Origin of the sequence: Pseudomonas sp. TH34 (assembly GCF_016650865.1) — a bacterium.
Classification (GTDB): Bacteria; Pseudomonadota; Gammaproteobacteria; order Pseudomonadales; family Pseudomonadaceae; genus Aquipseudomonas; species Aquipseudomonas yamanorum.
In genome coordinates this window covers 395,849-509,261 of the sequence record NZ_JAEKFB010000033.1, presented here as the reverse complement: position 1 = coordinate 509,261, position 113,413 = coordinate 395,849, and the positions used below count along the sequence as shown (strand labels likewise).

The following is a 113,413-nucleotide window of genomic DNA, read 5'->3' as shown; positions in this document are numbered from 1 at the left end:
TTGTTGCCGCCGGCGTGGCGTTCCTTCTGTTCTTCTAGACGCTTCTTGAACTCCTCGATGAGCTTGTCGAGACCGCCGAGGGACTGGATCTGCGCGCGCTCTTCGTCGGTCAGCGAGCGTTCGAATTCCTTGCGCAGCCAGTCTTCGGGAATCAGTGCTTGCAGGTGATCGTCGAGTTTTTCCAGGCCATTGAAGTAGGCGCCGAAGGCCCGGTCGAACTTGTCGAAATGCCGTTCGTCCTTCACCAAAATCGCCCGGGCCAAGTAGTAAAACTCGTCCATGTCGGCGAAGGTCACGCGCTGTTTCAGCGCGTTGATCAGGTCCAGCAGCTCACGCACCGAGACCGGCACCTTGGCTGCACGCATTTCATTGAACAGGTTGAGCAGCATGGCAATCGCCCTTATCGGTTACCGCGACGGCTCATGAACGCCAGGCGCTCCAGCAACTGCACGTCCTGCTCGTTTTTCACCAGGGCACCGGCCAGGGGCGGGATGGCCTTGGTGGGGTCGCGCTCGCGCAGTACCGCTTCGCCGATGTTGTCGGCCATCAGCAGTTTCAGCCAGTCCACCAGTTCGGAAGTGGACGGTTTTTTCTTCAGGCCCGGTACCTTGCGCACGTCGAAGAACACATCGAGTGCCTCGCTGACCAGGTCCTTCTTGATGTCCGGGTAGTGCACGTCGACGATCTTTTGCAGGGTGGTGCGGTCCGGGAAGGCGATGTAGTGGAAGAAGCAGCGGCGCAGGAACGCGTCCGGCAGCTCTTTTTCGTTGTTGGAGGTAATGATGATGATCGGGCGTTTCTTGGCCTTGATGGTCTCGTCGATTTCGTAGACGTAGAACTCCATCTTGTCGAGTTCTTGCAGCAGGTCGTTGGGGAATTCGATGTCGGCCTTGTCGATTTCATCGATCAGCAAGATGACCCGTTCCTCGGACTCGAAGGCTTCCCAGAGCTTGCCCTTTTTCAGGTAGTTGCGTACGTCATGCACCTTGTCCACGCCCAGCTGCGAGTCACGCAGGCGGCTCACCGCGTCGTACTCGTACAGGCCCTGATGGGCCTTGGTGGTGGACTTGATGTGCCAGGTGATCAGCTTGGCGCCAAAGGATTCGGCCAGTTGCTCGGCGAGCATGGTCTTGCCGGTGCCCGGTTCGCCCTTGACCAGCAGTGGCCGCTCCAGTGTGATGGCGGCGTTGACGGCCAGTTTCAGGTCATCGGTGGCAACGTAGGCCTGGGTGCCTTCGAACTTCATCTATCAATCCTCGAACGTGACGCCGAACGGTCGGGGACCGAAGCGGGCGAGTAATCAGCTTTGCCCGACTATACCGCGCAGCCCCGGCGACTGTGAACGCAGACGGGCTATTCAGTCTCTGAATGGGCAGTCACGTTGAAGATCAATCTGTCGAGGGCTTGGGCTGTTCATAGCGGGCGTTGAAAGCCTGGACGAAACCGTTGCGCAAAATCTGCAAAAACGCCTGGAACGCGCTGATATCTTGCTGGTGCACGTTGCCGCTCAGCTCCACGCGGGTGGCAAACTGGTTTTTGTTCTGGTTTTTCAACACGGTCTCGCTGGCGCCCACCACGGCCTCCCAGATTGAGCGGAAGATGCTCTTGTCCTTGTTCTCGACATCCTGTTGCCAGTTGAACACCTCGACGTTGCGCAGCAAAGGCTTGATGTAGCCGGTCAATTGGCCTTTTTCGGCCTGGGCTTCGACCACCAGATCGCCGGTGCCCGCATTGAAGTCGAATTTGCCGTAGGCCGAGGCGAAGTCATTCATGCGCTTGAGTTGGATATCCCGGGCCCGGAAGCGGAATTCGAAGTTTTCGAAATTGCTCAAGGGGTCAAACGTCGCGGTGGCTTCCAGCGGCGCCTGGCCCAAAAACAGTGCCTTGCCATCGAAACGCGCGTCGCGCTGGCCTTTGACGTCCACCACGTTGGTCAGGTTGTAGAAGGTCGCGTTGACCTGAGTGGCATACATGTTCACCGGCGGTTTCGAGCTGAAGTTATGGAAGGCGATTTTCCCATCGTTGATGTGCACCTCATTGAGGGTGATCGGCAACAGTTTGCTCAGTTGTTCCCGCCAGTCGGTGCCCTGACCGGTCTGGGATGCCTGCTTGTTGGTGCCGCCGTCGACGAAATTCAGTTCCGGCTTGATGAACTGCGCCTCAGCCACCACCGCGTGGTCGTACCACAGCGAATGCCAGCTGACCGACAGATCGATCACCGGCGCCTTGACGAACGGTACCGGCACCTTGCCGTCGACCTTGACGATCTGCAACCCGTTGATTCGATAGGCGCCGCGCCACAGTGCCAGGTCGACATCGGTGACTTGGCCGCGGTAATCGCCCATGTCGGCGAGTTTGTCATTCAGGTAGTTGCGCACCAGATAGGGCAGGGCGATATCCAGGACGACCAGCAGTACCACGACCCCGGCGAGGGTCCAGAGGGGCCAACTGTAGCGACGTTTCATGGGAATTTTCTCCATCCGTGTAGGCGATTGACTGCTGCCGTCGCCGGACGTTCGCTTGACTGGACGCCTCGCAACACGAGGCATACCCTTGGGGCCTTCCTGAAATTGCCTTAAGGACCCGTCATGAGCCGCATTTTTGCAGACAACGCGCACTCCATCGGTAACACGCCCCTGGTTCAGATCAACCGCATCGCCCCGCGTGGCGTGACTATCCTGGCCAAGATCGAAGGGCGTAACCCGGGGTATTCGGTGAAATGCCGGATTGGCGCAAACATGATCTGGGACGCCGAAGGCAGCGGCAAACTCAAGCCGGGCATGACCATTGTCGAGCCGACGTCCGGCAATACCGGCATCGGCCTGGCGTTTGTTGCCGCCGCTCGTGGTTACAAGTTGTTGCTGACCATGCCCGCTTCCATGAGCATCGAGCGCCGCAAAGTGCTCAAGGCCCTCGGCGCCGAACTGGTGTTGACCGAGCCGGCCAAGGGCATGAAGGGCGCGATCGAAAAGGCCGGCGAAATCCTCGCCAGCGACCCGGCCAAGTATTTTATGCCGGCCCAGTTCGAAAACCCGGCCAACCCGGCGATCCACGAGAAAACCACCGGTCCGGAAATCTGGAATGACACCGATGGTGCCGTGGACGTGCTGGTGGCAGGCGTAGGCACCGGCGGCACCATCACTGGGGTGTCGCGCTATATAAAGAACACCCAGGGCAAGCCTATCTTGTCGGTGGCGGTGGAGCCCATCAGCTCGCCGGTGATTACCCAGGCGCTGGCCGGTGAAGAGATCAAGCCCAGCCCTCACAAGATCCAAGGCATTGGCGCCGGCTTTGTGCCGAAGAACCTCGACCTGTCGATGGTCGACCGAGTCGAACTGGTCAGCGATGAAGAGTCCAAGGCCATGGCTTTGCGCCTGATGCAAGAGGAGGGGATTCTCTGCGGTATCTCCTGTGGCGCGGCAATGGCCGTGGCGGTGCGCCTGGCGGAGAAGCCGGAAATGCAGGGCAAGACCATCGTCGTTGTGCTGCCTGACTCCGGTGAACGCTACCTGTCGAGCATGCTGTTCGCCGATTTGTTTACCGATCAGGAAAACCAGGCTTGATTCAAATCAGCGCGGTGGCGCGGCCCTTATGCATAATTGGCCCGTTATCGCGCACCGCTAGATGCTGATTGTTGGAGTGCGCGGGTTTTTCCCGAGGCCCGGAGTGTTTATCATGGCCGGCTGCTACGTCTGGTTTCCCGATAATGGGAGGCTAATGGCCAGACGCCTATTTCCAGGAGTTGCTGCATGACCTTTTCTTTGGCCGCCAAACTGTCGGTGTTGCTGCTGTTTATCGGCAGTACGCTGTACGTGCATTTGCGTGGCAAGGCCCGCTTGCCGATGTTGCGTCAGTTCGTCAACCATTCGGCGCTGTTCGCCCCGTATAACGCCTTGATGTACATCTTCTCCGCCGTGCCGTCCAAGCCGTACCTGGACCGCAGCAAGTTTCCGGAGCTGGACGTGCTCAAGGACAACTGGGAAGTGATTCGCGAAGAGGCCATGCACCTGTTCGACGAGGGTTACATCCGCGCCGCCGAGAAGAACAACGATGCCGGTTTCGGCTCGTTCTTCAAGAAGGGCTGGAAGCGGTTCTACCTCAAGTGGTACGACAAACCGTTGCCGTCGGCTGAACTGCTGTGCCCGAAAACCGTGGCCCTGGTCAGCAGCATTCCCAACGTCAAGGGCGCGATGTTTGCCCTGTTGCCCGGTGGCAGCCACCTCAACCCGCACCGTGACCCGTTTGCCGGTTCCCTGCGTTACCACCTGGGCCTGTCCACGCCGAACTCCGACGACTGCCGCATCTTCGTCGACGGCCAGGTGTATGCCTGGCGTGACGGTGAAGACGTGATGTTCGACGAGACCTACGTGCACTGGGTGAAGAACGAAACCGAGCACACCCGGGTAATCCTGTTCTGCGACATCGAACGCCCGCTGAGCAGCCGCCTGATGACGCGCATCAACCGTTGGGTCAGCGCCCAACTGGGCCGCGCTACCGCGCCGCAGAACCTGGATGACGAACGCGTTGGCGGGATCAACCAGGCGTATGCCTGGAGCAAGCGCTTCAGCGACAGCTTCAGCGGTGTGGTCAAGCAGTGGAAGCGCAAGCATCCGAAGGCTTATCGCATCCTGCGACCGGTGCTGGCGGTGGTGGTGCTGACGGCGTTGGGGTATTGGTTGTTTGGTTAAGGCTTTTGCAGGCATAAAAAAACCGCTCGATTGAGCGGTTTTTTTATGCTTTTGATTTGTTGGGGTTGCCCGCTAAAAGGCTGGGCTCATCAACGCTGGTCGTCATGGCTGCACTGAGAAAACGGCGCTGATTGGCGGTGAGTGCTAGTGCTGGGACTACAGACTCTTTTATTGGCTTCGATGATGATTTCTGGCTGACGGAGTTTTTAGGAACTGCTCCCATATTAGCCTCCACTGTTGATCATTAATTGAGCATGGTTGCGATGCTAAGCCTTCTCTACTGCTATCACAAGCCTCCCTTGGGAGTCGAAGTCAGAGCCTAGATTCCTGTAGACGGGAATTGCACCAGGCGTGGGTTCTTGAATCTCTATCCACTGACTGCCAATGATCTGTGCGTAATGATCAACGGCGATCATCGTCAGCGCAGCGATACGGCTTTTCAATGGATGGGTTTTTCCGGGTTTTCCTTCTAGTCGGATGATTTTGATCCGCAACCGACTTTGATTTGGGTTGGCAAAGCACAATCCACATAATTCGACGTCGAACCAAATGGACAGGTCAAACGCCAGTGGCTCATGCGCTTTCCACGTTGCAATCTCCTCCCAGTAAAAGTGTGGGGCCTCATCCCATTCTTGATAGGCAATCAATGCCTCGGTGTTGATGGGCTCAAATCGTACCTTGGTCAAGTCGACGTCATTGCTTTCATCCTGTTTAAGGGCTTCGTACCACTGCCTTGTAGAGGCTTTCGCAAGGTGTAGCGCCTTTGAGCGGTATAACTGATAGCGCAGAGAATCGCGTTTTTTTGGCATTGGTCATCATGAGTTAAAAGCCCCCCGGATTCGGAGCGGATTGGTTTTTCCCAAGGCTAGTGGCGTTGACCCAAGCTGTCCTTACTGGCCTTTTGGCGAAGTCATTGCAAAGCATGTCCCCAGCTGGTTATAGTCGGCCCCAGGTGTTTTCAGACACCTTGTCCATCCCCTCAAAAAAGATCAGCACATGCCAGCTTCCTTGCGCATAGCGGTAGTCGATTCAGCGGTCAACGCTGTGGTCCTGCCGTGCGGGAGCCAGCAGCCAGTGCAGATCAGTCACTACCCCCCACCTGTCAGTAGCACGCCGGTGTACGCAGTCGTATCACCGCCGGGTGTTGGCATTTCGGGCTGATCAGCTGATGGCTGTTCCCCTGTGCCCGCCTGAAAAAAACCTACTGAATTTCAGCCTTTGCTGAGTTGGCTTTTTGCCTGATTACAGGTGGTATCCATGTCTGTTCTTTCGAAACAATCCGTGGCCGCGGCGGCCTCGACGAGCCTGTTTGTCTTGCTGTGGAGCAGCGGGGCGATTTTCTCCAAATGGGGCCTGGCCCATGCTTCGCCCTTTGCGTTTTTGCTGATCCGTTTTGCCATCGCCCTGGCGGGGCTGGTGATACTGGTCCCGATCCTCAAGTTGAAGTTGCCGCGCCCCGGCAAGCCGATGCTCTACGCGGCGGCCACCGGGCTGGTGTTGTTGGGGGCTTACCAGATTTTCTATCTGCTGGCCCTGGACCTCAAAGTCACGCCCGGCATGATGGCAACCATCATGGGCGTGCAACCGATCCTGACCGTGGTGTTGATGGAGCGTCAGCGTTCCTGGAGCCGGATGTTCGGCCTGGCGCTGGGGTTGGCGGGGTTGATCATGGTGGTGTACCAGGGCATCGGCATGTCCGGGATGTCCCTGGCGGGTATGCTCTTTGGCCTGTTGGCCCTGGCCAGCATGACCTTTGGCTCGATCATGCAGAAGCGCATCACCGAAAACCCGCTGGGCACGCTGCCGGTGCAGTACTTCGCTGGCTTGTTGTTGTGCTCGGTGTTTGTGCCGTTCCAGCCGTTCCACTTTGAACACAGCAGCGGCTTTTTCGTGCCGGTGCTGTGGATGGGGTTGGTGGTGTCGCTGCTGGCGACGCTGTTGCTGTACCGGCTGATCGCTCGGGGCAACCTGGTGAATGTCACCAGCTTGTTCTATCTGGTGCCCGCGGTGACGGCGGTGATGGATTACCTGATCTTCGGCAACAAGCTGGCAATCCTGAGCTTGCTGGGGATGGGGCTGATCATTGTCGGATTGGCTGTTGTGTTCCGTAGGAGCTGATCAACCTCAGCTGTAGGAGCCGAAACGCTCCTACAGCTTCCCGGCCAATTTCCCTGGCCGAAGCACTAGCCACAACGCCCCCGCAATCAACAACCCGCCATACAGATGCGCCATGGACAGCGGCTCATCCAGCAGCAACGCACCCCACAACACCCCGAACGGCGGAATCATGAAGGTCACGGTCATCGACTTCACCGGGCCGATGGAGGTCAGCAAGCGGAAGTACAGGATGTAGGCAAACGCCGTACATACCAGCCCCAATCCGAGCAACGACAACCACACAGGCCAGCCACCCCAACTGGCCGGTGGATGGCTGATGGCACTCCAGGCAAACAGCGGCAGCAGGAACAGCGTGGCCCCGAGCATGCTGCCCAAGGCTGCGAGACGACTGTCCAGCCCGCCCCGTTGATCGAGCCAGCGCCTTGCCAGGAAGCCCGCAAAGCCATAACAGGTAGTCACCAACAAGCACGCCAGCGCGCCCATCAGCAGTTCCATGTCGAAGGCCACCGGCCCGGCGCGGGTCAGGATGCCAACGCCGAACAGCCCCAGGCACACGCCGGCAATTTTCGACGGCGTCAGACGCTCACTGAAAAACAGCCCGCCAATCAGCACGCCCATCAGCGGCGTCGTGGCATTGAAGATCGCCGAGTAACCGGCCGGCAGCACTTGGGCCGCCACCGAATACATGGTCGCGGGAATGCCCGAGTTGATGACGCCCAGCAACAGGACCGTCTTGAACTTGCCCTGGAAATCCCAGCTCACCCGCATCATGGCGAGGATCACCAGCAGGCCGGTGGCGGCAATCGACACCCGGAAAAATGCCGTAGGAATGGTGCCGATTTCCGGCGCGATAATTCGCATGAACAAAAAACTCGCGCCCCAGATAGCGGCCAGCACCAACAGGTGGAGGGTGTCGACAGGTCTCACGGAAAAACTCCTGTTTGATAAGGGCGGAAGTGTTGCCCACGGACCTGTCTGACACAATCGCTAATACATGTTTTACAGCACGAAGCGCGTTACCAAGCCATTGAGGTCCACCGCCAGCCGCGACAGTTCCTGGCTGGCCGCCGAAGTCTGGGTGGCACCGGCGGCGGTTTGTGTCGACAGGTCCCGAATGTTCACCAGGCTGCGGTCCACCTCTCGGGCCACCAGTGCCTGCTGCTCGGCGGCGCTGGCGATCACCAGGTTGCGCTGGCTGATCTGCGAGATCGCCGCAGTGATTTTCTCCAGCGCACTGCCGGCGCTGTTGGCCCGCTGCAAGGTCTGGCCGGCGTGTTCGGCGCTGCTGTTCAGCGCGCCAACGGTGTCCTGGGTACCTTGCTGGATACCGTTGATCATCTGCTCGATTTCTTCGGTGGAGTCCTGGGTGCGTTGCGCCAGGGAGCGCACTTCGTCCGCCACCACGGCAAAACCGCGACCGGCCTCGCCTGCGCGGGCCGCCTCAATTGCCGCATTAAGTGCCAGCAGGTTGGTCTGCCCGGCAATCCCGCGAATCACTTCCAGCACCTTGCTGATGTCCTGGGCCTGCACGGCCAGGCCTTCGGCCTTGGTAGAGGCCCCGAGCACCTCGTCCACCAGGTTCTGGATCGAGCTGATGGTTTCGCTGATCTGGTAGTGGCCGTGTTTGCTGTCTTCGTCGGAGGCCTTGGACGCTTCGGCGCTGGACACCGCATTGCCCGCCACTTCATCCACTGCCGCGCTCATTTGCGTCACGGCAGTGGCGGCCTGTTCGATTTCATCGTTCTGCGCTTGCAGGCCGCGGGTGCTTTGTTCCATCACCGAACTCATCTCTTCCGCCGCCGAGGCCAACTGCTGCGACGACTCACTGATGCCACGGATGGTGTCTTGCAGGTTGGTCTGCATGGTGGCCAGGGCCGTCAACAGTTGCGCCGGCTCATCCTTGCCTTCCACAACGATCGGCCGGCTCAGGTCGCCGGAGGCGATGGTCCGGGCCACCGTCAGTGCCTGGCCAATCGGTGCGGTGATGCTGCGGGTCAGCAGCCAGGCCAGCAACAAGGTGGCGAGCAGGGCGGTGACGATGATGCTGCCGACCACCCATTGGGCGCTGGTGTACATCTGCGCCGCCGACTCTGCGGCGTCTTCCACACCTTTTTGATTGAAGGTGATCATGTCTTCCAGGCTTTTATTGAGGACCATGCCTTGGGGCGCCAGCCGGCTGTTGAGCAGGTCCATGGCGTTTTGCTGTTGGTCCTGGTCGACCAGTTGAATCATCTGGGCGACGATCGTCATGTAGGTCACAACGTTGGCTTTCAACTGCTTGAGCAGGTCGCGTTCCTGCTCGTTGCTCAGCAGGGTTTCGTGACGGTTCAGCAGTTCCTCAAGGTCGCCACGCTGGCGGGTGATCAGGTTTTTGCTGTTGTCACGCACCCGGGACTCATCGGTGGTGAGCAAGCGCAACGCTTCCAGGCGGATGCTGGCGACATAGGCGGTGCTGTCGTGAATGTTTTCAATACTCGGCATCCACGACTCTTCGATGATCAGCGCGCTTTCCCTCAGCTTGGCCATTTGTCCCAGGCCAAACAGGCCGACCACTATCAACAGGCTGGCCAACACCCCAAAACTCAGACTGGCGCGCAGACCGATCCCCATATTCCTCAATGACATCTCAATGCTCCTTGGGCGATTAGAACCTGTTCCCGGGTCGGTCTTCTGACCTTGTTAGGTGGGAGAGGGCGCGCTATATAGCAAAGAGCCATCATGTAAGGTAATCAGGGTTTCCCTTACGTTGGATCCAATGCTCTTAAGGAAAGTGAGGTCCAGCGAGCTAGAGCAAATACTCGGGTTTTCCAAGGGGCACCCGAGGGAGGCCTGTGGCTAAAGGCTTTCAGATGAAACGTTTAACTTGGCAAGGCTGACTTTGAGGTTTTTTATTGACCGAATGGTCGAATTAATAAAATTGAAAATAAATGTACAAAATGAACAAACCTGTACAAGTCTGAACGGAAAATGTCCCTTCTCCTGTCCCTGCACACTGGCTAAGCTCAGCTCATTCCAAATGCCCGCAGAGGTTTCCCAAATGCCGCAGCAAACGCCCGCCCTCGACATTGCGCAGATGATCCTCGACGGCTTCGACGACTACCGCGAGCACTTCCGCCAGATCACCGATGGCGCCCGGGAGCGTTTCGAAAAGGCGCAGTGGCAGCAAGGGCAGGCGGCTTCGGCAGCGCGCATCAACCTGTATGAAGACAAGGTCAGCGAAGTCACGGCGCGGCTGCGGGCGGCCTTCGATGAAGCCGTGTTACTCGACATTGCCGCCTGGCCGCTGGTGAAAAGCGCCTACATCAGCCTGATCGACCTGCGGTTTGACGATGAGCTGTCCGAGACCTGGTACAACTCGACGTTTTGCGGGCTGTTCAGTCACGACCTGATCAGCGACGGCTGCATGTTCATTCACACCACCCGGCCCAGCCTGCGCCGTGCCCGTGCCGCGCAAACCCGCACCTACAAGCCGGGGGGCAAGCTGGCGGGCATGCTGGAACAGATTTTCGCCGACTACCGTTTCAGCGAATCCTACGCCGACTTGCCCGCCGACCTGCGCCGCCTGGAAGCGCAATTGCGCGAAAACCTGCCGGACTGGGTGTGCAAAGACCCGGACCTCAACGTCGAACTGTTTTCCTCGGTGCTGTACCGCAACAAAGGCGCTTACCTCGTCGGACGCATCTGCACCCGCGACGAACAGTGGCCGCTGGTAATCCCGCTGCTGCATCGGGAAGGGCGCGGCATCCAGATCGACGCGCTGATCACCGACGAAGCGGACGTGTCGATCATCTTCTCGTTCACCCGCTCCTATTTCATGGTGGATGTGCCGGTGCCGGCGGAGTTTATCGGCTTCCTCAAGCGCATCCTGCCGGGCAAGCACATCGCCGAGCTGTACACCTCCATTGGCTTCTACAAACACGGCAAATCCGAATTCTACCGGGCGCTGATCAACCACCTCGCCACCACCGACGACCAGTTCATCATGGCCCCGGGCGTACGCGGCATGGTCATGAGCGTGTTTACCCTGCCGGGCTTCAATACCGTGTTCAAGATCATCAAGGACCGGTTTTCGCCGTCGAAGAACGTCAATCGCGCCACGGTGATCGAGAAGTACCGGCTGGTGAAAAGCGTCGACCGGGTAGGGCGCATGGCCGACACCCAGGAGTTCGCCGACTTCCGTTTTCCGTTGAGCAAGTTCGAGCCCGAATGCCTGGCCGAGCTGCTTGAAGTGGCCGCCGGCACCGTCGAAGTGGAAGGCGATACGGTACTGATCCGCCACTGTTGGACCGAGCGGCGCATGACCCCGCTCAACCTCTATCTCGAAAACGCCAACGAAGCCCAGGTCCGCGAGGCGCTGGAAGACTACGGCCTGGCGATCAAGCAACTGGCGGCGGCGAATATTTTCCCTGGCGATATGTTGCTGAAGAATTTTGGCGTCACCCGCCATGGTCGCGTGGTGTTCTACGACTATGACGAAATCTGTTTCCTGACCGAGGCCAACTTTCGCCACATCCCGGCGCCGCGTACTCCGGAAGATGAAATGGCCTCCGAGCCCTGGTATTCCATCGGCCCACTGGATGTGTTCCCGGAGGAATTCCCGCCGTTCCTGTTTGCCGATGCTGGCCAGCGCCGGCTGTTCGACGAACTGCACGGCGAGTTGTACAACGCCGACTACTGGAAAGGTCTGCAAGAGGCGATTCGCGCCGGCAAGGTGATCGATGTGTTTCCTTACCGGCGCAAGGGCCTGGACAATGAATGAGGGGAGCGCGTGGCGGCGCTTTTCTGCGACAATCCGCCCCCTGCCTACATAGACGACCTTTGCGTACCTGATGACTGACCAAGCGCCCGCTATCGACCAACTGCTGAAAAACCTCGATCACGCCATGCTCGCCGACCGCCACCGCTTGCGGCGGCAACTGCTTGAGCTGCGCAAGAAACCCGATGAGGAAAAACTTGCGCAGTGGGTGACGCGGATGCAGGCCTCCTGCGCCCAGGTGACGGCGCGGCGTGCCAGCCTGCCGGTGATTCGCTATGACGACAGCCTGCCGATCGCCGCCAAGCGTGACGAGATCAAGGAAGCGTTGCTCAAGCATCAGGTGCTGATCATTGCCGGTGAGACCGGCTCGGGTAAAACCACCCAGTTGCCGAAAATCTGCCTGGAAATCGGTCGCGGCCAATATGGCCTGATCGGCCACACCCAGCCGCGGCGGATTGCAGCGCGCAGCGTGGCCAGCCGGGTTGCGGAAGAGTTGGCGACGCCGCTGGGCTCGCTGGTGGGTTACCAGGTGCGGTTTGAAGATCAGAGTGATTCCAACACCCTGATCAAGCTGATGACCGACGGCATCCTGCTGGCCGAAACCCAGAACGACCGCTACCTCGAACGCTACGACACGATCATCGTCGACGAAGCCCACGAGCGCAGCCTGAACATCGACTTCCTGCTGGGCTACCTGAAAACCCTGCTGCCGCGTCGTCCGGACCTCAAAGTCATCATTACTTCGGCGACCATCGACCTGGAGCGCTTTTCCAAGCACTTCGACGATGCGCCGATTGTCGAAGTGTCGGGCCGCACCTTCCCGGTGGAAACCTGGTACCGCCCGCTGACCCTGGAGCAGGACGAAGAGGGCAACCGCGTCGAGGACGACCTGACCGTCGACCAGGCGATTCTCGCCACCCTTGATGAGATCGCCGCCTTTGAACGCAGCGAACGCAAGAGCCCCGGCGATGTGCTGGTGTTCCTGCCCGGCGAGCGCGAGATTCGCGACGCCGCCGACATGCTGCGCAAGGCCCAGCTCAAGCACACTGAAATCCTGCCGCTGTATGCGCGCCTGTCACCGGCGGAGCAGCAGCGGATTTTCCAGTCCCATCCGGGCCGACGCGTGGTGCTGGCGACCAACGTCGCGGAGACCTCGCTGACCGTGCCGGGCATTCGTTATGTAATCGACAGCGGCACCGCGCGCATCAGCCGCTACAGCTACCGGGCCAAGGTCCAGCGCTTGCCGATCGAGGCGATTTCCCAGGCCAGCGCCAACCAGCGTAAAGGCCGGTGCGGGCGGGTTGAGCCTGGGATTTGCGTACGCCTGTACAGCGAAGAAGACTTTATCGGGCGTCCGGAATTTACCGACCCGGAAATCCTGCGCACCAACCTCGCGGCCGTGATCCTGCAGATGCTGCATCTGCGCCTGGGCGAGATCACCGATTTCCCGTTTATCGAGCCGCCGGATGGCAAGGCCATCAGCGACGGTTTCAACCTGCTGCAAGAGTTGTCCGCCGTCGACCGTAACAGCCAGCTCACCGCGATGGGCCGCCAGTTGGCGCGTTTGCCGGTGGACCCGCGCATGGGCCGCATGTTGCTGGAAGCTGCCAAGCTCGGCAGCTTGCAGGAAGTGCTGATCGTCGCCAGCGCCATGTCGATCCAGGACCCGCGCGAGCGTCCGCCGGAACGCCAGCAAGCCGCCGACCAGGCTCACGCACAGTGGAAGGACCCGGATTCGGACTTCGCCGGGTTGGTGAATCTGTGGCGTGGTTTTGAAGAGCAGCGCCAGGAATTGACCGCCAGCCCGTTGCGTAACTGGTGCCGCAAGAACTTCCTGAATTACCTGCGCCTGCGGGAGTGGCGTGATTCCCACCGCCAGTTGAGCCTGATCTGCCGCGACATGCAGCTGACCGTCAACAAGGAGCCGGCGGATTTCCCGAAACTGCACAAGGCGGTGCTGTCCGGCCTGCTGAGTCAGATCGGCCAGAAGACCGAAGACGGCGATTACCTCGGCGCGCGTCAGCGGCGTTTCTGGATTCACCCTTCCTCGGGCATCGGCAAGAAGCGCCCGCAGTGGCTGATGACTGCGGAACTGGTGGAAACCACCAAGCTGTATGCACGGATGGTGGCCAAGATCGACGCCGACTGGATCGAGCCGTTGGCCGGGCATTTGATCAAGAAAAACCACTTCGAACCCCATTGGGAGAAGAAGCGTGGCCAAGTGGTGGCGTTTGAGCAGATCACCCTGTTCGGGTTGATCATCGTCGGGCGTCGGCCGGTGCATTACGGGCCGATTGATCCGGTGACGTCCCGCGAGCTGTTTATCCGTGAAGGCCTGGTGCGCGGCGAGATTCAGTCCCGGGCCCGCTGCCTGACGGCCAACCAGCAACTGCTGGAACAGCTCGACGAGCTGGAAGCCAAGGCCCGCCGGCGCGACATCCTGGCGGACGAGGAAACCCTGTACGCCTTCTACGACGCGCGCCTCCCGGCCGAGATCCACCAGACCGCGACCTTCGACAGTTGGTACAAGGTCAACAGCCAGAAAGACCCGCAGCTGTTAATCATGCGCGAAGAAGACGTGCTGGCCCGCGAGGCCAGTGAAGTCACTGCCGCCCATTACCCGGACACCTTGCACCTGGGCGACCTGGCCCTGGCCTTGAGTTATCACTTCGAGCCCAACCATCGCCGGGACGGCGTAACTTTGCGCGTGCCGGCGCCGCTGTTGCCGGCCTTGCCGCCCGAGCGCCTGGAGTGGCTGGTGCCGGGTGTGATCGAGGCCAAGTGCATTGCCCTGGTGCGCAACTTGCCCAAGGCCCTGCGCAAGAACTTCGTGCCGGTGCCGGACTTCGTCAAGGCCGCCCTGCAACGCATCGAATTTGGCCAAGGCTCGTTGCCCCAGGCATTGGGGCGCGAGTTGCTGCGCATGACCGGGGCACGGGTCAGCGATGAAGCCTGGGCCGAGGCCGCACAACAGGTGGAAAACCACCTGAAAATGAACCTGGAAGTGGTCGACGGCCAGGGCAAGTTCCTCGGTGAAGGCCGCGACCTGGCCGAGCTGACTGCACGTTTCGCTGAAGCCAGCCAGGCCGCATTGGCCGTACCGCAGACCGCGAAAAGCCAGCAGCCGGTGGAAGCCAAGGTCTTCGCGGCGGTGGCTGAGAAAACCCAGCAAAACATCGCCGGCCTGTCGATGACGGTGTATCCGGCATTGGTGGAAGAAAACGGCACGGTCAAGGAAGGACGTTTCTCCACCGCCGCCGAGGCGGAGTTCCAGCACCGTCGGGCCTTGCAGCGTTTGCTGCTGCAGCAACTGGCCGAGCCGGCAAAATTCCTGCGGGGCAAGTTGCCCGGCCTGACCGAGTTGGGGCTGATGTACCGCGAGCTGGGGCGTATCGAAGCCTTGGTGGAAGACATTCTGTTGGCCAGCCTCGACAGCTGCGTGCTGGAAGGCGAAGCCAGCCTGCCGCGTGACGGTGCCGGCCTGGCCGCCTTGGCCGAGCGCAAGCGTGGCAGTTGGACCGAACATGCCGAGCGCCAGGCGCGCTTGACCCTCGACATCCTGAAACTGTGGCATGGCCTGCAAAAACGCTTCAAAGGCAAGATTGACCTGGCCCAGGCCGTGGCTCTCAATGACATCAAGCAGCAATTGAGCAACCTGGTGTATCCCGGTTTCGTGCGGGAAACCCCGGCGCAATGGTTCAAGGAGCTGCCGCGTTTCCTCAAGGCCATCGAGTTGCGCCTGGAGAAACTGCCGAGCCAGGTGCAGAAGGATCGGGTCTGGAGCACCGAGCTGGGTGGCCTGTGGAGTCAGTATCAGAACCGCTTGAACAAGCACGCCCAGGAAGGCAAGCGCGACCCTCAGCTCGAGCTGTATCGCTGGTGGCTGGAGGAATACCGGGTATCGCTGTTTGCCCAGCAGTTGGGCACCAAGGTGCCGATTTCCGACAAGCGCCTGAGCAAGCAATGGAGCCTGGTCGAAGCGTGACCACAATCCCGGGGACAGGCGCCCGTCGAGCAAATGGCGCCAAACCCCAGGCTTTATGGCAAACTTCGCGGTTATAAATGCCGGGATCGTCGAATTGGGCTGGCGCAGCCATGGCGCGATGGAATAAAGCGTTACCAGTTTGAAGGCCGCTGGGCGGCATAAAACTACTTACGGTTTGGTACGACGGTACCAATACCCTTCTGCCTGAACAGATTTAGAGGAACGACCGTGCATAACGTCGTCATCAGCGGCACAGGCCTGTACACCCCGGCCAACAGCATCTCCAACGAAGAGCTGGTGCAGTCTTTCAATGCTTACGTGCAACAGTTCAACCTGGATAACGCCGCAGCCATCGAACGCGGTGACGTCGAGCCGCTGACCGAATCCAGCGCCGCCTTCATCGAAAAGGCCTCGGGCATCAAGAGCCGCTTTGTCATGGACAAGGCCGGCATTCTCGACCCACAGCGCATGGCGCCACGCCTGCCGGAGCGCTCCAACGACGAGTGGTCGATCCTCTGCCAGATGGCCGTCAGTGCTGCCGAGCAAGCCTTGCAGCGCGCCGGCAGGACCGCCGCCGACATCGATGGTGTGATCGTCGCCTGTTCCAACCTGCAGCGGGCGTATCCAGCGATTGCCATTGAAGTCCAGGAAGCGCTGGGTATCCAGGGTTTCGGCTTTGACATGAACGTGGCCTGTTCCTCGGCGACCTTCGGCATCCAGAATGCCGCCAACAGCATCCAGCTGGGCCAGGCCCGGGCGATCCTGATGGTCAACCCGGAGATCTGCACCGGCCACCTGAACTTCCGTGACCGCGACAGCCATTTCATCTTTGGCGATGCCGCCACCGCCGTGATTCTCGAGCGGGCCGACCTGGCCACTTCCGAGCACCAGTTCGACGTGGTGAGCACCAAGCTGCTGACCAAGTTCTCCAACAACATCCGCAACAACTTCGGTTTCCTCAACCGCGCGGCGGAAGAGGGCATCGGTGCCCCCGACAAGCTGTTCGTGCAAGAAGGCCGCAAAGTCTTCCGTGATGTCTGCCCGATGGTCGCCGAGTTGATCGGCAAGCACCTGTCGGAAAACCAGCTGAATGTCGGCGACGTGAAGCGCTTCTGGCTGCATCAGGCCAACCTCAGCATGAACCACCTGATCGTCAAGAAACTGCTGGGCCGTGAGGCTTCGGTGGAAGAAGCGCCGGTGATCCTCGATACTTACGCCAACACCAGCTCCGCGGGTTCGGTGATTGCGTTTCACACCTACCAGGACGACTTGCCCAAGGGCGCTGTGGCCGTGCTCAGCTCGTTTGGCGCCGGGTATTCGATTGGTAGCGTGATTCTGCGCAAACGCTGATCATGTTTTGAAATCGAGGTCTTGAATGGCAGCAGCGGACGACGCGCACCTGCTTGAACGATTGCTCAAGGGTGAGCAGCGGGCCTACAAGGAGTTGGTCACCACCTACCAAAGCGCGATGCGTGCCGTGGCCTATGCCATCGTTGGCCAGCGCCATGCCGATGAGGTGGTCCAGGACGCCTGGCTGTCGGTGGTGCGCAACCTGGCGAAGTTCGAGGGGCGCTCCAGCCTCAAGACCTGGCTGCTGACCATCACGGCCAACTCGGCCAAAGGCCGCTACAAGCAGAATCGCCGGGAAGTGCTGCTCGATGACCTGCCATCGCCCCACGGCACCATCGGCGATGACCGCTTTGTGCCTGACGATGGCCACTGGGCCGTCGCGCCGTTTGCCTGGCATCAGGACACTCCCGAAGCGCTGCTTACCGAAGACGAACTGCGTAATTGCCTGGAGCACACGCTGGCCAGTCTTTCCGAACTGCAAAGCAGCGTACTGCTGCTGCGCGAACGTCAGGGGCTGGAGTTGGAGGAGATTTGTAATCTTCTGACACTATCGCTCTCCAATGTTCGTGTGCTGCTGCATCGAGCACGGCTTAAAGTCTTCGCCACGGTGGAGCATTTTGAGGAAACCGGCGAATGTTGACCTGTAAAGAACAAGTGGCGCGTTCCAGTGACTATCTCGATGGGCAACTGACCTTTCGCGAACGTCTGCTGGTGCGTCATCACCTGATGTTCTGCCCCAACTGCCGGCGCTTTATCCGGCAGATGCGCTTGATGCAGGCGACGCTGAAGATCCTGCCCGAGCCGCCCATCGACGATGTTGATGCGTTGGCCGAACGCCTGGCCGCCGAGCGTTCCCGCGACCAGTAATACCCGTCACTTTTCACACAAAAAACGAAGCCCGCATCGATAAATGATGTGGGCTTTTTTTTGCTCAAAAAATAAACAACATGAAAAAATATTCATTTTTGTCGGTTGTTTTTACATTTCGCAACATCTGGCATTTTTACCATTTTTATGGGCTGAAGCCTTGATTTACGTAGGCTTCGTCTTATTTCGAATGGCTATTAAAAAGTTCCCGAGTAACAAAATCTTTATGTTCCAGCAACCCGGCTGAAATATCCCCTCGCCAAGATCGCCCCCCAACACCAGCGGCTCTAAACCGCGTGTTTTACCAATGCACAAGACCATCAATTAGGGGAATTCTTCGATGATCCGTAAGCACTTCGCCGGTTTCGCGGCCAGCGCCTTGGCCCTGGCTGTCACCGCCCAGGCTTTCGCCGGTACTGTCACTACTGACGGCGCCGATATCGTTGTCAAAACCAAGGGCGGCCTTGAGGTTGCAACCACCGACCAGAATTTCAGCTTCAAGCTGGGTGGTCGTTTGCAGGCCGATTACGGTACGTTTGATGGCTTTTACACCAAGAATGGTGACTCGGCTGACGCGGCCTATTTCCGCCGTGCCTACATCGAGTTCGGCGGCACCGTCTACAAGGACTGGAAGTACCAGGTCAACTACGACCTGTCCCACAACTCCGGCAACGCCGATGATGGTTACTTCGACGAAGCGTCCCTGTCCTACGCCGGCTTCAAGCCTGTCGTGATCCGTGCCGGCCGCTTCGACGAAGACTTCGGCCTGGAAAAAGCCACCAGCTCCAAGTGGGTGACCGGCATCGACCGCAACGCGGCGTATGAAGTCGCTGACTGGATTCACTCCCACGCCAACGGCATGGGTATCCAGGCCAGTTCGGTCGTCGGTGACATGGCTTACCTGTCGGCCAGCGTTTCTTCCAAGGACATCAACGACAAGAACGGCAAAGGCGTGAAGCAATTCAACGCCCGTGCGGTGTTCGCACCGATGCATGACACCGGCAACGTGCTGCACTTGGGCCTGGATTACGCGGTACGTGACCTGAAAGACACGGCCTTCGACTCGCGTATTCGTCCACGTCTTGGGGTTCGTGGCGTTTCCACCAACGGCGGCAACGATGCCGGTGCCAACGGCAACCGAGCGACCTTTGGTGGCGGTGTGGGCCTGGATTCCGGCAGCCTGACGGCGAACGACGCCTACGACACCGACACCGTGTTCGGCGGCGAATTTGCATTCGCCCGTGGTCCGTTGTCCCTGCAGGGCGAATACCTGAACCGCAAGCTGAAGGCCGACAGCAGTGCCTATCAGGACGTGAAAGCCAGCGGCTTCTACGGCCAGGTGGCGTACACCCTGACCGGCGAATCCCGTGTCTACAAACTCGACGGGGCCAAGTTCGACACCATCAAGCCCGAGAACAAGCAGTACGGCGCGTGGGAAGTGTTCTACCGCTACGACAACATCACCGTGGATGACAAAAACGTGGTGCGCAACACCGCCACTCGGGAAGTGGGCGATGCCAAGGCCAACCTGAACATCATTGGGGTGAACTGGTACGCCAACGAAGCGGTGAAAATCTCTGCCAACTACATCAAGGCCAAGACCGACAAAATCGTCAACGCCGCCGGTGACGACAGCGGTGACGCCATCGTGGCCCGCGTGCAGTACGTGTTCTAAGCAACCCGCAATACCGCTCCAAAGCGCTTTTTCTTCATCCGTCAAAGCGCTCCTCATTTGGTTTGCCCCGCCGTTTGGCGGGGCTTTTTTTTGCGTCGAGTCTTGTAGGCGCGAGCTTGCTCGCAAAGAACCAGAGATCACCGCGTTCTGTCAGAATGCTCGCGTTATCGTTAACGACCATCGCGAGCAAGCTCGCTCCTACACAAAGCCGTGACCGTCGGGGAATGGGATGCCGTTACAACGTTTGAATAACCTGTCCGAGATTGCGCCCGATGAATGGAATGGGTTGGTCCCCGCTGATCAGCCGTTTCTGCGCCATGCATTCCTCAGTGCCCTGGAAGACAGCGCCAGCATCGGCCCGCACTCCGGGTGGCAGCCGGAGCATTTGCTGCACTATGAAGGTGGCCGGCTGATTGCCGCGTTGCCCAGCTATCGCAAATGGCATTCCTACGGCGAATACGTGTTCGACCACGGCTGGGCCGATGCCTGCGAGCGGGCGGGCATCGACTATTACCCGAAATTGCTGACGGCCGTGCCCTTCAGCCCGGTCAGCGGCCCGCGTCTGTTGGCCGCCCGCGCCGAGGACGGCTTCGAACTGCTTAAAAGCCTGCCCGGTTACCTGGAAATCGAAGGCCTTTCCAGTGCCCATATCAACTTTACCGACGCCCTGGCGGATACCGCGCTGGCTCAACAGCCAGGCTGGCTGCAACGCCTGGGCTGCCAGTTTCACTGGCAGAACCGGGGTTACCGTGACTTTCAGGATTTCCTCGATGCCCTGAGTTCGCGCAAGCGTAAACAGATGCGCAAAGAGCGCGAACAGGTAGCGGGGCAGGGCATTGAGTTCGAATGGTTGCGAGGCCATGAGTTGAGCGAGGCGCAGTGGGATTTTGTCTACGCCTGTTACGCCAACACCTACGCCATACGCCGACAATCGCCGTACCTGACCCGGGCGTTTTTCAGCCTGCTGGCCGAGCGCATGCCCGAGGCGATTCGCGTGGTGCTGGCCAAGCAAGGTTCACGGCCGGTGGCCATGGCCTTCAGCCTGATCGGCGGCGACAGCTTTTATGGGCGTTACTGGGGCTGCCTGGCCGAGTTCGACCGGCTGCATTTCGAGACGTGTTTCTATCAGGGCATGGACTACGCGATTGCCCATGGCCTGCAGCGTTTCGACGCCGGTGCCCAGGGCGAGCACAAGTTGATTCGCGGGTTTGAGCCGGTGATCACGCATTCCTGGCATTACCTGCGACATCCGGGTTTGAAGACCGCGGTGGCGGATTTCCTGGAGCGCGAAAGCGTGGGGATCCTGGCGTATGCCGAGGAGGCGAGGGCAGCCCTGCCTTACCGGCAGGGCTGAACCCGTTTGGCTCAGGCGGGTTTTTCCGTGCCCAGCCATCGATAGGTAATGCCGCCGACCACTGCACCGAGGATCGGCGCCAGCCAGAACATCCACAACTGCTGGAGCGCCCAACCGCCGACAATCAGCGCCGGACCGGTACTGCGCGCCGGGTTGACCGAGGTGTTGGTGACCGGGATCGAGATCAGGTGGATCAGCGTCAACGCGAGGCCGATGGCGATCGGCGCGAAACCCGCCGGCACGCGGCGGTCGGTGGCGCCGAGGATGATCAGCACGAACATCGCCGTCATCACCAGCTCACACACAAAGCCTGCCGTCATTGAATAACCACCGGGTGAATGCTCGCCGTAGCCGTTGCTCGCCAGGCCCGAGGCCAGTTCGAACCCTGGCTTGCCGCTGGCTATGAAGTACAACAACGCAGCGGCGACGATGCCACCAATTACCTGAGAGATGATGTACGCCGGTAACTCCTTGGCCGGAAATCTTCCGCCCACTACCAGCCCCACTGACACTGCCGGGTTTAGGTGGCAACCGCTGATGTGCCCGATGGCAAATGCCATGGTCAGTACCGTGAGCCCGAACGCCAGGGCCACACCGAGCACCCCGATCCCGACGGGCGACGATGCGGCCAGTACCGCACTGCCGCAGCCACCCAACACCAGCCAAAACGTACCCAGTCCTTCCGTAACGGAACGCTTGAACAGTGACATGAACACATCCTTAGTAGATTGCTCTATCTGATTAACGGGTCTGTGACGCTTCCCTGCTGCCTTAAATCAGGGCCCTCCTGGGGCCTGATTGGAGTACAGCAGGATTGTGTCGCAAGACCAGTGAGATAGAGAAAACTGTCAGAATTGTTCGGAATTGAGGGTGCAGTTAACCAACGGAATCAGTCTATTCCGACGAACCCCCCGGTCTGGTGTTGCCACAATCGCGCATACAAACCGCCGTGTGCGAGCAATTCGACATGGCTGCCGCTTTCGGCAATCTGGCCTTTTTCCAGCACTACCAGCCTGTCCATTCTGGCAATGGTGGAAAGCCGGTGGGCGATGGCGATTACCGTCTTGCCCTGCATCAGGGTTTCCAGGCTTTCCTGGATTGCCGCTTCCACTTCCGAATCCAGCGCGGAGGTGGCTTCGTCCATGATCAGGATCGGCGCGTCCTTGAGCAGCACCCGCGCGATAGCGATCCGCTGGCGTTGCCCGCCGGAGAGTTTGACCCCGCGTTCACCGACGTGGGCGTCCAGGCCGGTACGGCCCTCGGCGTCCGACAGTAACGGGATGAACTCGTCGGCGCGAGCCTTGTGCACCGCGGCCCAAAGCTCTTCATCGGTGGCGTCCGGCTTGCCATACAGCAGGTTGTCGCGGATCGAGCGGTGCAGCAGCGAGGTGTCCTGGGTGATCATGCCGATCTGTTCGCGCAGGGTTTCCTGGGCGACTTCGGCGATGTTCTGGCCGTCGATCAGGATGCGTCCGCCTTGCAGGTCGTACAGGCGCAACAGCAGGTTGACCAGGGTGGATTTACCCGCGCCGGACGGACCGATCAGGCCGATTTTTTCACCCGGTTTAATGTCCAGGTTCAGACCGCTGATGATTCCGCTCTTCTTGCCGTAGTGGAAGTCCACCTGATCGAACCGCACCTCGCCATGGGGCACTTCCAGGCGCGGGGCATTCTCGCGGTCGGTCACTGCCAGCGGTTGGGCGATGGTTTTCAGGCCGTCCTGCACCATGCCGATGTTTTCGAAAATGCCGTTGACCACCCACATGATCCAGCCGGACATGTTCACGATACGAATCACCAGTCCGGTGGCCAGGGCGATGGCGCCCACCGAAATCAGGGATTGGGTCCACAGCCAAAGGGCAAGGCCGGTGGTGAAGACAATCAGCAGGCCGTTCATGGTGGTGATCACGATGTCCATGCTGGTCACGACGCGGCTGGCCAGCTGGGTTTTCTCGGTTTGCTCGACGATGGCTTCCTTGGCGTAGTTCTGCTCGTAATTCGTATGAGCGAACAGCTTCAAGGTGGTGATGTTGGTGTAGCCGTCGACAATCCGTCCCATCAATTTGGAACGTGCCTCGGAGGAAATCACCGAGCGTTCCTTGACCCGTGGCACGAAGTACCGCAGGGCCAGGCTGTAGGCGATGATCCAGGTGATCAGCGGGATCATCAGGCGCCAGTCGGCTTCGGCGAACAGCACCAGGGCGCTGATGGCGTAGATCGCCACGTGCCAGATCGCGTCCACGGCGGCCACTGCGGAGTCGCGCAGGGAGTTGCCGGTTTGCATGATGCGCTGGGCAATGCGCCCGGCGAAGTCGTTCTGGAAGAAGTTCAGGCTCTGCTTGAGCACGTAGCTGTGGTTCTGCCAGCGGATCAGGCTGGTCATGCCCGGGCTGATGGTCTGGTGCACCAACAGGTCATGCAGGGCGCCGAAGATCGGGCGCAGCAGCAGGGCGACCACGGCCATCCAGATCAGCTCATTGGCGTGGATCTGGAAGAAGTTGGCGGGCGGCGTGCCCTGGGCCAGGTCGATGATGCGGCTCAGGTAGCTGAACAGCGCCACTTCGATCAGCGCGCCGATCAGGCCCACCACCAGCAAGGCGGCAAAGCACGGCCATACCTGGCGCAGGTAATAGATGTAGAACGGCAGGACTTTATCGGGAGGGGCCGCGCTGGGAGCGTCGCGGAAGATGTCGATCAGTTGTTCAAAACGACGATAGAGCATTAGGTATGACGCCCGCGCGGCGGGCTCTCCTGTTCAAATGCGCGCGGTGCCTTGCGGGCACCGCGCGAAACTCCCTGTAGCCTTCAGTCGATGCGCTTGGCCGACTTGATCAGGACAGGATCGATTGGCACGTTCTGCATGCCCTGCTTGGTAGTGGTTTGCGAGTTGACGATGATGTCGACTACGTCCATGCCCTTGACCACTTTGGCGAACACCGCGTAACCGGCATCACGGCCAGGGTCGAGGAAGGCATTGTCCGCAACGTTGATGAAGAATTGGCTGGTGGCGGAGTTCGGGTCGTTGGTACGTGCCATCGACAGGGTGCCACGCACGTTATGCAGGCCGTTGCTGGCTTCGTTCTTGATCGGTGCTTCGGTCGGCTTTTGCGACATTTGCGACGTGAACCCACCGCCCTGCACCATGAACCCCGGGATTACCCGGTGAAAAATGGTGTTGGTGTAGAAGCCTTTGTCGACATAGGCCAGGAAGTTCTTGGTACTGATCGGGGCCTTGACCGGGTCCAGTTCGATTTCAATGTCGCCATTGGTGGTGGTGATCAAGACGTGAGGTGCCTTGGCGGGTTCGGCCGCCATCAGGTTGGCAGCGAACAGTACGGAACCGGCAAAGAAGGCGATTTTTTTCAGCATGGGTCAGTGATCCTGGGTTGTGGTTTCGACTGTCTTGAGAAAATCGAGCAGGGTGTTATTGAAGTGTTCGGGTTGATCCAGCGGCGTGGCATGGCGGGAATCTTCGATCACCACCAGCCGCGCATCGGGCAGCAGTTTTACATAGATTTCTTTCTGCGCCACGGGGGTGTAGTCGTGGTCGGCGCTGATGACCAGAGTTGGACAGGAGATTTTCGAAAGTTGTTCCTGTACGCCCCAGCCAACAATTGCATCGAAGCTGGCGAGGTAAGCACGTTTGTCGTTTTTTGCCCAGCGCTCAGCCATCTTGCGCCGCAGTTCGGCTTGTTCGGGCTTGGGAAACAGCATGTTGCCCAGGGCTTTGCCGATGGTGCTCAGGCTTAGGGCGCGTGCCAGGCTCCAGCGCTTGGCCCACTGCCAGTAATCGCCGGCCGTGCGAACCTTGACCTGGGGCGCACTGTTGACGATGCACAGGCTCTTGAGCATTTGCGGCTCATCCACCGCCAGTTGAAAGGCAATCATGCCGCCCATGGACAGGCCCACCACGTGGGCCGGGGGCAGCTGCAGGTGTTCGATCAAGGCCACCAGGTCGTCGGTGAAGCCCGCGATGCTGTAGCGCTCCCGGGGTTTATCGGAGCGTCCATGACCGCGCACATCCACCACGATCAACCAGTAGTGTTGTGACAGTACCGGCACTTGCAGCTCCCAATCCAGGCAACTGGAGCCCAGGCCATGGATCAGGATCAGCGGAGCGCCATGGCCATATTCCTCGTAATGCAGGGTGCAACCTTCATGTTCGAAATAGGCCATGGGAACTCCTTGTTCAGGCTTGCTGCGGTGCGGCGAACGGCGCGTCCAGTGGGGCAGTGTCGAAGGTGCGCAGTAACTCGACAAGAATCTGCGTGGCCGGGCCCAGGGGTTTGTCCTTGTTCGAGTAAAGATAGAAGGTCGGGTTGCGGCTGCCACCTCGTTCCAGGGGGAGTAGCTTGAGCAGGCCTTCCTTGAGTTCGCGTTCGATCAGGTGCCGGGGTAACCAGGCGAAACCCAGGCCGCTGCTGACAAAGGTCGCGGCGGTGGGCAGGCTGCCGACGGTCCAGCGCTGTTCGGCACCGAGCCAGCCGACGTCCCGTGGCTGCTGGCGGCCGGAGTCGCGGATCACCACCTGCATATGGCTTTCCAGGTCCTGGAAGCTCAGTTCGCGGTGCAGTTGGTGCAGCGGGTGTTCGGGGTGGGCCACGGCGACAAATTCGACGTCGCTCATTTCCGTCCCCAGGTAACCCGGAATGATGAACCCGCTGATGGCGAGGTCGGCCATGCCGTCCATTAACAGCTCTTCGACACCGGACAACACCTCTTCACGCAGGCGTACCCGACAGCCACGGCTTTGCGGCATAAAGGCGGTGAGGGCGCGCACCAGGCGGGCGTTGGGGTAGGCCGCGTCGACCACCAGCCGCACCTCGGCCTCCCAGCCTTGTTCCATATGGTGGGCCAGGTCTTCAAGCTGGCTGGCGTTTTTCACCAGTTGCCGGGAGCGGCGCAGCAGCACTTCACCCGCTTCGGTGAGCACCGCCTTGCGCCCGTCGATGCGCAGCAGCGGCACGCCGAGTTGGTCCTGCATGCGGGCCACGGTGTAGCTCACCGAGGATTGCGAGCGGTGCAGCGCTTCGGCCGCCTGCGCGAAGCCACCATGGTCCACCACGGCTTGCAGGGTGCGCCATTGATCAAGGGTAACGCGGGGCGCTTTCAAGATGAGCTCCTCTTGTCCTAAGCTGGCGGTCCTTATTGGAGACTGCCGAATGAGAAAATTCTGTTGTGTGCTGCTGACGCTGCTGCCGTTGAGTGCGTTTGCATTCAGTACCGATGTGACGAAAGACATTCAGGGCGTGAAGATCGATTACAGCGCGTCGGACGTCGACAGCAACATCAGTTCGATCCAACTCACCAACTACGGCCCCAATGACGCGGAGTGCAAGGTACGCTTTACCAATGGTCCGGAAGCGCCGCGTACCCGCAAGGTCACGGTCGCAGCAGGGAAAACTACCAACACCACGGTCAATTTCAGCCGTGCCATTATCAAGATGCGTATCCAACTGACCTGCGCACCGAAATAAGGCAAAAGCGGAGGACGCCTACAGCAATACTCCGCTTATAAACAAATTTCTAGATGGGTTATAGCAATTTTTTACGCTTTTTAATCGAACGGGCTCTGATTAACCTTCACTCCATCGCCTTACAGCACTCACCGATGGAGCTTACATAATCATGGCCCGTGTTCTGATCATCGAAAGCAGCGCCCGTCAGCAGGACTCAATCTCCCGCCAACTGACCCAACAATTCATCAGTCAATGGAAAGTCGCTCACCCGGCTGATCAGATCACCGTACGTGACCTCGCCATCAACCCCGTGCCGCACCTGGACGCCAACCTGCTGGGTGGCTGGATGAAACCTGCCGAACAGCGCAGCACGATCGAACAGGCTTCCCTGGATCGCTCCAACGAACTGACCGATGAGCTGCTGGCCGCCGATGTGTTGGTGATGGCCGCACCGATGTACAACTTCGCGATTCCCAGCACCCTAAAGGCCTGGCTGGACCATGTGCTGCGTGCCGGTGTGACCTTCAAGTACACCGCCACCGGCCCCCAGGGCCTGCTGACCGACAAGCGCGCCTTTGTACTGACCGCCCGCGGCGGCATTCATGCCGGCGGCAGCACCGACCACCAGGAACCGTACCTGCGTCAGGTCATGGGCTTTATCGGCATCCACGACGTCACGTTCATTCACGCCGAAGGGGTGAACCTGGGCGGTGACTTCCAGGAAAAGGGCGTGAACCAGGCCAAGGCACTGCTCGCCCAAGTGGCGTGAGATGTTAATCGTCAGATAATCGCCCGCTGTTTAGATAGCTCCACGCAACCCTTCAAGTACGCGTATCGAACCTCCCTTTGCACTTTTTGCTCCTGAGTGCTCCCGCCCGACTGACGCTTTTAGCGAGGTCGGGTTTTTTTTGCCTTGAGTTTCGTAAAGCCCCGAAAACCGCTAATGTCGCGCCCATTCAAAATGAGGCGAGCATGGGCTATCTACTTGTTGTGACGCTGATCCAGGCGTTTTCCTTCAGCTTGATCGGCGAATACCTGGCCGGTCACGTCGACAGTTACTTTGCGGTGCTGGTGCGCGTGCTGTTGGCCGGGCTGGTGTTTATCCCACTGACCCGCTGGCGCTCGGTAGAACCGGCGTTCATGCGCGGCATGCTGTTGATCGGCGCGCTGCAGTTTGGCGTGACTTACGTATGTCTGTATTTGAGCTTCAGAGTACTGACGGTGCCGGAGGTGTTGCTGTTCACCATCCTCACGCCGTTGCACGTGACCCTGATCGAAGACGCCCTGAACCGCCGCTTCAATCCGTGGGCGCTGGTGGCCGCATTGGTAGCGGTGACGGGAGCGGCGGTGATCCGCTTTGACCAGATCACCCCGAACTTCTTCGTGGGCTTCCTGCTGCTGCAACTGGCGAACTTCACCTACGCTGCCGGGCAGGTGCTTTATAAGCACTTGGTGGCCCGCCATCCGAGCGATCTACCGCACTATCGGCGCTTTGGTTACTTCTACCTCGGCGCGTTGGCGGTGGCATTGCCGGCGTTCCTGATGTTCGGCAAGGCCAATTTCCTGCCGGAAGCACCGTTGCAATGGGGCGTTTTGGTGTTCCTCGGGCTGGTCAGTACGGCACTGGGCATGTACTGGTGGAACAAGGGCGCGTGCATGGTCAATGGCGGCACATTGGCGGTGATGAATAACCTGCATGTGCCGGTGGGGTTGTTGCTGAACTTGCTGATCTGGAATCAGCATGAGCCGCTCGGCAGGCTGTTCCTGGGTGGCTCGGTGATCCTGGCGGCGGTGTGGATCAGCCGGTTGGGCCTGCGGTCGTCGGCGCCAACTGCGTCACCAAAAAATCAATGAACGTGCGGGTCTTTTGCGGCACGCGTCGCGCTGACGAGTAAACCGCGTTGATGGTGATTGCCGGCGCCTGCCATTCGCAGAGCACCGGCACCAGGCGTCCGGCGTTCAGGGCGTCTTCGACGATAAAGTCCGGCAACAGGGCGATGCCCATCCCGGCTTCTGCCGCCTGGGCCAGCAGGTCGCCATTGTTGGCGTGTAGAGGGCCGGTAACGTTGACCCGCTGGGTTTCCTGGCCCTTGCTCAGTTGCAGGCTGACGCCGCTTTGCAGATAGCCATAATTGAGGCATTGGTGCTGGCGCAGGTCTTGCGGGGTTTGCGGTGTGCCCGCGCGTGCCAGGTAGGCTGGCGCGGCCACCATGACCCGTGGCGCCGGCGCGAGTTGGCGAGCGATCATCGTTGAGTCTGGCATGCTGGCGATACGGATGGTCACATCGAACCCGCCGCGTACCGGGTCCACCTGCTGGTCGCTGAGCACCAGTTGCAGCTCGATATGCGGATGCTGTTCATGGAACAGCGGAATCAATCTTCCCAGGCGGTGCAGCCCGAACGACATCGGCGCATTGACCCGCAACACTCCCCGTAGCTCCCCTATGCCGTCTCTGGCTCTCTGTTCGGCCTCATCCAGGGCGGCCAGTACTTCACGCGCCGCTTCAAAATACTCGGCCCCGGCCTCTGTCAAATGCAGGCTGCGGGTGGTGCGCTGAAGCAGTTGCACGCCTATGGCTTCTTCCAGAGCCTGAATCTGTTTGCTGACTTTTGAGCGCGGTACGTCCATGGCGCGCGCGGCGGCCGCAAAGCCGTTCTCTCCGACGGTGACGACAAACGCGCGCATGCATTCAATGCGATCCATGATTGTCCCTTTTTTAGAATCAATGATTCTCGATTTTAGGTAATTGTCTCGATTTTATCCAGATCGTAAAGTTACTTCCAAGCCGCCAGCAAAGCTTCAAAGCGGCGCTGAACGCACCCCTTACCGAATCGAAAACATTAAAAGGAAGTCACCATGTCTATTCGCGAATTGCTCAACCCAACCAACTCCACCCTGATCTTGATCGACCACCAGCCACAGATGGCCTTTGGCGTGCAGTCGATCGATCGCCAGACCCTGAAGAACAACACGGTGGCGCTGGCCAAGGCCGCCAAGATCTTCAACGTGCCGACCATCCTGACCTCGGTTGAGACCAAGAGCTTCAGCGGCTACATCTGGCCGGAGCTGTTGAACGTGTTCCCGGACCAGCAGCCGATCGAGCGCACTTCGATGAACTCCTGGGAAGACAAGGCACTGGTGGCCGCGGTGAAGGCCACCGGCCGCAAGAAGCTGATCATGGCGGCCCTGTGGACCGAGGTTTGCCTGAACTTCCCGGCCCTGGAAGCCCTGGCCGAAGGCTACGAGGTGTACATCGTCACCGATGCCTCCGGCGGCACCAGCAAAGAAGCGCACGACATGTCGGTGCAGCGGATGATTCAGGCCGGCGCGGTACCGGTCACCTGGCAGCAAGTGCTGCTGGAGTACCAGCGTGACTGGGCTCACAAAGAGACTTACGACGCGGTGATGGGCCTGGTCCTGGAGCACAGCGGTGCTTACGGCATGGGCGTGGATTACGCCTACACCATGGTGCATGGCGCGCCGCAGCGTCAGGTCAAGTAAGGCTGAACGCAAAAAAACGGCACAACGCAGGTTGTGCCGTTTTTTGTTGTTACATCACTGCCTTTTCCGCCGGGGGCAGGTGACTGGCCCCCAGCACCGCCGGCAACATCCCCGCCCGCAAGTCACCGCCACTCGGCTGCTGGTATAGGCTCAAGCCAAACTCCGGCAGTACTGCCAGCAGGTAATCGAAGATATCGCCTTGGATCCGCTCGTAGTCAGCCCATGCGGTGGTGCGGGTGAAGCAGTAGATCTCCAGCGGAATGCCCTGGGCCGTGGTCTGCATCTGCCGCACCATGCAGGTCATGTTCGGCTGGATTTCCGGATGGCTTTTCAAATAGGCCAAGGCATACGCGCGGAAGGTGCCGATATTGGTCATGCGCCGACGGTTGGCCGACATCGCGGCGACATTTCCCTGGGCTTCGTTCCAGGCCTTGAGCTCGGCCTTCTTGCGGCTCATGTAGTCGGTCAGCAGATGTACCTGGGAAAGCCTCAGCTCTTCGTCGTCGCGGATGAAACGCACGCCGCTGGCATCGATGTACAGGCTGCGCTTGATTCGCCGGCCACCGGAAGCCTGCATGCCGCGCCAGTTCTTGAACGACTCGGACATCAAGCGCCAGGTGGGAATCGAGACGATGGTCTTGTCGAAGTTCTGCACTTTGACGGTATGCAGGGTGATGTCGACCACGTCACCGTCCGCGCCGACCTGGGGCATTTCGATCCAGTCGCCGACCCGCAGCATGTCGTTGCTGGTCAACTGCACGCTGGCGACGAACGACAGCAGGGTGTCCTTGTAGACCAACAGGATCACTGCCGACATCGCACCCAAACCGGAAAGCAGCAAGAGCGGCGAGCGGTCGATCAAGGTGGCGACGATGATGATGGCGCCAAACACGAACAGCACCATTTTCGCCAACTGCACGTAGCCCTTGATCGAGCGGGTGCGGGCGTGTTCGGTGCGGGCGTAGATATCCAGCAGGGCGTTGAGCAGTGCACTGATCGCCAGCACCATGAACAGAATGGTGAACGCCAGGGCGACATTGCCGATGAACAGGGTGGCGGTCTTGCTCAAGTCCGGCACCAGGTACAGGCCGAACTGGATCACCAGCGACGGCGTCATCTGCGCCAGGCGGTGGAAGACTTTGTTGTGCCGCAGGTCGTTGAGCCAGTGCAGCGCGGGTTGCCGGCCCAGCAACTTGACGGCGTGCAGGATGAGGTACCGAGCCACTCGTCCGAGCAGCAATGCCACCACCAGCAACACCACCAGCGCCAGGCTGGAGTGCAGCAGCGGATGTTCGTCGAGGGTGCCCCAAAGGTCTTTGACGTTGAGCCAGAGCTGTTTGATATCCATGGGTAAACGCGATTCTTCTGTAGGACGTGACGGGGCGATTAGAGCATTTAAGCAAGTCAAAGTTGTCGTTGTGGACAAATTCCCTGACAAAAAAGCGGCTGATTAACGCAGTTCGCGTAAAGAAACTCGGCCTGAGCGCCCGAAACCGTTACCCTATGCAGCTGTTTTTTTGTATTTCTTCGAGGTAGCACCCGTGTTTTCCCAATTCGCCCTGCACGAACGCCTGCTCAAAGCCGTGGCCGAGCTTAAATTTGTCGAGCCAACGCCTGTGCAAGCAGCGGCCATCCCGCTCGCGCTCGAAGGGCGTGACCTGCGGGTGACGGCTCAAACCGGGAGTGGCAAGACCGCCGCTTTCGTCCTGCCGATTCTTAACCGTCTGATCGGCCCGGCGAAAGTCCGTGTCAGCATCAAGACCCTGATCCTGCTGCCGACCCGCGAACTGGCCCAGCAGACCTTGAAGGAAGTGGAGCGCTTCTCGCAGTTCACCTTCATCAAGTCCGGCCTGATCACCGGCGGTGAAGACTTCAAGGTCCAGGCTGCCATGCTGCGCAAGGTGCCGGACATCCTGATCGGCACCCCGGGCCGGATGATCGAACAACTGAACGCCGGCAACCTGGACCTCAAGGAAGTTGAAGTCCTGGTGCTCGACGAAGCCGACCGCATGCTCGACATGGGCTTTGCCGACGACGTGCAGCGCCTGGTACAAGAGTGCGTGAACCGCCAGCAGACCATGCTGTTCTCGGCCACCACCGGTGGTTCGACCCTGCGTGACATGGTTGCCAAGGTCCTGAACAACCCCGAGCACTTGCAGGTCAACAATGTCAGCGACCTGAACTCGACCACCCGTCAGCAGATCATCACCGCTGACCACAACGTGCACAAAGAGCAGATCCTCAACTGGTTGCTGGCCAACGAGACCTATCAGAAGGCCATCGTGTTCACCAACACCCGGGCCATGGCCGACCGTATCTACGGTCGCCTGGTGGCTCAGGAGTACAAGGCGTTCGTCCTGCACGGTGAAAAAGACCAGAAGGACCGCAAGCTGGCCATCGACCGCCTCAAGCAAGGCGGCGTGAAGATCCTGGTGGCCACCGACGTTGCCGCCCGCGGCCTGGACGTGGATGGCCTGGACATGGTGATCAACTTCGACATGCCCCGCAGCGGCGACGAATACGTGCACCGTATCGGTCGTACCGGGCGTGCCGGCAACGATGGCCTGGCGATCTCGCTGATCTGCCATGGCGACTGGAACCTGATGTCGAGCATCGAGCGCTACTTGAAGCAGTCGTTCGAGCGCCGCACCATCAAGGAAGTCAAAGGCACCTACGGCGGGCCGAAGAAGGTCAAGGCGTCGGGCAAAGCTGTTGGCGTGAAGAAGAAAAAGGTCGACGCCAAGGGCGACAAGAAGAAGGCCGGTGCCAAGTCGCCGACCAAACGCAAGATTGCCAACCGTCCAAAGACCGACAACCTGTCGTTGGTCAGCAAGGATGGCATGGCGCCTCTGAAGCGCCGCAAGCCGGAAGCACCGGCTGCCGAGTAAGGCTTGAGCCATAAAAAAACCGGACAATGTCCGGTTTTTTTTCGCCTCAGTTTTTGGCTTTTGCAGCGGCCTCGTCCATTTCCTTGAGGCGCTGGTCGATCAGTTGGCACTTGTCGGGCAGGTCTGCGCTGGCGGTTTCCAGCTTCATGTTCTGCAGCTCTTCGTTGATCTCCTTGGCCTTCTCCGGGTTCTGTTGGGTGAGCTTGGTCACCTCCTTGGCCAGTTGTTCACGCTTGGCGGTGGCTTCTTCCAGCGTGCAGGCCCAGGCGGGCAGGGCGGCGAGCAGCGTGGCCGCGACGGCCATATTCAGCAGGGTTTTCATGATTCGGACCTCCATGGCGATGATGTTCGGTTGAGGGTTGCGAACGCTTAAAAGTTCAGCGAAATCGCGCCTGTCCGCTAGGCTGAACGGACGATGGGTCCGGCATGTCACACCTTTGAAGGGCCTATTTCGTGTGCCTTCAGGAGGAATCAGGATGACGACTTACGATTGGGATTTGATCGAACGATTGCTGCATGAGGTACAGAACGGTGGCGCCAACTTCGCTCCGCGCAAATATGCCGAAGAGGAAGCGACTAGAAGGGCTGCTGCCGGAGAGCACATCGGTAATCTCGATGAGTTTAAAAAGCTCGCAGCGGATTACGAGGCGTTATTGTTCAAGCACGGCTTTATTGAGTCGAGGTCAGAGGAAGAGTGCGGCAATGGTGAGAATTTCAAATTGACCCTGCGCGGCTCTCAGCTGCTGAGCCTGATCGACAGCAGCATCCCCGGCGATAATCACCCGCGGCAGGTGCTGGACGAGCAGGCGGATGCGCTGGATCCGGCGACGTTTGACGAAGTGTCGTCGAAAGCACAGATTGCCTGATGTCTACGGGGTGCCAGCCTTCAGGCATTTAAGGGCCTTGAAGTCACTGCGCACCTTGTCGATTTTCTGCGTGAGCTTCTGGCGTTGCTGCACCGTGCTTTCCGCCATCAGGTCGATGATCAAACTACGGGCTGCGGTTTCGGTCTGGGCGTAGGCCTGGCGGTACTCCGGGGTCCACAGGCTTTCGCGGTCCACCAGCAGTTGCTCGATCTTCTGTGGGAAATCGCTGCTATGGCGGTCTTTGACCGCTGCGATAAATAGCGTTTGCCAGTGGGCGCGGTTGCCAATCCATTGTTGGTTCTGCTCACCCAAGGCGATCGACCAGGCGGTGACGCGATTCTGCTGGCTGACGCTTAACGGCCCGAGCCACGCATCGAGGCGCTTGTTCATACGCTCGGCGCGCTCCTTGATCTGCTGCTCGAGGGGCGGTTTCAGGTATTCGTCCTGACGCTTGCGCAGGTCCTTGGCGAATGCCTGCTCCATATCCTGTACTTGCTGGTCGTCCAGCCCCTGCAATAGCTCGACGGCGGACGGCGTGATCGCCCGGGCGCTTTCGGCAATGGCTTGCTTGGCCTCGGTAGTCCGGGTTTGCAGGGCTGCGTCGGTCACCTGGTTGTTGTCGACCATCTGTTGCAGGCGGTCGAGCCAGTCCAGGTAGCCCGGCAATTGAGTGGTGCAATGCCAAGCCAGGTGTTCCTTGAGTTTGTCGTTGAACCTGCTCTTCTGCCCGGCATTCATCTCCAGGTAGTCGCTGAGGGTCCAGGGGATGATCACATCCAGATTGCGATAGGCCAGGCCTACCCGATTGCAGCCGGCGAGTACCAGGCTGAGGGTCAGCAACATCACCAGAAGTTTTAACCGGCGCAGCATGAGCGAGTCCTTGCGCAGACGAGAGTATTGCATCTGAACCCGTCAGTGCAGCGACAGTTCAGCCCATCAATAAAACGCCCGCTCTGCTTTCAGGGTCAATAGTCCGTCGCATTGCGAGTTGTGTCCGGAGTAGGCCGAGCAATCGCCGCCGCTGAGGCTGGAGTCGCTGTAGATCAGGTTCAGGTCGACGCCCATCCACGGCCGGGAGAATTGCACTGACCAATCGCTGAAACTGCGGATGGAGCTGCCATCGGCGACTGAGACCGGAGTGCCCAGTTGGTGGGTGGTGTACTTCATGCTGACGCCGATGCCGAAAGGCTTGGTGCCGCCGAGGTCGGCAAACAAGGTGCTGTCCTGGCGGTCCGGGTCGTTGCTGAAGGAGGCGCCGAAGCGGTTGCCCAGCACGGTCAGGCCGCCGTAGAACTCCTGGCTGTCGAGGGGGCTCAGCTTGGGATAGCTGTAGTGAATCATCCCCAGTTCGTAGCCCAGGGTCTGGTCAAAAGGGCGCTTGAAGCCCAGGTAGGAATCGACTTCCAGATTGCTGGTAGGGGAAATCCCCATACTCGGTGAGAATTGGCCGAGGTACAGGCCGCTGCCGTGGCTCAGGTCCAGGCCGCCGTGGAACGAGTCGCTCCCGGGTGCGGTGGGTTTTACCAGGCCTTGGGCCATGCTTCGGCTGGGTGTCGTGCCCAATTTCAGGTCGAAATCACCCAATTCACGCTGGAAAACCTGCGCTTCGGCAAGGGGGCAGGCCAACAGGGCACCGGCCAGGAAAATGCAGGATTTGAGCATGCTTCACTCCATGAAAAGCGAGGAGCAGTAACGGGAAATATCAGGCAAATGCCCGATCTAGACGTGTGCAAGCATACCGGCGATGGTTCGCAGATGAAGCCCGTTCGTCGATTGGTGTAAAAGGGGGTGGATCAGAGGGTGTTGCGGGCTCTAGTCCTAGCGCCTTGAAAGGCAAAGCGCTTAGGGACCAGGTGTGATGCGCCAGTATTACTTTTTACCCAGGGTGATCTGCTTGGACGGGCCGAAAGTCTGGCCGCTTACGCCTTTGGCAATTTGCTGGATTTCGCCGCCCTGCTTGAGGAATGCAGCGATTTGGCTGTTGATCGATTCGCTGGTTTCAACGGCGGGAGCTGGCTTTGCTTTGCTGTTGGATGCTTTTACGCGCATGGCGGCCACTAACCTGTAGAAAATTAACTTGGCCATGCATCGTACATGAAATGCTTGACAATTGCTTGGCAAATATCCCCCTGAAATATACCGCGGGCTTATGAATTGTCTGCAATGAATGATTGAAATAGTCACCTAACTTGCTGTTTTAAATCGAAACCGAGCAAGAAAACATGCCCGGGGCGCCTGCAGAATTCAGGCTGATGATCTGACGAGCGGAGCGCCGTCCGGCAAACCCATGATTTTTCAGGGCTGTACGCCGCTACACGGGACCGCCGCCGTCAACTCGGGTAGAATGCCGCCCACGCAATGAGGGTATTTGAGATGGCTTTAGTCGGGCGCTACAACAGCTTGCAAGTGGTTAAACACACTAACTTTGGTTTGTACCTGGATGGTGATCAAGAGGGCGAAATCCTCTTGCCCAACCGTTATATCCCCAAAGATATTCCCAGTGAAGATGAAGACTGGCTCAACGTTTTCATTTATCTGGACAGCGATGACAAACTTATCGCGACCACCGAAAAACCAAAAGTACAGGTGGGTGAATTTGCCAGTCTGAAAGTGGTTGAAGTCAACAGCATCGGTGTATTCCTCGATTGGGGCCTGCCGAAGGATTTGCTGCTGCCTTACTCCGAAGAAAAGCGCCAGCTGACCGCGGGTGAATATTGCGTGGTGCATGTCTACCTCGACAAACACACCAAGCGCATCACCGCCACTGCGCGCCTTGACCGCTACCTGGACAAGACCCCGGCCACCTACAAGGTCGGCCAGGAAGTTGATTTGTTGGTGGCCGAGGCCACCGACATGGGCTTCAAGGCCATTATCAACAACAAGCACTGGGGCCTGATCCACAAGAACGAAGTGTTCAAGTTCCTGCGCCCGGGCAAGGAAGAGAAAGGCTTCATCAAGGAAATCCGCGCCGATGGCAATATCAGCCTGAGCCTGCAGCCGGTCGGTGAAGAAGCGGCCTCCAGCCTGAACTCGAAGATCCTCGCCAAGCTGCGTGACAACAACGGCACCTTGCCGGTCAGCGATAAAAGCGATCCGGCAGTGATCAGCAGTTTGTTCGGTGTCAGCAAAGGCAACTTCAAGAAGGCCATCGGTGCCCTCTACAAACAGGGTCACATCGTGATCCATGCGGATCGCATTGAACTAAGCTGATCCGGGTTTGCTCTTTTGTAGGAGCACGTTCGCTCCTACAAAAGGCCCGCCAGGATGTCCAGGAAAACACTCTTCGCCTACCTCGGCACCTTGCTTGCTTTTCTGATCCTCGACGGTCTTTGGCTCGGCGTCCTGATGGGGCCGACCTACAAAGCGCTGCTCGGCCCACTGATGCTCGACCAGCCGCGCCTGTTCCCGGCCGTGGCGTTCTATCTCCTTTACGTATTCGGTTGTGTGGTGTTTGTCGTCCTTCCGGCTTTGGCGAGCGGCGGCTGGCAGCGTGCCGCGCGGCTGGGCGCATTCCTGGGGTTGGTGGCTTATGGCACTTATGACCTGAGCAATTGGGCGACTTTGCAGGGCTGGTCCGCCGGGCTAGCCGTCATGGATATTGCGTGGGGTACCTTCCTCAGCGCCGTTTGCTGCACCGTCGGCTATCAATGTGCACGCAGGGTGCACAATTGATTGTGTACAGGATTGGTCTGCACCATCCCTGAGCGAGCCTGCACCGTCTAATTATCCCTGCTCCATTGTGTAACCTTCTGAAGACCGTTGTTCCAGAGGGATTGTGCCGAGTTTTAATTCATTGGCACGCATTCTGCTCATCAACTCGTATACAAACGATGCCGCCTCCCGTACGCACTCCCGTCGCGGGTGCCAGGCCGGTATTTACGAGGAGCCCTGCGATGACCGAACAATTGCCCAAAGGCTACAGCCCGCGCCTGTACAATCAGGACTTGGGGCCGCTGCCGCAAAAATGGAACTGGTACAACATCTTCGCCTTCTGGATGAGCGACGTGCACAGCGTCGGCGGCTACGTATTCGCCGCCAGCCTCTTCGCCCTGGGGCTGGCCAGTTGGCAAGTGTTGATTGCCTTGCTCGCCGGGATTTGCATTGTGCAATTGATCGCCAACCTGGTGGCCAAGCCGAGCCAACAGGCGGCGGTGCCTTACCCGGTGATCTGCCGGCTGGCCTTTGGGGTTTTTGGGGCGAACATCCCGGCAGTGATTCGCGGCTTGATCGCGGTGGCCTGGTACGGGATCCAGACGTACCTGGCGTCCAGCGCACTGATCATTGTGGTGCTGCGCTTTTTCCCACAGATGGCGGTATACGCAGAGCCGCATTTTGCCGGTCTGTCGTACCTGGGCTGGTTTGGTTTCCTCAGCCTGTGGACGCTCCAGGCGCTGGTGTTCTGGGCCGGTATGGAATCCATCCGTCGTTTCATCGACTGGGCGGGTCCCATCGTCTATGCGGTGATGTTTGCCCTGGCCGGCTGGATAGTCTGGAAGGCGGGCTGGGCGAATATCAATTTCACCCTGGCGGAAAAGTCCCTGTCAGGCTGGCAGGCGTTTGGCCAAATCATCGTGGCGACCGCCTTGGTGGTGTCGTACTTCTCCGGGCCAACCCTGAATTTCGGTGATTTCAGCCGCTACTGCCGGACGATGAAGGACGTGCGTCGCGGCAACTTCTGGGGCCTTCCGGTAAATTTCCTGGCGTTCTCCCTGGTCACCGTGGTGATCGTCTCGGGCACCTTGCCGGTGTTCGGTGAAATGCTCCACGACCCAATCGCTACCGTTTCGCGCATTGACAATGACATGGCCGTGCTGCTGGGGGCGTTCGCCTTCGTTACCGCGACCATCGGCATCAACATCGTCGCCAACTTCGTCTCGCCGGCCTTTGATTTTGCCAACATGGCACCGAGCAAAATCAGCTGGCGTGCCGGTGGGATGATTGCGGCGGTGGCGTCGATCTTCATCACTCCATGGAACCTGTTCAACAACCCGTTGATGATCCATTACACCCTCGACATCCTCGCCGCGTTTATCGGGCCGTTGTTCGGGATTCTGCTGGTGGATTTCTATCTGATCAAAAAGCAGAAGATCGATGTGGACGCGCTGTTCGATGACAGCCCGAGCGGGCGCTACTACTTTGACGGTGGCGTGAACTGGACGGCGGTCAAGGCACTGGTGCCCGCGACGCTGGTGGGCGTCGCAATAACCTTTACCCCGGCGCTGCAGGGCATGGCCAACTTTGCGTGGTTTACCGGCTGCTTCCTGGGTGGGCTGTTTTTCCTGGTGCTGGCGCGGCGTGAACAGGTTCGCGCACCTGTGCCGGTGATTGCCGGCTGACCAGTACCGATCCGGCCACTAACAAACCGGCGCCGGCGACCACCAGCGCCGGTTGCAGGCCACCGCTGAGGTGGCTGCTCACCGACGCCAGCAACGGCCCGCTCAATTGGCCGATTGCAAAGCTGGCGGTCAGCAACCCGGTGCTGCGCTGGTAGCCGTGGGGGGCGACCTCACGCAAGCGCGCCATCACCAGTTGCATGCACGCCAGGAATGGCCCGCCGCACAGCAACACTCCCAGCGCCAGGCCCCAACCGTTGCCCAGCAGGCAGGCAAACACCCCGGCCGCTTGCAGCCAAAGGGTGGTCATCAGCCAGCGACGGGTGGTGTGCGGGTCCTTGCGGCGCAAGCTCGCGACCACCACGCCAATCGCAGCAGCCAGGCCAAAGCAGGGCCAGAACAGGTCCGCCTGCCAGGCGCCTTTGAATTGCGCGCTGGCCATCTGTGACAGGAACGTCGCCGGGATGATGTAGCCAAGGCCATACAACACGTAGATCCAGCACAGGTGAGTGATGCTGCCGTTGCTGGCCACGTCGGTGTGGCTGGCAACGGGGGAGCTGGTGGCGGAAGGCTTGGGCAGGAACGGCAGGATTGCCAGCAGCATGACCAGCGCGACCACGCCATACACCAGCCACAAGGTCGCAGAATCTTGCCCCAGCAGGTTGGAGCCCAGCGCCAGCAGCCCGGTCAACAGAATCCCCAGCCCCGGCCCGGCAAATACCAGTGCACCCAAGCGTGGGCGCCCGGCGGCAATGGCCAGTGGCTGGCTGAGGCTAGTGATCATCACCAACGCCCAGGCGCTCGCCACGCCGGTACCGAAGCGCAACAGCAGATGCGGCCAGAACCCATGGGCCCAGTACGACGCTAGGGTCAGCAGCACACATAACCACAGCCCACCGTACAAACGTCCGCGTACATGGTGATGGCTGCGGGCGAATATCGAATCCACCGCGCCGACGAAATAGCCCAGGTAGTTGGCCGCCGCAATCAGGCCAGCGCCGGTCAGGTCGATCTGGCCTTCGCTGAGCAAATGCGGCATTTGCGGGGTGAGTGCGAAGCGGCCAATGCCCATGGCCATCATCAAGGCGATAAAGCTGGCTAGTAAGCGGATCAGCGGTGACATGATGTTTTTTCCTGGGAGCAGCGAGTGATCATCAGGCTAAAGCGGATTGACTTTCTGTAAAAATGAATAATAGTGAGTAACTTGTTCAGTTTTGGAGAAAGGTGATGGAGTTTAGTCAATTGCGGATTTTCCAGGCCGTGGCCGAGGAGGGCTCCATCACCCGTGCCGCCGAGCGTTTGCACCGGGTGCCGTCCAACTTGTCGACCCGGCTTAAACAAATGGAAGAACAGCTCGGCGTCGAACTGTTCGTGCGCGAGCGTCAGCGTTTGCAGCTTTCTCCCGCAGGCAAAGTATTGCTGGACTACAGCGCGCGCCTGCTGGCCCTGCATGACGAAGCCCATGGCGCGGTGCAGGGCGGGCAACCGGCCGGCGACTTTGTGCTCGGCAGTATGTACAGCACGGCGGCGATTCATTTGCCCAAGCTGCTGGCGCGTTACCACAAGGCTTATCCGATGGTGAACCTGCAGGTGCAGTCGGCCCCCAGTGGTGAACTGCTGGAAGGATTGATCACCGGGCGCCTGGACGCCGCGCTGGTGGACGGGCCGTTGACCCTCGCCACCCTCGATGGCGTGCCGCTGTGCGAAGAGCGCCTGCTGCTGATCTGCGAGGCGGATCACCCGCCCGTGCGTGGGCCGCAGGATGTTGCCGGCCGCTCGGTGTTCACTTTCCGACGCAGTTGTTCCTACCGGGCGCGCCTGGAAGCCTGGTTTTCCCACGACCGCGTGGCTATGGGCCGGGCTATCGAGATCGAGTCCTACCAGGGCATGCTGGCCTGTGTGATCGCCGGATCCGGGGTGGCGCTGATGTCGGAATCAATGCTCGACAGCTTGCCGGGCAAGGACAGCGTGTCCATTCATCCGTTGGCGGAGCCATTTGCCAGCGCCACCACTTGGTTAATGTGGCGCAAGGGCATGCTCGGCGCTAACCTCAATGCGTGGATTGATCTGCAACAAGAGGGCAAGGTGCTACCGGAAACCGAAACCAGAGCGATCGCTTGAACGATCCGTCAGGATTTTGATCAATTCAGTAATAGTTCGTTGTGGTTTCGTTCAAGCAATGCGTAGGACTTAAGACTACTATCTGTAGGAAGCGGCCACAGAATTCCAGCCGCTCGGCATTACCCCAAGGGGGCACCATGAAAGAGAAACTGCAAAACTGGCTGCACGACCTCGGCGTCGCACTCGGCTTGATCGAGCCACCGCTGCAACCGGTGCCAATCCGCACCGATGACGAGCAGCGTCGCCCACGTCGCAGGTAAGTCCTGGAAAGCGCTCAAGCACGTTTGTTTGGGCGCGGTCAGGTGGTCTTCCCACGTATTGAAGTCATGATTGATCATGACCTGTCCCTGTGTACTTCTATTCTTCGTCTGGCCTTGGCCGGACGTTTTCGTTTCTGCGGGTTGGTGAGTTTCTCAAAAGCGCCTGCTTTCAGAAACCCTTCAAGGATTTTGTTTAATCACGCCGCGGTGATACGGATAAGTCGTCCGAACTTGTAAGCGTCAATCAGACTTCGGCGTTAAGCGTCGGAAGTGGACTACCTGTTTATCAGAGTTGACTGGCTTATTGGATTCTAAAGATAAGCGTAGGTTGAGTTTCATCACGAAAAGATTTGTATCGTTTGTAGTTCTACAAACCCCCAACTTTATTGAATTCCGCTCTCCGGGGCATGAGTCAGTCAGAATTGTTGGAGACAAAACTATGATGGTCTCTTCCGTTCCGCCAGTCGCCGCTTCACTTATCGCCACCACCGAAAATATTTTGCATATCGCACCTGCGTCGAGAGGCTGGAAGGCTGACGCACCCAGCAACGTAGTGTTTTTCCCTCCGACATTAACCAAGCAAGCTCTGCTTATACAGATTGGACTTCTGCGGCCATCAACGATCATTGTCGCGGACCAAGTTATCGATGCCGACGTCATCGGCCAATGGCGTATATCTCATCCATTTGGAAACCTCCACTTGGTCCGTCGTGGTGCGAGTCTGGATAAGGTGCGTCTTGATCTTTGCGAGTCCAACGATATTCAAGTAATCAATACACCAGGCATTAACGCGCCGCATGTCGCCGCCTATATAGCGCACTGGTTGACACTGGCGGATGGCTCCATGCCCCGTGATATCTGTGTGCTGGGATACGGCAATGTAGGGAAAGAGCTTGTTGAGTTACTACTTGATCAAGATCCGGGTGTTCGGATCAACGTGTTGGATCGACGTGATGGAGTAGCGGGCAATATCGGGAAAGCCTCTTCCGATTATAGAGTTTCATTTGCCGCAGACTGGCTCGAGGCGCTGGAGGGTGCCTATGCGGTCGCCATATGCGTGTCCTTGAATGATGAATCCGCGCATCGCATTGATCGGACCCTCATTCAACGTCTGCACAGACAAGCTCGCCTGGTCTGTGTCTCCAAGCCGGATGTCTTTAGTGATGATGCTTTGCAGACCCTGGCAATGGCTGAAGACATCCAGCTGGTATTGGACTACGGCCCCCGGACATTGGATGCGTTTCGGATGCGCGCACAAGCGCTCGGCTGCTGTGTCTCCACGTGGCGCAAGCCGGCGACGCTGACGACACAGGCGGCCACCACCGAAGCCTGCCATTGCGACCTCGACTATGCGGTCTCTGTGCAACTGAGCTTGATGGCCTTACGCGGCCTTGTCAGGCGCAAGCTTGCACACTCATTGACGATCCCCTCTCAGCAGGCCGATGCCGGTGCGCCGCGCGTTTCGATCATCGGCAGAGGTATCAACGGCCTGCTCCAGGCTGTGATGTTCCGCCTGGCGAATTATCAGGTCATGGTTTACGGAGGAAATCAGGAGCGCGATGGCGCCAGTCACAAGCAGGTGAACATGCATCATCTGTCAGCAACGGAGACGACTGCAAAGCCGCTGCATAACGATTATCTGACTCCCGGAAATCAGTACTTGGCCGTTGAGTGCAATCGAGCAGGCATCGAGCTGCTTGAAAAGCTCCTGGCCGACAACCCGTCGTTGGCGCGATTCGCGCGGTCGCGGATCGTACGCGCCTATGTGGACGGCGCCAGTGGCGTAGAGGCCGCGATCAGCGAGCAACGTGATATCGAAAACAGGCCTTGGCCGAGTGGCAAGCCGGGACGTGAACTTGCAGAGATCGGTCAACTGCAATTCCAGGCAACGTATGGCGTCCCTGGGGTCTGTCGGGCGATTGAGGTGTCGGGCTACGATCTGGAGTTCAGCCATCTTATGGAGGAGATGGCGTCGCTTTTGCAGCGCTCCGGGGTTCAGTTCCTGCCCCAGCGCCTAAGCCCGGTCCAAATTGCTGATCTGAGTAGAGAGCACTTCGTCGTCACCGCCATGGGGGTAGAGGAGCCAGAGGTAGTTGCGATCATTGGCTGGTTTTTCAAGCTTCGCGCTGTTGGTAATGAAGGTGTCGAAATGCGCGGACTCAAGCTGCAGTACGATCTGCCAATCGGCGTCATGAATTGCCGGTTGGACGGGGACTGCATTCTTGTCTCAGGCGGGCAGGTTCCGCCCGACTCGACGCCGCAGTACAAGGAGCAGATACGGGCGGCGTGCCTGGCTGCTGTTTCTCGGCACTTTCCACAGTCCTACGCCAGGGCGATCGAACGTGGCGACTTGCAGCTTATCGAATGTGCCAGGCCCGGCACCGCAGATGGACTTTCAATCGTTCATTGGTCTGCCTACAACCGCATTGTCGCGGGGGCAACTTATGCCGGGGGCACCACACAGGGATTGGTATGGGCCTCTTTGGTCCAGGAAGTCATCCAGGCCAGAGCGCCGGCGGTTTCGGCAATGTGGGAATAAAAAAAAACGGGTGCGACATCCGACGTCGCACCCGCTGAAGAAAGCTTCTTTCAAATGTTTTTTCAGATCGCCCGAGCGGCTACGGCCTCCGGACGACGGGACAGCAAACTCACCACCACAAAACTCACAAGACCCACACCCAGGCTGTAGTAGATCGGCGTGTTGGCATCCAACCCATCCTTAATCATGAACACCAGTGCGGTCACAAAGCCCAGGGTCATGGAGGTGATCGCTCCGGACGTCGTCGCACGTTTCCAGAAAATCGCGCCGATCAGCGGGATCAACATACCGCCCACCAACAGGTTGTAAGCCAGGGTCAGCGCGCTGATCACATCGCTCACCACCAATGCGATGCCCAGCACGGCAATGCCCGTCAGCAAGGTAAACAGGCGGTTGATCTTCAGGCTCGACTGTTTACCGCCCCGCAGGCGCGGCAGCAGGTCTTCGGTCAATACGGTGGACGCGGCGAGCAAGCCGGCACTGGCGGTGGACATCATCGCGGCCAGTGCGGCGGCGATCACCAGGCCGCGGATACCGTCCGGCAACGAGACTTTGACGATGGCGGCAAATGCGTTGTTGACGTTGTCCAGGTCCGGGATCAGTACATGGGCGGCCATGCCGATCAGCGCACAGGCCAGGCCGTAAAGGATGCAGTAGAAACCGGCGAATGTACCTGCGTACTTGGCGACCTTTTCGTCACGGGCGGTGAACACACGTTGCCAGATGTCCTGGCCGATCAGGATGCCGAAGAAGTAGATCATGAAGTAGGTGATGATGGTGTCCCAGCCGATTTCAGTGAAGCTGAAATTCGACGCGGGCAGCTTGGCCACCAATTCATCCCAGCCGCCGACGCGGTACAGGCAGATTGGCAGCAGGATAAACATCAGGCCGACGGTCTTGATCACGAACTGCACGATGTCGGTCAGGGTCAGCGACCACATGCCGCCGATGGTCGAGTAAACCACCACCACACCACCGCCCACCAATACCGAAATCCAGAACGGCAGGTCAAACAGCACTTGCAGCACGGTGCCTATGGCGAGGATCGAGGTCACGCCGATCATCAGCGCGTAGGCCAGCATGATCACTGCGCTGGCCTGGCGGGCCATGGGGTTGTAGCGTTTTTCCAGGACCTGGGTCACGGTGAAGATTTTCAGCTTCAGCAGCGGCTTGGCCAGGAACAGGTTCAGCGCAATGATCCCGGCACCCAGCGCGGCGCATAGCCAGAAACCGGAAATGCCATGGACATAGCCCAAGCGTACGGTGCCGACGGTGGACGCACCGCCCAACACCGTGGCGGCCATGGTACCCATGTACAGCGTCGGGCCGAGGTTGCGGCCGGCCACCAGGTAATCTTCATGGGTCTTGGCGCGGCGCATGCCGTAGTAGCCGAGCACCAGCATGCCGGCGGCGTAGATGAGGACGACGAATAGATCTAAAGCCATGACGGCGGGTCTCCGATTATCTTTTTTATGTGGGGCTAAAGGGGGCTGTGTGGCGAGGGAGCTTGCTCCCGCTGGGCTGCGCAGCAGCCCCAATCCATTCCAGGCAATTCATCAGGCGGCCTCACGACTGCTGCGCAGTCGAACGGGAGCAAGCTCCCTCGCCACAGTCGGCCCGTAAACGGAAGCCGGTTCAGGGAACAGGCGAAGCAACGTCAGGTACACCAGCGAGGCAAGGCCAAGCGTCACCGGCAAGCTGATGTCGATGCCATCGGCGAGGTTGCCCAGCGGCCCGACAAACTGTCCCGGCAGGTTGACGAAGCACAGACCCACCAGTGCACTCGGAATCCAGGCCCCCAGGCCGCGCCAGTTCCAGCCGTGGCTGAACCAGTAGCGCCCGCCGGTTTCACCGCGGGTGAATACTTGCAGGTCGTCCGGGCAGTAATAGCCCCGGCGCACGATCAGGCCGATGATCATCATCACCATCCACGGCGTGGTGCAGGTGATGATCAGCACGGCGAAGGTCGACACGCTCTGCACCAGGTTGGCGGCGAAACGTCCGATAAAGATGAAGGCAATCGACATCACCCCGATCAGCAGCGTCGCCTTGACCCGGGACAGCAGGCGCGGGAACACGCTGGACATGTCCAGCCCGGTGCCATACAGCGAGGTGGTGCCGGTGGACATGCCGCCGATCACCGCGATCAGGCACACCGGCAGGAAAAACCAGCTGGGTGCTACAGCCAGCAGGCCGCCGACGTAGTTGTTGGCCGCGATGTAGTCCGGTGCCTTGACCGCCACGATGGTCGCGGTGGCCAGGCCGAACAGGAACGGGATCAGGGTTGCGATCTGCGCGAACACCACCGCCAGCATGATCCGCATCTTCGAGGTTTCCCGCGGGATGTAGCGCGACCAGTCACCGAGGAATGCGCCGAAGGAAATCGGGTTGCTCATGGCCACCAGTGCCGCACCGATAAACGCCGCCCAGAAACCGGTCTGGCCGAGGGCAACGGTGCCGGCGAAGTGGCTGTCGAAAGCGGGGGCGAAGGCGAAGATGCCCAGCAGGAACAGCAGGCTCGCCGCCCATACTGCAATGCGGTTGACCCACAGCATGAAGCGAAAGCCGTAGATACACACCGTCAGTACGAGGATGGCGAACACGCCGTAGGCCAGGCCCAGGGTCAGGTCGGTTTCCGGCAAGCCCACCAGACGTTTCGCACCGCCCACCAGCGCATCGCCTGAACTCCACACCGACAGTGAGAAGAACGCGATAGCGGTCAGCAGCGACAGGAACGAGCCGACAATCCGCCCGTGCACGCCAAAGTGCGCACCGGAAGACACGGCATTGTTGGTGCCATTGAGCGGGCCGAACAGGCCCATGGGCGCGAGGATCACCGCACCCACCAGCACGCCCAGCACAATCGCCCAGACGCCGGCCTGGAACGACAGGCCAAACAGCACCGGAAAGCTCCCCAGCACGGCGGTGGCGAAGGTGTTGGCACCGCCGAAAATCAGGCGAAACAAATCCTTCGGCCCGGCGGTACGTTCGTGGTCCGGGATCTGTTCGACGCCGTTGGTTTCTATGTTGCGAATACTGTTTTCGTTGTTTTTATTATTCATGATCTGCTCCGATCACATTGGCTAATGGGGCGGCAGCCCTTCCGGCATAGCGGATAAATGTTCGTGACAGGCCAGCCACAGGCCTTCTTTTTGTTGTGTGCGATCCCCTTGTCGCTTGAAGACAATGGTCTCGCGTTCCTGGCTAAAGAATTGCTCCCCGTTCATGCGCAGCTCGGTGGCCACGTCATGCACAAATACCGCGACGTCACCTTGCAGGCTGACGAAAGCGTTGCTTGAGGTGCAGGACAGCACCTCAAATCCCTCGTCCCGGCGCCAGCTGTCCCACAACACCTGATAGGCATCGCGACTCAGCAGCGGCTGGGGGAGGGTGTAGAACACGAAGCTGGCGTCGGCACTGAACGCACCGAAATAGGCATCGCGATCATTGCGGGCGAAGGCCGACACCAGGTCGGCCGCGGCTTTTAATACCTCGGCCTGCGCGCTCATCAGCGGTGCGCCACGCCCGGCAGTACGCAGAGCATTTCGTACAGCAGGTTGGCGCCGAGCAGCGAGGTGTTGCCGGTGGTGTCGTACGGCGGCGAAACTTCTACCAGATCGCAACCAATCAGATCCAGGCCTTGGCAGCCACGGATGATTTCAATCGCCTGGATCGTGGTCAAGCCACCGATTTCCGGGGTGCCGGTGCCAGGCGCCCAGGCCGGGTCGATGCCGTCGATGTCGAAGCTCAGGTACACCGGGCCGCCGCCGACTTTCTCGCGCACTTCAGCCATCAAGGGGGCCAGGGAGTGGTGCCAGCATTCTTCGGCCTGGACCACACGGAAGCCCTGTTTGCGGCTCCAGTTGAAGTCTTCGGCGGTGTAGCCCTGGGCGCGCAGGCCGATTTGCACCACGCGGTCGCAATCCAGCAAGCCTTCTTCCACGGCGCGGCGGAAGGTGGTGCCGTGGGCGATTTTCTCGCCGAACATATGGTCGTTGACGTCGGCGTGGGCATCAATGTGCACCAGCCCGACCTTGCCGTGTTTCTTGTGGATCGCCCGCAGGATCGGCAGGGTGATGGTGTGGTCGCCACCCAGGGTCATCGGGATCACGTTGTGTTCGAGGATCTCGTCGTAGGCTTCTTCAATGATGCGCACGGCGTCCAGCAGGTTGAAGGTGTTGATCGCCACGTCGCCGATATCGGCAACCGACAGCGAGTCAAACGGCGCGGCGCCGGTGGCCATGTTGTAAGGGCGGATCATCACCGATTCAGCGCGGATTTCCCGCGGCCCGAAACGGGTGCCGGCACGCAGGGAGGTGCCGATGTCCAAGGGCACGCCGACAAAGGCGGCATCCAGGCCCTTGGCCGATTGCAGATGGGGAAGACGCATCATGGTGGCGATGCCGGCGAAGCGCGGCATTTCGTTGCCGCCCAGTGGTTGGTGGAAAATCTTGTCCACGGGATTGCCTCATCGTTGTGTTTATTAGAGGCCGATTCTGCGAAATGCACGGGAAGGGAAGAATCGGCAGGGGCAAATACTTAGTTCAGATTTTTCTAAACTAATGCCTGAGGTAAACTCGGCTCCCACAGGTTTTATGTTTGCTTCTGGAGAGCCCATGGCCAACGCCTTGCCCGACCTGAAACTCCTGCGCATCTTCGTCAGCGTCGTGCGGCACCAGGGTTTCGCCAATGCCCAGCACGAACTCAACCTGTCGACCTCGGCCATCAGCACTTACATGAGCCAATTGGAAGCCGCGTTGGGTCTGGTGCTGTGTCATCGCGGCCGGGGCGGGTTCAGCCTGACCAGCAAGGGCGAATTGTTCCATCAGGAAACCCTGCGCCTGCTGGGCGAGCTGGAAGGCTTCGAGCAATACGCCGCTGCGCTGAAAGGCGAGTTGCGCGGCACTCTGAAACTCGGTGTGCTCGACTCCACCGTCAGCGACAAAGCCTTGCCGTTTGCCGAAGTCATCGGTGCCTACAGCCAGGAACACCCGGCGGTGCATCTGCACTTGTCCGTGATGAGCCCTTACGAATTGCAGCTGGGGGTACAGGACAATCGCCTGGACCTGGCCATCGGTGCCTTCTCCAACCGCATGAGCGGGCTGATCTACATGCCGCTGTACCGCGAACAGCACTGGCTGTATTGCAGCACCCGTCACCCGCTGTTCAACGAGCGGCGCATCCCGGAGCAAGTGATCACCCAGCAACGCATGGTCGGTCGTGGTTATTGGAGCCAGGCCGAACTCGCGCGCCACGGCTTCAAGCACAGCGCCGCCACGGTCGAAAGTATGGAGGCGCAACTGATCCTGGTGCTGTCCGGCGCCTACATCGGCTACCTGCCGGAACACTACGCCCAGGCCTGGGCCGACAAGGGGGATTTGCGGGTGCTGCTGCCGGCGACCTTTGGCTACCAGGCGCCGTTCTCGATGATCATGCGCCGGGGCCGCAGCCGCGAACCATTGATCCAGACCTTCCGCGATTTACTTAAAGCCCAGCTCAACCAGGCCTGAAAACCATGTCCAGACCCCAATGCCCCCGCTGCCTGCGGCCCACCACTCATTGCCTGTGCCCGCTGATTCCCCGGCTGGATAGCCGCACTCGAGTGTTACTGTTGCAGCATCCGAGCGAGGTGAATCACGCCTTGAACACAGCGAGGTTGGCGGCGCTGGGGTTGGTGAATGCGCAGTTGGTAGTGGGCGAGGTATTTGAAGATTTGCAGGCGTTGTTGAATCCGCCGGGTTATCAGGCGCGGCTGTTGTTTCCTGCCGAGGATGCGCAACCGTTGCAGGCCTACACGCCATCCGACGAACCGTTGCTGCTGGTGGTGCCGGACGGCACCTGGCGCAAGGCACGCAAGTTGTTGCACCTCAATCCTTTGTTGGCAGCATTGCCAAGAGTGACGCTGGCGGAAGGCGCTGTGTCCCGCTATCGGCTGCGCAAGGCGCCGGGGCCCGGGGCATTGTCGACGGTGGAGGCCATCGTGCAGGCGTTGCAGGTGCTCGAAGCGCCCACGTCATTTGCGCCGCTGCTGAAACCGTTTGAGGCATTGATCGAAGGACAGATTGCCGCGATGGGCGATGAAGTGTTCCAGAGAAACCACGGCCCCACCTGACTTATTCCATTACGCGATAAGCACCACACTTTGCGTGATATGGCCCGCCAGTCTTTCCCGGTATGATGGTCGCCCCCGCAGTCTGGATTGCGAATACGCCATGACCTTGCAGTACCCCACCATCGCCGATTGCGTCGGCAACACCCCGCTGGTCCGCTTGCAGCGCCTGCCGGGCAACACCAGCAATACCTTGTTGCTCAAGCTTGAAGGGAACAACCCGGCCGGCTCGGTGAAGGACCGCCCGGCGTTGTCGATGATCACCCGCGCCGAGTTGCGTGGGCAGATCAAGCCCGGCGACACCCTGATCGAAGCCACCTCCGGTAATACCGGGATTGCCCTGGCCATGGCTGCGGCGATCAAGGGCTACAAGATGGTCCTGATCATGCCCGACAACGGCAGCGCCGAGCGCAAGGCAGCGATGACCGCCTATGGCGCCGAGTTGATCCTGGTCACCCAGGAAGAAGGCATGGAAGGTGCTCGCGACCTCGCCGAGCGTATGGCTGCCGAAGGCCGTGGCCTGGTGCTGGACCAGTTCGCCAACGGCGACAACCCCGAGGCGCACTACACCACCACCGGCCCGGAAATCTGGCGCCAGACCCAGGGCACCATCACTCACTTCGTGAGTTCGATGGGCACCACCGGCACCATCATGGGCAACTCGCGCTACCTCAAGGAGCAGAATCCCGAGATCCAGATCGTCGGCCTGCAACCGATGGAAGGCTCGGCGATCCCGGGGATCCGTCGTTGGCCCGAAGAGTATTTGCCGAAGATCTACAACGCCGCTCGGGTTGATCGCATCATCGACATGGCCCAGCGTGAAGCCGAAGACACCACCCGCCGTCTGGCCCGTGAAGAAGGTATCTTCTGCGGCGTGTCGTCCGGTGGTGCCGTGGCCGGGATGTTGCGCTTGTCCCAGGAGTTGGAAAACGCGGTGATCGTCGCGATCATCTGTGACCGTGGCGACCGTTACCTGTCGACCGGCATTTTCGACGCGCCCAACTGATGGCCAAGCACGAGAGAGGCCTGCGCTTCCAACCGACGGGCGGCAGCCGCGCCCCGCAGATTCCTGTAGGCAAGAAGCAGCGCCTGACCATCGAACGCCTGGCCAATGACGGACGTGGCATCGTGTTCTTTGAAGGCCGCACCTGGTTTGTGGTGGGGGCGCTGGCCGGCGAAGAGGTGGAAGCGCGGGTGTTGGGCGCCCACGGCAAAGTGGTCGAGGCTCGCACCGAGCGCGTATTTACCGCCAGCGAACTGCGCCGTCCGGCACCCTGTGTACACGCCGGCCGTTGCGGCGGTTGCAGCCTGCAACACCTGCCCCATGACGAACAGCTCGCCCTGAAACAGCGCATGCTCGCCGAGCAATTATCCCGCGTGGCCGGTGTCGAACCCCAAGAGTGGGCCGCGCCTTTGAGCGGGCCGGAATTCGGCTATCGCCGCCGTGCCCGCGTGGCCGTGCGCTGGGATGCCAAGGCGAAGAAACTTGAAGTCGGCTTTCGCGCCGTGGCCAGCCAGGACATCGTCGCCATCGACGATTGCCCGGTGCTGGTACAGGCCTTGCAACCGATCATGCAGCGGTTGCCAAACATGTTGCGGCGCTTGAGCAAACCTCAGGCGTTGGGGCATGTGGAGTTGTTCAGCGGGTCGTCGATCGCCGTGTTGTTGCGACACATGGCGCCCTTGTCCGAAGCGGACCTGACGATCCTGCAGGAATTTTGTACTTTTCATGAAGCGCAATTGTGGCTGCATGGAGAGGGTCAGCCGCAACCCTTCGAACCGGACCAGGCCTTGGGCTATCGTCTGGAACAGTGGGATCTGCAGTTGGCGTACCGCCCGGGAGACTTTGTGCAGGTCAACGCCGGGGTCAACGAGGCGATGGTCGCCCAGGCCCTGGAATGGCTGGCGCCAAAGCCCGACGAGCGGGTGCTGGATTTGTTTTGTGGGTTGGGCAACTTCGCCTTGCCGCTGGCCCGCCAAGTGCGGGAAGTGGTGGCGGTGGAAGGCGTGCAGGCCATGGTGGACCGGGCGGCACACAATGCCGTCAGCAATAATTTGCATAATGTGCAGTTTTTTCAGGCCGATTTGTCTCAGCCTTTGACCGACGCGGAGTGGGCCAAACAGGGCTTTTCTGCGGTACTCTTGGACCCACCCCGCGATGGTGCCCTGGAGGTTGTGCGCAAGCTCGCTACCCTGGGGGCTGATCGCCTGGTGTATGTGTCCTGCAATCCGGCAACGCTGGCGCGGGACACGGTCGAGTTGGTCAAGCAAGGCTACCGGCTAAAACGTGCCGGGATCCTCGACATGTTTCCCCAGACGGCCCATGTCGAGGCCATGGCGTTATTTGAAGCGGGCTAGGATGCCCGTTTAATCCGACTGGCCTGCATCTCCTGGGCCTGTGACCTGCCAGGGAGCGTGCACAAGCTTTTTTGTAAAGCAGGTCAGCGATGATTTTGACGCACTAAAGGTGCGTCGTAGGGAAGGTAAGCAAGATGGTACAGGTGAGAGCACACCAGCCGATCAACACCGACGGCAGTATCAATCTCGAGGCATGGCTGGATCATGCCATCAGTGTCGACCCGGCACTGGACCGTGAAGCCTTGAAAGCAGCCTGCGAGTTCGCTCGTGAGTCTGAACAGCAAGACAATGCGGCCAAGAACCTGTGGGCCGAAGGCACTTCAAGCTTTCGCACCGGGTTGGAAATCGCCGAGATCCTCGCCGATCTCAAGCTCGATCAGGATTCGCTGATCGCAGCGGTGCTGTATCGCGGCGTGCGCGAAGGGCATATTCAGCTGCCCACCGTCAGCCAGCGTTTCGGCACCGTGGTGGCCAAGCTGATCGACGGCGTGCTGCGCATGGCGGCGATCAGTGCCAGCCTCAGCCCGCGCCAGTCCATGGTGCTGGGCACCCAGGGCCAGGTGGAAAACCTGCGCAAGATGTTGGTGGCGATGGTCGACGACGTACGTGTCGCCCTGATCAAGCTGGCCGAACGCACCTGCGCGATTCGTGCAGTGAAAACCGCTGATGACGAAAAGCGCAACCGCGTCGCCCGCGAGGTGTTCGACATCTACGCGCCCCTGGCCCACCGCCTGGGCATCGGCCATATCAAGTGGGAACTGGAGGACTTGTCCTTCCGTTACCTCGAACCCGATCAATACAAACAGATTGCCACGCTGCTCCATGAGCGGCGGCTGGACCGTGAGCGTTTCATCGCCGACGTGATGAGCCAGTTGCGCACGGAGTTGCAGGCCACTGGCGTTGAAGCCGACATCAGCGGCCGGGCCAAACACATCTATTCCATCTGGCGCAAAATGCAGCGCAAGGGCCTGGCCTTCAGCCAGATCTACGACGTGCGTGCCGTGCGCGTGCTGGTGCCGGAAATGCGCGACTGCTACACCGCGCTGGGTATCGTGCACACGCTGTGGCGGCACATCCCCAAGGAGTTCGACGACTACATCGCCAACCCCAAGGAAAACGGTTACCGCTCGTTGCACACGGCAGTGATCGGCCCCGAGGGCAAGGTGCTGGAAGTACAGATCCGTACCCATGCGATGCACGAAGAAGCGGAGCTGGGTGTATGCGCTCACTGGCGCTACAAGGGCACCGACGTCAAGGCCGGGTCCAACCAGTACGAAGAGAAAATTTCCTGGTTGCGCCAGGTGCTGGAATGGCATGAAGAGCTGGGCGACATCGGTGGTTTGGCCGACCAGTTGCGGGTGGACATCGAACCCGACCGGGTCTACATCTTCACCCCCGACGGCCACGCGATCGACCTGCCCAAGGGCGCCACGCCACTGGACTTTGCCTACCGCGTGCACACCGAGATCGGCCACAACTGCCGTGGCGCGAAGATCAACGGGCGCATCGTACCGCTCAACTACAGCCTGCAGACCGGTGAACAGGTCGAGATCATTACCAGCAAGCACGGTACGCCGAGCCGCGACTGGCTGAACCCGAACCTGGGCTACATCACCACGTCCAGGGCGCGGGCGAAGATCGTCCATTGGTTCAAATTGCAGGCGCGCGACCAGAACGTCGCCGCCGGCAAGACCTTGCTCGAGCGCGAATTGGCGCGCCTGGGCCTGCCGCAGGTGGACTTCGACAAGCTGGCCGAAAAGGCCAACATGAAGATCGCCGAAGACATGTTTGCCGCCCTCGGTGCCGGTGATTTACGCCTGGCGCAGTTGGTGAATCTGGCCCAGCAACTGGTTGAGCCGGAGCGTGGCAGCGAGCAGCTGGAACTGATCCCGCGTAAAGCCACCGGCTACAAGCCAGGCAAGCGTGGCGATATCCAGATCCAGGGTGTCGGCAACCTGATGACGCAAATGGCCGGCTGCTGCCAGCCATTGCCGGGCGACGCTATCGTCGGTTACATCACTCAGGGACGCGGGGTGAGCATTCACCGTCAGGACTGTGCCTCGGTGTTGCAATTGGGCGGGCGCGAGCCGGAGCGGATCATCCAGGTCAGCTGGGGCCCGGTGCCGGTGTTGACCTATCCGGTGGACATCGTCATCCGTGCCTACGACCGTTCCGGCCTGCTGCGCGACGTGTCGCAGGTGCTGCTCAATGAGCGGATCAACGTGCTGGCGGTCAATACCCGCTCGAATAAAGAGGACAACACCGCGTTGATGTCCCTGACTATCGAGATTCCTGGGCTGGACGCGTTGGGGCGGTTGCTGGGGCGTATTTCCCAGTTGCCGAACATCATTGAGACCCGGCGTAATCGCACGCCATGAGTAGCTGGATGAGCGCGGACTAAAATGTGGGAGCGGGCTTGCTCGCGAAGGCGGTGTGTCTGTCAAATATCAGGCAGCTGACACACCGCCTTCGCGAGCAAGCCCGCTCCCACATTTGATCCTCAGCGTTTCCACTTCTGCGGAAAGAGACTGATGTATTCACTTGAAGACCTGCTGCACCTGATGAACCGCCTGCGCGACCCGCAATACGGTTGCCCGTGGGACATCAAGCAAACCTACGCCACCATCGTCCCCCATACCCTGGAAGAAGCCTACGAGGTCGCCGACGCCATCGAACGCGGGGATTTTGATCACCTGCAAGGTGAGCTGGGCGACCTGTTGTTCCAGGTGGTGTATTACAGCCAGTTGGCGCGGGAAGAAGGGCGCTTTGAATTTGCCGGGGTGATCGACAGCATCACCCGCAAACTGATTCGCCGTCACCCGCATGTGTTCCCCACCGGTGATTTGTATGCGCCGCTGGATATCCCGCAGTTGAGCGAAGAGCAAGTCAAGGAACGCTGGGAAGCGATCAAGGCCGAGGAGCGTGCGGAAAAGTCCGACGCGCCACAGCAATTGTCCCTGCTGGATGACGTACCCACGGCCTTACCCGCGCTTTCCCGTGCCGCCAAATTGCAAAAGCGCGCCGGGCAGGTGGGTTTTGACTGGCCGGCGGCGTTGCCGGTGGTGGATAACGTACGCGAAGAGCTGGATGAAGTGCTTGAAGCCATGGCCGATAACGACCCGGCAGCCATCGCGGATGAGGTGGGCGACCTGCTGTTTGCGGCGGTCAACCTGGCCCGTCACCTCCAGGTCGACCCGGAAGCGGCCCTGCGTTTAGCCAACGCAAAATTCGAACGACGTTTCCGATTTATCGAACAGGCATTGCGCGAGACCCACCGTCCCATAGAAGATTGCACCCTCGAAGAGTTGGACGCCCTGTGGGGCGAAGCCAAACGCCAGGAAAAGAATCTGTCCAGCTGCGGCTGAGCCGTTGCCCAAGTGAGTAAGCACCATGAGCATTTCCCTTCGCGACCAGTTGCTCAAAGCAGGCCTGGTCAACCAAAAGCAGGCCAAGCAGGTCGGCAAAGAGAAACAGAAACAGCAGCGGCTGGTGCATAAAGGCCAGGTCGCAGCCGACGATACCCAGGCGCGCCTGGCCATCGAAGCGCATGCCGAGAAGGTCAAGCGTGACCAGGAGCTGAACCGTCAGCAGCAGGAAAAAGCCGAGGCCAAGGCCCGTGTTGCCCAGGTCAAGCAACTGATCGAAACCTCGCGTCTGCCCAAGTTGACCACCGAGGACTACTACAACTTCGTGGATGACAAGAAGGTCAAGCGCCTGTCGGTCAACACGCTGATGCGTAACAAGCTGAGCAATGGCTCCCTGGCGATCGTGCATCACGGTGGCGGTTACGAGGTGATCCCGCGCGAAGCTGCGCTGAAGATCCAGGAGCGGGCGCCGGAGCGTATCGTCCAGATGAACGTCCTGACCGAAAGCCAGGTGCCGGATGAGGATGATCCGTACGCCGCCTACCAGATCCCTGACGATCTGATGTGGTAATGCGTTAGAAACCACATTGTGGCGAGGGGGCTTGCTGTGGCGAGGGAGCTTGCTCCCGCTGGGGCGCGAAGCGCCCCCAAAATCCCAATCCCCAAAAACACAAACCCCGCTCAAAAGGCGTAATGCTGTTCACTTAAGCATTTGAGCCTACGCCGGGCTTCCTAGAAAATCCGATACCAGACCTCTGGCATCGGATTTTTTATGTCTGTTCAACAGGACCTGCTTGACCTCGGCGACCTTTTCAACTTCTGCGACCTGAGCACCTTTACCCAAAATATTCCCATTGAGTGGGTAGCGTCTGCGCTGGATCTTTCCAGTCAGGCCACCATTCGCCGGCGTCGCCTGCCCGCTGATCAAGTGCTTTGGTTGGTACTGGGGATGGCGCTATTTCGAGATGAGCCGGTTCACGAAGTGGCCAGACGTTTGAACATCTGCGCCCAAGGCCTGGCTTCTGACCACTTGTTGGCCCGCAGCGGTGTGACCGAGGCGCGAAAGCGGCTCGGTGCCGATCCTGTTGAGTGGCTGTTTCGCAAGACCGGTACTCAATGGGGGGCGGAGCGCTACGACGATGATGCCTGGCACGACCTGCAGGTATTCGCGGTGGACGGTGCACTTTTACGCACTCCGGATACGCCCGAGCTGCGAGATCACTTTGGATCGGGAAACACCCCGAGTGAGCGCCAGACACCGTTTCCCATGCTGCGCCTGGTGGCGCTGATGAATGTGCGTTCGCATGTGATCCTGGATGCTCAATTGAGCCCTTACCGACGCAGTGAAATGCGCTTGGCCGACGAGTTTTTGCAGCAGATTCCCGACCACTCAGTGACGCTGTTCGACAAAGGGTTCTGGGGCGCCGAGCTACTGTCGAGTTTGAGCCGTTCGGGCACCCACCGTCATTGGTTGATCCCGGCAAAAAAAGGACTGGTCTGTGAGGAAGTGGCCCGTTACAGCGTGCATGACCGTTTGGTGCGCATGAAAGTCTCACCGCAGGCCAGAAAGCGAAATCCGGTCCTTCCATCGCACTGGGAGGTACGTGAAGTCAGCTATGAAATACAAGGCAAAGTGAAGACCGTCATGACGTCCTTGCCGGCCGAGACCTACAACACCAAGGCCGTTGCCAAGCTTTATCAGGAACGCTGGGAGATCGAGCTGGGCTTCAGGGACATCAAGAGTTCGATGCAACAGAACGCTATGACCTTGCGCAGCAAAAAAGTCGAGCTGATTTATCAGGAGGTGTGGGGACTTTTGCTGGCTTACAACGTAATTCGTCGGGAAGCCAGTCAGGCAGCGGTGGCGTTTGGCCGAGCGCCCTCGGACATCCGTTTCAAACCGGCTTGTCAGTACATCGCGGTGCAATTGATTGTGATGGCTGCGGCCAACCCGATCTCAGCGACAGGGAGACGATTGGCAGAGTTAAGGGCAGGTATCGGAGGATTGTTTCTGGATCACCGTCCAAGGCCTTCGAGGCCAAGGACGGTGAAGATCTCAAAAACCCGATTTCCAGTAGACCGTAAGGCTGCTCCGCTTAAGTGAACAGCATTACGCTCAAAAGGCGGGGTTTGTGTTTTTAGATATTCCAGCTGCGTGGAGCTGGCTACCTACAGGATTTCAGAGTTTCAGGAGCTTTGCGCCTGGCGTTTCATCTCAAGGGTCTCGAGCTCGTTTTTATAATTATGAGCTTCGGTCTCGTCGTGAAACATGCCGACCAGCAGGTCTTGCTGGTGTACATCCCAGATGTGAATCCCGTGGGCTACTGCTTCATGGGACATATGTTCATCGTCGCGTTCAGTTACTTTTACAGTCATCTGCTTGCTCCAATCTCTGGTTGATCTGCGGCAAGGCGTCGCAGGCCTTTGTTATATGATTTGTTAGCTTGCTAAGTAAATAACCAGGAATTGCAACACACCTTTACAGGATTTGCAGTAATCGCCCGAGCCCACGGAAACCGCGACATTGCGTCGCAGGGCGCTGAGTTATATGACAAAAGTTTCATGTTGGCGTCAGGTGACAGGCGAAAAAAAGCCCCGCATGCGCGAGGCTCTTTCACTGTGCTGAGGATCAGCTGCCTTTGACAGCCTTGCCGTCAACGGTACCGTCTTGCAGCATGATGTTGTATTCCTTGCCGTCGGTCTCGACCTGACGCAGGGCAACCAGGATGCCGCCCCAGTCCTTGGCAAACCACATTTGGGTAATGCGCTTGCTTTGAGTCGGGTCACGCACGCGCTCGACCTTGATTGCATCGATGGAGCCGGCTTTGGTCTGGACCTTTTCCGGGCCGATCACGCGGAAGTCGTAGGTGTCGACATCAGTGCCTTCGACGACGTTGTAGCTCATGCTTTTCTTGCCGGCTGCAACATCGCGCTGCAATGCCAACTGGTAGGTCGACTTATCGAGCATGCCGCTTTGAAGGGCCACGTTGACCGGGTCCTTGTTTTCAAAGCCGGTGACTTTCTTGGCCGTCTGATCGAAGTCGAGGTTGATCTTCTTCGTCTTGCCGAGGCCGCCGCGTTCGAAGGTGTAGCTCACCGGCTGCAGGGCATCTTTGTCGAAACGAATCACGCTGGTTTCAGTCAGGCTGGCGATCATCATGGAGGCCTTGAAATTCAAGGTCCAGCTGCCGTTGTCATTCTTGGTCAGGCTACGTTCTGCCGAACCACTCATGGGCAACTGTTTCCAGTCGGCGGTGTAGCTCGCGGAGAAAGGGTGAAGGTCTGCCGCTTGCACGGCAGGCAAGGCGAACAGCGCAAAGGCGAAGAGCAGGGCGCGACGCATAAAGTCTCCTAGGTTCGAATCAAGTGGCCGCTGGCCGCAAGTAACTGACCGTCCAATAATGCACCGTGGTCGCCAAGAATCAACCGCCCCTCAGCGAACCAGCGAACAGCCAGCGGGTAAATCCTGTGTTCCTGGGTGTGAACCCGTTGCGCAAGTGTCTGCGCAGAGTCCTCAGACTCTACCGGAACTACTGCCTGTACGACCAGAGGCCCGCCATCGAGTTCCTCGGTAACAAAGTGCACGCTGCAGCCGTGCTCGGTGTCGCCGGCCTCCAGGGCACGCTGGTGGGTGTGTAACCCTTTGTATTTGGGCAGCAGGGACGGGTGGATATTCAGCAGTCGCCCGTTGTAGTGGCGCACGAAGTCAGCGCTGAGAATGCGCATGAAGCCGGCCAGTACCACGAGCTTGGGATTGAAGGCGTCGATCAGTTCGATCAAGGCGCTGTCGAAGGCCTCGCGACCTTCGAAGGCCTTGTGATCCAGGGAGCGGGTGTTGATACCCGCGTCCCTGGCGCGTTGCAGGCCGTAGGCGTCGCTGCGGTTGGAGATCACCGCAGCGATGCGCACCGGGCTGTCGCCGGTACGCGTGCTATCGATCAGGGCCTGCAAGTTACTGCCGGTGCCGGAGAGCAGCACCACGACATCACAGGTTGCAGGCATCAGTGCGCCTTAAGGTTCTTCAGTTCAACCTGAGCCGCGCCTTCAGGAGCGGTGGCGATCTGACCGATGACCCAAGGCTGCTCGCCGGCTTCACGCAGGACGTTCAGCGCGGTTTCAACGTGCTCTTGAGCCACGCAGATGACCATGCCCACGCCGCAGTTCAGCACGCGGTGCATCTCGGTTTCGTTGACGTTGCCTTTCTCTTGCAGCCAGTCGAAGACCGCCGGGCGCTGCCAGCTGGCCACGTCGACAATCGCCTGGGCGCCTTTAGGCAGTACGCGCGGGATGTTGTCCAGCAGGCCGCCACCGGTGATGTGGGCCATGGCCTTGACCGCGCCGGTGTCCTTGATCAGCTTGAGCAAAGGCTTCACGTAGATACGGGTCGGGGCCATCAGCAGGTCGGTCAAAGGCTTGCCGTCGAGCTGGATGGTTTCGATGTCGGCACCGGACACTTCGATGATCTTGCGGATCAGCGAGTAGCCGTTGGAATGCGGGCCGGACGATGGCAGGGCCAGCAGGGCGTCACCGGCGGCGACTTTGGAGCCGTCGATGATTTCGGATTTTTCGACAACGCCGACGCAGAAACCGGCCAGGTCGTAGTCTTCGCCTTCGTACATGCCTGGCATTTCAGCGGTTTCGCCGCCGACCAGGGAGCAGCCGGACAGTTCGCAGCCAGCGCCAATGCCGGTAACCACTTGGGTCGCGGTCTCGACGTTGAGCTTGCCGGTGGCGTAGTAGTCAAGGAAGAACAGCGGCTCGGCGCCACACACCACCAGGTCGTTCACGCACATGGCAACCAGGTCGATGCCGATGCTGTCGTGCTTGTTCAGGTTCAGTGCCAGGCGCAGCTTGGTGCCCACACCGTCGGTGCCGGAGACCAATACAGGCTGCTTGTAGCCGGCCGGGATCTCGCAGAGGGCGCCAAAACCGCCCAGGCCGCCCATGACTTCGGGGCGCGCAGTGCGCTTGGCGACGCTCTTGATGCGTTCGACCAATGCTTCACCGGCGTCGATGTCTACACCGGCGTCCTTGTAGCTCAGGGAGGGTTGCTTGCTCATGATCCAGGCCTTTAGGGGGGATTCAGGGGTAACGACCGAATGCGGCGGGTATACCGAAACCTGAAGTTTCAGCATGGCCTGCCATTGACGGTCTGCGAAGGCGCGCGATTTTATCAGGCTTGAGGGGCAGCGGCCATCCTCGGGCCGACGGGCAGGGGCAATAGCTGTTAAAAAAATCGCTAATCGAGTCGGTCACGGGCCGTATTAAGGTATAGCCTTTAACTCGCTATCGTTATGACAGTACAAAAACTTACCGAGACCCTGTGAATGTTTTGCCGGTCGCTGTGGTCACAGCCTTGCTCAACAGTGTTCACGCGGTCTGTTCCAACCGCTTATTTTGCCGTTCGGGAATCTTCTTTCATGGGTCTGAGTAAATATTTTTTTGTGGGCTGCTTGTCGTTGGTCAGCCTGGCGAGTCATGCCGAAACCCTCAATGGCCTCTATCAAGTGCTGGAGCCAGTCAGCAGCCAATCTCCCCAGGAGCGTGATCAGGCTACCCAGCGTGCCCTGCAAACCCTGGTGATCCGCCTGACCGGCGACGCCAAGGCCGCTGATGGCCCAGGCCTGGCGGCGATTCGCAAGGACCCGCAACAGATCATCAGCCAATACGGCTACGACGCCGGCCCTCCGGAAAGTCTGCAAGTGGATTTCGACCCCGTCAGTACCGATCGCGCCTTGCGTGGCGCAGGCTTGGCGCTGTGGGGCAGCAATCGGCCGTCGATCCTCGGTTGGTGGCTGAACGACTCCGTCGAAGGCAGCAGCCTGGTGGGCGATGGCCAGGCCGTCGCCCAACCGCTGCGTCGCGCGGCCCAGCACCGTGGTTTGCCTTTGCGCCTGCCGCTGGGTGACCTGGACGAACAAATCGTCGCCACCGCTCCGAATCTTGAAAGCCCCGACGCCACGCCACTGCGTGCCGCGTCCGAACGTTATGGCGCCGACGCCTTGCTGGCGGTGCATGCCCGCGAAGACGGCGGCCAATGGTCGGCCAAGTGGCGCCTCTGGTTGGGCGATAAAAGCGAGCAGGGCACCGCCACCGGTACTGACACCGCTGCGCTGGCCGACGCCGTGCTGCTGGCTGTCAGCGAACGCCTGGCCCCGCGCTTTGCGGTCAAGGCCGGCGCTGCCACCAGCGATCAGTTGCTGGAAGTGCAGGGTATGAACCTTGAGCATTACGCCGCCCTGGGGCATCTGCTGGAGCCGTTCGGTGCCCAGCCGGTGCGGGTGGATGGCAGTCGCATCGTCTATCGTGTGAATGGCAGCGCCGAGCAGTTGCGCACTCAGTTGAGCCTGGCCAAGTTGCAGGAAATCCCGGCGGGTGAAGCACCGGCTCCGCAGCCGGTGGTGGAAGGTGCACAACCGGCGCCGGTCGAGCCGACGCCGCAACTACGTTTTCATTGGTAAACCTTCCTTCTTATATAGAAGCAGGAAGCAAATAACAGAGGGAAGGGTTTATGGCGGATACGCGTCGTTGGGTGTGGCTTGGCGGGATTGTCCTGCTGTGCGTTTTTGTGTTCCTGCTGCATTCGATCCTGACGCCGTTCCTGGTCGCGTTACTGCTGGCCTATCTGTTCGATCCCGTGGTGGATCGCCTGGAAAAGATCGGCCTGTCACGTACCTGGGGCGTAGTGGCGGTGTTTGCGTTGTTCACCTTGATCATCACGGCGCTGGTGCTGGTGCTGGTGCCGATGCTGGCCAAGCAGTTGTTCAAGCTCTATGAACTGGCGCCGCAGATGCTCGACTGGCTGCAACACACGGCCATGCCGTGGGCGCAGGCCAAGCTGGGGCTGGCAGACGGGTTCTGGAAGTTTGACAAGGTCAAGGCCGCCATCAGTGAGCACATGGGCCAGACCACTGACATTGTCGGCGTGGTGTTGAGCCAGGCGACGGCTTCGAGCCTGGCGCTGATCGGCTGGCTGACTAACCTCGTGTTGATCCCGGTGGTAGCGTTCTACTTGCTGCGGGACTGGGACATCATGATGGCCAAAATCCGCGGCCTGCTGCCACGCGACCGTGAGGAGCGCATCGTCTCCCTGGCCGAGGAGTGTCATGAGGTGCTTGGCGCCTTCGTTCGGGGCCAGTTGTTGGTGATGCTGGCCCTGGGGATCATCTATGCGGCGGGGCTGATGGCTATTGGTCTGGAGCTGGGGCTGTTGATCGGCCTGATCGCTGGCCTGGCGGCCATCGTGCCGTATATGGGTTTTGTGATTGGTATCGGTGCGGCGCTGGTGGCCGGGCTGTTCCAGTTCCACGGCGACCTGTATCCGATGCTCGGGATTGTCGCGGTGTTTATGGTCGGTCAGGCCCTGGAAGGCATGGTGCTGACGCCGTTGCTGGTGGGGGACCGGATCGGTCTGCACCCGGTGGCAGTGATCTTTGCGATCCTGGCGGGCGGCGAGCTGTTCGGCTTTACCGGGATCCTGCTGGCGCTGCCGGTAGCGGCGGTGATCATGGTGTTGGTGCGCCATGTGCACGACTTGTACAAGGACTCGGACATGTACGCCGGGGTCGACGAACCGGAGTTGTAACCGCAGTATCACAAACCCGGCTCAAGGCCGGGTTTGTCATTTATCGGCTCTGGCGTTTCGCCATTGCGTCAAACAATCCTCACCAAATCCAACAAGTTAACGCAAACCTTTGATTTTGCTTGTGGTCTGCTGCATTGTGCGCCCGGCGTCACGGGTATAAACTTTGCAAACTTTACACAGAGGTCACTAACGGTTCGATTGGAACCGTTCAGTCAGCATGAAACCGATTCAGCTGCCCCTAGGTGTGCGTCTGCGTGACGACGCCACCTTTATCAATTACTACCCAGGCGCCAATGCCGCTGCACTCGGCTATGTCGAGCGGCTCTGCGAAGCCGACGCCGGGTGGACCGAAAGCCTGATCTACCTCTGGGGCAAGGACGGCGTGGGGCGTACCCACTTGTTACAGGCCGCTTGCCTGCGCTTCGAGCAGATGGGTGAGCCGGCAGTTTACTTGCCGTTGGCGGAGCTGCTGGACCGTGGTATCGAGATCCTCGACAACCTTGAACAATACGAACTGGTGTGCCTGGATGATTTGCAGGCGGTAGCGGGGCGGGCGGATTGGGAGGAGGCGCTGTTCCATCTGTTCAACCGTTTGCGGGACAGTGGTCGGCGCTTGTTGATTGCTGCATCCACCTCGCCACGTGAGCTGCCGGTGAAGCTGGCTGACTTGAAGTCGCGGCTGACCCTGGCGCTGATTTTCCAGATGCGCCCGTTGTCCGACGAAGACAAATTGCGTGCCCTGCAACTGCGTGCTTCCCGCCGTGGATTGCACCTGACGGATGAAGTCGGGCATTTTATCCTCACCCGTGGTACCCGCAGCATGAGTGCACTGTTCGACTTGCTCGAACAGCTCGATCAGGCCTCCTTGCAGGCTCAGCGCAAGCTGACCATCCCCTTCCTGAAGGAAACCCTCGGCTGGTAGCCAGCCCTTTAAAATCGCGGCTTTCGGCAAATTACAGGCGCCAGAAAACCTGCGTTTGTGCCGTTTTGGCCACGCAAATGGGGTCTATAGGGTGTTAAGGGCTTAGATGTCATAGTTCAAACAAGAAGTCACATAGATCACGATTGAATTTGCAAATCGATGTGATAGAAGGCATAGTCTCGGCTTCTTTACACATCAGCCACGGTCGTGCCCATGCTAAATCGCTTCGCACCCCTCGTGCCTCTCGCACTCGTTACCCTGTTGTTTGGTTGCGCCACCCACACTCAAAACGTGGCTGAGCAGCAGAAACCAGCACAACAGTCCCAGGCAAAATTCGTAGCATCTCAGTCTTCCACTGTTTACCAGGAAGCTTTCTATAAAGAAGAGCAGGCTACCGAAAAAGAACTCGCCGACTTCGCCGGCGCCAAGCCTTACCAGCTTCCAGTTCTGGCCGACAGCATTCTCGAACGCGGCATGTCCCTGATCGGTACCCGTTACCGTTTTGGCGGTACCTCTGAAGCCGGTTTCGACTGCAGCGGTTTCATCGGCTACCTGTTCCGCGAGGAAGCCGGCATGAATCTGCCGCGCTCCACCCGCGAAATGATCAATGTGGATGCACCGTTGGTCGCACGAAACAACCTCAAGCCCGGTGATCTGCTTTTCTTTAGTACGGCTGGCCGTGGTCGCGTCAGTCACGCCGGTATCTACCTGGGCGATAACCAGTTTATCCACTCCAGCAGCCGCCGCAGCGGTGGTGTGCGAGTCGACAACCTGGGTGACAGCTACTGGAGCAAAACCTTCATCGAAGCCAAGCGCGCCCTGGCGATGGCCCCGACTACAGTTACCGCTAGCAAGTAAAGTTAAAGTGATACTTGAAGTTTGACGTGTAAGCGCTAGAATCCCTGGGCATTGTTGTAAATTGATCGCGCGAGCTTTGCTTGCGCGTTCTGTTTTTCAACGTTCGGCAGCGAAAGCCGCATCCAGATCAGGATTGTTCTGCCCATGTCGACCTCGGCCCGCCTAATTCTTCTCGTTTGCGCCGCGCTGCTCAGCGCCTGCGCAAGCCGTCCTCCGCCTGCTCCCGTGGCCGTCAAGCCCAAGCCGGTGTTCAACACCTACGCCACCCAAAGTTTCTCGCCTGCGGCCGAAGACGTGCTTTTTCGTGCGCTGGGCCTGGTCGGCACGCCTTATCGTTGGGGCGGCAACACGCCGGACTCGGGGTTTGATTGCAGTGGCTTGATCGGCTTCGTCTACCGTGACGCGGCGGGCATCTCTCTGCCGCGCACTACCCGCGAGCTGATCGTGATGCGCGCTCAGGACGTGAGCGAAAACAACCTGCAGACCGGCGACCTGATTTTCTTTGCCACCGGTGGCGGCTCGCAGGTCAGCCACGCCGGGATCTACGTAGGTGAGGGGCGCTTTGTGCATGCGCCGCAAACCGGCGGTACGGTGAAGCTGGACACGCTGTCCAAGGCTTATTGGCAGAATGCCTACCTGAGCGCCAAGCGCGTGTTGCCGGCGGAGCACCTGGCACGAAACCCCTAGGAAAACACGAAACCAAATGTGGGAGCGGGCTTGCTCGCGAATGCGGTGGATCAGCCGACAACCAGGTGACTGACACACTGCATTCGCGAGCAAGCCCGCTCCCACATTTGTTTTGCGGTGTTTGCGAAGTTGGCTATTTAGCCGCCGACACCCGCCATACCTTGTTCCCCACATCATCCGCCACCAGCAAATCCCCCTGCTTGTCGATCACCACGCCGACCGGACGGCCCATGGCTTTCTCGTCGCTGTTGAGGAAGCCGGTCAGCACATCCACCGGCTGGCCTTTTGGCTTGCCGGCCTCAAACGGCACGAAGATCACCTTGTAGCCACTGTGGGGCTTGCGGTTCCACGAACCATGTTGGCCGATAAACGCGCCATGGCTGAACTGCGCCGGTAACTTGCTGCCCTCGGCAAAGGTCAGTCCCAAGGAAGCTGTGTGCGGACCCACCGCGTAGTCCGGGGCAATCGCCTTGGCCACCAGCTCCGGGTTCTGCGGATTCACGCGCACATCCACGTGCTGCCCGTAGTAACTGAATGGCCAGCCGTAGAAGGCGCCATCCTTGACCGAGGTGATGTAGTCCGGGACCAGGTCGCTGCCGATTTCATCCCGCTCGTTGACTGCGGTCCATAGCTTGCCGCTTTGCGGTTCCCAAGCCATGCCGTTGGGGTTGCGCAGGCCGGAGGCGAAGATGCGGTGCTGGCCGGTGGCTCGGTCCACTTCCCAGATCGCGGCCCGGCCTTTTTCGGCTTCCAGGCCGTTTTCCGCGACGTTGCTGTTGGAGCCCACGCTGACGTACAGCTTGCTGCCGTCCTGGCTGGCGATCACGTTCTTGGTCCAGTGATGGTTAATGCTGCCGCCTGGCAAGTCGGTGACTGTGGTGCCGGCGTCCTTGATCGTGGTTTCGCCCGGCTGATAAGGGAAACGCAGCAACTTGTCCGAATCGGCGACATACAGGTCGTTGCCCACCAGTGTCATGCCGAACGGCGAGTTCAGGTTCTCCAGGAACACCGTGCGGGTTTCGGCTACGCCGTCGTGGTCGGCGTCCCGCAGCAGGGTGATGCGGTTCGGGCTCGGCACGCCGGCCCCGGCACGGCCCATGACTTTCTCCATCACCCAACCACGAATGCCCTTGGCATCATCCGGCTTGGGCGGTGCGTTGGTTTCCGCCACCAGTACATCGCCATTGGGCAGTACATACAGCCAGCGCGGGTGATCCAGGCCTTCGGCAAACGCTGCCACTTGGGTGCCTGCCGCCGGGGTAGGCTTGGCGCCTTCGGGCCAGCCGATGGCCGGGGCGATGTTCACCGTGGGGATCAGGGTTTTATTCGGTTCCGGCAGTTTGGGCGAGGGCCCGGTGCCGTCGGACACTTGCAGGGTAGAGCTTTCGCCGCAGGCGGCGAGGGTGCCGGCGAGCATGATCAGTAGGGCAAGTCGGGTCTTGTGCATGGTTTTCTCCTTAATACCTGTAGCGGTAGAGGCGCGCAGCGGCCCGATGGTTCACGCGCATGTCCGGCTTTAATTGACGCTCCACCCCCAACCCACTAACCTTCGCGGCTTGTTTCAGGTGCTCTGTGGCGTACGCGCCGACTGAGTGAAACAGGGAAGCCGGTGAGTGAGCGCATTTTTCTACAGTGCCGCCACGATCCCGGCGCTGCCCCCGCAACGGTAAATGAGTCAAGACGGTGCCTTAAGCCACTGTATCGCCCGCGATATGGGAAGGCGCACCCTCGGCATCCGATGCCACTCATGAGCCCGGAGACCGGCCTGATCCATCCAACAGCATCACGGTGGGCGATGCTTGGCTGTCTGTATGTGTCTTTTTCCTGCCCGCCGTTTTTGTCCAGCCCCAACGGAGAGCTGCCATGACTGAATCCCCCGATCGTGACGAACGCCACCTGGCGCGCATGCTGCGCAAAAAAGCCGTGATTGACGAGCGCATTGCCAATTCACCGAACGAGTGCGGATTGCTGCTGGTGCTCACCGGCAACGGCAAAGGCAAGAGCAGCTCTGCCTTTGGCATGCTCGCGCGAGCAATGGGCCACGGCATGCAGTGCGGCGTGGTGCAGTTCATCAAGGGCCGCAACAGCACCGGCGAAGAACTGTTCTTCCGCCGTTTCCCCGAGCAGGTGCGCTTCCACGTAATGGGCGAAGGTTTTACCTGGGAAACCCAGGACCGTGCGCGCGACATCGTGGCCGCCGAAGCCGCCTGGGCGGTCTCCCGGGAAATGCTGCAGAACCCGGCCATCGGCCTGGTGGTGCTGGACGAGCTGAACATCGCCCTCAAGCACGGCTACCTCGACCTGGACCAGGTACTCAGCGACCTGCAGGCCCGCCCGCCGATGCAGCACGTGCTGGTCACCGGCCGTGGCGCCAAACCCGAATTGATCGAAATGGCCGACACCGTGACGGAAATGGGCATGCTTAAGCACGCCTTCCAGGCCGGTATCAAGGCGCAGAAAGGCATCGAACTTTGAATCAGCCCCGTCGCTGTCCTGCTGTCCTGATCGCCGCTCCGGCGTCCGGCCAGGGCAAAACCACCGTCACCGCCGCGCTGGCCCGTTTGCACCGCAACCTGGGGCGTAAGGTGCGGGTGTTCAAATGCGGCCCGGACTTTCTGGACCCGATGATCCACGAGCGCGCCAGTGGTGCGCCGGTCTATCAATTAGACATGTGGATGGTGGGCGAGCAGGAAAGTCGCCGGTTGCTGTGGGAAGCGGCGGGCGAAGCCGACCTGATCCTGATCGAAGGCGTGATGGGCCTGTTCGATGGCACGCCCTCCAGCGCCGACCTGGCGCGGCACTTTGGTGTGCCGGTACTGGCGGTGATCGACGGCACGGCCATGGCCCAGACCTTCGGCGCGCTGGCATTGGGCCTGGCGCGTTACCAGCCGGACCTGCCGTTTGCCGGCGTACTGGCCAACCGTGTCGGCACGCTGCGCCATGCGCAACTGCTTGAAGGCAGTCTCACCGAAGGCCTGCGCTGGTACGGTGCACTGTCCCGGGAAACCGGCATCGAGTTGCCCAGTCGCCACCTCGGCCTGGTGCAGGCCAGTGAACTGAACGACCTCGACTTGCGCCTCGACGCCGCCGCCCAAGCCTTGGGCAGCAGCTGTGAGGTAGCGCTGCCACCGCCGGTAGAGTTCGCCGCACCCGAGGTGATCGAGCCCCAACCGTTGCTGGCCGGTGTGCGCATAGCCGTGGCCCGCGACGAAGCCTTCGCCTTTACCTATGGCGCCAGCCTCGACCTGCTGCGGGCGATGGGCGCCGAACTGTGCTTCTTCTCGCCGATTCGTGACCGCGCATTGCCCGAAGCTGACAGCCTCTACCTGCCCGGCGGTTACCCGGAACTGCATCACCAGGCGCTGTCGGAAAATACCGCGATGCTGGACGCCATCCGCGCCCATCACGCTGCTGGCAAACCGCTGCTGGCCGAATGCGGCGGCATGCTCTATCTGCTGGACTCGCTCACCGATGTCGACGGCACCCGTGCCGAACTGGTCGGCCTGCTCCAGGGCGATGCCGTGATGCAAAAGCGCCTGGCGGCACTGGCCCTGCAAAACGTCGAACTGCCAGAAGGCCTGTTGCGCGGCCACACCTACCATCATTCGTTGACCAGCACCGAGTGGCAGCCGATTGCCCGGGGCCTGAGCCCTAATGGAGGGCGCGGCGCCGAGGCGGTTTATCGTCAGGGCCGGATGACGGCTTCCTACGTGCACTTTTACTTCCCGTCCAACCCGACGGCGGTGGCTGCGCTGTTTGCGCCAGGCCTTGAGACCGCCATCGCAGGCAAGCCAGCTCCCACACTTGACCGAGTTGAAACGCAATCTACGGTGGGAGCGGGCTTGCCCGCGATGAGGCCATGACGGACAACGCCTTTCCGGAAGCCGACCGCGAAGCCGTCTACCGCGCCATCGCCGAACGCCGTGACATGCGCCACTTCAGCGGTGGCACCGTCGCGCCTGAATTGCTCCACCGCCTGCTGCAAGCCGCCCACCAGGCGCCGAGCGTCGGGTTGATGCAGCCCTGGCGGTTTATCCGCATCAGCGACCGCAACCTGCGCGGCCAGATCCAGCAGTTAGTGGAAGAAGAACGGGTACGCACCGCCGAGGCCCTTGGCGAGCGCTCCGACCAGTTCATGAAGCTCAAGGTCGAAGGCATCAACGACTGCGCCGAAGTACTGGTGGCGGCGTTGATGGACGATCGCGAACGGCATATCTTCGGGCGCCGTACCTTGCCGGAAATGGACATGGCGTCGTTGTCCTGCGCGATCCAGAATCTATGGCTGGCCGCCCGCGTCGAAGGGCTGGGCATGGGCTGGGTCTCGTTGTTCGAGCCCCAGGCCCTGGCCGACCTGCTGGGCCTGCCGCCCGGCGCCAAGCCGTTGGCCGTGTTGTGCCTGGGCCCGGTGACCGAGTTCTACCCGGCACCGATGTTGCAGCTCGAAGGCTGGACCGAACCACGGCCACTGAGTGACATGTTGTACGAGAATGTTTGGGGAGTGAGTCAATGAGTGTGGCCTTGCTGAGTGTCGCTGCGGTGGCGCTGGATGCGCTGCTGGGCGAGCCCAGGCGCTGGCATCCGCTGGTGGCGTTCGGTAATTTTGCCGGGCGTATCGAGCAGCGTTTCAACTCCGGCGGCCGTGGCTGGCGCAGCCATGGCGTTACCGCATGGGTGATTGCGGTGGTGCCGCTGACCCTGTTGGCCACGGCCCTCTCGTGGGCGCCTTACATCGGTTGGGTCCTGGAAATCCTCGCGCTGTATTGCGCCCTCGGCATGCGCAGCCTCGGCGAACACGTGCTGCCGGTGGCGCAAGCGTTACGCAGTGATGATCTGGACGAGGCGCGCAAGCGTGTCAGCTATCTGGTGAGCCGCCAGACCAGCGAGCTGGATCGCACCGAAGTCGCCCGTGCAGCCACCGAATCGGTGCTGGAAAACGGCAGCGACGCGGTATTTGCCGCCTTGTTCTGGTTTGTGGTCGCCGGCGTGCCCGGCGTGGTGCTCTATCGCCTGAGCAACACCCTGGATGCCATGTGGGGCTATCGCAATGAACGCTTTGAGCGTTTCGGCTGGGCCGCAGCAAAGATCGATGACGTGCTCAACTACATTCCGGCGCGCCTGGTGGCGTTGACCTACGCGCTGCTGGGCAAAACCCGCCTGGCCCTCAAATGCTGGCGCACTCAGGGCCCGACCTGGGACAGCCCCAATGCCGGCCCGGTGATGGCGGCAGGCGCTGGTGCCCTTGGCGTGGAGCTGGGTGGCGCGGCGATTTATCACGGCGAGCTGCACCAGCGCCCGCAACTGGGCGAAGGCCCGCCGGCAGATGCGGATTCCATCGAGCGTGGCTGGCAACTGGTGCAACGCGGCGTGTGGCTGTGGTTGCTGATCCTGTGTGTGGGGGCTGAATTTTATGCTTGAGCACGGTGGCCGCTTGCGCAAGGCGGCGTTGCAATACGGCATTGCAGAGGCCGATTGGCTGGACCTGTCCAGTGGTCTGGCGCCATGGCCGTTTCCGATCCCGGACATCCCGCTGCGGGCCTGGGCGCGCCTGCCTGAAACCGATGACGGCCTGGAACAGGCCGCCTGCGAATATTACGGCGCGACCCACGTACTGCCAGTAGCCGGCTCCCAGGCCGCGATCCAGTTATTGCCGCGACTGCGCCGGACGGGCAAGGTCGGTGTGCTGTCGCCGTGTTACGCCGAACACGCCGAAGCCTGGCGTCGCGCCGGGTACATCGTGCGCGAAGTACTGGAGCAGGAAGTCGACTTCTTCCTCGAGAGCCTCGACGTGCTGGTGGTGGTCAACCCCAACAATCCCACCGGCCTGAGCCTGACGCCGCAACGCCTGCTGGACTGGCATGCACGCTTGGCCCAGCGCGGTGGCTGGCTGGTGGTGGATGAAGCCTTTATGGACATCACCCCGCAGTTGAGCCTGGCAAGCCAGGCCCACCAAGTCGGCCTGATCGTGCTGCGCTCGTTCGGCAAGTTCTTCGGCCTGGCCGGCGTGCGGCTGGGGTTTGTGCTGGCCGAGCGCAATCTGCTCAAGCTGCTCGCCGAACAGGTGGGGCCGTGGGCCGTCAGCGGGCCGACGCGGGTGCTTGGGCAAGTGTGTCTGCGCGATACCGTCGGCCATGCGCAACAGCGGCTGCGTTGCGAGTCGGCCAGCCAGCGTCTGTTTGACGTACTTGAACGCCATGGCTTGCGGCCTCAGGGCGGCTGCGGGTTGTTTCAGTGGATGATCACGGACCGAGCAGAACAGCTGCATGAATTCATGGCCCAGCGCGGCATTCTGTTGCGCCTGTTTGTCGACAACAGCAGCTTGCGTTTCGGCCTGCCTGATACCGAGGCCGACTGGTTACGGCTGGAACAGGCGCTGAGCGCCTACAGGGAAGCCTCATGAGTACCTTGATGGTGCAGGGCACCACATCCGACGCGGGCAAAAGCACGTTGGTGACCGCGCTGTGTCGCTGGTTGGTGCGCCAGGGCATACCGGTGGTGCCCTTCAAACCGCAGAACATGGCACTCAACAGCGCCGTGACTGCCGAAGGCGGCGAAATCGGCCGAGCGCAGGCGGTGCAGGCCCAGGCGGCGAACCTGGCGCCCCACACCGACATGAACCCGGTGCTGCTCAAACCCAACAGCGACACGGGCTCCCAAGTGATCATCCACGGGCGCGCCGTGACCACCATGAATGCCGTGGCTTATCACGATTACAAAGCCATCGCGATGCAAGCGGTGCTGGCCTCTCATGCGCGGTTGAGTGCGGCTTACCCGGTGGTGATGGTCGAGGGCGCGGGTTCGCCGGCCGAGATCAATCTGCGGGCGAACGACATTGCCAACATGGGCTTTGCCGAAGCGGTGGACTGCCCGGTGCTGCTGATTGCCGACATCAATCGCGGCGGGGTGTTTGCGCACCTTGTGGGCACTCTGGAATTGTTATCACCCACCGAACAGGCGCGGGTCAAAGGCTTCATCATCAATCGCTTTCGCGGCGATATCGCGCTATTGCAGCCGGGGTTGGATTGGCTGGAAGCGCGTACGGGCAAACCGGTGGTGGGGGTGTTGCCGTATGTGATGGATCTGCATCTGGAGGCTGAGGACGGTATCGACCAGCGCCAGATCGACAAGGCGGCGCAAGTGCTCAAGGTGGTGGTGCCGGTATTGCCGCGGATCAGTAATCACACGGATTTTGATCCGTTGCGGTTGCATCCGCAGGTGGATTTGCAGTTTGTGGGGCCGGGGCAGGCGATTCCTGCGGCGGACCTGATTATTTTGCCGGGCTCGAAGAGTGTGCGCAGTGATTTGGCGTATTTGCGGGCCAACGGGTGGGACACGGCGGTGGCTCGGCATCTGCGTTATGGCGGGAAGGTGTTGGGGATTTGTGGTGGGTTGCAGATGCTCGGGGAGCAGGTGCATGACCCGCTGGGGCTGGAAGGGCCTTGCGGTTCGAGTGTGGGGTTGGGGTTGTTGGCGTTCAGTACGACCCTGGAGGAGGAGAAGCAACTGCGTAACGTGCGGGGGCGGTTGTTGCTGGAGGATGCCGAGGTGAGTGGGTATGAGATCCACGCGGGCGTTACCAGTGGCGCTGGTTTGGTGCGGGCTGCGGTGCAGTTGGACGATGGGCGTCGGGATGGGGCTCAGAGTGAGGATGGGCAGGTTCTTGGGACCTATTTGCATGGGTTGTTTGAGGCTCCGGCGGCCTGTAGTGCTTTGTTGCGTTGGGCCGGGTTGGAAGATGTGCAAGAGGTGGATTATCACGGGTTGCGGGAGCGGGATATTGAGCGGTTGGCGGATTTGGTAGAGCGGCATCTGGATACCGGGTTGCTGCGTTCGTTGTGTGGGGTTTGAGTTGGTTGTAATGGACCGTGTACATATCCGTTGCTGCGGTAACGGCCGCTTATGGTTCCGCTCTTACAGCGGGTCACTTTTGGCAAACGCCCCAAAAGTAACCAAAAGGTCTTTGCCCCACCACTCGGTGCCTCGCCTAGGCTCGGCATGCCCGCACTCCGGCCCGATTCCGCGGGCCGCCGCGACGGGCCATCCATGGCCCGGCGCGGCTAAATCGGCATCCTTGCCGATTTACCCGCTCCACCGTGCCTGCTTGCGGCCATCGTGGTTAACGGGGCCCGCAGATCAAGATCAAAAGCAAGAGCACAGCGGCCTACCGGCCGGCTTGAGTGTTAAAAGCAAAAGCAAAAACCAGAGCGAAAACAGAGCTGCTTTTCTGTGGGAGCTGGCTTGCCTGCGATGCAGACAACTCGGTGCATCAGGTACACCCAGTTGATGCCATCGCAGGCAAGCCAGCTCCCACATTTGACCGTGCCCGCTTTAGCTTTTGATTTGGCTTTTAAACACTCAAGCCGGCCGGTAGGCCGCTGTGCTCTTGCTTTTGATCTTGATTTTGATCTTAGGCGCCCCGTTAAACCACGCTGGCCGAACGCAGGCTTTGGAGCGTGGGTAACCCGGCAGGACGCCGGGTTAGCCGCGCTGGGCCAAGGATGGCCCATCGCGGCGGCCCACGGTCCAAAGCCGGAGTGAGGGCACACCGAGCCTAGGCGAGGTGCCGAGTGGTGGGGCAAGAGCGTTTTGCTTACTTTTGCGCTTTTCAAAAGTGAGCCGCCGTAAGGGCGGAACCCATATCAGCCGTTACAAAAATAACGGATATACACACAGTCAAAAACAGAGGCACAACCCATGCTCCAGTTGATCCTCGGCGGCGCCCGCTCCGGCAAAAGCCGCCTGGCTGAAAAGCTCGCCACCGACAGCGCCCTAAGCGTCACCTACATAGCGACGAGCCAACCCCTGGACGGCGAAATGAACGCACGCATCGCCCACCACCGCGAACGCCGCCCATCCGAATGGGCCCTGATCGAAGAACCCATCGAACTGGCCCGTGTTCTCAAGGAAAACGCCACCCCGAACCATTGCCTGTTGGTCGACTGCCTGACTTTATGGCTCACCAACCTGCTGATGCTCGAAGACCCCGACCGTCTCAACCTCGAGCGCGAGGCCTTGCTACAAACCCTGGCCACCCTCCCAGGAGAAATCATTTTTGTCAGCAACGAGACCGGACTAGGTGTCGTCCCGCTGGGCGAATTGACTCGCCGCTATGTCGATGAAGCCGGATGGCTGCATCAAGCCTTGGCCGAACGTTGTCAGCGCGTTGTCCTGACCGTCGCCGGCCTGCCCCTGACTTTAAAAGGTACTGCGTTATGACCGACACCTGGTGGCTTAACCCCTGCAAAGCAATCGACACCCAAGCCAACGAACAAGCCCTGGCCCGCCAGCAGCAACTGACCAAGCCCGCCGGCTCCCTCGGCCAACTGGAAGCCGTGGCCGTCCAACTGGCCGGCCTCCAGGGCCAGGTCAAACCCAGCGTCGACCACCTGTGGATCGCGATCTTCGCCGGCGACCACGGCGTAGTCGCCGAAGGTGTCTCCGCCTTCCCCCAGGAAGTCACCGGCCAGATGCTCCACAACTTCGTCGCCGGTGGCGCGGCCATTAGCGTGCTGGCCCGTCAACTCGACGCCAAGCTGGAAGTGGTCGACCTCGGCACCATCACCCCGACGTTGAACCTACCGGGCGTACGCCACTTGAATATCGGTCTCGGCACCGCCAACTTCGTCAACGGCCCGGCCATGACCGAGGCCCAGGGCCAACTGGCCCTGCAAGCCGGCCGCGACAGCGTGCACCGCGCCATCGCGAGCGGCGCGCAGCTGTTTATCGGCGGCGAAATGGGCATCGGCAATACCACCGCCGCCAGTGCCCTGGCCTGCGCGCTGCTGGATTGCCAGGTCAGCGACCTGACCGGCCCCGGTACTGGCCTGAACGCCCAAGGTGTCAGCCACAAAGTTGCCGTGATCGAACGCGCGCTGGCATTGCACGCAGGCGACCGTGATGACGCCTTGAAAACCCTGTTCAACCTCGGAGGCTTTGAAATTGCCGCGCTGGTCGGCGCCTACCTGGCCTGCGCTCAAGAAGGGGTCGTGGTGCTGGTGGACGGCTTTATCTGCACGGTCGCCGCGCTGGTCGCCACGCGCCTGAATCCCGGCTGCCGCGAATGGCTGCTGTTCGGCCATCGCGGTGCCGAGCCCGGCCATCGTCACGTGCTGCAAAGCCTCAATGCCGAACCATTGCTGGAGCTCGGCCTGCGCCTGGGCGAAGGCAGTGGCGCCGCGCTGGCCGTGCCGTTGCTGCGCCTGGCCTGCGCGCTGCATGGGCAAATGGCGACGTTCGCCGAAGCGGCCGTGGCGGACCGCCCGGCATGACTTTGCACCTGGACCTGCTGCGCCACGGCGAAACCGAACTGGGCGGCGGCTTGCGCGGCAGCCTGGACGATGCGCTTACCGCCAAGGGCTGGGAGCAGATGCGTGGGGCGGTGGTGGAGCAGGGCCCGTGGGACCGACTGGTCAGCTCGCCGCTGCAACGGTGCGCGCGGCTTGCTGATGAGCTGGGCGCGCGCCTGAACCTGCCGGTCACCCTGGAAAAAGACCTGCAGGAGCTACACTTCGGCGCCTGGGAAGGGCAGAGCGCCGCAGCCTTGATGGAAACCGACGCCGACGCGCTGGGTCTGTTCTGGGCTGACCCCTACAGTTTCACGCCGCCGCAGGGCGAGCCGGTGTCGCAGTTCTCCGCGCGTGTATTGGGTGCTATCGCGCGCTTGCATCAAGCCTATGACGGTCAGCGAGTGCTGCTGATCAGCCACGGCGGAGTCATGCGTTTGCTGTTGGCTCAGGCGCGCGGTTTGCCGCGTGAGCAACTGTTGAATGTTGAAGTGGGCCACGGTGGCCTGTTCAGCCTGCAGGTCGAGGCCGATGGCGTATTAAGGGAAGGACTCTGAGCATGTTGCCGTTCTGGATCGCCTTGCAGTTTCTCAGCAGCCTGCCGATTCGCTTGCCCGGCATGCCGCAGCCGCAGGAGTTGGGGCGGTCGTTGCTGTTTTATCCGCTGGTGGGGCTATTGTTCGGGCTGCTGCTGTGGGGCTTGAACGCGGTGTTGATGGGCGCGCCATTGCTGCTGCACGCCGCGCTGTTGTTGACTGCGTGGGTGTTGCTCAGTGGCGGCCTGCACCTGGACGGCCTGGCCGACAGCGCCGACGCTTGGCTCGGTGGCTTCGGCGACCGCGAGCGCACCCTGACCATCATGAAAGACCCGCGCAGCGGGCCGATCGCGGTGGTCACCCTGGGCCTGGTGCTGTTGCTCAAGTTCACCGCGCTGGTGGCGTTGATTGAACAGCATAACGGCGCCGCGCTGATCCTCGCACCGTTGATTGGTCGCGCTTCGATGCTGGCGCTGTTTCTCACCACACGCTATGTGCGCGCGGGTGGGTTGGGGCAGGCCTTGGCGGACCATTTGCCACGGATCGTCGGCCAACAGGTGCTGATCCTCAGCGGCCTGGCGTGTATCTTGATCGGCGGTTTCAGCGGCGGGATTGCCGTGTTGCTGGCGGCGCTTTGCTTTATCGGCTTGCGCCAGCTGATGGTTAATCGCCTCGGCGGCACCACCGGCGACACCGCCGGTGCGCTGTTGGAGCTATTGGAGGTTGCGGTGTTGGTCGGTCTGGCGCTGTAACAGTTTCTTGCATTTCATTAATCCCGGGTATATACACGCTCTATGCTTGCTTCCCAATGTTTATGCACCAACCTGCGTCGCGCCGCTCGTGGCGTCAGCAGGCATTACGACGGCGCTCTCGACGGCTTCGGGATCAACGTTGCCCAGTATTCTTTGCTGTGTAATCTGCAGCGCCTCGATCAACCGAGCATTTCCAGCCTGGCCGACGCCATGGGCCTGGATCGCAGCACGCTGGGGCGTAATTTGCGGGTGCTGGAGGGCGAGGGCCTGGTGCAACTGGTCGAGGGCGATGACCTGCGCAATCGCCTGGTTCTGCTCACCGAGGCAGGTAACGAACGGCTTGCGGCGGCATTGCCGGCCTGGGAAGCGGCGCAGCAGAAATTGATCGATAAGTTGGGCGCCGAAAAGCGCGAAACCCTGTTGGCCTTGCTGGATGAACTCGCTTAAAGCGAGTTTTTTCGATGATAAGCGGGTATATACCCGCGAGCGGAGAATAAGAAATGACCTCGATGTGGCGCACCAGCGGCTGGATTCTTGTGGGGAGTGCGCTGATTCTCGCGTTGTCCTTGGGCGTGCGGCATGGCTTTGGGCTGTTCCTGGCGCCCATGAGTGCCGAATTCGGCTGGGGCCGTGAAACCTTTGCCTTTGCCATTGCCCTGCAAAACCTGATCTGGGGCCTGGCGCAGCCCTTTACCGGCGCCCTGGCCGACCGCTTCGGTGCGGCCAAGGTGGTGATGATCGGTGGCGTGCTTTATGCGCTGGGCCTGGTGTTCATGGGCTTATCGGATTCAGCGTGGTCGCTGTCCCTGAGTGCCGGATTGCTGATCGGCATTGGTCTGTCGGGAACCTCATTCTCGGTGATCCTCGGCGTCGTGGGCCGCGCCGTGGCGCCGGAAAAACGCAGCATGGCCATGGGCATCGCCAGCGCCGCCGGTTCCTTCGGCCAGTTCGCCATGTTGCCGGGCACCCTGGGTTTGATCGGCTGGCTTGGCTGGTCCGCCGCGTTGCTGGTGCTGGGGCTGATGGTGGCGCTGATCGTGCCGTTGGTGACCATGCTGAAGGACCGTCCGCTGCCCGCGGTAGCCGGTCAACAGACCCTGCGCGAAGCCTTGGGTGAAGCCTGCTCCCATTCGGGGTTCTGGCTGCTGGCGTTTGGGTTCTTTGTTTGCGGTTTCCAGGTGGTGTTTATCGGCGTGCACTTGCCGTCGTACCTGGTGGACCAGCACTTGCCGGCTTCTGTGGGTACCACGGTACTGGCATTGATCGGCCTGTTTAATATCTTCGGCACGTATACGGCGGGATGGCTCGGCGGGCGTATGTCCAAGCCGCGCCTGTTGACCGGTTTGTACCTGCTGCGGGCGGTGGTGATTGTGATCTTCCTGTGGGCGCCGGTGACGCAGACCAGCGCCTACCTGTTCGGCATGGCGATGGGCTTCCTGTGGCTGTCCACGGTGCCACTGACCAACGGCACGGTCGCGACCTTGTTTGGTGTCAGAAACCTTTCCATGCTCGGTGGGATCGTGTTCCTGTTCCATCAACTGGGCTCGTTCCTCGGCGGCTGGTTGGGCGGGGTGGTCTATGATCGAACCGGCAGCTACGATTTGATCTGGCAGGTGGCAATCGTCCTGAGCCTGGTGGCAGCGGCGCTGAACTGGCCGGTGCGCGAGCGCCCGGTGGCACGTTTGCAGGCGCAAATGGGGGTGGCATGAATTCGACCTGGCATTGGCTCGGCGCAGCAGGAGCAGGACTCTTGCTGCTGCTGGCGTGGTGGGGCTGGCAACAGGGCGGCCTGGCATTGATGCAGTTGGGCATGGCGATCTGTTAAGTTCTGTGTCTGAGACTTTTCAAGGACACCTGACATGCAGATGCGCTGGCTCGCAGTACCCGCTCTGATGGTGGCTTTTGGCGGCGTCGCCATGGCCGCCGATTGCCCGCCGTTGCTTGAAGGCCAACTGCCCAAGCTGCGCGCCAAGGAATCCATCGACCTGTGCCAGCGCTTTGCCGGCAAGCCGCTGCTGATCGTCAACACCGCCAGCTTCTGCGGGTTTGCGCCGCAGTTCAAAGGGCTTGAAGCGTTGTACCAGCGCTACAAGGGCCAGGGGCTGGAAGTGATTGGCGTGCCGTCCGATGACTTCAAGCAGGAAGCCAAGACCGGGGAGGAAACTGCCAAGGTTTGTTACGTTAATTACGGCGTGACCTTCACCATGACCGAACCACAGAAGGTCAAGGGCCCGGACGCGGTGCATCTGTTCAAGATGCTGGCGCAGCAGAGCAGCGCGCCGAAGTGGAATTTCTACAAGTACGTGGTGGACCGCCAGGGCAAGGTGATCGCCAATTTCTCCAGCCTGACCAAACCGGATAGTCCGGACCTGATCAAGGCGGTGGAAGAGGCGCTGGCGTCGAAACCCTGATCCACGCCCACTAAAAAGCCCCGCTTCTTCTGCAAGAGAGCGGGGCTTTTTTATGTCGCTTTACATCAGAACTTGTACGTTACGCCCAGGCCGAAACCGTTGGCGCTGTTTTCGTACTTGGCGCTGTAGGAACCCAGTGCATTGGACTTGTTAACTTTGACCGGCTCTTCCTTGAGGTAGGAATAAGCCAGGTCGACAGTCATGTTATCCATCACGGCATAACCCAAGCCCACACTGAAGATGGTCCGGTCGCCAGTAGGAATACGTGGGGAACGGTCAGTGTTGTTGGTTGGCGACTGGTCGAACGTCAGGCCGGTACGCAGTACCACTTGCTTGGTGACCTGGTACGAAGTACCCAGGGCGTAGGCCCAGGTGTCGTGCCAGTTCTGAGGTTCAGTGATAGTGCCGATGACCGAAGGCGCGAGAAAGCCGTTGGCGCCTGTTACACCTTGGTTTTTGACCGTGATGTCTTTCAGGCGGCTCCAGCGGGTCCAGGTAGCACCACCATAGAGTTTCCAGGCATCAGTCAGGTCCTGGGTTACCGACAGGTCGTAAGACTCTGGCGTATCGATGCTCAGCGAGGCGTCGTAGCGGCCACTGCCAATAGCGCCGGCAGTCGGAGCAGGCGCCGTCACCTCGGTGTGGCCGTCAAGCTTGTAGCTGACCTTGGAGTGGTAGGTCAGGCCGACGCGGGTGGTATCGGTGGCCTGTACCAGTACGCCGACGTTGAAACCAATGGCGGTATCGTCGCCCTTGATCGTGACGTTGGTCGAAGGCACGGCAGGGTTCAGGGTCAGTTCGGATTCCAGCTTGCCGGAAATCCGGTTGATGGTGGGGCCGAAACCGATGGAAACCCGGTCGTTGAACGCGTAGCTGACCGTCGGCTGGAGGGTGATGACAGACACTTTGCTGTAGCTGCCAAACCCGCTGCCCTGGAAGCCGCGTTCATAATCAGTCACCAGGCCGAACGGTGCGTAGACACCAAAGCCGACAGCCCACTGATCGTTGAGTTTGTTGGTGTAGAAGCCGAACGGTACGCCGGTGAAGGGAACCATATCGCCTTTGTTGGTGCCCCTGGAACGGCCGCCGGCATCTTTGATGTCGGTCGAGGCGTCGATGGCTGCAACACCACCCGTAATCTGCTGGCCTTCAAGGCGAGCCATACCGGCAGGGTTGCCATAAACAGTGCTTGCGTTATCGGCAGATGATGAGCGCCCCGCAAAACCGGTACCCATCCCAGCAACGTCTTGTTCGTTGAGGGCGAAGCCGCTCGCGAACACGTGGGAGGATGCCATTGCAACGGCGAGGCTAAGTGTCGTCTTGAGCATTACTTTTTTCATTATTAGAACTCCGTGGTGATCACCGCTGCGGAAAGTAACAATATTTTTAAGTTAGCGCTATAGGCTGAAACATAGGAGATAGAGCGGTTTTGTAGGACAATCCGACCAAAATCAACGTTTTTAGCCGAATCTTGCAAATCACCCGGTCAACAGGCGACGTGATTCATGGGTAAAACACAGGTTTGCCAGGCTTGGGTGAAATCCCGAAGCCGGCCCTGGGGGTGAAATATTTCTTTCCAGATACGCGCCATCGCCAATACATCATCGGCCGGTGGCAGGTTTGGACGGTGTTGTTCCACCAGCAGCCACGCGATGGCGGTGGCGTAACGCAGGTTGACCGTCAGCTCGAGCTGCGGCCCGCTGAGGAAGGCATGCTGGCTGGCGAGGCCGCGAACCAGGCTGGCGCGCTCGGGGTCCAGCGCCAGGTAGTCATCCCACAGCGCACGGTGGCGGGGTTCGGTGATGCTGTAGAGGCCATGGCCGCGGCGGTCGTGCAGGGCTGAGCCAAGTGCCGACTGGCTGGCGGCGATGCCCAGCAGCAGGGATTCGGCAGTCGGGTTATGGCGACCCAGATAAAGCAGGGTGGGCCGGATCACATAACGACACAATTCGCTGGCGGCGATGCCCATAAAAGCCTCAATCCATGAAATTGGTCGGCGATACCTGAGAGGGGGCTTGGCAGCAGTGAATCGGATCTCAGGCTCGCCGGAAGCGGATCATGCCGCTTGAGTTGAAGTGTAGTGTCATATTTGCGACGTAAAGGACTGTTTTTAAAATATTTTCATCATTTAGTTATATCGTTTATATCAATTTAAACTTAGCGCGCCTGAATTTCAGGCAATAAAAAACCCCGGGTTTTAACCGGGGTTTTTGTGTTTCAGCGATCCGGGTCGATCAGGCAACCAGTGCCTGACGAGTACGATCGATCACGGCCTGCAGCGGTTCTGCGCTGGAGTATTGATCGGGGTACAGGCGTTCGCTGTGACGAGCGATGCCGTGTTCGTTGACCAGGGTAAAGCTGAAGCAGCCTTTGCGAGCGGCCATGATCAGGCAGTTCATTGGTGCAAAAGCGTTGGTGAGGGTGCGAATGGCATCCTGAGTGTGGATTTGAGTGGACATATTATTGGTGTTCCTACAAATGACACGGTTAAGAACCGTGCAACGTTAAAACGTTCCAGTGACGTTGATCACCATTGATCGAACGAAGAACCCGACTGGAACAAAGCAGCCAGTTTGAAGCGCTATTAAGTTGGCGCGCTTGGGCTGGCAGGTAGGTACTTAGGAGGGCAGGCAACACAACAGGGGCAAAGGTTCTGGGCCCGGGGTGAAGATCCTGATCAATTTGCAGGTTGGTTCTTTCAGAGTATTGAGACTTCGCGACACCCTTTGCATTGTTCAAAGGCTGTGTCGTCGCAAGTGATACCTGGAAACCATCGAGGTGGTCGATCCCTTTTTGTCGGCGGTGCCGTGAGGGAGTTGTTCGACCAGAATTGACTTTCAGCTTGGTACTAACGCCGCGGATAGTAACGGATTGAAACGATGAAAGGAAGTGTGCTAGGTAAAAAACTTTTCTGGCCTCGGTGCGTCGGTAACATGCCTCAGCCGCCTTCCGACCAAAAAACGCGCTTGATATAACCGCCAGGTGGGTAGTTGTGCACATTGGTTGCGCCCTGTGTAACCGCACTGACATACGCCCTGCAATGTCCCCGGGTGCCTGCAACTAAAATTTAAGTCAATGAAAAATCGAGCTTTTTTTTATTGGTGAAAAAATCGTCAGTTTGAGCGCGGCCCCCGTTCCATGGGCCTTTGCGAGAGTTACGTAACGGTTGTCCACTGAGTTATCCACAGCTTCTGTGGATTGTCCCAAGCGCTTGCTCTAGAACGGGCGTGCAGGCTTTTTTCAGCTTTACCTGTACGAAAAAAAGAGTAGAGTGGCGCGCCTTCCGTTCTGTCCCACAGTGCTTTATGAAGTTTCGCTCAGTATCACCTTCTGTTACCGACAGCCCTCAGGTTGTTACCGCACCCAAGCGTTTTTCTCTGAAAGTTGCCTTGTGGTTGCTCGACAGCCCACGCCTGGGCCACAGCCCCAACGTCAAACACTTCGCCGGGCATTTGCTCAAGCAACCCGCTCGTGCTGGCGTAGTAGTAGCGCAAAGCCGTCTGGGCCAGTTGATGTGCCGCGAGTGCGGCAATGCCCGCGACCGCCGTATCGGCCACGAACTGCTGCGCCAGGCAGCCCGCGCCGGCGACCGCACCGCCCAGCGTGAACTGGGCCAGATCGAAGACTGAGCTGTCCTCAATGCGCAGGCTTGGTTAACCTTCTTCTTTTCGGGTGACGGCAGGAATCGCTATGGCTTTTGACTGGACCAGTGTTGCGCTGGGTCTCGCCGGTGCTGGATTGCCGCTGTTGGGCCTGTGCTGGCAGATTCAGCGCCGACTGAGCGCGCGGATGGCCGGCTGGGAATTGCTCGAAGAGCGCCTGGCCACCGCGCAACTGGCCCAGGAAGGGCTGGCCGCACAGCTGGACGCCAGCCGTGACGAAATCAGCGACCTCAGTCAGGCCAACGCCGCCAAACAGGCTGACCTGGCTGCGGTGCGCCGCGAAGTCGAACTGCTGCAGATCGACCGCGACAACGCCCGCGATGCCGCCCACGCCTGGAACCTCGACCGTTCCGCCAAAGAAACCGAACTGCGCCGCCTGGACGCCTTGTCCGCCTCCCTGCGCGCCGAACTTCGCGAGCAACAGGAAAGCCATCAGCAACGCCTCAGCGACCTGCAAGGCTCCCGCGATGAACTGCGCGCGCAGTTCGCTGAACTCGCCGGGAAGATCTTCGACGAGCGCGAACAGCGCTTCGCCGAAACCAGCCAGCAGCGCCTCGGCCAATTGCTTGACCCGCTCAAGGAACGCATCCAGTCGTTCGAAAAACGCGTCGAAGAAAGCTACCAGAGCGAAGCCCGCGAGCGGTTCTCCCTGGCCAAGGAACTCGAGCGCCTGCAACAGCTGAACCTGCGCCTGTCCGATGAAGCCACCAACCTGACCCGCGCCCTCAAGGGCCAGAAAACCCAGGGCAACTGGGGCGAACTGATCCTGGAGCGGGTGCTGGAGCATGCCGGGCTGGAAAAGGGCCGCGAGTACCAGACCCAGGTCAACCTCAAGGGCCCGGACGGCGAGCGCTTCCAGCCTGACGTGTTGATCATGCTGCCGGGTGACAAGCAGGTAGTGGTGGATTCCAAGGTCAGCCTGACGGCCTATCAACAGTACGTTGCCGAGGATGACCAGGCGATCGGCCAGGTTGCCCTCAAGCAACACGTCCTGTCGTTGCGCAACCACGTCAAAGGCTTGGCCGGCAAGGACTACAAACGTCTCGAAGGCCTGCACAGCCTGGATTTCGTGCTGTTGTTCGTGCCCATCGAAGCCGCATTTTCGGCTGCACTCCAAGCCGAGCCGAACCTGTTCCAGGAGGCGTTCGACCGCAATATCGTGATCGTCAGCCCGACCACGCTGCTGGCGACTTTGCGGGTGATCGACAGCCTGTGGAAACAGGAACGGCAAAGCCAGAACGCCCGGGAAATCGCCGAGCGCGCCGGTTGGCTGTATGACAAGTTCGTGCTGTTTATCCAGGACCTGGACGAGGTGGGCAACCGCCTCCAGCAGTTGGGCAAAGCCTACAGTGCAGCACGCAACAAGCTGACAGACGGACGTGGAAACCTGGTGAGTCGCACCGAGCAACTGAAACTGCTCGGTGCCCGCGCCAGCAAAAGCCTGCCGGCCGACCTGCTGGAAAGGGCGATGACCGATGAAGACGGCGTGGCGCAGTTGCCCGAATAGTCACCGGTCTCTGTGGAGCTGGCTAAAGCGGCAGGTGACGGCTCAACAAGGCCCGCAACGCCGCCGGCTTCACCGGTTTGGCCAGGTAATCCAATCCGGCCGCATGCACCTGGGCCACCATCTCCGGCCGTCCATCGGCACTGATCACCACGCCCGGAATCGGCTCCGCCAGTTGCGCCCGCAGCCAGCCCATCAACTCGGTGCCGGTTTCGCCGTGGTCGAGGTGGTAATCCACCAGGGCCAGTTGCGGTCGCACACCCTCAGCCAGCAGCGCGGCACATTGCGCCTGGTCGCGCGCGGTCCAGACTTCACAGCCCCAGCGCGTGAGCAAGCTGCGCATGCCGATCAGGATGCTTTCTTCGTTATCCACACACAGCACCTGCGCGCCACTCAACGGCTGGCCGCTTTCCTGCGCCGGCTTGGCAGGCGCGCTGACCTGGGTGCGCGCCAACGGCACGCGCACGCTGAACACGCTGCCCTTGCCCGGCCACGAACGCACGCTCAAGCGATGCCCGAGCACGCGGCACAAGCCGTCGGCAATCGCCAGGCCCAGGCCCAAGCCTTTTTCGGCGCGGGTCTGGTGACTGTCCAGGCGTTTGAATTCTTCGAAGATGACTTTCTGTTTGTCCTGAGGAATGCCGGGGCCGCGGTCCCACACTTCAAGGCACAACTCACCGCGCCGCCGGCGGACGCCCAGCAGCACCGGCCCATCGGCATACCGGAACGCGTTGGTCAGGAAGTTCTGCAACACCCGCCGCAACAATTTGATGTCGCTGTCGACCCGCAAACGACTGCCCCGTAGCCGGAAGCGCAAACCCTGTTCCTGGGCCAGCGCCTTGAACTCGGCGCCCAACGTATCGAACAGTTCATTGAGCACGAAGGGTTGGCGCTGCGGATTGATCTTGCCGTTTTCCAGGCGTGAAATATCCAGCAGGTCGCTGATCAGGTCTTCCGCCGAACGCAGTGAACTGTCCAGGTGCTGCACCAGTTGTCGGGCATCCGGCGACATGCCGTCGTTCTGGTGGGAGAGGGCGGCCGAGAACAGCCGGGCGGCGTTCAACGGTTGCATCAAGTCGTGACTGACCGCTGCAAGGAACCGGGTTTTCGACTGGCTGGCCGTCTCGGCGACACCCTTGGCATCCGTCAGGGCGACGTTGAGTTGCGACAGTTCGTGAGTACGCTCGGTCACTCGCTGTTCCAGGCCTTCGTTGGCCTCGGTCAACGCCTGCTCGGCTTCGCGGAACGCGGTGATGTCGGTGAAACTCATGACAAACCCGCCGCCCGGCATCGGGTTGCCGATCAGCTCGATCACCCTGCCATTGGGGAACAGCCGCTCGGAGGTATGCGCACGGCCCTGGCGCATCCAGTGCAGGCGGCGCGCCACGTGCACTTCGGCTTCGCCCGGGCCGCACAGCCCGCGTTCGGCGTTGTAGCGAATGATGTCGGCAATCGGCCGGCCCACACTGATCAAGCCTTCGGGGTAATTGAACAGCTCCAGGTAGCGCCGGTTCCAGGCCACCAGCCGCAGGGATTGGTCCACCACGCTGATGCCCTGGGTGATGTTTTCGATGGCGCCTTGCAGTAACGCCCGGTTGAACTGCAGCACTTCCGACGCTTCGTCGGCGATGCGGACTACGTCCTCCAACTGCATTTCCCGGCCTTCAATGGCGGCTTTCACCACCGCCCGGGTCGACGAAGCGCCGAGCACACCGGCCAGCAGGCGTTCGGTGTGGGCGATCCAGTCGTTGTCAGCGTTCTGGTTGGGGTTAAAGCCTTTGCCCTGGCGATAGGCGAAGCGCACAAAACTCTGGTGAGCCCGCTCTTCACCGACAAACCGCGCCGCCAGGCTGAGCAAATCGTTGATCTGTACCGAAAGCATCGAGCGGGCGCTGGCCCGTTGATTGATTTCCTGGCCGATAAAACGCCCGGCTTGCCAATGCTCCGACACCCGCGTGCGCGACAGCATCGAGACCCACACGAACAGTGTGAAGTTACCCGCGAGGGAAAATACGGTGCCCAGCGTCAGGGAAGTCACGGACAAACCCAGCGGGTGCGAATGCAGCCACGTCATACCCGGGAAAAGGCTGAACGACCAGCCGAGACTTTTCGCAGTGACCGGTAGGACCAAGGTGTAGAACCACAGGAATGTACCCGCCGCCAACCCGGCAAAGACCCCGCGTCGGTTGGCTTGTTTCCAATACAGTGCGCCGAGCATCGCCGGTGCCAGCTGGGTCACGGCGGCGAACGCTATCTGGCCAATGGTTGCAAGGCTGGCGGAGGAGCCCAGCAGCCGGTAACTGACGTAAGCCAGCAGCAGAATGATGACAATGCTCACCCGGCGTACCGACAGCATCCAGTGACGGAACACTTCGAACGGCCGCTCGGCACTGGAACGGCGCAGCAGCCAGGGCAGCAGCATGTCGTTGGAGACCATGGTCGACAGCGCGATACTCGCCACGATCACCATGCCCGTGGCCGCTGAAGCGCCACCGATAAACGCCAGCACGGCCAGGGCCGGGTGGGCTTCGGCCAGCGGCAGGCTGATCACGTAGGAATCCGGTAATACCGAACCCGGCAGCAGCATCTTCCCGCCGAGGGCAATCGGGATGACAAACAGGGCGGCCAGGATCAGATAGGCCGGGAACACCCACTTGGCCAGCCGCAGGTCCTGCGGGTCGATATTCTCCACCACGGTGACGTGAAACTGCCGGGGCAGGCAGATGATCGCCATCATCGCGACGCCGGTCTGCACCACCATCGAAGGCCAGTTGACCGTCTCTTTCCAGTATTCCTCCAGCCGTGGCGCAAGCATCGCCTGGCTGAACAAATCTTCAAAACCGTCGTACAGGCCGTAGGTCACAAACGCACCGACGGCGAGAAACGCGAACAGCTTGACCAGGGATTCAAAGGCGATCGCCAACACCATGCCCCGGTGGTGTTCCGTGGCGTCCAGGTTGCGGGTACCAAACACGATGGTGAACAGTGCCAGCACCAGCGACACAATCAGCGCCGTGTCCTGGGAGCGGGTGCCCGTGGTGTCGGCGCTGGCCCCGATCAGCAGGTTCACCCCCAGCACGATGCCTTTGAGCTGCAAGGCTATATAAGGCAGGACGCCCACCAGGCAGATCAGCGCCACCACCACCGCAAGGGATTGGGATTTGCCGTAACGGGCGGCGATAAAGTCGGCGATGGAGGTGATGTTTTCCTGCTTGCTGATCAGCACCATCTTTTGCAGGACCCACGGCGCCAGCACCAGGAGCAGCACCGGTCCCAGGTAGATCGGTAAAAACGCCCACAACTGTTCGGCCGCCTGGCCTACGGCACCAAAGAATGTCCAGCTGGTGCAATACACCGCCAGCGACAGGCTATACACCCAGGCACGCATCCGCGGCGGCAATGGCGCATGGCGACGGTCACCGTAAAAGGCGATGGCAAACATAATGGCCATATAGGCCAGGGCAACGGCGGCGATCAGCCCGCTGGACAGCGTCATGAGAACTCCAGACATAAGAACGCCCGGGCATTCCCGGCCCGGGCGAACAGTCTCGCATGATGCTTGGCGTTAGTCAGTGTCGACCAAGGTCGGAGCGTGGTGCGATGTCGCAGCTTGTGTTCAGGCGCCGAAACCGCCGTCGATGGTCAGACTGGCGCCGGTGATATAGCCGGCCTCAGGGCCTACCAGGTAGGCGACGAAACTGGCGATCTCTTCCACATGGCCATACCGGCCCACGGCCATGAAGCCGATCAGGCTCTCGGCGAAATCACCGCTTGCCGGGTTCATGTCGGTGTCCACCGGGCCTGGCTGCACGTTATTGATGGTGATGCCACGTGGCCCCAGGTCGCGGGCCAGGCCTTTGGTCAGGCCGACCAGCGCCGACTTGCTCATGGCGTACGGGCCGCCACCGGCAAACGGCATGCGATCGGCATTGGTGCTGCCGATGTTGATGATGCGGCCACCTTCACCCATGTGCCGCGCGGCTTCCTGGATGGCGACAAACACGCTGCGCACGTTGATGGCGAGGGTACGGTCGAAGTCTTCCAGGCTGAAATCTTCCAGCGGGCCGACGGCCAGCACGCCGGCGTTGTTCACCAGGATATCCAGGCGCCCGAAGGCTTCGACGGTGGCGTTGACGGCGCTGCGGATGGCGGCGGCATCGGCGCTGTCGGCATGGATCGCCAGGGCTTTGCCGCCTTCGCTGATCACGCTGTTCTGCAATGCTTCGGCCTTGGCGGCCGAGCTGACATAGGTGAAGGCGACGGCTGCGCCTTGGGCGGCCAGGCGCTTGACGATGGCGGCGCCGATACCGCGGGACCCGCCCTGGATCAAGGCGACTTTGCCGCTGAGGTTCTGTGTGGTCATGTCGATCTCCAAAGGTGTATTGAGGTTGGAGTCGAGTATCGACCTCATAAGGCGCTCTCGGTAGACCGTGATTGCTATAGTCTGTGTAAACCAAAAGTTTAGAGTGGGCGATATGGAAAGCTTTGGCAGTATCGAATGCTTTGTGCGCAGCGCCGAGGGTGGCAGCTTTGCCGAAGCCGCCCGGCACCTGAGCCTGACCCCGGCGGCCGTGGGTAAAAGCGTGGCCAAGTTGGAAGTACGTCTGGGTGTAAGGCTTTTTCAGCGCAGCACCCGGCGCCTGACCCTGACCGAAGCGGGCAAGCTATTCCTGGAAGAAGTCAGTGGCAGCCTCACCACTATTCAAAACGCCGTGGCCAACCTGGCCAGCGCCGAAGGGCGGCCGGTGGGAACGCTGAAGGTCAGCATGGGCACGGTGTTTGGCAACCGTTATGTGGTGCCGTTACTGGGGGAATTTCTAAAGCGCTTTCCCGATATCAACCCCGACTTGCATTTCGATAACCGCCAGGTGGACCTGATCGGCCAAGGCTTCGATGCCGCGATCGGCGGTGGTTTTGAGCTGCCCCAGGGCGTGGTCGCGCGCAAGTTGGCACCCGCGCATCGAATCCTGCTGGCCTCACCGGAGTACCTCGCCAAACGCAAGCCCGTACTCGCGCCCGAGGATTTGTCGCTCTGCAACGGCATTCTGATCCGTTCACCGCAAACCGGGCGCGTGCGCTCCTGGCAGCTCACCCACCGCAGTCGCGAACAGCGGCCGCTGGTGCTCAAGCCGCGCATGACCATGAGCGACTCTGGCGCTGCCTGCTGTGCCAGCGCCCAAGGTTTGGGGATTGCGCTGGTCAGCATGCCGATGGCGGTGCCGTATCTGGACAGCGGCCAACTGGTGCGTGTGTTGCCCGACTGGTACGTCGACGACGGCAACATCTCGCTGTACTACGCCGAACACAAGCTGCTGCCCGGCAAGACCCGGGCGTTTGTGGATTTCATTCTGGAGCAGTTTGTCGAACGCGAGCTGGGGCGGCGGTTCAGTGCCATTTGATCCTTGTGGGGATCAAGTGTGGGAGCTTCAGTGTCCGAACTTTCCGGGCCAGCCGATCACTTTCTTCGGCCTTGGCGTCGCATACGTGCGGATCTTCGAGGTCGACAGCCCCAACCGCACCAAGCCTTCGGCAATGGTGACCGCCGAGGTCACACCGTCCACCACCGGCACACCCGTGCGGTAGCGAATCTGCTCATCCAGCCCGGCCATGCCGCCGCAGCCCAGGCAGATCACTTCGGCCTTGTCTTCGCTGATCGCCAATTCAGCCTGGCGCACGATGGCCTCCATGGCCCGCAGCGGGTCTTCTTCCAGCTCCAGCACTGCCATGCCACTGGCCCGCACCGACGCGCAGCGCTGGTATAAGCCGGCCAGTTTCAGCCGGTCCTCGATCAGCGGCACCGTGCGGTCCAGGGTGGTCACCACCGAATAGGCATGCCCAAGAAACATCGCGGTGCTGGCCGCCGCTTCGGTGATGTCCACCACCGGTACGTTAAGCAACTCCTGCAAACCTTCGCGGCCGTGCTCGCCGTAACCCGCCTGAATCACCGCATCGAACGGCTGGTCGTAGGCCATCACCCGGTCCATCACCGCGATGGCCGCCAGGTAGCTTTCGAAATTGCCTTCCACCGATTCGGCACCGAAAAACGGGGTCAGCCCGACGATCTCGGTGCCGGGGGACGCCACCGCCCGCGCCTGCTTGGCAATGGCCTCGGTGATGGACTCGGTGGTGTTGACGTTGACCACAAGGATGCGCATGGAATGTCCTTACTTAATGACTGACGTTATCGACTGCAATGCTTTCGCCGCTCACATCGGCGTAATACGGCTGGCGCTTGGCGAACAGCAGGTACAGCAGCCCTGCAATACCGGCGCCAATCAACCAGGAGAAGGGCGAGACGTGAGCGAAACCCGGCAGCAGGGCGAGGAGAATGGCGATCACCGCCGCAGGAATAAACGCCGCCACCGCCCGCAAATTGATGCCGCGGCTGTAGTAATAAGCGCCATTCGGGTCTTCGCTATACAGCTGCGGCACATCCACCTGGCTTTTGCGGATCAACCAGTAGTCGACCATGATCACCCCGTACAACGGCCCCAGCAGAGCGCCGAGCCCCGAGAGGAAATACACGATCACCAGCGGGCTGTTGTAGAGGTTCCACGGCAGGATCAACACCGCCACGGTGGCGCTGATCAGCCCGGCGCGGCGGAAGTTCAGGTACTTGGGCGCCAGGTTGCTCAGCACAAAGGCCGGCGCGACGAAGTTGGCCATGATATTCACCGCCACGGTCACAATCAGGAACGCCAGGCAGCCCAGAACCAGGAAGAAGGTGTTCGGAATCGCCGCGATGATTTCGGTGGGGCTTTCGATCACCCGGCCATTGAGGTGGAACTGCCCGCCGCACAGCAGCACGGTGATGGCGGCGAACACCAGGATGTTCACCGGCAGGCCCCAGAAGTTGCCGACCTTGATGGTCTTGCGGCAGGGTGAGGAGCGGGCGAAGTCGCAGAAATTCAGGATCAGCGTGCCGTAGATTGCCAGCCACAGCGCGCCGCCGGCGAAGATATTGCGCCACATCTCGCCACTGGTGAGTGGTTCGCGGATCGACCAGGCGATCTGGCCGCCGGCCTGGAAATACATCCAGCCGGCGAGTGATGCCACCGTCAGCAGAATCACCGGCCCGGCGAAGGCTTCATAGCGGCGCACCATCTCCATGCCATAGGCGAGGATCGCGAGCTGCACAAACCAGATCGCCACAAAACACGCCCAGCCCAGGGTCGACAGGCCGAGGATAGAGTTGTGGTCGTAGTCGGCAAAACCTGGATGAACCGCCGTCAGCAGCACGCGGAAAACCACCGAGGCCAGGTAGGTCTGAATCCCGAACCAGGCAATCGCAATCACTGCACGAATCAGCGCCGGAATCTGCGCGCCATGGATGCCGAAACTGATGCGACTGATCACCGGAAACGGCACGCCCGTCTTCTGCCCCATATAGCCCGACAGGTTCATGAAGAAGTACACCAGCGCCGCGCCGATCCCGAGGGACAGCAGAATCTGCCAGCCACCCAGGCCCAGTGCGTACAGGCCGATGGCGAAGGAATAGTTGGCGATGTTGTGCACATCGTTGGTCCACAAGGCAAAGATGCTGTAGCGGCCCCAGCGCCGGCCTTCGGCCTTGGTGGGGGCAAGATCTTTGTTGTGCAGGCGCGGGCTGAGGACCAGCGGGCCGGGGCTCGTGGCCTCGGGGTTCAGGGTGGAGGAGGGCAGATCCAGTGCGATGTTGTTGGAGAGACTTGTACGCATTCCGGCAGGCTCCTGGACACCAGCAGGAGAACGGCCGATGTCAAAGTGTATGTATCTTTTTTATTAATTGTATACAAAGTGTGTTTTGCCTTAAGCCACATACGTGCCAGATTTTTGCCGTGAAAATTATCAATTGATTTGGTTTTAAGCGTGATTGGAAATAAATGGCTGAATTTAAAGCGATATAAATTGACCGATTGAACAGCTATTTATTTTGTAGCGCAGAGAGGGGCGGGGATTTAAGAAGAGGTGTGACGAGGAAGGATGTAACTTTTCGGTGCAGGATTTTATAAGTGCACACAAAAATGGCACCGATGGTGACATTTCTGTGTACAGGTTTTTCGGCCCAAGTGTTACGCCTTGCTGATGATGTTCCCGGCGTGCAACCCGCATTCTTTCTGGGTTGCTTCTTCCCACCACCAACGGCCTTCGCGTTCGTGCTGGTTCGGCAGTACCGGGCGGGTGCAGGGCTCACAACCGATGCTGATAAAACCGCGCTCGTGCAGGCTGTTGTACGGCAGCTCCAGCATGCGGATGTAACCCCATACTTCCTCACTGGTCATCTGCGCCAGCGGGTTGAACTTGTACAGGGTGCGTTCCGGGGTGGAGAAGGCCGTATCGATTTCCAGCGCGGCCACCTGGCTGCGGGTGCCCGGGCTCTGGTCGCGGCGCTGGCCGGTGGCCCAGGCGCTTACGCCGGAAAGCTTGCGGCGCAGCGGTTCGATCTTGCGCACGCCACAGCACTCGCCATGGCCGTCCTTATAGAAACTGAACAGGCCCTTTTCCTTGACGAAGGGTTCCAGCTTGCTCTGGTCTGGCGAGATCAGCTCGATGTCGATCTTGTAGAACTCACGCACCTGCTCGATAAACCGGTAGGTCTCCGGGTGCAGGCGGCCGGTGTCGAGGCTGAACACCTTGACGTTCTTGTTCAGCTTCCAGGCCATGTCGACCAGCACCACGTCCTCGGCACCGCTGAAAGAGATCCACAGGTCGTCGCCAAACTGGCTGAAAGCCAGCTTGAGAATGTCCTGGGCGGATTTGTTGGCATAAGTCGCGGCGAGTTCAGCGACGTCGAAGGCTTGGTTCATCAGGACGGTTCCTACAGGTCAGTGGCGCTGAGCGCTCTATAGGAGGGCGATGGTAACAAAATCCCGCCTGCGTTGCGGCGGCCAGCGTGAATCGCTAGAGTTCGGCAGTCCTTTTGCTCGCTCAACTCAATAACTTTAAATGGGAGTGTCTTGTGGAAATTGCCTGTCTCGACCTGGAAGGCGTACTGGTCCCGGAAATCTGGATCGCCTTCGCCGAAAAAACCGGTATTGAATCCTTGCGGGCCACCACCCGGGACATTCCCGACTACGACGTGCTGATGAAACAGCGCCTGCGCATTCTTGATGAACACGGGCTGAAGCTCTCGGACATCCAGGAAGTGATCGCCACCCTCAAGCCCCTGGACGGCGCCATCGAGTTCGTCAACTGGCTGCGCGAGCGCTTCCAGGTGGTGATCCTGTCGGACACATTCTATGAGTTCTCCCAGCCGCTGATGCGTCAACTGGGCTTCCCGACCTTGCTGTGCCACCGGTTGATCACCGACGAGAACGACCGGGTGGTGAGCTACCAACTGCGTCAGAAAGATCCCAAGCGTCAGTCGGTGCTGGCCTTCAAGACCTTGTACTACCGAGTGATTGCCGCCGGTGATTCCTACAACGACACCACCATGCTCGGTGAGGCGGATCGCGGGATTCTGTTCCACGCGCCGGAGAACGTGATTCGCGAGTTTCCGCAGTTCCCGGCGGTGCATACGTTTGAGGATTTGAAGAAGGAGTTCATCAAGGCGTCGAATCGTTCGTTGAGCCTGTAAGTTATTTGGCGTGGCTGACGCCTTCATCGCAGGCAAGCCAGCTCCCACATGTTGACCGCGCTCCCGTGTGGGAGCCGGGCTTGCCCGCGATGGGGCCGGTGTGGCCACTCCACCGCCTAGACCCCTGCCAGCAAACTCTCATAAGGAATGCGCAAGCCTTCATGCAGGCGTTTAATCATGGACAAGCTCAGCTTGCGCTTGTGGTTCAGCACTTCAGAAACCCGCCCGCTCGGACCTATGAAAGGCTCCAGGTCACGGGCGGTCAGGCCTAGTTGCTCCATTCGAAATTTAATTGCTTCTACGGGATCCGAAGGCGGCATTGGGTAATGCTCTGCTTCGTACTTTTCGATAAGTATCGCGAGAATTTCCAGCTCGTCACCCTCAGGCGAGCCGATTTCCGCTTCCCAAAGCTGCTCGACGCGCGCGAGCGCAGCCGTCAGGTCTTCCTGGGAATGAATAGGTTTGATGTTCATCACACGGTCTCCGCATTATGGCGATACAGCTCGACCAGCGGCGTTTTGGCATCCCTGTAACCGGGTTGGCTTTCCCAGAATATTCGCAAGGCAGACAGAGCGATTATCCGCATTCCTGCAACCTCCCAATTTGGGAGATAATAGGTGTGGTTAAGGGCAGATGCAATCTCGGAAATCTTTCCTGACAAGTAGGCAGTCGTTTCATGTGATCCTTCACAGACGGCTGGTGGACGGTTGAAGCCGGACGCTATCGTCCGACTTCAGCTCCGTCCACTTCGGTACTGATTCAGGTCTTTTCTGCTGCTTGGCTCCTCGTCGCAGAGCCAGGGAGGGGCTGCGTGCTACAGGCTTTCCAAGGTTTGTAACAACACCCGCACCTTGGTCATCGACTCCTGGTACTCCGCCTGCCACTCCGAGTCAGCGACAATCCCGCCGCCGCCCCAGCAGCACACCTGCCCATCCTTGACCAGCAGGCTGCGGATCGCGATGGAGCTGTCCATCTCGCCGCGCACGTCCAGGTATAACAACGAACCGCAATACAAGCCGCGTCGGGTCGGCTCCAGTTCGTCGATGATCTGCATCGCGCGGATCTTCGGTGCGCCGGTGATCGAGCCGCCGGGGAAGCTGCCGGCGATCAGGTCGAGGGCGTCTTTGTCGTCTGCCAGTTCACCGGTGACGCTGCTGACCAGGTGATGCACATTCGGATAGCTTTCGAGGCTGAACAGCTCTGGCACTTTCACCGAGCCGGTACGGCAGGTGCGGCCCAAGTCGTTGCGCAGCAGGTCGACGATCATCAGGTTCTCGGCACGATCCTTGGGGCTGGCCAGCAATTCAGCGGCGTTGGCCGCATCTTCCGCAGGCGTTGCACCTCGTGGCCGGGTGCCTTTGATCGGGCGAGTTTCCACCTGGCGCTGGCTGATTTTGACGAAGCGCTCCGGCGATAAACTCAATACCGCGCCATAATCCGGCAGGCTCTGGAACCCGGAAAACGGCGTCGGGCAGGCTTCGCGCAAGGCGCAGTAGGCCACCCACGGATCGCCGACGCACGGGGCGCGGAAGCGTTGGGCAAAGTTGACCTGGTAGCAGTCACCGGCCTGGATGTAGTCCTGGATGCGGGCGAGGGCGTGTTTGTAGGTGTCGGCTGTCACGTCCGGGGCCATTGGGCCTTGCAGCTTGAAGGCCGCCGATACACTGATGACCGGCTGGCCAAACAAGGTGATCAGGCGTTGCCGTTCGCTTTCCGCCAGTTTGGGATGGAACACCAGTTGGCTGGTCTGCGCCTGGTGATCGCTGATCAAGGCCCAGGCGTAAAGGCCGAACCGCGCATCCGGCAGGTGCAGGTCGTCCACGGCCAGGTGCGGCAGTTGTTCAAGATGGCGACCGAAGTCATAGCTCAGGTAACCGATCAGGCCACCGGCAAACGGCAGATCGTAGGGCGCAGGAATCGTGGCTTCACCCAGCAACGTCAGGTTTTCCCGCAAGCGTTGCAGAAAATCGCTGCCGCTTTCGTCCGGCAGTACCGCCAGTGTCGTCTCTGGCCAGGCGCTCAGCAGGTCATACCGACCACGCTCGGCAGCCGGTCGGCCGCTGTCCAGCAGCACCGCGCCGGGGGCATGGCGGATCGCTGCAAAGTATTCGGCAGGGTTGGCCCGGTAGGGCAGCGGGTGTACGGAGCAGGTCACTGGGTTTATCCCTCGACCGCCGGAATATGCCCAAACATCTCCTGCACAAACTTCACCCGCTCTTCCGGCGTTTCCGTCACGCCTGCGGCCTTCAGCTCTTCCAGTCGAGCCTCCACCGCATGGGTGCGCAAGGTCAGGCCGCAGTCGTTGGCGATCTGGATGTTCAGCCCCGGGCGAGCGTTAAGCTCCAGGATCAGCGGACCTTTCTCCTGGTCCAGCACCATGTCCACGCCGATGTAACCCAAACCGCACAGCTCGTAGCAGCCGGCGGCGAGCTTCATGAAACCGTCCCAGTTGGGCAGTTGCACGCCGTCCACCGCGTTGGTGGTGTCCGGGTGCTTGGTAATGATGTTGTTCAGCCAGGTGCCGCGCAGGGTCAGGCCGGTGGCCAGGTCGACACCGACGCCAATCGCGCCCTGGTGCAGGTTGGCCTTGCCGCCGGACTGGCGGGTGGGCAAGCGCAGCATGGCCATTACCGGATAGCCCATCAGCACAATGATGCGGATGTCCGGCACGCCTTCGTAGCTGATGCTTTTGAAAATCTGGTCGGGCACCACCCGGTATTCGATCAGCGCCCGGTCACGGTGGCCACCGAGGGAATACAGGCCGGTGAGGATGCTGGAAATCTGATGCTCGATCTCTTCATGGCTGATGATCTTGCCGGAGACGGTGCGATAGCGCCCTTCAAAACGGTCGGCGATCACCAGGATGCCGTCACCGCCGGCACCCTGGGCGGGTTTGATCACGAAGTCGCTGCGCCCGCCGATGATCTCGTCGAGCTTGTCGATTTCCTTCTCGGTGGAAATGACCCCGTACATTTCCGGTACATGGATGCCGGCGGCCATGGCCCGTTCCTTGGTGATGATCTTGTCATCCACGATCGGATACAGGCTGCGCTTGTTGTACTTGAGCACGTAGTCGGCATTACGCCGATTGATGCCCATGATCCCCCGCGCTTCCAGGGCCTTCCAGGTCTTCCAGAAGCCGAACATTACGAGTCAGCCTTGAGGAAGGCCTTGAAACGTACCAGTTCGGTGAGGCGGTAACCGCGATAACGACCCATGGCCAGCATGAAACCCACCAGGATCAACAGGATCGCCGGGAAGGTGAATACGAAGTAGATCAGCTCCGGCACGCTCATGATGATGTGGGCCAGGGATGCGGCGAACAGCGTACCGATCGCGACTTTCATCGCATGGCCGCCACCGCGTTCTTCCCAGGTGATCGACAGGCGTTCGATGGTCATGGTCAGGATCACCATCGGGAACAGCGCCACCGACAGCCCGCGCTCCAGGCCCAGCTTGTGGCTGAACAGGCTGATGGCCGCGATCAGCACCACCACGAAGGTCAGCACCACCGAGAGCCTCGGCAGCATCTGCAGCTTCAAGTGTTCCAGGTAAGACCGAAGCGATAGCCCCAGTGCCGTAATAATGGTGAACAGCACAATCCCGAAGCCCAGCTGCGTCTCGCGGAACGCCAGGGCAATCAGCACGGGCGTGAACGTGCCGAGGGTCTGCAGGCCGATCAGGTTGCGCAGGATCAGGATCACCAGCACGCCAATCGGGATCATCACCATGATCATGAAGGTCTGCTGGGTTTGCAGCGGCAGGCCGTACAGCGAGTATTCGAGGAAGTTGGCGTCGGTGTTTTCGTCCGTCAGCTTAGCCAGGCGAATCGCGTTCATTTCGCTGTTATTGAGGCTGAAGGTCACCATGGCCTTTTTGCCGCCATCGACGGTGATCAGGTTTTCATCGCCGGTCCACCACTGCAGGCGGTCAGCCGGCAGGCCTTGTTCGCCGGTATCGGGGTTGAAGTACAGCCAGTCATTGCCATTGAAGCTGCGCAGCCAGAGTTCCGGGGTTTGCGGCTGGTCGGCCACCAGGCGGATGGTGTGCACCTTTTCCACCGGCACGTGGGCGATGGACAGCAGCAGCTCGACGATCTTGGCCTTGTGCGGCGTCGACGGGTCGCCTGCCAGCAGCAGCTTCACGTTGTCGTCACTGAGGTTGTTGGTGCGCTTGATGGCTTCGCTGATGAAGGTCTCGACGTCGGCCGAGTGCTGGCGAATCGGCGCCAGCAGGGCTTCGGCGGCAATCTTTTCCGGGCCTTCGACGGCGATGCTGTCGCGGAAGGTCGGGCCCTTGATCTTGACCTTTTCACCGCTGTAGCGCTTGGTCAGTACCAGGCGGTAGTAGAGGGTCTGGTTGCCCTTGGCCCGGCGGGCCGACCAGGTGACCTTGCGGTTCCCGTCGAGGCGATTGACGCTGACGCCATAGTTATTCGAGATGAAGCTTTCGTTCAGGCTGACGAAGTCGCGGCTCAGGGGCGGCACGAACATCTGGATTTTCACCGGGTCCTTGGCACTGGCGACGAACTCGACCTTGGCGTCGATGTTCCACAGGTCGTCGGTGGCGTCCTCGGTGACGGGAATCCCCAGCACGAAAATCTGATAGGCGGTGACCGAAATGCCCAATACCACCAAAACGGCGATCAGGATTTTCAGGTGCAGATTAAGAGAGCGCATTCAAATTACTCAGCGGTATGAGCGTCGGTGGCGCAGGCAGGTTTGCCCGCCGCGTATTTAAGACTGGGGTCGACCAGCGCATCAAAGCGTTTCAGCGCTTCGGAGCCTATCAGCAGCGGGTATTGGAAGGCGCTGCGGTCAGTCAAGTTCACTTCGATACTGCGTAAAGCGGTGCCCATGCAGATGTCCAGGGCAATCACTGGACGGGCGGTGTAGTTCTTGTCTTCATCGGGGTCGTAGTCACCGGCGCGGCGCTTGATCTTGCTCACGCGGGCCAGGGGACGCTCGATGGGGTGGGAATGTGCGGTGTCGATGGCCAGGTAGAAACGCACCCAGGATTCACCGTTGCGCTTGAAACGCTTGATGTCGCGGGCGCTCAAGGAAGCGGTCTTGGCGCCGGTGTCGAGTTTGGCGGCCACTTCCAGGTCAATGCCGGCCAACTTGGCGTATTCATTGAGCCCATACACGGTCTTCTCGGCAGCAACGCCAAGGCCCGGCATAAGCAGTAGAAGCAAAAGGGGGAAGGGCTTGAGTCTCATAAATCCTGACGCGGTGCAGTGCGATGTTCAATTCAAGGCGACTGGCATTGCTGCGCAAGCTCCCTCGTGCGCCTTTTCATCCAGAGATGTGAGGCAAAAGTGGCCGGCATTCTAACATGAAGGTTTTCTTGCGCCAGCGCTGGCAGCCGGCCATGCCCTGATAGGGTGCAAGGCGGGTTATTAGACGATTGTCGACAATATGTATTTATTCTTTGACTATTAGGGGCTGATTGGCTAGTTTTTGCGGCATCGCTTTTAAAGGTGTCGACAATATGCTGGATCAACTGGAAACCCCAGTGATAGCGTCAGACGATTCCCAGACCATGTCGGAGAACGTCTTCCGGCGTATCCAGGCCGCCATCGTCAAGGGCGAGATCGCCCCCGGCAGCAAGATCTCCGAGCCGGAACTGGCGCGCACCTATGGCATCAGCCGCGGCCCGCTGCGTGAGGCGATCCACCGCCTGGAAGGCCAGCGCCTGCTGGTGCGCATCCCCCATGTGGGCGCGCGAGTAGTGTCCTTGAGCCATGAAGAGCTGATCGAACTCTACGAAATCCGCGAATCCCTGGAAGGCATGGCCTGTCGCCTGGCCGCCGAGCGCATGACCGACGCCGAGATCGAAGAGTTGCGCCAGGTGCTGCACACCCACGAACGCGACGCGGCCTTCCAGGCCGGTGTCGGCTACTACCAGCAGGAGGGCGACTTCGATTTTCATTACCGGATAATTCAAGGCGCCGGTAACCGCACCCTGACCCAAATGTTGTGCGGCGAGCTGTATCAGTTGGTGCGCATGTACCGCATCCAGTTCTCCGCCACCCCCAATCGTCCACGCCAGGCCTTTGCCGAGCATCACCGCATTCTTGACGCGATTGCCGATCGCGACGGTGAACTGGCCGAGTTGTTGATGCGCCGCCATATCGGCGCTTCCAAACGCAACATTGCCCGTCACTTCCCGGACGGCGCTCCCCAATCACGAGGTGAGTCATGAGTTCCAATAACAACACTACTCCAGGCCAACGTTTCCGTGACGCCGTGGCCAGCGAGCACCCATTGCAGGTGGTCGGCGCGATCAACGCCAACCACGCGCTGCTGGCCAAGCGTGCCGGTTTCAAGGCGATCTACCTGTCGGGTGGCGGGGTGGCTGCCGGCTCCCTCGGCGTGCCGGACCTGGGCATCACCGGCCTGGATGACGTGCTGACCGACGTGCGCCGCATCACCGACGTGTGCGACCTGCCGCTGTTGGTGGACGTGGACACCGGTTTTGGCTCCTCGGCGTTCAACGTCGCGCGCACCGTCAAGTCGATGATCAAGTTCGGCGCGGCGGCGATCCATATTGAAGACCAGGTGGGCGCCAAGCGTTGCGGCCATCGCCCGAATAAAGAAATCGTATCCCAGCAGGAAATGGTCGACCGCATCAAGGCCGCCGTGGATGCGCGCACCGATGACAGTTTCGTGATCATGGCCCGCACCGACGCACTGGCGGTGGAAGGTCTGGAATCCGCCCTGGAACGTGCCGCCGCCTGCATCGAGGCCGGCGCCGACATGGTGTTCCCGGAGGCCATCACTGAGCTTGAGATGTACAAACTGTTCGCCTCCCGCGTGAAAGCGCCGATCCTGGCCAACATCACCGAATTCGGTGCAACGCCTCTCTACACAGTCGATCAACTGAAATCTGCGGATGTTTCCATCGTCCTGTACCCGCTCTCGGCCTTCCGCGCCATGAACAAGGCGGCCGAGAACGTCTACACCGCGATCCGTCGCGACGGCACCCAGCAGAACGTGATCGACACCATGCAAACCCGCATGGAGCTTTACGATCGCATCGACTACCACACCTTCGAGCAGAAGCTCGACGCGCTGTTCGCCGCCAAGAAGTAACGCGAGCGCTCACTAATAACTACAAGATTGGAGATAACCATGGCCGAAGCAAAAGTACTCAGTGGCGCTGGCCTGCGTGGCCAGGTTGCCGGGCAAACCGCACTGTCCACCGTGGGCCAGGCCGGTGCCGGCTTGACCTACCGTGGCTACGACGTGCGCGAACTCGCCGCCGACGCGCAGTTTGAAGAAGTCGCCTACCTGCTGCTCTACGGCGAACTGCCGACCAAAGCCGAACTGGCCGCCTACACCGCCAAGCTCGGCAAGTTGCGCGACCTGCCCCAGGCGCTGAAAGAAGTGCTGGAGCGCATCCCCGCCGATGCCCATCCGATGGACGTGATGCGCACCGGTTGCTCGTTCCTGGGCAACATCGAGCCGGAGAAGGACTTCTCCGTGCAGCGCGACGTGACCGACCGCCTGCTGGCCGCGTTCCCGGCGATCATGTGCTACTGGTACCGCTTCAGCCACGACGGCCAGCGCATCAACTGCGTGACCGACGAGCCGTCCATCGGTGGGCACTTCCTGCACCTGCTGCACGACAAGAAGCCCAGCGACTTGCACATCAAGGTGATGAACGTCTCGTTGATCCTCTACGCCGAGCACGAATTCAACGCCTCGACGTTCACCGCCCGCGTGTGTGCGTCGACCCTGTCGGACCTGTATTCCTGCGTCACCGCCGCCATCGGCTCCCTGCGCGGCCCGCTGCACGGCGGCGCCAACGAAGCCGCGATGGAGATGATCGAGCGTTTCTCTTCCGCCCAGGAAGCAGTGGAAGGCACCCTCGGCATGCTGGCGCGCAAGGACAAGATCATGGGCTTCGGCCACGCGATCTATAAAGACAGCGACCCGCGTAACGAGGTGATCAAGGGCTGGTCGAAAAAACTCGCGGACGAGGTGGGCGACACCGTGTTGTTCCCGGTTTCCGAAGCCATCGACAAAACCATGTGGGAGCAGAAGAAACTGTTCCCCAACGCCGACTTCTACCATGCCTCGGCGTACCACTTCATGGGCATCCCGACCAAGCTGTTCACCCCGATTTTCGTCTGCTCGCGGCTTACAGGATGGGCCGCGCATGTATTTGAACAGCGTGCCAACAACCGCATCATCCGTCCGAGCGCCGAGTACATCGGCGTTGAGCAGCGCAAGTTCGTGCCAATCGAACGTCGCTGAGTGGAGAAGCCGCTGATCTCGGGGTGAAACCGGATCAAAATGTGGGAGCGGGCTTGCTCGCGAAGGCGGTGTGTCATTCAACACACATGGCGACTGTCACACCGCCTTCGCGAGCAAGCCCGCTCCCACATTTAGACCGTGTTTCACACTGGATCAGCAACGGTTCTTCCTTTTGCAACTACCGTGACCGAGTCCTGACGATGAACACTGAACACCGCAAACCGCTCCCCGGCAGCCGCCTCGACTTCTACGACGCCCGCGCGGCGGTCGATGCAATCACCCCCGGCGCCTACGCCACACTGCCGTACACCTCCCGCGTACTCGCGGAAAACCTGGTGCGTCGCTGTGACCCAGCGACCCTCAACGCATCCCTGAGCCAACTGATCGAGCGCAAACGCGACCTCGATTTCCCGTGGTTCCCGGCCCGCGTGGTGTGCCACGACATCCTCGGCCAGACCGCCCTGGTGGACCTTGCCGGCCTGCGCGATGCCATTGCCCTGCAAGGCGGTGACCCGGCCCAGGTCAACCCGGTGGTGCCGACCCAACTGATCGTCGACCATTCCCTGGCCGTCGAAGCCGGTGGTTCTGACCCGGAGGCGTTCGAGAAAAACCGCGCCATCGAAGACCGCCGCAACGAAGACCGTTTCCACTTTATCGAGTGGACCAAAAAGGCCTTCAAGAACGTCGACGTGATCCCGCCGGGCAACGGCATCATGCACCAGATCAACCTGGAGAAAATGTCCCCAGTGATTCAGGTGCGTGACGGCGTGGCCTTCCCCGATACCTGCGTCGGCACCGACAGTCACACCCCTCACGTAGACGCGCTGGGCGTGATCGCCATCGGTGTTGGTGGCCTCGAAGCGGAGAGCGTGATGCTCGGACGTGCCTCGTGGATGCGCCTGCCGGAAAGTGTCGGCGTGGAGCTGACGGGCAAGCTGCAACCGGGCATCACCGCCACCGATATGGTGCTGGCGCTGACCGAGTTCCTGCGCAAGCAAAAGGTCGTGGGTGCCTGGCTCGAGTTCTTCGGTGAAGGCGCCTCCGCGCTGACCCTGGGCGACCGCGCCACCATCTCCAATATGGCCCCGGAATACGGCGCCACGGCGGCGATGTTCTATATCGACCAGCAGACCATCGCCTACCTCAAGCTCACCGGCCGTGAAGACGAACAAGTCACCCTGGTGGAGCAATACGCTCGCCACACCGGCCTGTGGGCGGACGACCTCAAGGGCGCGCAATACGAGCGTGGCCTGAGCTTCGATTTGTCCAGCGTAGTGCGCAACATGGCCGGCCCGAGTAACCCCCACGCCCGCGTCGCCACCAGCGACCTGGCGGCCAAGGGTATCTCTGGCCAGTGGGATGACGTGCCGGGGCAAATGCCCGACGGCGCAGTGATCATCGCGGCCATCACCAGTTGCACCAACACCAGCAACCCGCGCAACGTGATTGCCGCCGGCCTGCTGGCGCGCAATGCCAACAAGCTCGGGCTGGCCCGCAAGCCGTGGGTCAAGTCGTCCCTGGCGCCGGGTTCGAAAACCGTGGCGATGTACCTCGACGAAGCCGGGCTGACCACCGAGCTGGAGCAGTTGGGTTTTGGTGTCGTGGCGTTTGCCTGCACCACCTGCAACGGCATGTCCGGCGCACTCGACCCGGTGATCCAGCAAGAGATCATCGACCGCGACCTGTACGCCACCGCCGTGCTGTCGGGTAACCGCAACTTCGATGGCCGTATCCACCCGTACGCCAAGCAAGCGTTCCTCGCGTCGCCGCCGCTGGTGGTGGCCTATGCGATTGCCGGCACCATCCGTTTCGACATCGAAAAAGACGTGCTGGGCCTGGATGCCAACGGCAAGGAAATCCGCCTGAAGGACATCTGGCCGAGCGACGAAGAAATCGACGCAGTGGTCAAGGCGTCGGTCAAGCCGGAGCAGTTCCGCCAGGTCTACATCCCGATGTTCGCGATCCACGAGGACACCGGCCCGAAAGTCACGCCGCTGTACGACTGGCGCCCGCAGAGCACCTATATCCGCCGTCCGCCGTACTGGGAAGGCGCCCTGGCCGGCGCACGTCCGCTCAAAGGCATGCGTCCACTGGCGGTGCTGCCGGACAACATCACCACCGATCACCTGTCGCCGTCCAACGCGATCATGCTCGACAGCGCCGCCGGTGAATACCTGGCGAAAATGGGCCTGCCGGAAGTCGACTTCAACTCCTACGCGACCCACCGCGGCGACCACTTGACCGCGCAGCGCGCCACCTTCGCCAACCCGAAACTGTTCAATGAAATGGTGGTTGAAGACGGCAAGGTCAAGCAGGGTTCGCTGGCGCGCCTGGAGCCGGAAGGCAAGGTCACGCGCATGTGGGAAGCCATCGAAACCTACATGGAGCGCAAGCAGCCGCTGATCATCATTGCCGGCGCCGACTACGGCCAGGGTTCATCCCGGGACTGGGCGGCCAAGGGCGTCCGTCTGGCGGGTGTGGAAGCGATTGCCGCCGAAGGTTTCGAGCGTATCCACCGCACCAACCTGGTGGGCATGGGCGTGTTGCCGCTGGAGTTCCTGCCGGGCACCGACCGCAAGACCCTGAAGATCGACGGCACCGAAACCTACGACGTGATCGGCGAACGCACCCCGCGTGCGCAGCTGACGTTGTTGATCAACCGCAAGAATGGCGAGCGTGTCGAGGTGCCGGTGACCTGCCGCCTGGACACGGCTGAAGAGGTGTCGATCTACGAGGCGGGCGGCGTGTTGCAACGCTTTGCCCAGGACTTCCTGGAATCGGCTGTTACCGCCTGACAACTGTGGCCGGGGTTTGTGCCCCGGCCCATGAGGATCACCATGGCACACGTACCGCAGATCAAGATTCCCGCCACCTACATGCGTGGCGGTACCAGCAAGGGTGTGTTTTTCAATCTCAAGGATTTGCCCGAATCCGCCCAGGTGCCAGGCACGGCGCGAGATGCGTTGTTGTTGCGGGTGATCGGCAGCCCCGACCCGTACGACAAGCAGATCGACGGCATGGGCGGCGCGACGTCCAGCACCAGCAAAACCGTGATCCTCGCCAAAAGTACCCGCGCCGATCACGACGTGGACTACCTGTTCGGGCAGGTGTCCATCGACAAACCGTTCGTGGACTGGAGCGGCAACTGCGGCAACCTGTCGGCGGCGGTGGGTTCGTTCGCTATCAGCGCCGGCCTGGTAGATGCCGCGCGCATTCCGCATAACGGCGTGGCCGTGGTGCGGGTGTGGCAGGCGAATATCGGCAAGACCATTATCGCCCACGTGCCGATCACTGACGGTGCGGTGCAGGAAACCGGCGACTTTGAACTCGACGGCGTGACCTTCCCGGCCGCCGAAGTGCAGCTGGAATTCATGGACCCGGCGGCGGAAGAAGAGGGCGGCGGTGGCTCGATGTTCCCTACCGGCAACCTGGTGGATGACCTGGAAGTGCCGGGTGTCGGCACGTTCAAGGCGACGCTGATCAATGCCGGGATTCCCACCATCTTCATCAACGCCCAGGACCTGGGCTACACCGGCACCGAGCTGCAGGGCGCGATCAATGGAGACCCCAAAGCGCTGGCGATGTTTGAAACCGTCCGCGCCCACGGTGCGTTGCGCATGGGCTTGATCAAGCACCTGGACGAAGCGGCTCAGCGCCAGCACACGCCGAAGGTAGCGTTTGTGGCGCGGCCTGCGGATTACGTGGCATCCAGCGGCAAGGCGATCAAGGCGGGCGATGTGGACCTGCTGGTACGGGCGCTGTCCATGGGCAAGTTGCACCACGCAATGATGGGGACGGCGGCGGTGGCGATTGGCACGGCGGCAGCGATTTCCGGCACGCTGGTGAATCTGGCGGCGGGCGGTGTGGAACGCAATGCCGTGCGGTTCGGGCATCCGTCCGGGACGCTGCGGGTAGGCGCCGAGGCCAGCCAGGTCAACGGTGAGTGGGTCGTGAAAAAAGCCATCATGAGCCGCAGTGCGCGGGTGTTGATGGAAGGGTTCGTGCGCGTACCCGGCGACGCTTTCTAACCTTGCGCCGTGCGGGACGCGGAGCGTCCAAGGCGGCATTCCCACGCAGAGCGTGGGAACGATCACAGGCAGGCACCAAGACCTGCCTTTTATAAAACTTCAACCCTGACCCTGAGGATGGACCGCACCTAACCCATTTTGGAGTACTGCCATGAGCGCCAACGTCGACCAGAACAACCGCCCCGACTACGACCAGGTCCTGCAGGACATCGCCGACTATGTCCTGAATTTCAGGATCGAATCCCGCGATGCCCTCGACACCGCCCGCAACTGCCTGATGGACACCCTCGGTTGCGGCCTGCTGGCCCTGCGTTTCCCGGAGTGCACCAAGCACCTGGGGCCGATTGTGGAAGGCACGGTGGTGCCGTTCGGCGCACGGGTGCCGGGCACCTCGTTCCGCCTGGACCCGGTCAAGGCCGCGTGGGACATCGGCTGCATCGTGCGCTGGCTCGACTACAACGACACCTGGCTCGCCGCCGAATGGGGTCATCCCTCGGATAACCTCGGCGGTATCCTCGCGGTCGCCGATCACCTCTCGCAAAAACGCGTGGCCAATGGCGATGCGCCGCTGACCGTGCGGGCCGTGCTGGAGGCGATGATCATGGCCCACGAAATCCAGGGCGTGATCGCCCTGGAAAACTCCTTCAACCGCGTCGGCCTTGACCATGTGTTGCTGGTGAAAGTCGCCTCCACTGCCGTCACCGCCAAACTGATGGGCGCCAACCGTGAGCAACTGCTGTCGGCACTGTCCCAGGTGTTTGTCGATGGCCAGGCGTTGCGCACTTATCGCCATGCGCCGAACGCCGGTTCGCGCAAGTCGTGGGCAGCGGGGGATGCGTCGAGTCGCGGGGTACGGCTGGCCGACATCGCCATGCGTGGCGAGATGGGTATTCCCGGTGTCCTGAGCGCGCCGCAGTGGGGCTTTTATGACGTGCTGTTCAGCCACACCAACAAGGACCTGGCGCTCAAGCCCGAAGACAAGCGCGCCTTCAGCCTGTCCCAGCCCTACGGCACCTATGTGATGGAGAACGTGCTGTTCAAGATCAGCTTTCCTGCCGAGTTCCACGCGCAAACCGCCTGTGAAGCGGCGGTCACCTTGTACCCGCACGTGAAGACTCGCCTGCATGAGATCGACAGGATTGTCATCACCACCCACGAGTCGGCGATCCGGATCATTTCCAAGGTCGGGCCACTGGCCAATGCGGCTGACCGCGACCATTGCCTGCAATACATGACCGCCGTCCCGCTGGCGTTTGGCAACCTGGTGGCCGAGCAATACGAGGATGAGTTCCACGCGGCCCATCCGATCATTGATGAGCTGCGGGAGAAGATGGTCATCGTCGAAGACCCGCGCTATAGCCGCGAATACCTGGAGGCCGACAAGCGCTCCATCGCCAATGCGGTGCAGGTGTTCTTCAAGGATGGGTCCAGCACCGAACAGGTGGCCGTGGAATACCCGATTGGCCACCGTCGTCGTCGGGTGGATGGCATTCCGTTGCTGGAAGACAAGTTCAAGGCCAACCTGGCGACCCGGTTTACCGCGCAGCGCAGTGCCGAGATTTTTGCGCTGTGCAAGGATCAGGCACGGCTTGAGGCCACTCCGGTAAACCGGTTTGTCGACCTGTTCGTCATCTAAAAATGATCGTTCCCGCGCTCTGCGTGGGAATGCATCCTGTGACGCTCCGCGTCACCATTGCGCAGGACTCAAGCCTTGCGCCAGCAGTGGAACGCGGAGCGTCCCTGGCGGCATTCCCACGCAGAGCGTGGGAACGATCAATGTGTCGAGATCACGCCGTTACATGCTGCCTTCCACATCATCCAGGCTGAACGTCTCGGTATGGTCGTCATAGGAGAAAATCTCCGCATACCGTCCCCACGCCACCACGCTTTCCAGGGTTTTCTCCACAAAAGCTTCCGTCATCGAGTCTTCCAGTTCCTGCTCGAAGCGCACCCGGGGTGCCCGATGGCCGCTGCGTTCAAGCAACACCTGGTGAATGCGCGCGGCCAATGGCACGTGGCGGATCAAGTGTTCGGCAAACAGGGTTTTACGCTCCTGGGTGCCGTAGTCGGCGAACAGTTTGCCGGCGTCGGTGAGGGTGATGTCGGCACCCTTGAGTTCGGCGAAGCCCAAATGCTCAAGCATCTCCGCCACCGGGAACAGATCATCGACTTCCAGCAAGCGCCGTTCGGCCACGGTCGGCAGGCCGGCATGGCCGTTGTAGGGCTCGGCGGCCAGGGTTTCGATCAAGCCGGCCATCAGGTTGGTGGAGACTTCCGGCAACAGGCTGCCCATTTTCAGCTCAGGCAAGCCTCTGCTCGCGTCGGCGCTGCGGCGGTCGGTCATCAGGGCGTAGATGTCGTCGACCATTTGCCGGAAGGTCGGGTCCAGGCGGTTGCGCGGGTGGGCAAACGGTACCTTGATCTCGGCCACCACCCGGCCAGGGTTGGACGACAGCACCAGGATGCGGTCGCACATCAACACCGCTTCTTCGATGTTGTGGGTCACGATCAGGATCGATTTTATCGGCAACTGCTTGCCGCTCCACAGATCCAGCAGGTCGGTGCGCAGGGTTTCAGCGGTGAGCACGTCCAGCGCCGAGAACGGTTCGTCCATCAGCAGCAGGGTCGGGTTCACCACCAGCCCGCGGGCGAACCCCACGCGTTGGCGCATGCCGCCGGACAGTTCACGGGGGTAGGCGTTTTCAAAACCGTCCAGGCCGATCAGGTCGATGGCCGCAAGGGCGCGCCTGCGGGACTCCTTGCGCTCGACCTGCAAGGCTTGCAGGCCGGCCTCGACGTTTTCCAGCACGGTCAGCCACGGGAACAGGGCAAAGGTCTGGAACACCATGGCCACGCCTTCGGCCGGGCCGGTGAGTGGCGCGCCGTTGTAGCGTACTTCGCCCGACGACGGCTGGATCAGCCCCGCGATGATGCGCAGCAAGGTCGACTTGCCCGAGCCGGAGCGACCAAGCATGCCGACAATCTCGCCCTCATGCAGGCTCAAGTCCACGCCGCTGAGGACTTGCAGCTCGTCTTTACCTTTGCCGAACACCCGGTTCACGTTTTTCAACGAGTAGATTTCCGGGGTGTCGGCGGCATGCTCGGTATAGGTAGTCATCACAGCGAATCCCATCAATTCAGACGAAGTTTGTTTTCAGCCATGGCGTACATCGGCCGCCACACAGCACGGTTGAACGCCACCACGAAGATCGACATCACCACCACGCCCAGAGCGATCTTCGGGAAGTCGCCGGCCGCGGTGGTTTGGGCGATGTAGGCGCCCAGCCCGTGGGCGACCACATTGTCCTGGCCCCAGGACACGTACTCGGACACGATACTGGCGTTCCAGGCACCGCCCGAGGCGGTAATCGCGCCGGTGACGTAGTACGGGAAAATCCCCGGCAGCATCACTTTGCGCCACCACAACCAGCCGCGAATGCGGAAGTTGGCGGCGGCTTCCTTGAAGTCATTTGGGAAGGCGCTGGCGCCGGCGATCACGTTGAACAGGATGTACCACTGGGTGCCCAGCACAATCAGCGGGCTCAGCCAGATATCCGGGTTGAGGTTGTAGTGCAGGATCACGATGACGAACACCGGGAACAGCAGGTTCGCCGGGAAGGCCGCGAGAAACTGCGCCAGCGGCTGGATTTTTTCCGCCAGGGCCGGGCGCAAGCCGATCATCACGCCCAGCGGCACCCAGATCAGCGAGGCGATCAGGATCAGGCCAGCCACCCGCAACAGGGTGATCAGGCCCAGCACAAATACATGGCCGACTTCGGCGAGGGTCACTTCGGTGCCGACGTACTGCACGATGTGATACAGCGCATAGGCGGCCAGCAGCGCGATGAGTGCGCCCCACACCCAGTCGATCACTTTTGACGCCCTTGGTGTTTCTGCCGGCAATGCCTTGAGTGCACCGCCCGCCAGGCTGAAGCGTTTGTTGCCAATGCGGCTGATGGCGCGGGTGACAGGCCGCAGGATGCGCTGGACGATGCGCGTGCGCTGGATCAGGTTCAGCAGCCAGGATTGCGGCGCGGCGCCCTGGGAGGCGGTGGTTTCCATGCGGAATTTATCGGCCCAGGCCACCAGCGGGCGGAACAGGAACTGGTCGTACATCAGGATGACGACAATCATCGCCAGGATCACGTAACCCACGGCGTGCAGGTCTTTCTGGGCAATCGCCAGGGCCAGGTACGAACCTACGCCCGGCAAGGTGATGGTCTTGTCGCCGACGGTAATGGCCTCGGAGGCGACCACGAAAAACCAGCCACCGGACATGCTCATCATCATGTTCCACACCAGCCCCGGCATGGCGAAGGGCACGTCGAGCTTCCAGAACCGCTGCCAACCGGAAAGTCGCAGGTTGGTCGACACCTCCACCAGGTCGTGGGGCAGCATGCGCAGCGACTGGTAAAAGCTGAACGTCATGTTCCAGGCCTGGCTGGTGAAAATCGCAAAGATTGCGGCGAACTCCGCGCCGAGCACGCGCCCGGGGAACAGCAGCAGGAAGAACGTTACCGTAAACGAGATGTAGCCCAGTACCGGTACCGATTGCAGGATGTCGAGCACGGGCACCAGCAGTTTTTCGGCGCGCCGGCTTTTGGCGGCCAGGGTGCCGTACAACAGCGTGAACACCAGTGCTGCAACCATCGCCGCCAGCATGCGCATCGTGGTGCGCATCGCGTACTCCGGCAGGTTGGCCGGGTCGAGGGAGATGACTTCACTTTGCAAGGTGGCGATGGGCGCCCAGGTTTCCCGGGCAGTGATGGAGAAAAACAGTAAAAAGCCGATCACCAGGGGCAGGGCGACCAAGTCCCAGCGGTTGGGCAGCAAGCGCAACGTGGACGCAGGGATATAGTGGCGGAACACTCTGTTCATAGGCAGTCAGTCCTGCAGCGTTCAGGTTCAGGGGCGTGATGGGAGTGAGCTTAGCTGCTGCACGAATGACCCACCGAGAAGGAAGGGCGCTGTTTTCGCGAGTCAGGGGCAACGAGGCGTTGCTGGCGGGATTGTACGTTTCTGAATGTTACAAGCACATAAATTTGCTGTCAGTTTCCTGTACGAACGGCGTCTAGGGCGTTGGCACCCTAGCCGCCGCACGGCCGCTATTCGAACCGCAGAATCACCCGGCGGTTGTGCTTGCTCTTCTTCTCGATTTTTTCACAGAACACCCGGCCGATTTCCTCGGTATTGGTCACATGGGTGCCGCCACAGGGCTGGATGTCGATACCGGCAATCTCGATCACCCGTACCGACCCCTGAATCACCGGTGGCGCCACCGCCTGGGTGCGGGTGATCTGCAGCAGGGTCGAATACTCCGAGGCGGGCATCGACAGGGTTTTTACCGCGTGAGCCTGTTCGATCAAGGCATTGAGGTCGCGGGTGATGCTCTCTTTGTCGAGGGTCATTTCCGGCAGGTCGAAATCCAGGCGACCCTTGTCGGCACCGATGCTGCAACCGGTCACCGGGGCATCGATGATCGAGCACAGCAGGTGCAGGCAGGTGTGCATTTTCATGTGCTGGTAGCGCCGCTCCCAGTCCAGGCTGGCGTCCACCTGCATTCCGGCGGCCAGTTGTTCAGGGCACTGTTCTACCTGGTGCCAGATGATTGAGCGCAGCACCGGGTCGCGCACGGTGCCGGTGATGTCGACGCGGCTGCCGTCGGGCAGGATGAAGTGCCCGGTGTCGCCCGGCTGACCGCCACCTGTGGGGTAGAACAGCGTGTGCTCCAGGGCGATCCCCTGTTCGCTGACGGCAATCACCCGCGCACTGAAAGCATTCTGGTAAGGCGCGCTGTCGAACAGCGCGAGGGTTTCCATGGTGTGCACAGACATGTTCAACCTCCGACGATCAGTGGGCTGGCTTGCAGCAGGCGACGAACCATCGCGCTCAAACCAGGGGGAGATAGCAGGGTGATTTCAAATTCGGGCCCGGTCACTTTCAGGTTCAGCGGCAGGCGCGGCGGGTAGGCCGTTGTCTCGATATGGCGCAGGCGGAACTGCAGGTGATGGCGTTCCTTGACCGTCGGCTCCAGCAGCAGGCCGGGCAGGGGATGGAAGTCGGCGTCCAGCACCGTCACTTTGTGACTCGCATTGACCTCGCCTACCACATGCAAGCGTTCGTCGAGGGCAAACGCGCCGAGGTAATTGCTGTGGTCCGACTCATCGTTTTTCTGGAGCTGGATCTGGTTGACCACCTTGACCTTGGTGCCGGCCGGCACGTCCTGGGTGATCACGCAGGATGGGCTGATAAACACGTTGTCGCCGATCAACACATAACCGAGTACCCGCGCGCCGGAACCGACTTCCACGTTGTTGCCCAGCCGTGGGTGACGCTTGCCGTCCGGGTTGTTGGCGATGCCCCGGGCGCCAAGGGTCACGCCGCAGAGGATGTAGCAGTCGTTGCCGATTTCGCAGGTTTCACCGATGACCGTGCCGTAACCGTGGTCCAGCACAAAGCGTCGGCCGATCCGCGCGGCGGGGTGAATTTCGGCGCCGGACAGAATCTTGCCCTGGTTACTCAGCTTCAGGGCGATGGTGGAAAACACGCCGTTGTTCGTGTCCGGGAAATTCCACACCAGGTGCGCCAGCCGGTAGTACAGCACGGCCTTGAACGAGGCGTAGGACTCCAGGATCAGCTCACCGCGCCCACGGGACGCCGGGTCGCGCCAGGCATAGGCGATCAGGTCTTCGGCCACCGCCTGGGCCGCCGCCTGGATCAGCGGCGCAAGATGCGCCTCCAGCTGCTTCAACTGCGCAGGCGTAAGCGTGGTGATGAG

103 protein-coding genes and 1 riboswitch (2 of these 104 cut by a window edge) are annotated in these 113,413 nt (G+C 60.4%); of the genes, 58 read left to right on the top strand and 45 right to left on the bottom strand.

All coding sequences use genetic code 11. The annotated features are described in order from the left end of the window. The 3 genes from JFU58_RS27860 to JFU58_RS27850 form a co-directional block, all read right to left on the bottom strand. On the bottom strand, window positions 1-389 hold the start of the coding sequence (locus tag JFU58_RS27860) for a vWA domain-containing protein (protein WP_003210689.1). 790 nt of this gene lie to the left of the window's left edge; 389 of the gene's 1,179 nt are visible here — the first part of the coding sequence; it begins with the start codon at window positions 387-389; the stop codon falls past the left edge of the window. 11 nt (window positions 390-400) lie between these two features. Then, window positions 401-1,246, bottom strand: coding sequence for an AAA family ATPase (locus tag JFU58_RS27855; RefSeq protein ID WP_003210690.1), 846 nt, complete (start codon window positions 1,244-1,246; stop codon window positions 401-403). Window positions 1,247-1,388: 142 nt separating this feature from the next. After that, entirely contained in the window at window positions 1,389-2,465 is a 1,077-nt protein-coding gene (locus tag JFU58_RS27850) for a DUF748 domain-containing protein (RefSeq protein WP_201142840.1), read from the bottom strand. Between the two features lie 123 nt (window positions 2,466-2,588). Here JFU58_RS27850 and cysK point away from each other — a divergent pair, with 123 nt between their 5' ends. Together cysK and JFU58_RS27840 are read left to right on the top strand one after the other, a co-directional pair. Further along, window positions 2,589-3,563: a cysteine synthase A gene (gene cysK / locus JFU58_RS27845; protein WP_063032516.1), complete on the top strand. Its 975-nt coding sequence runs from the start codon at window positions 2,589-2,591 to the stop codon at window positions 3,561-3,563. A gap of 186 nt (window positions 3,564-3,749) precedes the next feature. Next, a complete protein-coding gene (locus JFU58_RS27840) occupies window positions 3,750-4,688 on the top strand; it encodes an aspartyl/asparaginyl beta-hydroxylase domain-containing protein (RefSeq protein ID WP_017479171.1) in 939 nt (312 codons plus the stop codon). 43 nt (window positions 4,689-4,731) lie between these two features. On the opposite strand, the gene JFU58_RS27835 is transcribed toward JFU58_RS27840, so the two are convergent. Together JFU58_RS27835 and JFU58_RS27830 are read right to left on the bottom strand one after the other, a co-directional pair. Then, complete coding sequence (locus tag JFU58_RS27835; RefSeq protein ID WP_201142839.1) at window positions 4,732-4,911, bottom strand: hypothetical protein; 180 nt, start codon at window positions 4,909-4,911, stop codon at window positions 4,732-4,734. Window positions 4,912-4,954: 43 nt separating this feature from the next. Then, entirely contained in the window at window positions 4,955-5,497 is a 543-nt protein-coding gene (locus JFU58_RS27830) for a hypothetical protein (RefSeq protein WP_177026443.1), read from the bottom strand. Window positions 5,498-5,945: 448 nt separating this feature from the next. Between JFU58_RS27830 and JFU58_RS27825 the strand changes: the two genes are divergently transcribed. Continuing rightward, complete coding sequence (locus JFU58_RS27825) at window positions 5,946-6,806, top strand: DMT family transporter (protein ID WP_201142838.1); 861 nt, start codon at window positions 5,946-5,948, stop codon at window positions 6,804-6,806. Window positions 6,807-6,836: 30 nt separating this feature from the next. On the opposite strand, the gene JFU58_RS27820 is transcribed toward JFU58_RS27825, so the two are convergent. Both JFU58_RS27820 and JFU58_RS27815 read right to left on the bottom strand, forming a co-directional pair. Then, window positions 6,837-7,733 carry an EamA family transporter gene (locus tag JFU58_RS27820; protein WP_201142837.1) on the bottom strand — a complete coding sequence of 299 codons (897 nt, stop codon included), beginning with the start codon at window positions 7,731-7,733 and terminating at the stop codon, window positions 6,837-6,839. Window positions 7,734-7,805: 72 nt separating this feature from the next. After that, the gene (locus JFU58_RS27815) at window positions 7,806-9,416 is read right to left on the bottom strand and encodes a methyl-accepting chemotaxis protein (protein ID WP_446739994.1); all 1,611 of its coding nucleotides are present in this window, start codon (window positions 9,414-9,416) and stop codon (window positions 7,806-7,808) included. A 427-nt stretch (window positions 9,417-9,843) separates the two neighbouring features. Here JFU58_RS27815 and aceK point away from each other — a divergent pair, with 427 nt between their 5' ends. The 7 genes from aceK to JFU58_RS27780 all read left to right on the top strand — a co-directional run bounded on the left by aceK (window position 9,844) and on the right by JFU58_RS27780 (window position 20,793). After that, window positions 9,844-11,565 (top strand): bifunctional isocitrate dehydrogenase kinase/phosphatase, encoded by a 1,722-nt coding sequence (gene aceK, locus JFU58_RS27810; RefSeq protein WP_201142835.1) that lies wholly within the window; start codon window positions 9,844-9,846, stop codon window positions 11,563-11,565. 70 nt (window positions 11,566-11,635) lie between these two features. Then, window positions 11,636-15,547, top strand: coding sequence for an ATP-dependent RNA helicase HrpA (gene hrpA, locus JFU58_RS27805; RefSeq protein WP_201142834.1), 3,912 nt, complete (start codon window positions 11,636-11,638; stop codon window positions 15,545-15,547). A 228-nt stretch (window positions 15,548-15,775) separates the two neighbouring features. Beyond that, entirely contained in the window at window positions 15,776-16,897 is a 1,122-nt protein-coding gene (locus JFU58_RS27800; RefSeq protein ID WP_201142833.1) for a beta-ketoacyl-ACP synthase III, read from the top strand. A gap of 25 nt (window positions 16,898-16,922) precedes the next feature. After that, on the top strand, window positions 16,923-17,537 hold the full coding sequence (locus tag JFU58_RS27795; RefSeq protein ID WP_177122847.1) for an RNA polymerase sigma factor: 615 nt from the start codon (window positions 16,923-16,925) through the stop codon (window positions 17,535-17,537). Continuing rightward, a complete protein-coding gene (locus JFU58_RS27790; protein ID WP_093200614.1) occupies window positions 17,531-17,764 on the top strand; it encodes an anti-sigma factor family protein in 234 nt (77 codons plus the stop codon). Before JFU58_RS27795 ends, JFU58_RS27790 begins: the two co-directional genes overlap by 7 nt. A 340-nt stretch (window positions 17,765-18,104) precedes the next feature. Next, the gene (locus tag JFU58_RS27785) at window positions 18,105-19,439 is read left to right on the top strand and encodes an OprO/OprP family phosphate-selective porin (protein WP_093200609.1); all 1,335 of its coding nucleotides are present in this window, start codon (window positions 18,105-18,107) and stop codon (window positions 19,437-19,439) included. A 229-nt stretch (window positions 19,440-19,668) separates the two neighbouring features. Continuing rightward, window positions 19,669-20,793, top strand: coding sequence for a GNAT family N-acetyltransferase (locus tag JFU58_RS27780; RefSeq protein WP_201142832.1), 1,125 nt, complete (start codon window positions 19,669-19,671; stop codon window positions 20,791-20,793). Between the two features lie 11 nt (window positions 20,794-20,804). Here JFU58_RS27780 and aqpZ read toward each other — a convergent pair whose 3' ends face one another. The 5 genes from aqpZ to JFU58_RS27755 form a co-directional block, all read right to left on the bottom strand. Then, window positions 20,805-21,503, bottom strand: a complete 699-nt coding sequence (gene aqpZ / locus JFU58_RS27775) for an aquaporin Z (protein ID WP_201142831.1) — start codon at window positions 21,501-21,503, stop codon at window positions 20,805-20,807. A gap of 179 nt (window positions 21,504-21,682) precedes the next feature. Next, window positions 21,683-23,515: an ABC transporter ATP-binding protein gene (locus tag JFU58_RS27770; protein WP_201142830.1), complete on the bottom strand. Its 1,833-nt coding sequence runs from the start codon at window positions 23,513-23,515 to the stop codon at window positions 21,683-21,685. Between the two features lie 83 nt (window positions 23,516-23,598). Next, window positions 23,599-24,162, bottom strand: coding sequence for a peptidylprolyl isomerase (locus tag JFU58_RS27765; RefSeq protein ID WP_063032494.1), 564 nt, complete (start codon window positions 24,160-24,162; stop codon window positions 23,599-23,601). A gap of 3 nt (window positions 24,163-24,165) precedes the next feature. Beyond that, window positions 24,166-24,969: an alpha/beta fold hydrolase gene (locus tag JFU58_RS27760; protein ID WP_063032492.1), complete on the bottom strand. Its 804-nt coding sequence runs from the start codon at window positions 24,967-24,969 to the stop codon at window positions 24,166-24,168. 13 nt (window positions 24,970-24,982) lie between these two features. Next, a complete protein-coding gene (locus JFU58_RS27755) occupies window positions 24,983-25,906 on the bottom strand; it encodes a LysR family transcriptional regulator (RefSeq protein ID WP_003210710.1) in 924 nt (307 codons plus the stop codon). 49 nt (window positions 25,907-25,955) lie between these two features. On the opposite strand from JFU58_RS27755, the gene JFU58_RS27750 reads away from it, so the two are divergent. The 3 genes from JFU58_RS27750 (at window position 25,956) to JFU58_RS27740 (ending at window position 28,106) form a co-directional block, all read left to right on the top strand. Further along, a complete protein-coding gene (locus JFU58_RS27750) occupies window positions 25,956-26,270 on the top strand; it encodes a hypothetical protein (RefSeq protein WP_063032490.1) in 315 nt (104 codons plus the stop codon). Between the two features lie 151 nt (window positions 26,271-26,421). Further along, window positions 26,422-27,021 (top strand): FMN-dependent NADH-azoreductase, encoded by a 600-nt coding sequence (locus JFU58_RS27745; RefSeq protein ID WP_063032488.1) that lies wholly within the window; start codon window positions 26,422-26,424, stop codon window positions 27,019-27,021. Window positions 27,022-27,224: 203 nt separating this feature from the next. Further along, window positions 27,225-28,106: a carboxylate/amino acid/amine transporter gene (locus tag JFU58_RS27740; RefSeq protein ID WP_063032486.1), complete on the top strand. Its 882-nt coding sequence runs from the start codon at window positions 27,225-27,227 to the stop codon at window positions 28,104-28,106. Here JFU58_RS27740 and JFU58_RS27735 read toward each other — a convergent pair. Beyond that, entirely contained in the window at window positions 28,051-28,956 is a 906-nt protein-coding gene (locus JFU58_RS27735) for a LysR family transcriptional regulator (protein ID WP_063032483.1), read from the bottom strand. The two genes, JFU58_RS27740 and JFU58_RS27735, sit on opposite strands and share 56 nt — an antisense overlap. 153 nt (window positions 28,957-29,109) lie before the next feature. On the opposite strand from JFU58_RS27735, the gene JFU58_RS27730 reads away from it, so the two are divergent. Beyond that, a complete protein-coding gene (locus JFU58_RS27730) occupies window positions 29,110-29,754 on the top strand; it encodes a hydrolase (RefSeq protein WP_063032481.1) in 645 nt (214 codons plus the stop codon). Window positions 29,755-29,803: 49 nt separating this feature from the next. Here the strand turns inward: JFU58_RS27730 and JFU58_RS27725 are convergent, their stop codons facing one another. Beyond that, on the bottom strand, window positions 29,804-31,102 hold the full coding sequence (locus JFU58_RS27725) for a mechanosensitive ion channel family protein (RefSeq protein WP_063032480.1): 1,299 nt from the start codon (window positions 31,100-31,102) through the stop codon (window positions 29,804-29,806). Window positions 31,103-31,295: 193 nt separating this feature from the next. On the opposite strand from JFU58_RS27725, the gene JFU58_RS27720 reads away from it, so the two are divergent. Beyond that, entirely contained in the window at window positions 31,296-32,642 is a 1,347-nt protein-coding gene (locus JFU58_RS27720) for a DEAD/DEAH box helicase (RefSeq protein WP_063034035.1), read from the top strand. Between the two features lie 46 nt (window positions 32,643-32,688). Here JFU58_RS27720 and JFU58_RS27715 read toward each other — a convergent pair whose 3' ends face one another. After that, entirely contained in the window at window positions 32,689-32,964 is a 276-nt protein-coding gene (locus tag JFU58_RS27715) for a hypothetical protein (protein WP_063032478.1), read from the bottom strand. 154 nt (window positions 32,965-33,118) lie between these two features. Between JFU58_RS27715 and JFU58_RS27710 the strand changes: the two genes are divergently transcribed. Further along, window positions 33,119-33,508 carry a hypothetical protein gene (locus JFU58_RS27710; protein ID WP_063032476.1) on the top strand — a complete coding sequence of 130 codons (390 nt, stop codon included), beginning with the start codon at window positions 33,119-33,121 and terminating at the stop codon, window positions 33,506-33,508. 3 nt (window positions 33,509-33,511) lie between these two features. On the opposite strand, the gene JFU58_RS27705 is transcribed toward JFU58_RS27710, so the two are convergent. From JFU58_RS27705 to JFU58_RS27695, 3 genes are all read right to left on the bottom strand, one after another. Beyond that, complete coding sequence (locus JFU58_RS27705) at window positions 33,512-34,378, bottom strand: DUF6279 family lipoprotein (protein WP_201142829.1); 867 nt, start codon at window positions 34,376-34,378, stop codon at window positions 33,512-33,514. Window positions 34,379-34,444: 66 nt separating this feature from the next. Then, complete coding sequence (locus JFU58_RS27700; protein WP_201142828.1) at window positions 34,445-35,170, bottom strand: TorF family putative porin; 726 nt, start codon at window positions 35,168-35,170, stop codon at window positions 34,445-34,447. A 207-nt stretch (window positions 35,171-35,377) separates the two neighbouring features. Next, window positions 35,378-35,557, bottom strand: a complete 180-nt coding sequence (locus JFU58_RS27695) for a hypothetical protein (protein ID WP_003210722.1) — start codon at window positions 35,555-35,557, stop codon at window positions 35,378-35,380. Window positions 35,558-35,881: 324 nt separating this feature from the next. Between JFU58_RS27695 and JFU58_RS27690 the strand changes: the two genes are divergently transcribed. The 3 genes from JFU58_RS27690 to JFU58_RS27680 all read left to right on the top strand — a co-directional run bounded on the left by JFU58_RS27690 (window position 35,882) and on the right by JFU58_RS27680 (window position 38,844). Beyond that, entirely contained in the window at window positions 35,882-36,718 is an 837-nt protein-coding gene (locus tag JFU58_RS27690; RefSeq protein WP_017479141.1) for a CvfB family protein, read from the top strand. 54 nt (window positions 36,719-36,772) lie between these two features. Further along, complete coding sequence (locus JFU58_RS27685; protein WP_201142827.1) at window positions 36,773-37,180, top strand: DUF2177 family protein; 408 nt, start codon at window positions 36,773-36,775, stop codon at window positions 37,178-37,180. A 221-nt stretch (window positions 37,181-37,401) separates the two neighbouring features. After that, window positions 37,402-38,844: an NCS1 family nucleobase:cation symporter-1 gene (locus tag JFU58_RS27680; protein ID WP_201142826.1), complete on the top strand. Its 1,443-nt coding sequence runs from the start codon at window positions 37,402-37,404 to the stop codon at window positions 38,842-38,844. Here the strand turns inward: JFU58_RS27680 and JFU58_RS27675 are convergent. Next, on the bottom strand, window positions 38,756-39,964 hold the full coding sequence (locus JFU58_RS27675) for an MFS transporter (RefSeq protein ID WP_201142825.1): 1,209 nt from the start codon (window positions 39,962-39,964) through the stop codon (window positions 38,756-38,758). The genes JFU58_RS27680 and JFU58_RS27675 overlap by 89 nt on opposite strands. Window positions 39,965-40,068: 104 nt before the next feature. Between JFU58_RS27675 and ptrR the strand changes: the two genes are divergently transcribed. The 3 genes from ptrR (at window position 40,069) to JFU58_RS27665 (ending at window position 43,761) form a co-directional block, all read left to right on the top strand. Then, a complete protein-coding gene (gene ptrR, locus JFU58_RS27670; protein WP_003210727.1) occupies window positions 40,069-40,962 on the top strand; it encodes a putrescine utilization regulator PtrR in 894 nt (297 codons plus the stop codon). 137 nt (window positions 40,963-41,099) lie between these two features. Beyond that, window positions 41,100-41,222 carry a PA1414 family protein gene (locus JFU58_RS32455; protein ID WP_003210728.1) on the top strand — a complete coding sequence of 41 codons (123 nt, stop codon included), beginning with the start codon at window positions 41,100-41,102 and terminating at the stop codon, window positions 41,220-41,222. A gap of 439 nt (window positions 41,223-41,661) precedes the next feature. After that, complete coding sequence (locus JFU58_RS27665; RefSeq protein WP_201142884.1) at window positions 41,662-43,761, top strand: FAD-dependent oxidoreductase; 2,100 nt, start codon at window positions 41,662-41,664, stop codon at window positions 43,759-43,761. Between the two features lie 62 nt (window positions 43,762-43,823). Here JFU58_RS27665 and JFU58_RS27660 read toward each other — a convergent pair whose 3' ends face one another. From JFU58_RS27660 to speB, 4 genes are all read right to left on the bottom strand, one after another. Next, window positions 43,824-45,206: a sodium:solute symporter gene (locus JFU58_RS27660; RefSeq protein ID WP_063032460.1), complete on the bottom strand. Its 1,383-nt coding sequence runs from the start codon at window positions 45,204-45,206 to the stop codon at window positions 43,824-43,826. 111 nt (window positions 45,207-45,317) lie between these two features. Then, window positions 45,318-46,823, bottom strand: coding sequence for a purine-cytosine permease family protein (locus tag JFU58_RS27655; protein ID WP_063032458.1), 1,506 nt, complete (start codon window positions 46,821-46,823; stop codon window positions 45,318-45,320). A gap of 21 nt (window positions 46,824-46,844) precedes the next feature. After that, entirely contained in the window at window positions 46,845-47,270 is a 426-nt protein-coding gene (locus JFU58_RS27650) for a YybH family protein (RefSeq protein WP_093200570.1), read from the bottom strand. Next, the gene (gene speB, locus JFU58_RS27645) at window positions 47,270-48,220 is read right to left on the bottom strand and encodes an agmatinase (RefSeq protein ID WP_003210733.1); all 951 of its coding nucleotides are present in this window, start codon (window positions 48,218-48,220) and stop codon (window positions 47,270-47,272) included. The genes JFU58_RS27650 and speB overlap by 1 nt, the downstream gene beginning before the upstream one ends. A 157-nt stretch (window positions 48,221-48,377) precedes the next feature. Between speB and JFU58_RS27640 the strand changes: the two genes are divergently transcribed. The 8 genes from JFU58_RS27640 (at window position 48,378) to JFU58_RS27605 (ending at window position 57,697) form a co-directional block, all read left to right on the top strand. Continuing rightward, window positions 48,378-49,271, top strand: a complete 894-nt coding sequence (locus tag JFU58_RS27640) for a LysR family transcriptional regulator (protein WP_003210734.1) — start codon at window positions 48,378-48,380, stop codon at window positions 49,269-49,271. Between the two features lie 5 nt (window positions 49,272-49,276). After that, entirely contained in the window at window positions 49,277-49,873 is a 597-nt protein-coding gene (locus JFU58_RS27635; RefSeq protein ID WP_201142824.1) for a tRNA-uridine aminocarboxypropyltransferase, read from the top strand. A 100-nt stretch (window positions 49,874-49,973) separates the two neighbouring features. Continuing rightward, entirely contained in the window at window positions 49,974-50,876 is a 903-nt protein-coding gene (gene cysM / locus JFU58_RS27630; RefSeq protein WP_017479132.1) for a cysteine synthase CysM, read from the top strand. After that, window positions 50,876-52,228 carry a 23S rRNA (uracil(1939)-C(5))-methyltransferase RlmD gene (rlmD, locus tag JFU58_RS27625; RefSeq protein ID WP_063032454.1) on the top strand — a complete coding sequence of 451 codons (1,353 nt, stop codon included), beginning with the start codon at window positions 50,876-50,878 and terminating at the stop codon, window positions 52,226-52,228. The genes cysM and rlmD overlap by 1 nt, the downstream gene beginning before the upstream one ends. Before the next feature lie 134 nt (window positions 52,229-52,362). Next, on the top strand, window positions 52,363-54,606 hold the full coding sequence (gene relA, locus JFU58_RS27620; protein WP_010176475.1) for a GTP diphosphokinase: 2,244 nt from the start codon (window positions 52,363-52,365) through the stop codon (window positions 54,604-54,606). Window positions 54,607-54,759: 153 nt separating this feature from the next. Next, window positions 54,760-55,593: a nucleoside triphosphate pyrophosphohydrolase gene (mazG, locus tag JFU58_RS27615; protein ID WP_063032452.1), complete on the top strand. Its 834-nt coding sequence runs from the start codon at window positions 54,760-54,762 to the stop codon at window positions 55,591-55,593. Window positions 55,594-55,618: 25 nt separating this feature from the next. Continuing rightward, window positions 55,619-56,164, top strand: a complete 546-nt coding sequence (locus JFU58_RS27610) for a DUF2058 domain-containing protein (protein ID WP_093200557.1) — start codon at window positions 55,619-55,621, stop codon at window positions 56,162-56,164. A 201-nt stretch (window positions 56,165-56,365) separates the two neighbouring features. After that, window positions 56,366-57,697: an IS4 family transposase gene (locus tag JFU58_RS27605; protein WP_093197129.1), complete on the top strand. Its 1,332-nt coding sequence runs from the start codon at window positions 56,366-56,368 to the stop codon at window positions 57,695-57,697. Between the two features lie 83 nt (window positions 57,698-57,780). On the opposite strand, the gene JFU58_RS27600 is transcribed toward JFU58_RS27605, so the two are convergent. From JFU58_RS27600 to purM, 4 genes are all read right to left on the bottom strand, one after another. Continuing rightward, on the bottom strand, window positions 57,781-57,969 hold the full coding sequence (locus JFU58_RS27600; protein WP_008438187.1) for a hypothetical protein: 189 nt from the start codon (window positions 57,967-57,969) through the stop codon (window positions 57,781-57,783). A gap of 253 nt (window positions 57,970-58,222) precedes the next feature. Further along, window positions 58,223-58,936, bottom strand: coding sequence for a DUF3108 domain-containing protein (locus JFU58_RS27595; protein WP_003210742.1), 714 nt, complete (start codon window positions 58,934-58,936; stop codon window positions 58,223-58,225). Window positions 58,937-58,944: 8 nt separating this feature from the next. Then, a complete protein-coding gene (gene purN / locus JFU58_RS27590; protein WP_201142823.1) occupies window positions 58,945-59,595 on the bottom strand; it encodes a phosphoribosylglycinamide formyltransferase in 651 nt (216 codons plus the stop codon). Further along, on the bottom strand, window positions 59,595-60,653 hold the full coding sequence (gene purM, locus JFU58_RS27585; protein WP_063032448.1) for a phosphoribosylformylglycinamidine cyclo-ligase: 1,059 nt from the start codon (window positions 60,651-60,653) through the stop codon (window positions 59,595-59,597). The genes purN and purM overlap by 1 nt, the downstream gene beginning before the upstream one ends. Window positions 60,654-61,013: 360 nt before the next feature. Here purM and JFU58_RS27580 point away from each other — a divergent pair, with 360 nt between their 5' ends. The 5 genes from JFU58_RS27580 to JFU58_RS27560 all read left to right on the top strand — a co-directional run bounded on the left by JFU58_RS27580 (window position 61,014) and on the right by JFU58_RS27560 (window position 65,645). After that, entirely contained in the window at window positions 61,014-62,054 is a 1,041-nt protein-coding gene (locus JFU58_RS27580) for a DUF2066 domain-containing protein (protein ID WP_063032446.1), read from the top strand. Window positions 62,055-62,104: 50 nt separating this feature from the next. Beyond that, a complete protein-coding gene (locus JFU58_RS27575) occupies window positions 62,105-63,178 on the top strand; it encodes an AI-2E family transporter (protein WP_063032444.1) in 1,074 nt (357 codons plus the stop codon). A gap of 217 nt (window positions 63,179-63,395) precedes the next feature. Further along, window positions 63,396-64,100 carry a DnaA regulatory inactivator Hda gene (gene hda / locus JFU58_RS27570; protein ID WP_010176467.1) on the top strand — a complete coding sequence of 235 codons (705 nt, stop codon included), beginning with the start codon at window positions 63,396-63,398 and terminating at the stop codon, window positions 64,098-64,100. 213 nt (window positions 64,101-64,313) lie between these two features. Beyond that, complete coding sequence (locus tag JFU58_RS27565; RefSeq protein ID WP_063032442.1) at window positions 64,314-64,958, top strand: C40 family peptidase; 645 nt, start codon at window positions 64,314-64,316, stop codon at window positions 64,956-64,958. 144 nt (window positions 64,959-65,102) lie between these two features. Beyond that, a complete protein-coding gene (locus tag JFU58_RS27560) occupies window positions 65,103-65,645 on the top strand; it encodes a C40 family peptidase (protein ID WP_003210749.1) in 543 nt (180 codons plus the stop codon). Window positions 65,646-65,778: 133 nt separating this feature from the next. Here JFU58_RS27560 and JFU58_RS27555 read toward each other — a convergent pair whose 3' ends face one another. Beyond that, on the bottom strand, window positions 65,779-67,092 hold the full coding sequence (locus tag JFU58_RS27555; protein ID WP_201142822.1) for a PQQ-dependent sugar dehydrogenase: 1,314 nt from the start codon (window positions 67,090-67,092) through the stop codon (window positions 65,779-65,781). 99 nt (window positions 67,093-67,191) lie between these two features. Further along, window positions 67,192-67,428, top strand: a riboswitch (cobalamin riboswitch). Window positions 67,429-67,508: 80 nt separating this feature from the next. Here JFU58_RS27555 and cobO point away from each other — a divergent pair. The 13 genes from cobO (at window position 67,509) to JFU58_RS27490 (ending at window position 79,624) form a co-directional block, all read left to right on the top strand. Beyond that, window positions 67,509-68,120, top strand: a complete 612-nt coding sequence (gene cobO, locus JFU58_RS27550; protein ID WP_003210751.1) for a cob(I)yrinic acid a,c-diamide adenosyltransferase — start codon at window positions 67,509-67,511, stop codon at window positions 68,118-68,120. After that, complete coding sequence (locus JFU58_RS27545) at window positions 68,117-69,508, top strand: cobyrinate a,c-diamide synthase (RefSeq protein WP_201142821.1); 1,392 nt, start codon at window positions 68,117-68,119, stop codon at window positions 69,506-69,508. Before cobO ends, JFU58_RS27545 begins: the two co-directional genes overlap by 4 nt. After that, entirely contained in the window at window positions 69,505-70,155 is a 651-nt protein-coding gene (bluB, locus tag JFU58_RS27540; protein WP_177026428.1) for a 5,6-dimethylbenzimidazole synthase, read from the top strand. The genes JFU58_RS27545 and bluB overlap by 4 nt, the downstream gene beginning before the upstream one ends. Continuing rightward, window positions 70,152-71,060: an adenosylcobinamide-phosphate synthase CbiB gene (gene cbiB, locus JFU58_RS27535; RefSeq protein ID WP_063032432.1), complete on the top strand. Its 909-nt coding sequence runs from the start codon at window positions 70,152-70,154 to the stop codon at window positions 71,058-71,060. Before bluB ends, cbiB begins: the two co-directional genes overlap by 4 nt. Then, entirely contained in the window at window positions 71,053-72,042 is a 990-nt protein-coding gene (cobD, locus tag JFU58_RS27530; RefSeq protein WP_063032430.1) for a threonine-phosphate decarboxylase CobD, read from the top strand. The genes cbiB and cobD overlap by 8 nt, the downstream gene beginning before the upstream one ends. Beyond that, on the top strand, window positions 72,039-73,490 hold the full coding sequence (locus JFU58_RS27525) for a cobyric acid synthase (RefSeq protein ID WP_201142820.1): 1,452 nt from the start codon (window positions 72,039-72,041) through the stop codon (window positions 73,488-73,490). Before cobD ends, JFU58_RS27525 begins: the two co-directional genes overlap by 4 nt. 846 nt (window positions 73,491-74,336) lie before the next feature. Then, window positions 74,337-74,858, top strand: coding sequence for a bifunctional adenosylcobinamide kinase/adenosylcobinamide-phosphate guanylyltransferase (gene cobU, locus JFU58_RS27520; protein WP_177027068.1), 522 nt, complete (start codon window positions 74,337-74,339; stop codon window positions 74,856-74,858). Beyond that, entirely contained in the window at window positions 74,855-75,910 is a 1,056-nt protein-coding gene (cobT, locus tag JFU58_RS27515; RefSeq protein WP_063032424.1) for a nicotinate-nucleotide--dimethylbenzimidazole phosphoribosyltransferase, read from the top strand. Before cobU ends, cobT begins: the two co-directional genes overlap by 4 nt. Continuing rightward, complete coding sequence (gene cobC / locus JFU58_RS27510; RefSeq protein WP_201142819.1) at window positions 75,907-76,482, top strand: alpha-ribazole phosphatase family protein; 576 nt, start codon at window positions 75,907-75,909, stop codon at window positions 76,480-76,482. Before cobT ends, cobC begins: the two co-directional genes overlap by 4 nt. A gap of 2 nt (window positions 76,483-76,484) precedes the next feature. Continuing rightward, window positions 76,485-77,213 carry an adenosylcobinamide-GDP ribazoletransferase gene (locus JFU58_RS27505; protein ID WP_063032420.1) on the top strand — a complete coding sequence of 243 codons (729 nt, stop codon included), beginning with the start codon at window positions 76,485-76,487 and terminating at the stop codon, window positions 77,211-77,213. A gap of 42 nt (window positions 77,214-77,255) precedes the next feature. Further along, on the top strand, window positions 77,256-77,660 hold the full coding sequence (locus JFU58_RS27500; protein WP_063032418.1) for a MarR family winged helix-turn-helix transcriptional regulator: 405 nt from the start codon (window positions 77,256-77,258) through the stop codon (window positions 77,658-77,660). A gap of 62 nt (window positions 77,661-77,722) precedes the next feature. Continuing rightward, a complete protein-coding gene (locus JFU58_RS27495; RefSeq protein ID WP_161635735.1) occupies window positions 77,723-78,922 on the top strand; it encodes an MFS transporter in 1,200 nt (399 codons plus the stop codon). Between the two features lie 150 nt (window positions 78,923-79,072). Next, on the top strand, window positions 79,073-79,624 hold the full coding sequence (locus JFU58_RS27490; RefSeq protein WP_177071776.1) for a glutathione peroxidase: 552 nt from the start codon (window positions 79,073-79,075) through the stop codon (window positions 79,622-79,624). A gap of 65 nt (window positions 79,625-79,689) precedes the next feature. Here JFU58_RS27490 and JFU58_RS27485 read toward each other — a convergent pair whose 3' ends face one another. From JFU58_RS27485 to JFU58_RS27475, 3 genes are all read right to left on the bottom strand, one after another. Then, entirely contained in the window at window positions 79,690-80,964 is a 1,275-nt protein-coding gene (locus tag JFU58_RS27485; protein WP_026078188.1) for an OmpP1/FadL family transporter, read from the bottom strand. A gap of 146 nt (window positions 80,965-81,110) precedes the next feature. Then, window positions 81,111-81,593, bottom strand: a complete 483-nt coding sequence (locus tag JFU58_RS27480) for a hypothetical protein (protein WP_017479105.1) — start codon at window positions 81,591-81,593, stop codon at window positions 81,111-81,113. Window positions 81,594-81,858: 265 nt separating this feature from the next. Then, the gene (locus JFU58_RS27475; protein WP_003214941.1) at window positions 81,859-82,083 is read right to left on the bottom strand and encodes a hypothetical protein; all 225 of its coding nucleotides are present in this window, start codon (window positions 82,081-82,083) and stop codon (window positions 81,859-81,861) included. A gap of 846 nt (window positions 82,084-82,929) precedes the next feature. On the opposite strand from JFU58_RS27475, the gene JFU58_RS27470 reads away from it, so the two are divergent. Both JFU58_RS27470 and rmuC read left to right on the top strand, forming a co-directional pair. Further along, the gene (locus JFU58_RS27470) at window positions 82,930-83,253 is read left to right on the top strand and encodes a sel1 repeat family protein (protein ID WP_063032412.1); all 324 of its coding nucleotides are present in this window, start codon (window positions 82,930-82,932) and stop codon (window positions 83,251-83,253) included. Window positions 83,254-83,428: 175 nt separating this feature from the next. After that, the gene (gene rmuC / locus JFU58_RS27465; RefSeq protein WP_201142883.1) at window positions 83,429-84,793 is read left to right on the top strand and encodes a DNA recombination protein RmuC; all 1,365 of its coding nucleotides are present in this window, start codon (window positions 83,429-83,431) and stop codon (window positions 84,791-84,793) included. 22 nt (window positions 84,794-84,815) lie between these two features. Here rmuC and JFU58_RS27460 read toward each other — a convergent pair whose 3' ends face one another. Continuing rightward, the gene (locus JFU58_RS27460) at window positions 84,816-88,286 is read right to left on the bottom strand and encodes a hybrid sensor histidine kinase/response regulator (protein WP_093200505.1); all 3,471 of its coding nucleotides are present in this window, start codon (window positions 88,284-88,286) and stop codon (window positions 84,816-84,818) included. A gap of 120 nt (window positions 88,287-88,406) precedes the next feature. Beyond that, a complete protein-coding gene (locus JFU58_RS27455) occupies window positions 88,407-89,153 on the bottom strand; it encodes a 3-oxoacyl-ACP reductase family protein (protein WP_201142882.1) in 747 nt (248 codons plus the stop codon). Between the two features lie 112 nt (window positions 89,154-89,265). On the opposite strand from JFU58_RS27455, the gene JFU58_RS27450 reads away from it, so the two are divergent. Further along, entirely contained in the window at window positions 89,266-90,189 is a 924-nt protein-coding gene (locus JFU58_RS27450) for a LysR family transcriptional regulator (protein ID WP_201142818.1), read from the top strand. Window positions 90,190-90,216: 27 nt separating this feature from the next. On the opposite strand, the gene JFU58_RS27445 is transcribed toward JFU58_RS27450, so the two are convergent. From JFU58_RS27445 to JFU58_RS27435, 3 genes are all read right to left on the bottom strand, one after another. Beyond that, on the bottom strand, window positions 90,217-90,945 hold the full coding sequence (locus JFU58_RS27445) for an aspartate/glutamate racemase family protein (RefSeq protein WP_003214954.1): 729 nt from the start codon (window positions 90,943-90,945) through the stop codon (window positions 90,217-90,219). 13 nt (window positions 90,946-90,958) lie between these two features. After that, window positions 90,959-92,488, bottom strand: a complete 1,530-nt coding sequence (locus JFU58_RS27440; RefSeq protein WP_201142817.1) for an NCS1 family nucleobase:cation symporter-1 — start codon at window positions 92,486-92,488, stop codon at window positions 90,959-90,961. Window positions 92,489-92,841: 353 nt separating this feature from the next. Then, window positions 92,842-93,576 (bottom strand): phosphoadenylyl-sulfate reductase, encoded by a 735-nt coding sequence (locus tag JFU58_RS27435; protein WP_003214958.1) that lies wholly within the window; start codon window positions 93,574-93,576, stop codon window positions 92,842-92,844. A 152-nt stretch (window positions 93,577-93,728) separates the two neighbouring features. On the opposite strand from JFU58_RS27435, the gene thrH reads away from it, so the two are divergent. Continuing rightward, window positions 93,729-94,346 carry a bifunctional phosphoserine phosphatase/homoserine phosphotransferase ThrH gene (gene thrH, locus JFU58_RS27430; protein ID WP_063032398.1) on the top strand — a complete coding sequence of 206 codons (618 nt, stop codon included), beginning with the start codon at window positions 93,729-93,731 and terminating at the stop codon, window positions 94,344-94,346. Window positions 94,347-94,462: 116 nt separating this feature from the next. Here the strand turns inward: thrH and JFU58_RS27425 are convergent, their stop codons facing one another. From JFU58_RS27425 to rloA, 5 genes are all read right to left on the bottom strand, one after another. Then, a complete protein-coding gene (locus JFU58_RS27425) occupies window positions 94,463-94,819 on the bottom strand; it encodes a helix-turn-helix domain-containing protein (RefSeq protein WP_026078186.1) in 357 nt (118 codons plus the stop codon). A 341-nt stretch (window positions 94,820-95,160) separates the two neighbouring features. Beyond that, window positions 95,161-96,501 carry an aminodeoxychorismate synthase component I gene (gene pabB / locus JFU58_RS27420; RefSeq protein WP_177027070.1) on the bottom strand — a complete coding sequence of 447 codons (1,341 nt, stop codon included), beginning with the start codon at window positions 96,499-96,501 and terminating at the stop codon, window positions 95,161-95,163. A 5-nt stretch (window positions 96,502-96,506) separates the two neighbouring features. Further along, a complete protein-coding gene (locus JFU58_RS27415; RefSeq protein ID WP_003214969.1) occupies window positions 96,507-97,493 on the bottom strand; it encodes an alpha-L-glutamate ligase-like protein in 987 nt (328 codons plus the stop codon). Beyond that, on the bottom strand, window positions 97,493-99,025 hold the full coding sequence (rloB, locus tag JFU58_RS27410; protein ID WP_201142816.1) for an osmotic stress tolerance membrane protein RloB: 1,533 nt from the start codon (window positions 99,023-99,025) through the stop codon (window positions 97,493-97,495). The genes JFU58_RS27415 and rloB overlap by 1 nt, the downstream gene beginning before the upstream one ends. Before the next feature lie 5 nt (window positions 99,026-99,030). Next, the gene (gene rloA / locus JFU58_RS27405) at window positions 99,031-99,564 is read right to left on the bottom strand and encodes a retropepsin-like aspartic peptidase RloA (RefSeq protein ID WP_063032391.1); all 534 of its coding nucleotides are present in this window, start codon (window positions 99,562-99,564) and stop codon (window positions 99,031-99,033) included. Window positions 99,565-99,836: 272 nt separating this feature from the next. Here rloA and JFU58_RS27400 point away from each other — a divergent pair, with 272 nt between their 5' ends. The 6 genes from JFU58_RS27400 to prpD all read left to right on the top strand — a co-directional run bounded on the left by JFU58_RS27400 (window position 99,837) and on the right by prpD (window position 108,271). Next, window positions 99,837-100,550: a GntR family transcriptional regulator gene (locus JFU58_RS27400; protein WP_026078184.1), complete on the top strand. Its 714-nt coding sequence runs from the start codon at window positions 99,837-99,839 to the stop codon at window positions 100,548-100,550. Next, a complete protein-coding gene (prpB, locus tag JFU58_RS27395; RefSeq protein ID WP_003214976.1) occupies window positions 100,547-101,440 on the top strand; it encodes a methylisocitrate lyase in 894 nt (297 codons plus the stop codon). The genes JFU58_RS27400 and prpB overlap by 4 nt, the downstream gene beginning before the upstream one ends. Before the next feature lie 39 nt (window positions 101,441-101,479). Continuing rightward, entirely contained in the window at window positions 101,480-102,607 is a 1,128-nt protein-coding gene (gene prpC, locus JFU58_RS27390) for a bifunctional 2-methylcitrate synthase/citrate synthase (protein ID WP_177027071.1), read from the top strand. Window positions 102,608-102,807: 200 nt separating this feature from the next. Continuing rightward, on the top strand, window positions 102,808-105,402 hold the full coding sequence (gene acnD, locus JFU58_RS27385) for a Fe/S-dependent 2-methylisocitrate dehydratase AcnD (protein WP_201142815.1): 2,595 nt from the start codon (window positions 102,808-102,810) through the stop codon (window positions 105,400-105,402). Window positions 105,403-105,444: 42 nt separating this feature from the next. Beyond that, window positions 105,445-106,635, top strand: coding sequence for a 2-methylaconitate cis-trans isomerase PrpF (gene prpF, locus JFU58_RS27380; RefSeq protein ID WP_063032385.1), 1,191 nt, complete (start codon window positions 105,445-105,447; stop codon window positions 106,633-106,635). A 151-nt stretch (window positions 106,636-106,786) separates the two neighbouring features. Next, complete coding sequence (gene prpD / locus JFU58_RS27375) at window positions 106,787-108,271, top strand: 2-methylcitrate dehydratase (protein WP_201142814.1); 1,485 nt, start codon at window positions 106,787-106,789, stop codon at window positions 108,269-108,271. Window positions 108,272-108,430: 159 nt separating this feature from the next. Here prpD and JFU58_RS27370 read toward each other — a convergent pair whose 3' ends face one another. The 4 genes from JFU58_RS27370 to JFU58_RS27355 form a co-directional block, all read right to left on the bottom strand. Next, complete coding sequence (locus JFU58_RS27370) at window positions 108,431-109,753, bottom strand: ABC transporter ATP-binding protein (RefSeq protein ID WP_076017164.1); 1,323 nt, start codon at window positions 109,751-109,753, stop codon at window positions 108,431-108,433. A gap of 14 nt (window positions 109,754-109,767) precedes the next feature. Further along, window positions 109,768-111,513: an ABC transporter permease gene (locus JFU58_RS27365; RefSeq protein WP_063032381.1), complete on the bottom strand. Its 1,746-nt coding sequence runs from the start codon at window positions 111,511-111,513 to the stop codon at window positions 109,768-109,770. A 227-nt stretch (window positions 111,514-111,740) separates the two neighbouring features. Beyond that, the gene (locus tag JFU58_RS27360; RefSeq protein ID WP_177027074.1) at window positions 111,741-112,469 is read right to left on the bottom strand and encodes an alanyl-tRNA editing protein; all 729 of its coding nucleotides are present in this window, start codon (window positions 112,467-112,469) and stop codon (window positions 111,741-111,743) included. A 2-nt stretch (window positions 112,470-112,471) separates the two neighbouring features. Next, a protein-coding gene (locus JFU58_RS27355) for a serine O-acetyltransferase (RefSeq protein WP_063032377.1) crosses the window boundary here: on the bottom strand, window positions 112,472-113,413 show its 3' portion. The gene runs 51 nt beyond the window's last position; 942 of the gene's 993 nt are visible here — the last part of the coding sequence; the start codon falls outside the window, past its right edge — the gene reads right to left on this strand; it ends in the stop codon at window positions 112,472-112,474.

What these genes read in the sequence shown, in the direction of transcription:
- JFU58_RS27735 (WP_063032483.1), bottom strand. Translation starts at nt 28,956, where the DNA reads ATGGATCGCATTGAATGCATGCGCGCGTTTGTCGTCACCGTCGGAGAG.
- JFU58_RS27450 (WP_201142818.1), top strand. Translation starts at nt 89,266, where the DNA reads ATGGAAAGCTTTGGCAGTATCGAATGCTTTGTGCGCAGCGCCGAGGGT.
- cobO (WP_003210751.1), top strand. Translation starts at nt 67,509, where the DNA reads ATGACTGAATCCCCCGATCGTGACGAACGCCACCTGGCGCGCATGCTG.
- rlmD (WP_063032454.1), top strand. Translation starts at nt 50,876, where the DNA reads ATGGCCAAGCACGAGAGAGGCCTGCGCTTCCAACCGACGGGCGGCAGC.
- JFU58_RS27575 (WP_063032444.1), top strand. Translation starts at nt 62,105, where the DNA reads ATGGCGGATACGCGTCGTTGGGTGTGGCTTGGCGGGATTGTCCTGCTG.
- JFU58_RS27685 (WP_201142827.1), top strand. Translation starts at nt 36,773, where the DNA reads ATGTCCAGGAAAACACTCTTCGCCTACCTCGGCACCTTGCTTGCTTTT.
- JFU58_RS27850 (WP_201142840.1), bottom strand. Translation starts at nt 2,465, where the DNA reads ATGAAACGTCGCTACAGTTGGCCCCTCTGGACCCTCGCCGGGGTCGTG.
- prpF (WP_063032385.1), top strand. Translation starts at nt 105,445, where the DNA reads ATGGCACACGTACCGCAGATCAAGATTCCCGCCACCTACATGCGTGGC.
- JFU58_RS27480 (WP_017479105.1), bottom strand. Translation starts at nt 81,593, where the DNA reads ATGGGCATCGCCGCCAGCGAATTGTGTCGTTATGTGATCCGGCCCACC.
- aceK (WP_201142835.1), top strand. Translation starts at nt 9,844, where the DNA reads ATGCCGCAGCAAACGCCCGCCCTCGACATTGCGCAGATGATCCTCGAC.
- JFU58_RS27365 (WP_063032381.1), bottom strand. Translation starts at nt 111,513, where the DNA reads ATGAACAGAGTGTTCCGCCACTATATCCCTGCGTCCACGTTGCGCTTG.
- JFU58_RS27675 (WP_201142825.1), bottom strand. Translation starts at nt 39,964, where the DNA reads ATGTCACCGCTGATCCGCTTACTAGCCAGCTTTATCGCCTTGATGATG.
- JFU58_RS27490 (WP_177071776.1), top strand. Translation starts at nt 79,073, where the DNA reads ATGCAGATGCGCTGGCTCGCAGTACCCGCTCTGATGGTGGCTTTTGGC.
- purM (WP_063032448.1), bottom strand. Translation starts at nt 60,653, where the DNA reads ATGAGCAAGCAACCCTCCCTGAGCTACAAGGACGCCGGTGTAGACATC.
- JFU58_RS27705 (WP_201142829.1), bottom strand. Translation starts at nt 34,378, where the DNA reads ATGCTGCGCCGGTTAAAACTTCTGGTGATGTTGCTGACCCTCAGCCTG.
- JFU58_RS27500 (WP_063032418.1), top strand. Translation starts at nt 77,256, where the DNA reads ATGCTTGCTTCCCAATGTTTATGCACCAACCTGCGTCGCGCCGCTCGT.
- JFU58_RS27760 (WP_063032492.1), bottom strand. Translation starts at nt 24,969, where the DNA reads ATGGCCTATTTCGAACATGAAGGTTGCACCCTGCATTACGAGGAATAT.
- purN (WP_201142823.1), bottom strand. Translation starts at nt 59,595, where the DNA reads ATGCCTGCAACCTGTGATGTCGTGGTGCTGCTCTCCGGCACCGGCAGT.
- JFU58_RS27360 (WP_177027074.1), bottom strand. Translation starts at nt 112,469, where the DNA reads ATGTCTGTGCACACCATGGAAACCCTCGCGCTGTTCGACAGCGCGCCT.
- JFU58_RS27745 (WP_063032488.1), top strand. Translation starts at nt 26,422, where the DNA reads ATGGCCCGTGTTCTGATCATCGAAAGCAGCGCCCGTCAGCAGGACTCA.
- JFU58_RS27690 (WP_017479141.1), top strand. Translation starts at nt 35,882, where the DNA reads ATGGCTTTAGTCGGGCGCTACAACAGCTTGCAAGTGGTTAAACACACT.
- JFU58_RS27650 (WP_093200570.1), bottom strand. Translation starts at nt 47,270, where the DNA reads ATGAGCGCGCAGGCCGAGGTATTAAAAGCCGCGGCCGACCTGGTGTCG.
- JFU58_RS27725 (WP_063032480.1), bottom strand. Translation starts at nt 31,102, where the DNA reads ATGGATATCAAACAGCTCTGGCTCAACGTCAAAGACCTTTGGGGCACC.
- JFU58_RS27840 (WP_017479171.1), top strand. Translation starts at nt 3,750, where the DNA reads ATGACCTTTTCTTTGGCCGCCAAACTGTCGGTGTTGCTGCTGTTTATC.
- rloA (WP_063032391.1), bottom strand. Translation starts at nt 99,564, where the DNA reads ATGAGACTCAAGCCCTTCCCCCTTTTGCTTCTACTGCTTATGCCGGGC.
- JFU58_RS27475 (WP_003214941.1), bottom strand. Translation starts at nt 82,083, where the DNA reads ATGTCCACTCAAATCCACACTCAGGATGCCATTCGCACCCTCACCAAC.
- hrpA (WP_201142834.1), top strand. Translation starts at nt 11,636, where the DNA reads ATGACTGACCAAGCGCCCGCTATCGACCAACTGCTGAAAAACCTCGAT.
- JFU58_RS27750 (WP_063032490.1), top strand. Translation starts at nt 25,956, where the DNA reads ATGAGAAAATTCTGTTGTGTGCTGCTGACGCTGCTGCCGTTGAGTGCG.
- JFU58_RS27555 (WP_201142822.1), bottom strand. Translation starts at nt 67,092, where the DNA reads ATGCACAAGACCCGACTTGCCCTACTGATCATGCTCGCCGGCACCCTC.
- cobT (WP_063032424.1), top strand. Translation starts at nt 74,855, where the DNA reads ATGACCGACACCTGGTGGCTTAACCCCTGCAAAGCAATCGACACCCAA.
- JFU58_RS32455 (WP_003210728.1), top strand. Translation starts at nt 41,100, where the DNA reads ATGAAAGAGAAACTGCAAAACTGGCTGCACGACCTCGGCGTCGCACTC.
- aqpZ (WP_201142831.1), bottom strand. Translation starts at nt 21,503, where the DNA reads ATGTCACTGTTCAAGCGTTCCGTTACGGAAGGACTGGGTACGTTTTGG.
- JFU58_RS27370 (WP_076017164.1), bottom strand. Translation starts at nt 109,753, where the DNA reads ATGACTACCTATACCGAGCATGCCGCCGACACCCCGGAAATCTACTCG.
- JFU58_RS27445 (WP_003214954.1), bottom strand. Translation starts at nt 90,945, where the DNA reads ATGCGCATCCTTGTGGTCAACGTCAACACCACCGAGTCCATCACCGAG.
- JFU58_RS27600 (WP_008438187.1), bottom strand. Translation starts at nt 57,969, where the DNA reads ATGACTGTAAAAGTAACTGAACGCGACGATGAACATATGTCCCATGAA.
- JFU58_RS27765 (WP_063032494.1), bottom strand. Translation starts at nt 24,162, where the DNA reads ATGCTGAAAAAAATCGCCTTCTTTGCCGGTTCCGTACTGTTCGCTGCC.
- JFU58_RS27715 (WP_063032478.1), bottom strand. Translation starts at nt 32,964, where the DNA reads ATGAAAACCCTGCTGAATATGGCCGTCGCGGCCACGCTGCTCGCCGCC.
- JFU58_RS27655 (WP_063032458.1), bottom strand. Translation starts at nt 46,823, where the DNA reads ATGAATAATAAAAACAACGAAAACAGTATTCGCAACATAGAAACCAAC.
- JFU58_RS27565 (WP_063032442.1), top strand. Translation starts at nt 64,314, where the DNA reads ATGCTAAATCGCTTCGCACCCCTCGTGCCTCTCGCACTCGTTACCCTG.
- cysK (WP_063032516.1), top strand. Translation starts at nt 2,589, where the DNA reads ATGAGCCGCATTTTTGCAGACAACGCGCACTCCATCGGTAACACGCCC.
- ptrR (WP_003210727.1), top strand. Translation starts at nt 40,069, where the DNA reads ATGGAGTTTAGTCAATTGCGGATTTTCCAGGCCGTGGCCGAGGAGGGC.
- JFU58_RS27700 (WP_201142828.1), bottom strand. Translation starts at nt 35,170, where the DNA reads ATGCTCAAATCCTGCATTTTCCTGGCCGGTGCCCTGTTGGCCTGCCCC.
- prpC (WP_177027071.1), top strand. Translation starts at nt 101,480, where the DNA reads ATGGCCGAAGCAAAAGTACTCAGTGGCGCTGGCCTGCGTGGCCAGGTT.
- JFU58_RS27855 (WP_003210690.1), bottom strand. Translation starts at nt 1,246, where the DNA reads ATGAAGTTCGAAGGCACCCAGGCCTACGTTGCCACCGATGACCTGAAA.
- relA (WP_010176475.1), top strand. Translation starts at nt 52,363, where the DNA reads ATGGTACAGGTGAGAGCACACCAGCCGATCAACACCGACGGCAGTATC.
- hda (WP_010176467.1), top strand. Translation starts at nt 63,396, where the DNA reads ATGAAACCGATTCAGCTGCCCCTAGGTGTGCGTCTGCGTGACGACGCC.
- bluB (WP_177026428.1), top strand. Translation starts at nt 69,505, where the DNA reads ATGACGGACAACGCCTTTCCGGAAGCCGACCGCGAAGCCGTCTACCGC.
- JFU58_RS27400 (WP_026078184.1), top strand. Translation starts at nt 99,837, where the DNA reads ATGCTGGATCAACTGGAAACCCCAGTGATAGCGTCAGACGATTCCCAG.
- JFU58_RS27660 (WP_063032460.1), bottom strand. Translation starts at nt 45,206, where the DNA reads ATGGCTTTAGATCTATTCGTCGTCCTCATCTACGCCGCCGGCATGCTG.
- JFU58_RS27580 (WP_063032446.1), top strand. Translation starts at nt 61,014, where the DNA reads ATGGGTCTGAGTAAATATTTTTTTGTGGGCTGCTTGTCGTTGGTCAGC.
- JFU58_RS27695 (WP_003210722.1), bottom strand. Translation starts at nt 35,557, where the DNA reads ATGCGCGTAAAAGCATCCAACAGCAAAGCAAAGCCAGCTCCCGCCGTT.
- JFU58_RS27830 (WP_177026443.1), bottom strand. Translation starts at nt 5,497, where the DNA reads ATGCCAAAAAAACGCGATTCTCTGCGCTATCAGTTATACCGCTCAAAG.
- cysM (WP_017479132.1), top strand. Translation starts at nt 49,974, where the DNA reads ATGACCTTGCAGTACCCCACCATCGCCGATTGCGTCGGCAACACCCCG.
- rloB (WP_201142816.1), bottom strand. Translation starts at nt 99,025, where the DNA reads ATGCGCTCTCTTAATCTGCACCTGAAAATCCTGATCGCCGTTTTGGTG.
- JFU58_RS27505 (WP_063032420.1), top strand. Translation starts at nt 76,485, where the DNA reads ATGTTGCCGTTCTGGATCGCCTTGCAGTTTCTCAGCAGCCTGCCGATT.
- JFU58_RS27425 (WP_026078186.1), bottom strand. Translation starts at nt 94,819, where the DNA reads ATGAACATCAAACCTATTCATTCCCAGGAAGACCTGACGGCTGCGCTC.
- JFU58_RS27835 (WP_201142839.1), bottom strand. Translation starts at nt 4,911, where the DNA reads ATGGGAGCAGTTCCTAAAAACTCCGTCAGCCAGAAATCATCATCGAAG.
- JFU58_RS27770 (WP_201142830.1), bottom strand. Translation starts at nt 23,515, where the DNA reads ATGCTCTATCGTCGTTTTGAACAACTGATCGACATCTTCCGCGACGCT.
- cobC (WP_201142819.1), top strand. Translation starts at nt 75,907, where the DNA reads ATGACTTTGCACCTGGACCTGCTGCGCCACGGCGAAACCGAACTGGGC.
- JFU58_RS27460 (WP_093200505.1), bottom strand. Translation starts at nt 88,286, where the DNA reads ATGACGCTGTCCAGCGGGCTGATCGCCGCCGTTGCCCTGGCCTATATG.
- JFU58_RS27665 (WP_201142884.1), top strand. Translation starts at nt 41,662, where the DNA reads ATGATGGTCTCTTCCGTTCCGCCAGTCGCCGCTTCACTTATCGCCACC.
- JFU58_RS27825 (WP_201142838.1), top strand. Translation starts at nt 5,946, where the DNA reads ATGTCTGTTCTTTCGAAACAATCCGTGGCCGCGGCGGCCTCGACGAGC.
- JFU58_RS27815 (WP_446739994.1), bottom strand. Translation starts at nt 9,416, where the DNA reads ATGGGGATCGGTCTGCGCGCCAGTCTGAGTTTTGGGGTGTTGGCCAGC.
- JFU58_RS27635 (WP_201142824.1), top strand. Translation starts at nt 49,277, where the DNA reads ATGTCCAGACCCCAATGCCCCCGCTGCCTGCGGCCCACCACTCATTGC.
- JFU58_RS27435 (WP_003214958.1), bottom strand. Translation starts at nt 93,576, where the DNA reads ATGAACCAAGCCTTCGACGTCGCTGAACTCGCCGCGACTTATGCCAAC.
- JFU58_RS27605 (WP_093197129.1), top strand. Translation starts at nt 56,366, where the DNA reads ATGTCTGTTCAACAGGACCTGCTTGACCTCGGCGACCTTTTCAACTTC.
- JFU58_RS27610 (WP_093200557.1), top strand. Translation starts at nt 55,619, where the DNA reads ATGAGCATTTCCCTTCGCGACCAGTTGCTCAAAGCAGGCCTGGTCAAC.
- cobU (WP_177027068.1), top strand. Translation starts at nt 74,337, where the DNA reads ATGCTCCAGTTGATCCTCGGCGGCGCCCGCTCCGGCAAAAGCCGCCTG.
- JFU58_RS27455 (WP_201142882.1), bottom strand. Translation starts at nt 89,153, where the DNA reads ATGACCACACAGAACCTCAGCGGCAAAGTCGCCTTGATCCAGGGCGGG.
- JFU58_RS27595 (WP_003210742.1), bottom strand. Translation starts at nt 58,936, where the DNA reads ATGCGTCGCGCCCTGCTCTTCGCCTTTGCGCTGTTCGCCTTGCCTGCC.
- JFU58_RS27780 (WP_201142832.1), top strand. Translation starts at nt 19,669, where the DNA reads ATGCCGTTACAACGTTTGAATAACCTGTCCGAGATTGCGCCCGATGAA.
- JFU58_RS27525 (WP_201142820.1), top strand. Translation starts at nt 72,039, where the DNA reads ATGAGTACCTTGATGGTGCAGGGCACCACATCCGACGCGGGCAAAAGC.
- JFU58_RS27680 (WP_201142826.1), top strand. Translation starts at nt 37,402, where the DNA reads ATGACCGAACAATTGCCCAAAGGCTACAGCCCGCGCCTGTACAATCAG.
- acnD (WP_201142815.1), top strand. Translation starts at nt 102,808, where the DNA reads ATGAACACTGAACACCGCAAACCGCTCCCCGGCAGCCGCCTCGACTTC.
- prpB (WP_003214976.1), top strand. Translation starts at nt 100,547, where the DNA reads ATGAGTTCCAATAACAACACTACTCCAGGCCAACGTTTCCGTGACGCC.
- JFU58_RS27495 (WP_161635735.1), top strand. Translation starts at nt 77,723, where the DNA reads ATGTGGCGCACCAGCGGCTGGATTCTTGTGGGGAGTGCGCTGATTCTC.
- JFU58_RS27790 (WP_093200614.1), top strand. Translation starts at nt 17,531, where the DNA reads ATGTTGACCTGTAAAGAACAAGTGGCGCGTTCCAGTGACTATCTCGAT.
- cbiB (WP_063032432.1), top strand. Translation starts at nt 70,152, where the DNA reads ATGAGTGTGGCCTTGCTGAGTGTCGCTGCGGTGGCGCTGGATGCGCTG.
- JFU58_RS27440 (WP_201142817.1), bottom strand. Translation starts at nt 92,488, where the DNA reads ATGCGTACAAGTCTCTCCAACAACATCGCACTGGATCTGCCCTCCTCC.
- JFU58_RS27470 (WP_063032412.1), top strand. Translation starts at nt 82,930, where the DNA reads ATGAAGTTTCGCTCAGTATCACCTTCTGTTACCGACAGCCCTCAGGTT.
- JFU58_RS27710 (WP_063032476.1), top strand. Translation starts at nt 33,119, where the DNA reads ATGACGACTTACGATTGGGATTTGATCGAACGATTGCTGCATGAGGTA.
- JFU58_RS27485 (WP_026078188.1), bottom strand. Translation starts at nt 80,964, where the DNA reads ATGAAAAAAGTAATGCTCAAGACGACACTTAGCCTCGCCGTTGCAATG.
- JFU58_RS27740 (WP_063032486.1), top strand. Translation starts at nt 27,225, where the DNA reads ATGGGCTATCTACTTGTTGTGACGCTGATCCAGGCGTTTTCCTTCAGC.
- JFU58_RS27785 (WP_093200609.1), top strand. Translation starts at nt 18,105, where the DNA reads ATGATCCGTAAGCACTTCGCCGGTTTCGCGGCCAGCGCCTTGGCCCTG.
- JFU58_RS27415 (WP_003214969.1), bottom strand. Translation starts at nt 97,493, where the DNA reads ATGTTCGGCTTCTGGAAGACCTGGAAGGCCCTGGAAGCGCGGGGGATC.
- cobD (WP_063032430.1), top strand. Translation starts at nt 71,053, where the DNA reads ATGCTTGAGCACGGTGGCCGCTTGCGCAAGGCGGCGTTGCAATACGGC.
- JFU58_RS27560 (WP_003210749.1), top strand. Translation starts at nt 65,103, where the DNA reads ATGTCGACCTCGGCCCGCCTAATTCTTCTCGTTTGCGCCGCGCTGCTC.
- mazG (WP_063032452.1), top strand. Translation starts at nt 54,760, where the DNA reads ATGTATTCACTTGAAGACCTGCTGCACCTGATGAACCGCCTGCGCGAC.
- prpD (WP_201142814.1), top strand. Translation starts at nt 106,787, where the DNA reads ATGAGCGCCAACGTCGACCAGAACAACCGCCCCGACTACGACCAGGTC.
- JFU58_RS27730 (WP_063032481.1), top strand. Translation starts at nt 29,110, where the DNA reads ATGTCTATTCGCGAATTGCTCAACCCAACCAACTCCACCCTGATCTTG.
- JFU58_RS27795 (WP_177122847.1), top strand. Translation starts at nt 16,923, where the DNA reads ATGGCAGCAGCGGACGACGCGCACCTGCTTGAACGATTGCTCAAGGGT.
- JFU58_RS27640 (WP_003210734.1), top strand. Translation starts at nt 48,378, where the DNA reads ATGGCCAACGCCTTGCCCGACCTGAAACTCCTGCGCATCTTCGTCAGC.